Origin of the sequence: Falsiruegeria mediterranea M17 (assembly GCF_900302455.1) — a bacterium.
GTDB classification, from domain to species: domain Bacteria; phylum Pseudomonadota; class Alphaproteobacteria; order Rhodobacterales; family Rhodobacteraceae; genus Falsiruegeria; species Falsiruegeria mediterranea.
The window spans coordinates 56012-170237 of the sequence record NZ_ONZG01000013.1 but is presented as its reverse complement, the minus strand read 5'-3'; the positions used below and the strand labels follow the sequence as shown (position 1 = coordinate 170237).

The window sequence follows — 114226 nt, the reverse complement described above, 5'->3', positions numbered from 1 at the left end:
GCCGCAGGTCGTGCTGCACTGAACGAGGCCGAAAACACGCTGGGCGAGGCAATGATCCGCATGCGGTTGGAAGAGCGCAAGCTCGACCGTTTGCCCGAAATCATGACCCAGATGATGAAGCCAGTCGAAAAAATAGACTCGATACGGATCAATCAGATCTCTGGTGCGGGCGGCACCGGTGACACGGGCCAAGGGGTCGATGGCGCATTTGGTGCGGCCATGGATCAGATCTTGGGAATGGCCGTGCGCTTGCCTGCGATGAAACAGATGGGCGAGGAGATCGGACTTGATTTCGACGCCAACCTGGCTGGTCGAACCGCAGATTACGCGAACCGGATCAAAGACAAACCAAAGACCGAGAAGTGACGGAAAAACCGTCACTTCAACCGGAACGACACTAGGGAGGAAACCGATATGTCACTGAACCGTCGAAACTTTTTGGCCAGCACGGCCGCTCTTGCAAGTGCGTCGATGCTACCACGCGTGGCCCTGGCAGCCGACACGATCAAATTGGGCTCAATCCTGGATACGTCAGGCATTTTCGATGCTTACGGCAAGCCGATGGATATGGCGATGCGTCTTGCTGTTGACGAAATTAACGCGGCCGGTGGTCTGCTTGGCAAACAGGTTGAAGTCACGGCCTATGACACGCAATCGGATATGGCGCTTTACTCTCAATATGGTCAGCAATTGACCCGCCAGGACCAGGTGGATGTGGTGCATGGTGGCATCCTGTCCGCCTCGCGCGAGGCCATTCGCCAGACGATGCGCAAGACAAAAACGCCTTATTTCTACAATGTTCTGTATGAAGGCGGTGTTTGTGATCGCAACATATTCATCAACGGCGTGACCCCGGCCCAGCAAGTTGAAGCCCTGGTGCCTTATGCCATGAGCAAATCCGGCAAGAAGGTCTATATCCTGGCTGCTGACTACAACTATGGTCAGATCACGGCGCGCTGGATTCAGAAATTCGTGGCAGACAACGGCGGCGAGACCGTGGGCGTCGACTTCTTCCCGCTGGATGTGAGCGACTTTGGCTCGACCATCGCCAAGATCCAGTCTGCGGGTCCCGATCTGGTCATCGCACCGCTTGTTGGGGGCGCGCATCTGTCGTTCTTCCGTCAGTGGGCGGCCGCAGGGATGAAAGACCGTATTCCGCTAGCGTCAACCACCCTGGGCGTCGGCAACGAGCACAAGGTTCTGACGCCGGAAGAAGGCAACGGCATCATGGTTGCTTACAACTACAGCCAGGAACTCGACACCCCGGCCAACAACGCGTTCAAGGAAAAATGGGCGGCGGCCTATGGCGACAGCAACCTGATCCACGAAATCGCCGTGTCGAACTATCAAGGTGTTCTGACCTGGGCCGAAGCTGTGCGCCAGGCGGGGTCACTGGACCGAGATGCGGTTATTGCCGCGCTGGAAACGGGCCTGTCCATCGAAGGTCCGGCGGGCAAGGTAACGGTCGATCCCAAAACGCACCACGCAGTTCTGGATGTCCACATCATGGAATTCGCAAACCAGGGTATGAAGGTGATTGAAACGCTGCCGCAGCGCCAGCCCATTGATACCCAAGCGGTGTGCGATCTGGCTGCCAATCCGGGTGACAACACCCAATACGAAATCCAGATCTGAACGCTCTCACAGATCTAGCGCGGAGTTTGACAGCTCCGCGCACCCATCCCTTACGTCTCTCTTTTCAACGGAATCTCGCGCAATGGATTTGTCCGTCGTCATTCTTGTCGAAATGCTCTACGCGGTCGCCTCTCTGATCCTGATCAGCTCTGGCCTTGCGGTTGTGTTTGGCATGATGAAAGTGATCAATCTCGCCCATGGCGAGTTCATGATGATGGGCGGCTATGCGACCATCACCGCCGTCAATCTTGGCATCAACATCTTTCTGGCCATGCTGGTGATCGCACCCCTTGTCGTGGGTCTGATCGGGCTTGCGGTCGAACGATTGGTGATCCGTCATCTGTATGGAAGACTGGTCGACACCATGCTGGCCACCTGGGGCTTAAGCCTGTTCTTCATTGGGCTGGCTACGATGATCTTCGGTAATACAACAACCGGTATCTCGACGCCGATCCCGGGCTTTGCCATCGGAAACTATCAGATCAACGGCTACAACTTCTTCATCATTGTCGTCGCAATTCTGCTGCTTGTTGCGATGCTGGTGATCCTGAAGAACACCCGCGCCGGTTTGATCGCACGCGGCACGATGCAACGGTCGGACATGGCCGCAGCTTTGGGTTACAGCCCCGACCGAATTTACATGGCAACATTCTTTTGCGGCTCTGCCCTCTCCGGGCTGGCGGGGGCTGTTCTGGCCCCGTTGGTTGGCCTCGTGCCGACATCGGGTGGGGCCTATATCGCCAAGGCCTTCATCACCGTTATCGCCGGTGGGCCGTCCCTGATCGCAGGTTTGTTTTCTAGCGCGGGTTTCTTCGGGATCGTGAACCAGGTTTTCACCTTCGCCATTTCACCAGTGATAGGCGAGGTCGCGCTGTTGATCGCTGCCGTCGTCCTGCTGCGTCTTTTGCCCCAGGGCATCACTGGAAAATTCTTCAAGGGAAAACTGTGATGCAGGGAAGCCTTTCAAACGATGCAATCAAGATCATCCTGATCACGGGTTTCCTGATCTGGGTGATGCCCCTGATGATCAGCACCTACACGCTCACGATTCTGATCGTCTACGGGATGCTTGGACTAAGTCTGGGTTTGATCTGGGGTTTTGGTGGTATTCTGTGTTTTGGTCAGGCCGCGTTTTTTGGGTTGGGTGCCTATACCTACGCGATCGCAGCGATCAACGTCGGCGAAAGCACGGCTCCGATGATCCTGGCCGTTCTTGTTCCGGCGGGGTTTGCTGCACTGCTGGGTGCGATGATGTTCTACGGGCGCCTGAACGACGTCTATCTCGGGGTCATAACCCTGGTCGTGACGCTGATCCTGTTCAAGTTCATCAACTCCACCGCCGGGCCGCAGTATGTCATCGGAAACGCACGCTTGGGCGGGTTCAACGGGATCCCCGGCTTTCAGACGCTGAACATCCCTGGCAGCCCAGAGGCCTATATCTGGGGCGATAGCTATTTCTATGTTTGTGCGGTCTTGCTGGCGGTCGTCTTTTTCCTGGTGTCTGCTTTGCTGAGATCAAGTTTTGGCCGCATCGCCGTTGGTATTCGGGAAAACGAAACCCGCATGTCCCTGATGGGGTATGACGTTCGAGCCAGAAAAACGGCTCTGTTCGCGGTCGGGGCTGCCATCGCCGGGTTGGCCGGTGCGCTTTTTGCAAATTGGGCTGAGATTTTAACGCCAAGTCTGTTTTCGCTTGGCCAGTCCGCCGAGATCATCATCTGGTGCATCGTCGGCGGATTGGGAACACGGATGGGTCCGGTTCTCGGGGCTGCCGGTTTGGCCTATCTGAAGTTTCTTCTGGGGCAACAGAGCGCCGTTGATAACACGCTGATCACCGGCCTCATCCTGGTGCTCTTTGTACTTTTCCTGCCCAAAGGTGTCGTTCCGGCCGTGGCAGGTTTGTGGAAGGTGAGCTTTGGCCGCCGACCTCTGGGGCGCACGCACCATCAACGACGACCAAGAAACCGGGAGCGCGTCAGTGGCTGAAACTGTTTTGGAAACTCACGGACTTACGATGCGCTTTGGTGGTGTCGTCGCGTCCAACAACGTTGACTTCAAACTACGCGCTCGCGAATTGCGTTGCCTGATAGGTCCCAACGGGGCGGGCAAGTCCACGTTCTTCAAATGCGTTGCAGGGCTGCAAACACCGACCGAAGGCGAGATCTACATGCGGGGGGTGGAAACCACGCGGTGGATGCCTCATCAGGTTGCGGCGTCGGGGGTTGGTATCAAAACTCAGACACCCAACGTGATGGACAGCCTGAGCGTTTTCGAAAACATCTGGCTTGCGGCCCGGCGGTTTCACGACCCTAAAGATGCCAATCGAAAGACGCAGGACATCATCGAGCGGCTGGCCCTGGGATCCATCGCCAAGGACGACCTTGGACGCTTGGCGCATGGGGAACGACAGCGCGTCGAGCTTGGCCTGGTTGCGGTTGGCGATCCCTGGTTGGTGCTTCTGGACGAGCCTGCCGCCGGGATGAGCGCAGAAGACGTCGAGCGCATGACTCGGATTATCCACGAGATGAACAAGACCGCAGCGATCATCATCGTCGAGCATGACATGCAGTTCATCCGCTCGATTGCCAAAATGGTGACGGTTTTCCATCAAGGCGAGGTGTTGATGGAAGATCACGTGGATCGCGTCATGTCCGACCCCACGGTTCGCAACGTCTATCTTGGAAAGAAGAACTGAGATGAATGATGACGTAACACAAGTCCTGGAAATCAAAGGGCTCTCAGGTGGATATGGCAAAGTGCCGATCCTCCACGGGATCGAATTTGCAGTGGCCGAGAACGAAGTGGTTGGCATCCTTGGCCATAATGGGATGGGCAAGACAACCCTTTTGAAAATGCTCATGGGGTTTTTGCCAGGTCGGGTGGGAACGATCAGGTTCCACTCGACTGAGATCAACCGGATGTCACCCAACGAGCGCGCCGGGCTTGGTCTGGGGTATGTCCCGCAAGGACGAGGGATTTTCCCGCAACTGACGGTTCGCGATAACCTACGGTTTGCCTGGCACGAATACGCCGGGAGTTCCGAGAGCGAAGTGATGGAATCCGTGCTGTCGGATTTCCCCAGGCTTCGACCACTGATGGATCGGGAAGGCGGCGCTCTTTCGGGTGGAGAACAGCAATTGTTGGCTCTTGCCCGCTGTCTGATGGGTGACCCGGAGTTCTTGCTGCTTGATGAACCGACCGAAGGCATCCAGCCGTCGATCATCGAGGAAATGGGGGAAACGCTGCTGGCTTTGCGCAAAAGCCGGGGGCTTTCCATTCTTCTGGTCGAACAGAACTTTGACTTTATCTCGGACCTGTCCGACCGGGTTCTTGTTCTCGAGCGCGGTCGCATAACCGGCGAGCTAAGCAAGACAGACCTGTCCGATCAGGCCAAGGTCGATCAGTTTCTTGGCTTTGGGGCGGCGCGGTCAACCCGAGGACAAGCGAACACGCGTCCGGACACACAGGCCGCCCAACCGACATCAACCAAATCTCAGGCAGTTTCCGCGACCCAACCGACTGCCGCAAACGTGGTGACCAATATGACTATTAAACGACCGACACTTTCGCAGATGCGTGACATGGCCAACCGGTTCGGGATGAACCTGTCAGACGAAGATCTGGAAGAGTATCGCGAGATCATCGAACCCTACATGCAGGCCTATGACAGGCTCGATGCGATGCCGGACTATCTGCCCGAGGTGCGTTATCCCCGCAGCCCCGGCCACTTTCCCAACCCGACCGAGAACCTCTTAAATGCCTGGTATGTAAAGACAGAAGTGCGCGGTGCACCGGATGGTAAACTGCGCGGTAAGCGCATCGCGATAAAGGACACGATCTGCCTGGCTGGCGTGCCGATGATGAATGGATCTTCGATCATGGAAGGCTACACGCCCGAGATCGACGCCACCATCGTGACGCGCATGCTGGATGCCGGGGCCGTCATCACCGGCAAGGCCCATTGTGAGAACTTCTGCCTTTCGGGCGGATCGCACACCAATGCAAAGGGCCCGATCCACAACCCATGGAAGCGCGGCTACATGGCTGGCGGCTCCTCGGGCGGGTCGGCTGCACTTGTCGCGGCGGGTGAAGTCGACATGGCCATTGCGGGGGATCAGGGCGGGTCAATCCGCATCCCATCCTCGAACTGCGGTGTCTACGGGATGAAACCCACGCATGGGCTTGTGCCTTACACAGGGGCGATGCCGATCGAGCAAACCATCGACCACCTTGGCCCTGTGACCAACACAGTTGCGGACAATGCGCTGCTGCTTGAGGTTCTGGCAGGTGAAGACGGTCTTGATCCGCGTCAGTACAAACCCACGGTCTACAGCTATACCGAGGCATTGGGACGTGGGGCTCATGGGATGCGGATCGGGGTCTTGACCGAAGGGTTCGGTCACGAGAATTCCGAAGCTGATGTTGATGGAAAAGTCAGACAGGCGGCTGATCGTTTTCGCGAACTGGGTGCCCGCGTCGAAGAGGTTTCGATCCCGGAACACTATACGGCGATGGATGCCTGGACGGCGATCACGCTGGAGGGGCTGCAAGATGGCATGATGTGGGGAAATTCGACCGGCACCAACTACCGGGGTCTCTTCCTTCCTTCGATGACCGATCACATGTCGCAATGGCAGGGTAGGGCGGATGAACTCAGTCATTCGCTCAAGGCTTGCATGTTTGTCGGCGAGCATTTTCAACGCCAATACCGGGGTCGTTTCTATGGTAAAGGGCAGAACATCATGCGGCTTTGCAATGAACGCTACCTTGCAGCGCTCAAGCAGTACGATCTGTTGCTGATGCCGACACTGCCAATCAAACCGCAACCTCATCCCCCTGCCGATTGTTCGCTTAGCCTTTATGTGCAGCGGGCCTTTGAAATGGTTCCCAACACGGCGCCCTTCAATGGTGGGCTGCCCGCGATGAGCATACCGTGTGGTCTCAGCGACGGCTTGCCCATTGGCATGATGCTGGTTGGTCCGCATTATGGAGAAATGAAGATTTACCAAGCGGCGGATGCTTTTGAGCAGTCGGGCGATTGGAGAAACATGTAGGGGAGGATCGACATGTCAATCCTGAGTGAAAGCCAGGCGGCGCGCATATCTGACTGGGACAGCAAGACCACCACAGCCGGCAATACGCTTGCTCCCCAAGACGGGCAGTCCTATGTCCGCGGGCCGTCTGCCCCTGCGTTGGCCTATGTCACGATCCCCCAGCTGTTGCGCGAAGCGGTGTCGAGATTTGGCCCGCGCGAGGCTGCGGTCTTTTCCGAGCAAGACATCCGGATGAGCTATTATGATCTGGACCGCGCGGTGGACGAACTCGCATCCGGGCTATTGGCGCTTGGTTTGGACAAGGGGGATCGGGTCGGGATCTGGTCACCCAATCGGGTTGAATGGGTATTGACGCAATTTGCGACCGCCCGTGTCGGTCTTGTTCTGGTGAACATCAACCCGGCTTACCGCCTGGGTGAATTGGAATACGCGTTGAACAAGGTCGGCTGCAAAACCCTTATTGCGGCAAAGTCTTTCAAGACCTCCGACTATGAAGGCATGATCCGTCAACTGGCCCCGGAACTCGATGACTGCGAACCAGGAAAGCTGCGGTCGCACAAACTGCCGCATTTGCGCAGCGTAGTCCTGATGGATGATCAACCAGGCCCTGGCGCTTACTCTTTCAAAGATCTGCAAAACCTGGGTGGACCGGCTCAGCAACTGCGTATTCCAGAGATCGACAAGACGCTTGGTCCAGATGACGCCATCAACATCCAATTCACGTCCGGCACGACAGGGATGCCTAAAGGTGCAACACTGTCCCACTACAACATTGTCAACAACGCCCGGTACGTGACCGACCGAATTGATCTGTCCGAAACGGATCGGCTGGCCATTCCTGTTCCGCTTTATCATTGTTTTGGCATGGTTATGGGGGTCCTGGGTGCCGTCAGCAAAGGCGCGACCATGGTCTTTCCGGGCGAGGGGTTTGATGCCGCCCAGACACTGGATGCGCTCGCCAGCGAGAGATGTACGGCCGCCTATGGCGTGCCGACCATGTTTGTCGCAATGCTCGAAGACCTCGAACGCAAACCACGTGATCTGAGCAGTATGCGCACCGGCATCATGGCAGGTGCACCCTGTCCGGTAGAAGTCATGCAGCGTGTGAACGCGCAGATGAACATGCAGGAGGTGACGATCTGCTACGGCATGACAGAAACCTCGCCCGTGTCCTTTCAGAGTTTTGTCAACGATCCCACGGACAAACGCTGTGAAACGGTGGGTCGTGTTCATCCCCACCTTGAGGTCAAGATCGTCGATCAGGATGGGCAGATTGTTCCCATTGGCACCAAGGGCGAACTTTGCACGCGCGGCTATTCGATCATGAAGGGCTATTGGGAGGACCCGGACAAGACTGCAGACAGCATCTTGGATGGTTGGATGCATACCGGCGATCTTGCCGTGTTCGATGAGGATGGATTTTGTTCCATCGTCGGTCGGGTGAAGGACATGATCATCCGCGGCGGAGAGAACATCTATCCGCGCGAGATCGAAGAATATCTGATCCGTCACCCCAAAGTGAGTGACGTACAGGTCTTTGGCATTCCTGATGAAAAATTCGGAGAAGAGGTCTGTGCCTGGGCCATCGCAAAGCCCGGTGTCGATCTGACGGAAGACGAACTTCGCGCATCGCTACAAGGCCAGATTGCTCACTTCAAGATCCCCAGGCACTTTAGGATCGTCGACGAAATTCCCATGACAATCACGGGCAAGCCGCAGAAGTTTGTAATGCGTGACTTGATGGTCAAGATGGTCGAATAGAGGCGGTTGGTGCACAATGAAGCATTGGGAATCATGGGCTTTGGCCTGCGAGACACTGTACTGACACCAACCTACGCTTAAGGAAAATCCACCAGCCTTCGTGCAAGTCGCCTATCTGCAGAGTAGACCTTGTGCCTCGCTTGGGTCAGCCATCCAAGCGACGGCCTCCTTCCTGCTCAAAGTCAGCGACTAACCGGCTTTCTGGCCGAGATGGGCCAAGACTCTGCAATGGTCGCAACCTGCGCATTGCCGACGTCGATGCCGAGTGCGGTGTCGGTCCGTCTAAGTTTGCAGTGGCCCCCGGCGGGTCTTGGTGTGGACCACGGCTCGCGGACCAAGGAGGCCATCTGATGCCGGGCGGGTTGTGGACACCTCGCACGCTGGAAGGACGGAAAGCAGTCGTTCGCTGATGTCCGTTCCCGACTTTCTGCAATGGAGGCGCGCGGCTTTGTTCAGCCCAAACTGCAAATACGCAAGGCGTCGAGAATTGCGGCGTGCATGTTGCGGCCTGCGACGGCGTCACCAACACGAGCCAGATGGAACCGGCCGGTTTGCCCGACATCCTTGAACGGTCGCACGCCATCAATCAGCGCCTTGTGGTCGACTTGTCCAAGGTTTCGCGAGCTTGGTTTGAGGTCGTGATAAAGCTCATCCACCGGCGTCAAACCATGTTCAACGACCACGTGGTCGACAAGACGTTCGGTGATGTCACCCGTCAGGACATGGCGCAGGCAGACGCGAACCCGGTTTCCCTCACGGTTCAGAGTGTGAAGTTCCTGAAGGCAGGTGAATGTGACCCCATTGGCGGCCAAATCGCGCAAAGCAACTGCGGACGTCGTTGGGCCAAGGTCATGCAAAAGCGTCCGGTCGGGGGTCACAAGTTCGACGCTGGCGCCAGCACATGCCAACGTGTCGGCCGTTATCGCAGCAGGGTGGTCGCCGACCTCGTCGAACAAAAGCACTTCGCCCGAGACCCGTGCTTCTCCGGACAGGACCTCCCAGCTGGAGAGCGCCAGATCGCCGCTCGGAATGGCAATTGGCTCAGGCCAACCGCCGGTGGCAACAATGACCAAGTCTGGGTTTTCTCTTAGCACGTCATCAGCTTCGGCATAGGTGTTCATTCGGAGATCGACGTTCAGAGTGGTTGCTTCGGAAATCAACCAATCAGCAACGCCCCAAACCTGCTTACGTGTCCGACCCTTGGCGGCCAGAACAAGCTGCCCTCCCAATCGATCTGACGCCTCGAACAGTACCACATCGTGACCCCGCAAAGCACTAACCCGCGCAGCCTCCAACCCGCCTGGTCCACCGCCGACGACAACCACTTTCCTTCGGGTTTCGCTGGTGGGGACGATATGGGGCAAAGTCTGTTCCCGCCCCGTGGCAGCATTGTGCCCACATACCGCGGGCTTGCCCTGATTGACCCGATCCACGCAATATCCAAGGCCAACACAGGGACGAATGCGGTCCTCTTCGCCGCGTGCAAGTTTTTCCACCAGATAGGGATCAGCCATCTGGGCACGCGTCATGCCCACCAGATCCACATGGCCGCCGGTAACCGCGTGGCGGGCGGTTGCAATGTCGGCGATTCCACCTGCATGCAGGATCGGCAGATTGACAGCCTCGCGGATGCGTCCAGCCACCGTGATGTGCGGGGCGGCAGGCAGGCCCATAGGGCGCACCCACTCAGCAAGACCAAGATCATCGTATGGGGCCCCGGCCAGAACGTTGAGAAGGTCGACATGGCCACTGTCTTCTAGTGTCCGAGCAGCGGCGACGCAGTCCTCGGCGCTCAACCCGCCCTCAGTCAACTCATCGCCCGTGATGCGCATAGACAGTATGAACTGTGGGCCGACCTCTGCGCGCACGGCTTCCAATACTTGCAGGGTCAGGCGCATTCGGTTCTCTAACGATCCACCATAGAGATCGTCGCGCTGGTTGGTCAGGGGAGACAAAAACTGACCCAACAGATGCGAGTGCGACAGAAGCTCAATCCCATCAAACCCGCCTTGCTGACAGCGTCGTGCCGCGGCTACGAAGTCGCCAATCACCCGTTCGATGTCTTCGTGTTCCATCACTTTGGGAAAGGCGCGATGCGCGCGCTCACGCACTCCGGATGGCGCCAGAACCGGTAGCCAATGCCCGTCATCCCAAGTAGTTCTACGCCCCATATGCGTGATCTGGCACATAATAGCCGCGCCATGCGCGTGAACACCCTTAGTGAGTTTCCGAAACCAGGGGATGATACTGTCGTCGCCCGCATAGAGCTGGCCAAACACCGAGGGGCTGTCGGGGGCGATATTGGTCGACCCGCCGATCATGGTCAGGGCAACACCACCCTTGGCCTTCTCTTCGTGATACAGCCTGTAGCGGTCTCGCGGGTGACCGTCCTCGACATAATTGGGCGCGTGAGAGGTACTTACGATACGGTTGCGCAACGTCAGGTGCTTGAGCTGGAATGGATCAAGTAGTTTGACCACGATTAATTTCCCTTCGGTCACACCGTCAGTTTGAAGCCCGCCCTGCGTCGGGGCCGCTTCAGTGCCTGTTGAGATACAATATCGAAGCTATGCTACTTGCGAACCTCGCAAGAGATTTCACTGGTTCCGACACGGAGCCACAAAAAGACGACCAGACCAAGAGATGCAAATGTAAGAACTTCGTTAGGCAGAAGAAGGAACCTGACACGGGCCGGACGCTTCACCAATTGTGGCAAGCTGCCGCTTGAAGATGCAAAGAGGTGCTGCGGGGTGGTCAGCCAATGCGGGCCTATGCTGCACCATAGCAATGTCGCATATGTCGAAACTCCGAGAAGCGGAAAAGCCGCTGTTCCAAATTCTGACTTCAGTGCCCGCTTAGCTGCCAAATGGGGACAAGTAAGCGGTTTTGAGTGTTTCGCGTCACGACTTTGGAGAAGTGCGGATAATACGCTGCATGAAACCAATGAACAGATCGCGCTCGTCCTGCGAAAAACCGACCAATAGCTGATCATTGACACCTGATGCGGCAGAATACGCTTCGTCGCGAATACCCTTTGCTTTGTCGGTCAAGCACACAACCTTGGCCCTACCGTCGGTAGGGTGATCTTTCCTGACAACAAGCCCGTCACGCTCCATTCGGTTGAGTGTGTTGGCCATTGTTGCTTGTTCAATGGCGAGCTTTTCGACCAGTTCCTTCTGGGTCTGTCCGTCCTGCTGCCAAAGGGCCAGCAACGCTGGAAACTGCCCCGGCACAATGCCCAATGGTTCAATACGTTTACGCAGACCTTCAAAAAACAGGCGCGCAACATGGTGGATCAGATATCCGGCGGATGAGTTGCGATCAAAAGACATAAGGCTTCTTAGAATTGCATAGCATGGAATGCAATGTGGAACGGCATGCAAGTAATCATGATGAGCCTGCGTCCAAATCCGAGTTCAGTTCCGTCGCGTTTAACGCGTTGCAATTGCTGGATTTTGAGACAATCGAGGAAAGAATGTATGTTCACCCGAGGGATACGGTACTAAGCGCAGTTCTCGCGTTGCTCACCGCACGGCTCATCTTGTTTGCGTCAGCCGACCATGATCCCATTTTTGGGGGCGAGGCTTTCTTTCTGATGACCCGCTCGGTTGTTCCGTCTACGCGCCTTTGCAGGTTTGAAGAAATGTTCGGTGGATTGGCCCACATGAATCTGGTCCACCGCGTTGCAGGGGTTTTTGCTGTGGCCTTTGCATTGATATGTCATTTTGTGTCGCTTGTCTGATAGGTGAAGCCTCTGTTCTCCTAAACATTGCGGCGACCCACTTCAGGTGAGGGGTCTCAGGCGCATGAGGACATACAGACCTTTCGGCTTGTGTCTTTTGATGAAAACCCACTGGTTGGCTTTTTGAGCAGACAAAAGCATGTATTTTGTCCACTTTTTTGCCTAAACTGTGAAATGGTGAGGGGCGTTAGCTATGGCTCATTATTCGACAATCAGAAAGATATCAGTCACCCCGGACGGCGGCCGACCGAACGACCTGAGTGGTACAATCGGGCTCAACTTCGATGGAAGTCAGGCGATTGTTGGAACGTTTGCGACCAACCTTGCGCCCAATGATCCCAATGGATCGACTTATTCGGTCTTGAATTACGATGTTGAAAGCAGAGAGTTTTCTTATATCGGAACGGCATCATCAATTGTGCATTCACATAACCTGGCTTTCTATGTGGGGCAGGATCTGGGACTCGCCGTTGTGGATGCGACCTCTGGTGCGACGCGCGATATCGTGCCGCGAACGCCGGACGACGAGGAATTTGATGCTGCCATTCGATTGACGTTCGTCTCGGATGATGGGGCTGTTGCCGCCTTCTGGTCGCGCCCCACCAATTTCATCGATGGTTTCACAAGCACAAACGTCGAAACCTACGTCTATGACTTTGGCTCAGGGGAAACGGAACTGGTCAGCCCGGGCCTTGGCGGAGCAGAACCAGATCGCGGGATTAGCGGCGCTCTGCTGTCAGGGTCCGGTACATTCGTCGCCTATTCCTCCTCTGCCAGCAACCTGGTTGCCGGTGACACCAATGGCGTCAACGACGTTTTTCTGTTCAATCGTCTGACCGATAGCCTGACACTGGTTTCTGTTGCGGCGGGCGGTGGGGTGGCAAATGGCCCGTCCACGCTCTTGGACATTTCGCAGAACGGTCAGAAAATTGCCTTCAGTTCTGAGGCCAGCAATCTGGTTGCAGGCGACACCAATGGGCTGCGCGACATCTTTATCTATGACGTGCTCAGTGGTGGAGTTACCCGAATTGGCCAGGGTCTGGATGGCTCGGACGCAAATGGCGCGGCAGTGAATGAGGTCGATTTTTCCGCGGACGGGCGGTTCGTCACATTCACGTCTTCGGCCACCAATATCACAGCAGACCCGAGCTTTGCCGAGCGCGTATTTGTGACCGACCTGGTGAGCAACGAAACCGCTGCCGTCGATTTCACATACAGAGGTCAGGCGCCCAACAGGGACTCTGGGCTTGGGATACTGTCCGGGGACGGGTCGGTCATCGCATTCACATCCATGGCGACGAACTTGATTCAAGATCCGGTCCGGGATTCCTACTGGGATACGTTTCTGGTCGACAACCCACTTTTGGTCGTTCCGAACCGGGCCCCTGTTTCGACGTTCACCAGAGGTATTGACCCAAGTTCTGACGGAGATGAAATCAGCTTTGATTTCGGTCGGTTTTTTCGCGATCCCGACGGTGATACGATCACTTACTCGATCTCGGCCTCGTTGGGGGCGGGTACGTTTCCGGACAATGTAGATCTGCAATTTGACGCAAGTACCGGCGTGCTGAGTGGAACGCTGAATTATTTCGGACCGTATGTAGAGCTTCCAGTGACAGTCACGGCGGATGACGGGCAGGGGGGGCGGACCACAGCCTCATTTGACTGGCAGTTGAGCGCGCGCGAGGCGCCAGACACGCTTTTGATGGAATACGTCGCACGCGAGACGGCGTATATGCTGGGGGACAATATCCCCTTGGCTGGCCGCCTTTTTGTTGGCTCCGACGTGCTTGACGCAAATGGCAATCCCACGGGGTACAACGTTGATGAAATCTGGGATCTGAAGGGGACAGGTAACGACGACACCGGCTTCATCGCGGCGGGATTGGTTGGGGACGGCTTGCAACCCATTCTGGCGGTGCGCGGCACGTTCTCTCCGATCGACGGAGCCTTCGCCGACACCGATCCACGTGGCGTGGGGTTGACCCAGTTCGAGGCCGCTTGGAATGCCACAGGACCAGGCAGCCTCCGCCAATGGATCGAAGATCACGAAAGCCAGGGCATCAATGTGTCGGGCCATTCGCTGGGTGGGGCCCAGTCGCAATTGGTCACAGCCTATGCATCGCAGGCAGGGTTCAAAATCGCCTCTGTAACCACATTCAATACGCCCGGCATTTCGCAGGCCTCGTTGGCGCGGTTTGACGACTCTCTGGTCGGGCCGGTCAATCACTGGGTGGCGTCAGGCGATATCGTGTCCATGGCCGGGAATGCGTTTTTACCTGGGCAAGTCACGCTCTATGACATGACGACCTTTGACACCGACACGCATGGGGCTCTTGCGCCTCTGTTCTATTTGTTGGGCGCGCATACCAAGAAATGGTCCCAAATTGCGGTCTACAATACGGTCTACAACGGGTCCGCCCCCATGACCCCCGGAGAACCAGCGGTTCTGGGAACAGTTGACGCGGCTGTTCTGGGCGCTGCGGACTACAACCATCTGAGCAATCCCGCCAATGTACATGACGAAGAATTCGCGGCCTTCCTGGTCAGCCTGGGATGGGCTGGGGATGTCGTTGGATCCTACACCGAACGCCCCAACCTTGGTGGGGAGTTGGTCAAATCGCTCCTGCGGAGAGACGATGCAGAGCAGACGCGCCAGGACATCGGCGAGGTCATCCGCTTTATCGAAGGCAGCGCTGACGTCGCCGTGGCCGTAACCAACGCCGTCCGGGACGAACTGGCGCAGCGCCTACCGTCAATGAAAGAGGTCCTTCTCACCGCAACACTCGCCCCGGGTCGGCTGCTGTTCAACGAATTCAAGAATTTAAGTGCGGAAGCGATCACGCAGATCATCAGGCTGAACGCCGAATTCTGGAAGGCCATCGACAGCATTACACCCGAATTCATAACCCGTTTGAGTTCTGCAACCAGTGAGTTTTGGGAACGGCTCAATCCGTTCAACTCAGAAGCGTGGAAAACGGTCATGGCGTGGACCGCGGCAGAGTGGAACGAGGCGGCAGGCTGGGACGGGTATGTCTGGGAGACGCTGGGGGAATGGGGAGAGTCGATCTGGGCCGAGTTGCGCAAAGGTCCGTTTGAAACGTTCCGCGAGCTTGCGCAACAATCCCTGACCGATCTCCAGACGCTTGGAAGCTTCGGCGCCGCGCTGCTGGCTGAGCTGAACGCGCTTGGGGTGTCGATAACAAGCGCCACGATCAATGGGCTGGCGGGGATCCCGACAGCGATTGCCGGATCGATCTTTGATGACACCACTACAGGTACCGCAGCGCGCGAGTCTTTTGACGGAGGGCTTGGCAATGACACGATCACACCGGGCGGCGGTTTCGACGACATCAAGCTGGGCGCTGGCAATGATCTGGTGCGTGGCACGATTGAGGAACTGAACGGAGATCGCATTTCGGACTTCACGGATGGCGACCAGATCGAACTTCTGGGTCTGCTGTTGGAACTGACCGATCTCAGGATCACGCTCGGCTCGGCTGTGCTGGACATAGATATCAATGGCGACGGGCAGCGGGATGCAACGATCATTCTGCAAGGTGATTTCGAAGTGGACGACATCGTCCTGCGACACCAAGGGCCCAACACGATTATCGAAACCCAAGGTGCCGCGAACGGAACAGATCAGCAGGGCACTGCGGGCGCGAACATTATCCAGGGCTCGCCCGGCAACGATACGATTGATGGGCTTGACGGCGACGACAGCTTGGTCGGCGGACTTGGCAACGATTCAATTTCCGGTGGCGGCGGATCGGACACCCTGATCGGCGGTGGCGGGAATGACAGCATTTTTGGCGGCCAAGGCTTCGACTATGCCATTATGGACGGCCAGGTGGACGATGCAGAGGTGCGGCTTGGCACCAATGGCGTCTTTGTTTCCACTGCCTCAGACGGCAGAGACTTCATTTCCGATGACGTTGAACGCATCGTTCTTGGCGGAAAGTTCCACACTTATGCAGAGATCGAGGCCTTGGCCCCGGCAGTGATACCGGGCGATGAGGCCAACAATGTGATCTATGGCACGGCAGACCGGGAAATCATCAATGGCCTTGCGGGCCATGATTGGCTGGTGCCCGGGCGTGGAAATGACACGGTTGATGGCGGCAGCGAGCGCGACATGGTTTCGTACTCGGATGTGCTCGAAGTTGCAGGGCGGGGGACGGCATTCATGTTGGATCTTGATCTGGGCGCGGGCACGGCCAACGTGTTCGGTGGCGAGGTCGACCAGCTGATCAGTGTCGAGCGGGTGACTGGGACAATCTTTGCGGACGTTCTGCGGGGCAGCGACGGTGATGACGAACTGCGCGGCATCGGTGACTATGACTGGTTCGTGGCGACCGCAGGCAACGACACGCTGACCGGTGGCAACGGGCTCGACATGATCACCTTCGTTGAGGCGCAAAGCAGCGGTGCGCCAGTTTTTGAAAGTGTGTTCTCGGTCAACGGTGCGCCGCCTGTGGGCGCGGCCGTGGGCGGTGTGACGCTGGATCTGTCGGATCCCAGCCGCAGCACAGGGTTGGCCGAAGGGCTGACGCTGAACTCGGTCGAGCGGGTCACCGGGTCATCGCATCAGGATGTCTTCTATGGAGATGCTCAGCAAAATGACTTCCGTGGCTTGGGGGGCTATGATTGGTTCGTCGGTTCGACGGGGGGACGCGAGCGATACTTTGGTGGCGATGGCCTGGATACCGTGACGTATTTCCAGTCAACGTCCGGCGTTACCGCATCCTTGCGCAACGGCGCGGGGCTGTTCGGCGGCCAGGAGACGGGCTATGGCTCGGCCGGAGACGCGGTGCGGGATCTGTATTTCGAGATCGAGAACCTGGTCGGCACCAACTTCGACGACAGTCTGACCGGCAACAACGAGCGCAACCAGCTGTCGGGATTGGACGGGGATGACTTCATCTTCGGCTACGGCGGGACGGACTACATGAAGGGGGGCGCGGGCGACGACACGATAAATGGCGGCGCGGGATCAGACTTTGCTTTGTATGACGGCAACCGGTCCGAATACACGCTGACGCGGACTTCGGTGACCGAAGTTTCGGTGACGCATGCGAGCGGCACAGACAGTCTGAGCAACGTGGAATACTTTCAGTTCAACGACACAACCGCCAACATCTGGGAACTTTCCATTTGAATGCTGGCACCAACCGACACTTGGCACTGCCTGGTGATCCCAATCTGGCGGTCCCCGGTGACCCATTCCCATGAGATCAGGCGATCAAGCTGTTTGTGATCCGCTTTGACAAAGGATGCACCATGAAACGCTGATACTTTGGAAACCAGGGCCAGTGCGGTGCGGGCCTGCTGAGATTGGGTGCTTTTCTGAGATTGGAGCCTGATATTTCAATCGCTTGGATGTGAAATGGCATCCCGTAGGGGAATCGAACCCCTCTTTCCAGGTTGAAAACCTGGCGTCCTAACCGATAGACGAACGGGACGCTCTTGGCGTGTGGGCGTATCTAAATAAGGCGGCGTTGCTGCGCAAGTGCATTTTCCACGATTTCGCGGATTTTTTCACAGCATCCGAGCCAGGAAATGTCGCCAATTTTATCCCATGTTTTTCAGAGTTTTGTTGGATGTGAAAGCGCAGAAATCTCCTGCTGCAAACAGATACCTGATGATGCCGATTGGGAGAAATGGCATCCCGTAGGGGAATCGAACCCCTCTTTCCAGGTTGAAAACCTGGCGTCCTAACCGATAGACGAACGGGACGCTCTTAGCGTGAGCGGGTATTTAGTTTCCCCGGCCCGCGACCGCAAGTCAAAAAATGCGCTGCGCAGAATTTTCTTTCAACATTCCTGTCTCAGGCTGGCGCGGCGTCATCCAGACGCAATTGCGCCGATTGCCGTCCCCCCCAGGTGTTGATTTCCAGCCGCCCGGCAAAGTGAAAGCGGGCCCCTCCATGGTTCAAAAGCCGCTCGCCAAGGGGGGTGTCGAATGCCCCAAAGGCGATGGCATCAATACCGCCTGACATCCCGTCTGACAGCGACAGTTTCAGATGCGACTCGCCCACGCGTTTGGCGAAACGGATGCTCAGATCAGGCAGAGCATAGCGTGGGGCAGGGGCACCGGCACCAAAGGGCCCTGCCTGTTCGATCTGTTCGATCAGATCCACCGTCGCCGCACCAGGCATCAGCATTCCGTCCAGTTTCAGGTCCGCAGGCCCGCTTTGACCTGCGCCTTGTTTCGCCAGCAGCTCGCTCAACCGCTCCATGGCCGGTTCCAACTGATCCCGCAGCACGGTCAGGCCCGCCGCCATCTTGTGACCGCCGCCTTTGACAAGCAGACCCTCGGCCGCCAGCCGTTGGATTGATGCGCCCAGGTCCACGCCCGACACCGACCGGCCCGAGCCTTTGCCCTCGTCACCGTCGAAACCGATAACCACCGCCGGGCGGTTTGCGGCCTCTTTCAGGCGCGAACTGACGATTCCGACGACGCCCGGATGCCAACCTTCGCCTGCTGCCCAGACCAGCGGGGCTTCAAGCCCGCGCTCTTCGGCCTGGTCCATTGCTGCGGCGCGCACGGCGTTTTCGATGTCGCGGCGTTCGCGGTTCAATTCGTCCAGCCGCTCGGCCATGGCTTCGGCCTCGATCATCGAATCCGTGCTCAGCAGCCGGGCGCCCAGATCCGCCTTGCCAATCCGTCCGCCCGCGTTGACGCGTGGACCCAACAGGAACCCCAGGTGATAAGTCGAAGGCTGCGCATCCATGCGCGACACATCCGCCAATGCCACCAAACCGGGCCGCTGGCGCTGTGCCATGACCTTGAGCCCCTGGCGCACCAGCGCCCGGTTGGCCTCAATCAACGGCGCCACATCGGCCACCGTTGCGAGAGCCACCAGATCCAGCATCGCCATCAGGTTCGGGCCTTTGGCGCCTGCATCGCGCATCTGTCGGCCTGCTTCGACCAGCATCAAGAACACCACGCCAGCTGCGCAAAAATATCCCAGATCCCCGCTTTCGTCCTGACGGTTGGGGTTCACCACGGCGACGCAGTCGGGCAACGTTTCGCCACCCAGGTGGTGGTCCAGCACGATCACATCCGCGCCCTTGGCGGCTGCAATCGGGTCATGGCTGAGCGTGCCGCAATCGACACAGATGATCAGGTCGTGATCCCGCGCCAAGGCCTGCATGGCGGGCACGTTGGGTCCATACCCCTCGTCAATGCGATCCGGCACATAGAGTGTCGCCTGCATCCCCATGTCTCGCAGCCATACAATCAAAAGTGCTGCCGAACTGCCGCCATCAACGTCATAGTCGGCAAAAACCGCGATCCTTTGACGCTCGCGTACGGCTTTCAAGAACCGCGCCGCCGCGACCTCCATATCCTTCATCGAGCGGGGATCGGGCAGCAGCTCTTTAAGGGTGGGGGAGAGAAATCCCTTGGCCTCCATCGCTGGTACCCCACGCCGGGCCAGCACCTGACAGACCGAAGCGGGCAGGTCGCCGGATTGCGCCATCATCTCGGCGGCGCGCTCAACTTCGATCGACGGTCCAACCCATTGCCGCCCCGTCAGTGACGCAGATACACCCAGATAGCTCATCCGATCCCCCATATGGCAAGGCCGGACCCAATGCGGACCCGGCCTCTTCACCCTTTAAAAGTACTCTCGCCGAACACAGCGTCGCAAGCTGCTTATGCCTCGTGCGAGGACAGCGGTGTGCGATAGCTCATGCGGCGCACCGAACCAGTTTTCGAACGCATCAGCAGTGTCGTGGTTTCAACCCAGCCTGGCTCGCGCTTGATCGGTGGCAGCAGCGACCCACCGGTCACGCCGGTGGCGGCAAAGATGACATCCGCCGTCACCATCTCATCACGCGAATACACGCGGTCGAAATCGGTGATGCCGGCCTTGGAGGCGCGGCCGCGTTCGTCGTCGTTGCGGAACAGCAGACGGCCAAAGATCTGACCGCCCATGCATTTCAGCGCAGCCGCTGCCAGCACACCTTCGGGCGCACCGCCCGAGCCCATGTACATGTCGATGCCGGTAATCTCGCTTTCGGCGCAGTGCATGACGCCTGCGACATCACCATCGGTGATCAGACGGATGGCGGCACCGGTTTCACGCACCTCGGCAATCATTGCTTCGTGACGAGGGCGCTCCAGGATGCAGACGGTGATGTCGGCAGGCGCGCAGCCTTTGGCCTTGGCCAGAGCTTCGACGCGCTCACGCGGGCTCATGTCCAGGGTTACAACGCCGGGCTCGTAGCCCGGACCGATGGCCAGCTTGTCCATATAGGTGTCGGGTGCGTGCAGCATCGAGCCGCGCGGGCCCATGGCGATCACGGTCAGCGCGTTCGGCATGTCCTTGGCGGTCAGTGTCGTGCCTTCGAGAGGGTCCAGCGCGATGTCGACGCCGGGACCATTGCCCGTGCCCACTTCTTCGCCGATGTAGAGCATCGGCGCCTCATCGCGTTCACCTTCGCCGATCACCACGACGCCGGCGATGTCCAACTTGTTGAGTTGCTCGCGCATGGCGTTGACGGCTGCCTGGTCGGCGGCCTTTTCGTCGCCGTGTCCTACCAGCGAAGCAGAGGCCAGTGCGGCCTGTTCCGCGACGCGGGCCAGACCCAGCGACAGCATGCGGTCGTCAAAATCGATTTGGGATGCCGAAGCGCTCATGTTCACTATCCTTTGGTCATTACAGACTGTTTTTTACCGGCATACCCCGGTCATGTTCATTCCTGCAAGGGGAAGGCTCAAAGCTCTTCGATCCGCAGGGCGACCGGCTCCATCGCCACCACATCCGTTGCGTTCAGCGCAGACAGCGCCTCGTCCAGGGCGGCGCGTGTGGTTTTGTGGGTCACGATCAGGATCGGGGCGGTGGTGTCGGAATGGCCATATTGGCGCATCCGGTCGATTGAAACACCAGCATCGCCCAGGATCGACGCCACTTTGGCCAAGGCGCCGGGTTTGTCGAGCAGCGCCGTGCGCAGGTAGTAGGGGGCAGGCAGTCCGGTTTGCGCGGGCTTTGCCTCTTCCAGCAGGGCGGCCGGCTGACCAAAGGTCGGGATGCGAAGCCCGCGCGCCAGGTCACAGATGTCGCCGAGTACTGCACTTGCGGTGGGGCCTTCACCTGCGCCAGGACCGCGCAGAACGATCTGGTCCACCGCGTCGCCTTCGATCACCACCATGTTGGTGCCGCCCTCAAGCTGACCGAGCGGAGAGGTTGCGGGCACCAGACAGGGCTGCATGCGCTGTTCCAGCCCGCGCGCCGTGCGCTGTGCCACGCCAAGCAGCTTGATGCGATAACCCATGTCGGCGGCTTGATGGATGTCTTCCAGCGTGATGCGCTGGATGCCCTCGATCTCGATCCCGTCAAAGTTCGGCTTGGTGCCAAAGGCAATCGAGCTGAGGATCGCCAGCTTGTGCGCCGCGTCGATGCCGCCCACGTCCAGGTTCGGATCAGCCTCAAGGTAGCCAAGCTCGGCGCATTCATCGAACAGCGCGTTATAGCCCAGGCCCTTGGCCTCCATGTTGGTCAGGATATAGTTGCAGGTGCCGTTCATCACGCCCATGACGCGGGTGATCTCGTTCCCGGCCAGACCTTCGGTCAGGGATTTGATTACCGGGATGCCGCCCGCAACAGCGGCCTCATACCGGATCACGCGGTCTGCCGCCTCGGCCTGATCAGCAAGCGCCTGGCCGTGGATGGCCAACAGCGCCTTGTTCGCGGTGACCACATCCTTGCCTGCGGCCAGTGCGGCCTCGGTCGCGTCTTTGGCCGCGCCTTCGGAGCCGCCCATCAGCTCAACAAAAACGTCCACATCGTCGCGCGTCGCCAGCGCCACCGGGTCGGTTTCCCAGGCATAGCCCGACAGGTTCACGCCGCGATCCTTGCTGGCATCGCGGGCAGAGACGGCCGAGATTTCGATCCGCGCGCCGGTGCGTGCCTCAAGCAATGCTGCCTGACGGCGGATGATCTTGACGACCCCCACGCCCACGGTTCCCAAACCTGCAATTCCAAGCCGCAGCGTTCGTGTCATCGTGAGGGTCCTTCCATGCTATGAAACCCGCCGTAAATTCGGCCCAAGGTCGGATCGTGCCTTAGCGGGTTCAGCGCATGGGTGCAATCAGTCAGATGCAGGACGGGGGACAGTTTCGTCCAATCGGTCGCGCTCATCCTGATCAACCACCGGTTTTTGCAAAGCAGCCGCGCGCTGTTTCAAGCTGTCGCGCCGAGCCTCAAGCTCATCAGTGACTTTTTGCGCCTCTGCTTCGGGGGCAACGGGCGGACCCAATGTTTGATCGATCGGGACCAATTTTGGGTATTTGGCGTTCTTTAACTGCGACGAGACCTTGTCTTCCAACTCGGGCACTTGCGTGCAGGCCGCGAGAACGGGCAAAAGGCATATGGCAAGGCGCAGTTTCATAAGCAGTGGGTCCCCAGATCGTGACCCTTTGATGCCCGTTTGATCGAAAAGGCGCAAGCAGGGGTTTTTTCTGAACGTTTGTTCAGATAGCGTGATCTCATGGCACGCACCCAAGGTTCTCATTCCGACATCACCGGCCCGCGCATCATGGATGCGGCGCTCAGGCTTTTTGCGCAGAACGGCTATGCGGCTGTGTCCATGCGCCAGATTGCGGGCGCCGTGGGGGTGCAGGCGGGGGCGCTTTACAACTATATTCCCGACAAGCAGACGCTGCTGTTGACCCTGATGCAGCGGCACATGGATGATCTGTTGTCGGCGGTGGCTGACCATCCCCGGCCCGAGGGTGCGATGAACCGGCTTGAGGCGTTCACCCGGTTTCACATCCGCTTTCACTCGGAACGACCTGACGAGGTGTTTATCGCCTACATGGAGCTGCGCAATCTGAACCCCGAAAACTTTGCCACCATCGAAGGGCTGCGGGGCCGCTACGAAAACATGCTCGAAGAGATCCTGCGCCAAGGGGTCGAAGAGGGCGTCTTTGCGGTGCCCGATCCCAAGATCGCAACGCTGGCCGTGATCGCCATGCTGACCGGGGTCAACACCTGGTACCGCTCGGGCGGACGCCTGTCACTGCCCGAAGTGGAAGAAATTTATTGGGACATGGTCCGTAAATCCGTTGCCGCGTGAGCTTTGCCCCGCGACAACGGTTGAAGTTAGTGGGCCGCCTTGATGAACGTGCCATTGCGCAGATCCCGCATCGCCTGTTGCAGCTCGGCCTGGGTGTTCATCACGATGGGGCCGTGCCAAGCGACCGGTTCCTCGATCGGTGCGCCCGAAATGAGCAAGAAACGCACCCCTTCGGGTCCGGCCTGAACCGTCACTTCGTTGCCTGAGCCAAAGCGGATCAGGGTGCGATCCCCGGACATGTCGCGGATGTTCAGCTCTTGGCCTGCCACCTCTTTTTCCAGCAGCACGCCGCTGGGTTGCGAGGCGTCGGCAAAGGCAGCGGCCCCTTCGAAGACATAGGCGAAAGCTCGGCGATAGGTGTCGATCCTGAAGGTTTTCTTGACCCCGGCAGGGACAGAGATGTCCAGATATTGCGGATCTGCGGCAATGCCATCCACTGGGCCGGTCTTGCCCCAGAATTCCCCTACGATCACCCGCACGCGGGTGCCATCATCGTCGATGACCTCGGGGATCTCCTTGGCTTCGACATCTTGATAGCGCGGTGCGGTCATCTTCTGGCTTGCGGGCAGGTTGCCCCACAGCTGGAACCCATGCATCTGGCCGGTCGCGTTCCCCTCGGGCATCTCTTGATGCAGGATGCCCGATCCGGCGGTCATCCATTGCACGTCGCCAGCCCCAAGCGTGCCGGTGTTGCCGAGCGAATCTGCATGTTCGACCGTGCCCGACAGCACATAGGTGATCGTCTCGATCCCGCGATGGGGATGCCAGGGAAAACCGCGCATGTAGTCCTGCGGGTGTTCATTGCGGAAGTCGTCAAAGAGCAGAAAGGGGTCGAGCTCGGACGGGTCCTGAAAGCCGAATGCCCTATGCAATTTGACGCCTGCGCCCTCCATCGTGGGGGTGGCAGCGCGGGTTTCAAGGATCGGTCTGATAGACATCTGTGGTCCTCCGAAAGCAGTGTTTTCCAAGATGTAGGGCGGTGTGACCCCGCACTCAATCCGGGCGTCGGGCACGGGCGCTGTGCATTTGTGAACGATAGCGCAACCCTTGCCGCATGTCAGGCCGAGCGCGTAGGATCGGGATATGGCCCACTCCACCGATCAATTGGCGACACTGCCCCAGGGCATGGTGATCGCCGCGCTTGAGTTGATGAATTACATGCTGGGCGATGCGTTGAAAGCCACCGATGCCGATGATGTGTTGTGCGAGATGTGCGACCGTATCCGGCGCGCGGGTGTGCCGTTGGACCGCGCCAGTTCCATTGTGCCGTTGCTGCATGCCGAGGCTGTGGCCAGCGCCCGGTTCTGGGAGCGGGGCGCGGGCGCGCGCAGTTATCTGTTTCCCTATTCGGCGGAAAGCGGTGAGGGGTATTCGAATTCTCCCGCAGCAGATGCGCACAACAGCGGCGAATGGGTGGTGATGTGGCTGCCAGACACGCCGGATGACCGCTATGACATCGTGCCCGAACTGAAAGAGGCGGGGCACACCCATTACGTCATGGCGCCGGTCTTCATGCGCAGCGGCATGTCCAGCACCTTCAGTTTTGCAACCTGCGATCCCGCCGGGTTTTCGGCGCAGCACTTTGCTTTTTTGCGCGCTGTCTTCCCGGCGCTGGCGGCCTGCCAAGAGATCCTGACAACCAACCGCGCCATGCATGAGGTGATGCGCATGTACGTCGGCGACGAGCCGCACCGGCGCATTCTGTCGGGTGACGTTCATCGGGGCGAGGTCATGCACATCCGCTCGGCCATCCTGTTTGCGGATATGCGCCGGTTCACAGAACTGACCGCCGACATGTCGGCCGAGGCGGCGACCGGGCTGTTGAACACTTATTATGACTGCCTGGTGCCCCCGGTCGAAGAGGCAGGCGGCGAAGTGCTCAAGTTCATGGGGGATGGCATCCTGGCGATCTTTCGCGCCCAAGAGGATGGGGTGGCCGCCTGTGCTGCTGCGCTGAAGGCATCCCGTGAAGGGTTGGCACGCGTTGGACAGGCCAAGACGACGCCCGTTTTTGAGGTCGGCATCGCGCTGCATTTCGGCGAAGTTGCTTATGGCAACGTCGGCTCGGGCATGCGGCTGGATTACACGGTGATCGGGCGCGACGTGAATGTGGCCGCTCGTGTTGCGGGGCTCTGCGGGGCGCTGAACGAGCCGCTTTTGGTGTCTGAGGCTTTTGTTGAACACTCAGGCGTCCAGGGGCGTTCATTGGGGCGGCAGACGTTGAAAGGGCTGGAGGCAGCGCAAAATGTCTACGGCGTTGGTGCGTAGAGAGGCAGCAAAGGTCGTGCGGTTGCAAATTGGCCAAACGGCGCGGGTTGCGTAGGGCATGCACAGATCGCGGGCGCGATTTGTGATCGCGTTTCCCAGATGAAAGCCAATTGTGGGCAGTTAGGCAGATTGTTCGCTCTCAGCCTCCTTTGAAGTGCGAAAACATGCCTGCGCTCACCAGACCTGCTATAGACTGAAGGGATTGGGAGGGAGATATTCCATGAACCGACGCTCATTTTCCATTTCCGCCGTTCTGGCTGCTGCCATTTGGCAGGTCCCGCTGTTTCGACGTTACTTTCCGCAACGTGTTCAGAACGGGTGGCTTTTGAAAGATGACGACGTCTGATGCTGTATGATTTTGCAAAGGGTCCAATTGTTTCGGACGACCCATACGACGTCTGCATTCTGGGCGCTGGCGCCGCCGGGATCACTCTGGCCGTTCGCCTGGGCCGCGCTGGCAAGCGCGTGGCTTTGTGTGAGGGCGGTGGCCTTGATTATGAAGATGAATCGCAAGAGATCTATGCCGGTTCGACCTTTGGCGATCCGTATTTCGATCTGGATATCGCGCGCCTGCGCTATTTTGGCGGGTCAACCAATCATTGGGGTGGCTACTGCCGGTCCTTCGAGGCCACAGATTTCAATCGTGGCCACATGGGGGACGATTTTCGCTGGCCCATCACCTACGATGAGCTTCTGGCGTACCGACCCGAGGCTTGCGAGATTGTCGAGATTGACCCCGACTACCAGGATCATGTGGTGGACGAGCAGCTGGGGCTGCGGCAAGTGGACTTTAAATATTCCCCGCCAGTCGTCTTTAGTGAAAAATTCCACGACGAGATTGAAAACTCAAAAAATATCGATCTGTTTCTGAATGCGAATTTTGTTGATTTGGTCGGGGCGTACCGGCGCGTACGCTCGGTCAAACTCAGGAATTACGCCGATCAAGAGCTTGAAATTCGGTCAGATGCGGTTGTGTTCGCCATGGGCGGGATCGACAACTCGCGGCAGCTTTTGTGGATGGAGCGGAAGCACGGTGCGGCCTTGTTCGACCGTGATCTTCCAATCGGTCGCTATTGGATGGAGCATCCACATTTTACCATTGGCGAGGCGCTGATCAAATCCTGGGATCAGGCCAACCTGTACTTTGCCCTGACCGAAAAGATGCAACGCACGTTGGGTATCCTGGGATGCGGTGTTGTGGTCGAAGAGCAGGGGGACAGCACCACCAAACGTCTGGTCAAAGATTTGTTGTGCGTGGCACCTGGTGTCGGGGCATGGGCGGCGGATCTGGCAGGCAAAAAGCTGATCTGCTCGTACAAATTCCACGCGGCGTGGGAACAAGCGCCTAACCGGGACAACCGGGTGGCCCTGTCAGAACGTGATGCGGATCGCTTTGGCGTTCCATTGTCCGAGCTGCATTGGAACAAGGCCCCCATAGACCGGGAAACCATGCTGGCTTCGACCCAGCAGTTCAACGCCTACATTCTCCGGGAAAACCTGGGCCGTCTGCAACTGCGCGATTGGGTCTATCAGGGGGATGAATACCCCGACGACGATGTGTTGGCGGGGTATCATCACATGGGCGGCACGCGCATGTCACATACACCACGCTACGGGGTGGTTGATGGCAATTGCAAAGTGTTCGGGTCCGAAAACCTGTATATGGCCGGGTCATCGCTTTACACGACATCTGGATACAACAACCCGACACTGGCCATCGTGCAATTTGCGCTTCGCCTGGCGGATCACCTTGGGGCAGGGGTTTAGGGGCCTGATCCTAAGGAGCGGCCCACCAATCCCCTGGTTTAGATCGCTGTCCATGATCCTTGGCCAGTCGCAGGGCCAGTTTGCGCAAGGGGGACAGCGCCAGCTTCAACCACAACCTGTGGCGTCGTTTGGAATAGTCCCGGTTGAAGGGGCAGACCCGCATGCAGATCGCGCAGTCAGACGCGAGTTTGGCCCAGAACGAAAAGCACTTTTCGGCATCCGAAGTCCACTTTCGCACACCCTTGATGGCCGAGACATTGGCCGTGTCGGTGGTGGGCGGCCCATAGGGCAGGGCTTTGACCGGGCAGGCATCGGCGCATTTGGTGCAGATGTCACAGAACGCCTTTACGCCCTTGGGCTCGGGCGTGTCATGTTTCAGCGGCAGGTTGGTGAAGATCTTGGAGAACCGCAGGCGCGGCCCGAACTCGGGCGTGATCACCATCTGGTTGCGGGCGTATTCGCCAAGACCTGCCTTGACCGCATAGGGAATGACCAACCCGGTGTCGTTCATCGACGGCACCGCCTCATACCCCAGATTGCGGATGTAGGCGGCCAGTTGCATCACCACCGAGGCCTCGTGGCTGTATTCGCGCCCCGTGGCTGCCCCGGCGAGGGCCGAGGGGTAGGTGGCGACCAGTTCCTTGTCCATCTCATGCCCCAGCACGATGACCGAGGTCAGCCCCTCGGGCAGATCGAGTGGGGCCTCGGTCAGGTCGCGGGTGTCCACGCGTGAGGTATAGAGCCAGCGGTCGTCCAGATCGGTCACACCACAAAGGTCGGCGCCAAAGAAGGTGGCGATGCGCTTGACCTCGGTACTCATCTTGGCGGGATCGTCAATCTCGACCTGCATCGGCGCGACAGGCGTGTCGTTGCTGATCGGGGCTTGAAACCCCTCGCGCCGTCCCTGATCGGCATGACGGTTGGTCATCACGTCCGAGATCAGCCAGGCGGCATTGCGCAGGGCAAAGTCCTTTTGTGTGAAGCCGTCACCGCGGCGTGGCGTGGCCTCCATCCGGTAGGAGGCAAAGAACTTCTTTGTGTGTTTGGATTTGACGCGGTCGTCCCACATTGCGCGGGTGAAGACATCATTGCGCTGCGTGAACCGTTCGAAGTCGTCGGTCACGTCGATGCCTGCGGCGGCATCATTGGCTTTCTGCGGGGTGTCGCGGTTCGATGGATAGCTCATGAACCGGACGCTATCTGCGGTTTGTGGGTAGGGCAATGGCCCTGTTGCCCGCGCGTCGGATGCGTTATGTCCGGAACCGCAAGTCAACGGAGGGGCAGATGAACAAAGACGTATTGGCAGTGGTCGAGGCCTCGGCCCCACGCAGATGGATGGGGGTGATCATGATCGCCGTCGTGTCGCTGATGTCGTTCTATGTCGCACTTCTGGGCGGACCAGAACTGTGGTGGCAAGCCTTTCTGATCGTCGTCGGCGGCGCGACCATGTGGCTTGCACTCAAGATGTGGCGGGCGACGAGCGAAAGGGTTGAGCTGACCGAGACCGAACTTCGGTCAACCGACGGCCAGGTGATTGCCCGCATTGAGGACATCGAAAGCCTGGATCGTGGGGTCTTTGCCTTCAAACCGTCGAACGGCTTTCTGCTGCGCACCAGCCAGCCTGCGTCTGGCGTCTGGCAGCCGGGACTGTGGTGGCGCATGGGACGCCGCATCGGGATCGGAGGCGTGACACCAGGATCGCAAAGCAAGTTCATGGCCGAAATGATCTCGGCGATGATTGCGCAACGGGGTTAAGCGCGGGGTTCGTCTGGTCCGCTTTATCTGAGGGGGTGAATCCGAGAGGCGGGGGCTCCCGCCCGTCGTCGATGCATCAAAGATGCACCTCCTTCTGTTGGGCCGAGCCTCGCCTTTGGCGAGGCGGGGGACGCTGCGGCGAGGGGACAGCGCCCCGGATAGCTGACGTCAGGACGCCCAAGCCACCTGGTTGGTGAAACGGGGACGCGTGAAGACGAAGTTGTCCATTTCCATCTCGTTGATCCCAACCCTGAAAGGCGGAATGTAGGTGTTGCTGGTTTCCACCAGGATCACACGCTCTTCATCCGGCATTGTCGGCAGGCGTTCGGCCATGTCGCCAATGGTGGCATTGGTCAACTCGTCCTGATAGCCACGAACCCGAGACCAATCGACGTAGTAACGGTCATCCTCTTCATCCCAGCGAATAACCGAAATGCGCACCTTGGTGGCAGACTGGCTGCGGGTCATCAGGTTCAGCAAGCGCTGCATCGAGTCGATATATGTCTCGTTGATGCCCGCCGTTTCCCGCGAGATCAGGTCGCTGATGGTAAAGGCCGCCTTGAGGTTGGCCGCGCTCTGGCGGTAGCCGTCAAAGTAGGTGTAGCAGGCCATGATGACCCAGAACAGCAGCGGGAACATCAGGACAAATTCGACCGAAACCGATCCGCTTTCGTCGCGGGAAAACCGTCCGAGGAAGTTTTTGAGAATTGAACGCGACATGGCTTACTGTGGCTCCTGCACGAATACGGTTGTTGCGACCAGCGCGTATTGACCCTCGGCGTTGTCCGCCAACTGCTTGCCCAGACCCGAGGTCGGGAACAGGGGGTCGATCTTGGCGCAAGCGCGCAGGATCATCAGTTCGTTGCTGGCGCCGTTGACGAAGGTGCGAACAGGTTTGACTTCTTCGGTGCGGTCGGTGCAGTCCGCACTGGCGTCGATATTCAGAGCGCTGCGCGGATTCACCTGGATCATTTCCAGCCTCATGTTGGCATCGCAGCTTTGGATAAAGGTCGCGCGTTCACAGATCGTGGTCTTGAGGTCGTCGTGCTGAAAGTTGACCCCGGTGCCCAAGCGGATGTCGCGCACAGTCATGTCCACGGCGCGTTCCAGCATCGCGTGTTTGAGCGTGACAAAGGCCAGTTCGACCCCCGACAACAAGGCCACCATGAGTAAGGGGAACAGCAGGGTGAATTCCAGCGTCGCATTGCCTTTTTCATCGTCCGAAAACCGGCGGAACCGTCTAAACATGCGTGTGATCATTGGGTCAGCCTCAGTTTACGGATCGACGATGCGATCGAGGCGAAGGCGTCCGAAATTTCCAATCCGTCCACATCATAGAAGTGACTGTCCGAGCTGGCACAGGCCTTGAGGACCGACAATCCGCGGCTGGGGGCCTCGAACCCGATGGTATAGACGATTACGTTCTGGGCCTTGGCGGCATCACAAATCTCTTGCGTGCGGTTGTCCTTCGTGCTCGATCCAACATAGCTGCGGACGCCATAGTACCATTCGTCCCGCGCATCGCTGTCATTCATCCAAGGATAATAATGACGGCTGAGATTGTATTGCAGCGAGGTCTGTTCCCAGAGCTGTGGATAGGCCAAGCGCTCGGCCGTGCCCGGCTCTTCGACGGTCTCTTGAACCCAGCTGCCGTAGTAGCAGTTCCCGTAATAGATCGTACCGGTGCATTCCCATTCCGTGGTGGTCCCGTTGCCATAGGGGTGATCCTGCCACGAGCTATCGTGGGGCCAGTAGTACCGATTGGTTGAAGGGCGGTAGACCGAATATTTTTCCTCTTCGGCATTCCACCAGATGTTCGAATTGCCCTGACGATACTGATCGCGCAGGTAATACTGACTGGTGTTTTGGCCGTCCGTCATCAGCACGATGACCTTGAGCGTTTCGCCATCCGAATACCGGTGCGGACGCAGGGCAAAGTCGTTCGGAATGTCTCCGTCTGTGATCAGGTTGGTCACGACGCCATTCATGCTGTGATCCAGCAGGGCGGTGCCCCATTTCATTCCCACGTCGATCGAGGTGTTGCCGCGTGCGGTCAACGCCGTGATGAAATTCTTGAGCGTGGTCCGGTCTTTCTGCAAAGGCAGGATTTCGCGGCGGTCATCTGCTTCGCACACCGGGAACTTTACCAGATCGCCATAGGGGCGGCCATCGCTGCGGCTCGACCCGGCGCTGGTGAAAGTGTCGAAATGCAAGGTGCGGGGGCGCGATGCATTCGCATTGAGGGATGTTGAATCAAAGTCGTTCGACTGGAAGTTGATGCAATTCGAATGAGCGTTCTCGCCGGACACATTGAATTCGTCCATCATGTTGTCCGTAACCGACACCTGTGTGGCGTAGGGGATGATCGAGATCGAAAGCTTCCCGTCTTCGGTGTTGTCGACCATTTGATCGACAAAGTCGTGCGCGGCCACCTTGAGGTTAGAGAGGCGGCTGTTCGAATTCATCGATCCGGAGACGTCGAGCACCAGCGAGATTTCAACACCACCGATGCTTTCCTCAGCGGTGCTAGCCGCCGGTGCGCTCAGGGTGTCCACGCCGGTCAGGTGCATGAACTGAGTGGGAAACTCCGATTCCGCAGTTGCTCTCACGTTCCGAAAGCCAAGACCTTCGGTCACGGTCACACTGTTGAGATACTGAAGCAGATCCGCCTTTTGCAGATACTCGCGTACCACAGCTTCTGGTTCAAGAGATTGGTCCAGGTCAGCCGCAGCCAAGACTGCACGGTCCATTGTATATTGAAGCCTTGCCCGATCGCGTTCGTAGCGCATGACATCAATTCCGATGCCGCCCACAGCCAGCATTATGACAAACAGGAACAGCACAAAGAACGTGATCAGACCGCTTTCGTCAGATGCAAAATTCTGTGCTCGACGAGACAGATTTCGACCCACGGCAGCGATTGACCCGGTCTTTTTTTCACCGTCAATGTACATGACTCACCTCTCTCTCCAGGGCTTGACGTGCTCACTGAAGACAAACTTCCACTGAATGTTTTTGCCGTGAGATGATGGCTAAATTGGGGCGCAATATGTTCCAAACAAAGGATATTAAGGCATAGATTGAGACATTTGGCTCAGGTCGGAAGGCGTTGTTTCCATGTTTGAAACAATGCTGGAGCCTGTGCAGAGGGGGCTTGATTCGCCCCTTACCGCGAGTCCATCGTTTTGCAAGTGATTAAAAATGTCGCACTTATTAATTGAACGGTCATACTGTCGCTGCGACAACTCATCCCAGAGCGAGTCGCATAAGGTCATGGAGGAAGTATTGTGAGTATGACCCGTACAAATGAGCCCAGTTTTCGTGAGAGCGTAGATTTGATGTTCAACAGGGCTGTGGCCTTGATGGACCTGCCGCCCGGGTTGGAAGAAAAGATTCGGGTTTGCAATGCGACCTACACGGTTCGGTTCGGTGTACGATTGCGCGGACAGATACAGACCTTTGTAGGCTACCGTTCAGTACATTCGGAACATATGGAGCCGGTCAAGGGCGGTATTCGCTTTGCACCTTCGGTAAACCAGGACGAGGTTGAAGCGCTTGCAGCTTTGATGACCTATAAGTGCGCGCTGGTCGAGGCGCCATTTGGCGGGTCCAAGGGCGGTCTGTGCATCGACCCGCGTCAATACGACGAACATGAGTTGGAGCAGATCACCCGCCGCTTTGCCTATGAACTGGCCAAGCGTGACCTGATCCACCCGTCTCAGAACGTTCCCGCCCCGGACATGGGCACCGGCGAGCGTGAGATGGCCTGGATTGCGGACCAATATGCCCGCATGAACACCACCGACATCAACGCACGTGCCTGCGTCACGGGTAAGCCGCTGAATGCAGGTGGGATCTCGGGCCGGGTCGAGGCGACAGGCCGCGGGGTGCAATATGCGCTGCGCGAGTTCTTCCGTGATCCGCGTGATGTGGCCAAGGCAGGTCTCAGCGGCTCGCTCGATGGTAAACGTGTGATCGTGCAGGGTCTGGGCAACGTGGGCTATCACGCCGCCAAGTTTCTGCAGGAAGAGGACGGCTCGAAAATTGTTGGTATCATCGAACGTGACGGGGCGCTGTACAATCCTGATGGCTTGGACGTCGAAGGCGTGCGCAACTGGATCGTCAAGCATGGCGGTGTGACCGGATATCCGGATGCGACCCATACCGCCGAGGGTGGCGCCGTGATGGAAGAGGACTGCGATATCCTGATCCCGGCGGCGCTTGAGGGTGTGATCCACCTTGGCAACGCGGCCAACATAAAGGCGCCTCTGATCATCGAGGCTGCGAACGGCCCCGTGACGGCTGGCGCGGATGAGATCCTGCGCAAGAAGGGCTGCGTGATTATCCCTGACATGTATGCCAACGCGGGCGGTGTGACCGTGTCCTATTTCGAATGGGTCAAGAACCTCAGCCACATCCGCTTTGGTCGGATGCAGCGTCGTCAGGAAGAGGCACGGCACCAACTGGTGATTGACGAGCTGGAACGCTTGGATCGCTATCTCGGTGATGCCTGGTCAATGACGCCCGAATTCAAGCAAAAGTACCTGCGCGGCGCCGATGAGTTGGAGCTTGTCCGCTCGGGGTTGGATGACACGATGAGGATTGCGTATCAGTCGATGCGCGAGATCTGGCATGACCGCGCCGATGTCGAGGATCTGCGCACAGCGGCCTACCTGGTGTCGATCAACAAGGTTGCGGCCAGCTATCGCGCCAAGGGTCTGTAAGCCCTGGCAGGACGAAACAAAGCGGTGCGCAATTTCGCGCGCCGTTTTTTTGCGATGTGAAGAAGAACACACCGTTTTTCTTGGAACCAGCTCATTTGAGGTGGGATAGAGACGGCAAAGCTCTATTGTCCAAATGCGAGACATTCGAAGGAGCAGCCAATGTCCCCGATGATGCGTTTGATTGCCATGAGCAGCAGTGTCATGCTTTTGAATTCGGCTGAGGCCGAGGCCCAGCAGCGCTTGGGGTGGGCATGGCAGTTTGACGGGTTGGCCGTCTATCAGGGCAACGCTGGCCTAAGCGGCGGAGGAGAGTTCAGCGCCGAGCGGGCTTTCTTGCGCACTGGGGCTCTCTACCGTTTTGACAGCGGTGCGTCGGCCGGTTTGTTTTTGAGCTATGGCCAGTTTTCCTATGATTTCAGCCTGGCTGGCAATCAACCGTGGGATCGTATTCGCGACGTGCGGATCACGGCGCCAGTGCGGTTTTCGGTGGGGGAAAGCGCGTCGGTTTTCATCTCACCTCAGGTTCGATGGGACTATGAGGATGGTGCGTCTTCTTCTGACGGGCGTACTTATGGTGTCTTCGCCGGTATCATCTGGCAGGTGAACCCGAACTTACGGATCGGACCCGCGTTTGGCGCATTCTCCGAATTGGGTACGGACGGTACCGAGGTCTTTCCCGCGCTTCTGGTGGATTGGGACATCGCGCCGCGATGGAACCTGAGCACCGGAACGGGGCTAGGTGCGACGCAGGGCCCAGGCGTGATCCTGAGTTATCAGCACACTGAGACCCTGAGTTTTTCGCTGGGTGCGCGGTCCGAGCGTGTACGGTTTCGGTTGGACAACACGGGCCTTGCCCCCGGTGGCGTGGGAGAGGATCAAAGCATTCCCGTGGCGTTGTCGGTGGATTATGCGCCCAACCCGGGCGTGCGCGTCAGCGCGTTTGTCGGAGCAGAGTTCGATGGGCGTTTGACGTTGGATTCCTCAACCGGCGCCCAGATCAGCCGTCAGGATTACGATACAGCTCCGATCGTAGGGTTTGCGGCGCGCATTCGTTTCTGAGACGACCACCCCAAGACGTCTTTGCGACAGATCCGGTCGCAGTCTGACATGTTTTTGTCGAAAAGCGATATGGTGATCCGGGGGCAGATTGATACATCTGTCCCGACGGGCGCATTCCGGCCCGACAGGAGGAAGCAGATCATGCGTTTTTCAGGCCTTCGCGTTCTCAAGGAAGGGTTGACCGGCAACAAGGGCTGGAAACCCCATTGGCGCGATCCCGAACCCAAGGCGGAATATGACATCGTCATCATCGGTGGCGGCGGTCACGGGCTGGCAACGGCCTATTACCTGGCCAAGGAACACGGGTTGACCAACATTGCGGTGCTGGAAAAGGGCTATATCGGCGGCGGCAACGTGGGCCGGAACACGACAATCATTCGCGCCAACTACTTCCTCCAAGGCAACTCCGAGTTCTACTCGCACTCGCTGAAGCTGTGGGAAGGGCTGGAAGAAGACCTGAACTATAATGTGATGCATTCGCAGCGCGGCATCATCAACCTGTTCCATTCCGATGGTCAGCGCGACGCGCGGGCGCGGCAGGGCAACATGATGCTCAGCCAGGGCGACGACGCGATCCTGCTGGGGCGCGACGAGCTGCGCGGGATGCTGCCGTATTTGGATTTCGACAACGGTCGCTTCCCGATCTATGGCGGGCTTTATCATCCACGCGGCGGTACGGCCCGCCACGATGCGGTGGCGTGGGGCTTTGCGCGCGGCGCAGACCAGCGCGGCGTCGATCTGTTGCAGAACTGCGAAGTGACCGGCATCGATATTGAGAGCGGCAAGGTCAAAGGCGTGCAAACCTCGCGCGGGCCAATCCGGGCCAAGAAGGTTGCGATGGTCGTCGCTGGCCGTTCTAGCCAGGTGGCGGCGATGGCGGGCATGACCTTACCCATCGAAAGCCACGTGTTGCAGGCCTTTGTCACCGAAGGCCTGAAGCCGGTGATCGACAATGTCGTCACCTTCGGCATGGGCCATTTCTATATCAGTCAGTCGGACAAGGGCGGTTTGGTCTTTGGCGGCGATCTGGACTATTACGCCTCTTACGCGGCGCGCGGCAACCTGCCGACGGCCGAACATGTGATGGAGGCGGGCATGGCGTTGATGCCGATGATCGGCAAAGCCAAGATGCTGCGCAGCTGGGGTGGGATCATGGACATGTCGCCCGATGGCTCACCCATCATCGACCGGACCCATATCGACGGGCTCTATCTGAATTGTGGCTGGAACTACGGCGGGTTCAAGGCGGTGCCGGGTTCGGGCAATGTGTTTGCCCATCTGATCGCGACGGATCGCTATCACGAGAACGCCACGCGCTATCAGCTGGATCGCTTCCGCACCGGGCGGGGCATCATCGACGAAGAGAGCAAGGGCTCTCAACACAACCTGCACTAGGGGATGAGGCAGATGTCGGATTTCCGTATTTGTAACAAAAAGAAGCAGGGGGTTGAGGTATGAGGATCACCTGTCCGATCTGCGGCGAACGGGATCGCCGCGAGTTCTATTACAAGGGCCACGCGGTGTCTCTGGACCGTCCGGCGCCGGATGCAGGCGAAGAGGCCTGGGACAACTATGTCTATCTGCGCGAGAACCCTGCCGGTGAAACCCGCGACCTGTGGCAGCACGAGGGCGGCTGTGGCGCCTGGATCGAAGTGACCCGCAACACGGTTACGCATGAGATTACCGCAACGCGTTTGGTGTCGGAGGCGAAGTCATGAGGATTGCAGGCAAGGGGCTGTTGGATCACAGCAAGCCAGTGACATTCTCGTTTGATGGGGTGAACTACTCAGGGCTTGAGGGCGACACATTGGCGTCCGCTCTGCTGGCCAACGAAGTGCGCCTGGTGGGTCGTTCGTTCAAATATCACCGCCCGCGCGGTATCCTGACGGCGGGTAGTGAAGAGCCCAATGCGCTGGTGACCATAGGGCAGGGCGGTCGGCAAGACCCCAACGTCCGCGCCACGATGCAAGAGCTCTATGAAGGGTTGACGGCGCGCAGTCAGAATCGTGGGCTGTCGCTGCAGTTCGATCCGATGGCGATCACCGATCTGGCGGCGCCGTTCTTGGGCGCGGGCTTCTATTACAAGACCTTCATGTGGCCGCGTGCGTTCTGGGAAAAGCTCTATGAGCCGGTGATCCGTCGCGCCGCCGGTCTGGGTGCGCTGTCGGGCGAAGACAACGCCGATGTCTATGACAAGGCCTATGCCTTCTGCGATCTTCTGGTGATTGGCTCCGGTCCTGCGGGGCTGATGGCTGCCTTGGTTGCGGGGCGTGCAGGTGCGGATGTGATCCTGGCCGAAGAAGACAGCCGTATGGGCGGTCGCTTGTTGGCGGAAACCTATGAGATCGACGGCAAACCGGGCCATATCTGGGCCGATGAGGTTCTGGCCGAGTTGCGGATGATGGACAATGTGCGCCTGATGACGCGCACCACAGTAACCGGAGCCTATGACGGCGGCACATTTGGTGCATTGGAACGTGTGCGTCATCACTTGGGCAACCGCCCAGCGGGGGCGCCGATCGAGACGTTCTGGCGGATTGCGTCGAAACGCGCGGTTCTGGCCGCAGGCGCTCTGGAGCGTCCCGTGGCGTTCCGCAACAATGACCGTCCCGGCATCATGACCGCAGGCGCGGTGCGGGCTTATCTGAACCGTTGGGGCGTGGCTCCGGGGCAGCGAGTAGCCGTTTTTGGCAACACCAATGACATCCACCGCACGGCACGTGACCTGCTGAATGCAGGCGTTCATGTGGCCGGTGTTATCGACAGTCGTCATGATGGGCCGACGTCCGATGACTACCCTGTCTACCGCGGCGCGCAGGTTTCAAACAGCGCTGGGCGCAAGGCGCTGGAATCGATCACCATCCGCAGCGCCAGTGGCGAGCAGAACCTGCACGCCGACTGTCTGGCGATGACTGGCGGCTGGAACCCGACCGTGCATATGACCTGCCACATGAACGGGCGCCCGACCTGGAAACGCGAGATCGAGAGCTTTGTGCCGACGCCTGGCGCGATCCCGGGGCTGGAAGCGGCGGGCGCTTGCAATGGGGCCTTTTCCACCGCGGCGTGTTTGCGTGAAGGGGTTGAGGTCGCCGCCCGTGCACTGGCCGATCTGGGACACCAAGCGCCGGACGTGGCACAGCCGCAGGCCGAGGATGAAGCGTATGAGATCGCGCCATTGTGGGCGGTTCCGGGCAAAGGCCGAGCCTGGCTCGATTTCCAGAACGACGTCACGGTCAAGGATGTGAAACAGGCCGCGGTTGAGAACTTCCGCTCGGTCGAGCACATGAAACGCTACACCACGCAAGGGATGGCGACCGATCAGGGCAAGAACTCGAACGTGGCGGCACTGGCCATTCTGGCCGATGCCACCGGCCGCGGGATCCCTGAGACCGGCACGACCACGTTCCGTCCACCGTATTCGCCAGTGGCCATTGCGGCCTTTGGGGCAGGGGGCACCGGCAAGAGCTTTGCTGCCGAACGCTTTACCACCTCGCACAAGGCGACCGTCGAACGGGGCGCACCGCTGATCGAGGCGGGGCTGTGGTATCGTCCCAGCTATTTTCCCAAGGCGGGCGAACCCACTTGGCTTGAAAGCTGTAACCGTGAGGTTGGTTATGTCCGCAACGCGGTTGGCGTGGCGGATGTCTCGACGCTGGGTAAGATCGACGTTCAGGGCAAGGATGCGGGCCAATTCCTGGATTTCGTCTATACCAACATGTTCTCGACGCTGAAGGTGGGGCGTACGCGCTATGGCTTGATGTTGCGCGAAGATGGGTTTGTTATGGATGACGGCACCACGGCCCGGTTGGGTGAGCATCACTATGTGATGACCACCACCACCGCAGGTGCGGGCGAGGTGATGAAGCATCTGGAATTCGTCAATCAGGCGCTGTGCCGTGATCTGGATGTGCAGTTCACCTCTGTCACCGAACAATGGGCGCAGTTTGCGGTCGCGGGGCCGAAGTCTCGAGCGTTGCTCGACACACTGCTCGAGCAACCGCTAACCGATGAAGACTGGCCGTTTATGGCCTGTGGTCCGGTCAAGGTTCTGGGCATCGACGCGCGGCTCTTCCGCATCTCGTTCTCGGGCGAGCATGCCTATGAGGTCGCGGTGCCTGCACGCTATGGCGACAGCCTGTTCCGTCTGCTGGCCAAAAAGGCCGAAGAATTGGGCGGTGGCGTCTACGGGATGGAGGCGCTGAACGTGCTGCGGATCGAAAAGGGGTTCATCACCCACTCGGAAATCCACGGGCGGACCACGGCGTATGACATTGGCATGGGGCGGATGGTTTCGGCCAAGAAGGACTGCATCGGCAAAACGATGACACGACGACCGGGTCTCGAAGAGCCGGGGCGCGAGGTTCTGGTTGGTCTGAAACCGGTCGAGAAAGACGGCCAGGTTCTGGCGGGCGCGCATCTGTACAAGAAGGGGGATGAGCCGATCAGAACCAACGATCAGGGCTATCTCACATCCGTGTGTCATTCGCCCACTCTGGGCTGCATGCTGGCGCTTGGGTTCATGGCCGATGGACGTGACCGCCATGGTGAAATTGTGAAAATGGTCGACGGTCTGCGCGGGATGGAAACCCTGTGCGAAGTGGTCGATCCGGTGTTCTTTGACCAGCAAGGGGAGCGGGTCCGTGGATAAACTTACAGCTCTTTCGCCCTGTGCGGGTCTGCTGCCGCTGACCATTGGCGCCACAAAGGTGGTCGAGGTCGAGCCGGGGCAGATGACCTCTGTTGCGCCTTACAATGGACAGTTGAACAAGCTGTCCAAGGCGATGAAGGCAGCGCATGGGGTCGAGTACCCGCAAGCCAATGGTCTGACCAGGGAAGGCGACACGCAAGCTGTGTGGTTCGGGCATGCCCAGGCGATGCTGGTTGGCCCGGTGGTAGAGGCAGGTCTTGCCAAGCATGCGGCTCTTACGGATCAGTCCGACGCCTGGGCGGTTGTTGCCCTGTCGGGAGACGCGGCCGAGAATGTGCTGGCCCGTCTGGTGCCAGTGGATGTACGGCTGGCGCATTTTCCGGTTGGCATGGCCGTGCGGACCCAATTACAGCACCTGTCGGTGTCGCTGGTGCGCGTGGATGAGGGCACGTTCCAGATCATGGCGTTCCGCTCGATGGCGCACACTCTGGTTCACGATCTGAAAACGGCCATGGAAGCTGTGGCCGCGCGGGGGTAACCTGAGCGGTAACAGAACTGATTCCGGGAGAGACCGTAGATGATCCGCCTTGCAACCGCAGCCTCTTTGGCCGCTGCCCTGTTGGCAACACCCGTTGCTGCCGCTGACACCAAAGAGCAAAGCTGTGAGTATCAGGCGCAGGTCGTCAAAGCCGTGCAAAAGGCGCGGCTGGATCGGGTTAAAGAGCGCGACGTGGCCAAATCCGTCGCTGCGACAGAACCGACCTGGCCGGACAACTACAACGCCGCGATCCCGCTGATCGCGCCGTGGGTTTATGAACAGAAGATGTCCACTGTCCGCAAAGAAGACCTGGGCGCGGCGTGGCTGGAACTCTGCCTGAAACAATAAGTTGCCATCAGATGGTGTGCCGTGCGCCTCTTGGCGCGGCCCGCCATCTCTGACAGACTGACGCCATGTCACTACCTCCCGGATTCCTTGATGAGCTACGCGGCCGCGTCAGCCTGACCCAAGTGGTTGGGCGCAAGGTCATGTGGGATCCGCGCAAATCGAACCAGGGCAAGGGGGACATGTGGTCTCCGTGCCCGTTTCACCATGAAAAAACCGCGTCTTTCCACGTGGATGACCGCAAGGGCTACTATTATTGCTTTGGCTGTCACGCCAAGGGCGATGCCTTCAAGTTCGTGCAGGAAACCGAAAACGTCAGTTTCATGGAATCGGTCGAGATCCTGGCGCGCGAAGCCGGGATGCCGATGCCTGCGCGTGATCCGAAGGCGCAGGAAAAGCAGGATCGACGCAGCCAACTGGCCGATGTGATGGAGCAGGCGGTGCAGTTCTTTCGCCTGCAGCTTAAGACTGGTGGCGGCGCAGCGGCGCGCGACTACATCACTCGGCGCGGTTTGAACGGCCAGGCTCTGGAGCGGTGGGAGATCGGTTTTGCCCCTGATGGTTGGCAGGGCCTGTGGGATCACTTGCGCGGCAAGAACGTGCCCGAGGATCTGATTTTGGGTGCGGGGCTGGCCAAGGCCTCGACCAAGGGCAAGAAACCCTATGACACTTTCCGCAACCGGATCATGTTCCCGATCCGCGATGCGCGCGGGCGTTGCGTGGCCTTTGGCGGGCGCGCGATGGACCCCAATGACAATGCCAAGTACCTAAACTCGCCTGAAACGGAACTCTTCGACAAAGGCCGCAACCTTTATAACCATGCGCCTGCGCGACAGGCGGCGGGGCGGGGGCAGCCGCTGATTGTTGCCGAGGGGTATATGGACGTGATCGCTCTTGTCGAGGGCGGGTTCGAGGCGGCAGTCGCGCCGCTTGGCACGGCGATCACGGAAAACCAGCTGCAGTTGCTCTGGCGTATCTCGGATGAGCCGATCATTGCCCTGGACGGCGACACCGCCGGTCTGCGTGCGGCGATGCGGGTGATCGACCTGGCCTTGCCATTGCTCGAGGCTGGCAAGTCGGTGCGCTTTGCGCTGATGCCCGAGGGGAAGGACCCTGACGACCTGATCAAGGCCGAAGGCCCTGCAGCCGTGCAAAGCGTGCTGGATGCAGCGATCCCGATGGTCAAGCTACTGTGGCAACGCGAGACCGAGGGCAAGGTGTTCGACAGCCCCGAGCGCAAGGCAGCGTTGGATAAGACCCTGCGCGAAAAGATCAAACAGATCCGCGACCCCTCGATCCGCTCGCATTATGGCCAAGAGATCAAGGACCTGCGGTGGGAGCTGTTCCGCCCCAACCGCAAATCAGGTGGCAAAAGCAGTTGGCAACCACGTGGCAAATGGAAACCCGAGCGCCTGTCGGCGCTGCCGGGTACGCGCCAATCGCTTTTGGCCTCGGGCGGGGACAACGCGCAAGTGCAGATGCGCGAGGCGGTTATCCTGGCCACGGCCATCGCAACTCCCGAGGTTGTCGTGCAGTTCGAGGTTCAGATCGAGGACATGGAATGCCGCGATCCGGACTATGCGGTCCTGCGGGACGTGATCCTGCGCTATGCCATCGACGCGCCTGATCAACTGACAGACCGGATTTATGATGCTTTGGGGCCGGATGCCCTTGAAAACCTGCGGTCGCTTCGCCATGTGGCAATCAGTCCCTGTGTCCGCAACCCTGGCGATGTCGAACTGGCTGAGCTGACGCTCAACGAGGAACTCGCAAAACTGACCGCGCACAGGGGGCTGAGCGCCGAGATTGCCGAGGCCGAGGAAGAGATGGCCGGGCAGACGGACGAGGCGATCACCTGGCGTCTGGGTCAGGCCGCCGAAGCCCGCAACAAGGCAACCCGAAGCGAGAATGAGGACAAGGCGATTTATGACGTTGGAGACAACGGAGCGCGAATCAATCGGGAAGAGCGTGACGCCTTTGCCGCAATCACGGCGGGAATCAACTTCGAGAAGAAGCGCAGGTAGTGCGTTTTGGTAAAGAATAGGTAGAAAAAACCGGGTAAACGGGTGGCCGAATCATTTCATCGCGCTAATGATTCGGGCTAACCGAATCACCCAGCCCTGCAGGAGCACTGAATGGCCGCCAAAGATACCAACGACGACCGCAAGCCCGAGGACCAGGAACAGGAAATCTCGCTCGACATGAGCCAGACTGCGGTCAAGAAGATGATCGCCGAGGCCCGCGAGAAAGGCTACATTACCTACGATCAGCTCAATCAGGTTCTGCCACCCGATCAGGTGAGCTCGGAACAGATCGAGGACGTGATGTCGATGCTTTCGGAAATGGGTATCAACATCATTGAAGATGAAGAAGCCGAAGACGAAGAGCAAAAGGGCGCGACCGAGCTGGTGACGACGGACAGCAACCGCGAGGTAACGCTGTCAACTGGCACTGCCGAAAAGCTGGACCGCACCGACGACCCCGTTCGCATGTACCTGCGCGAGATGGGCAGCGTTGAACTGCTGAGCCGCGAAGGCGAGATCGCCATCGCCAAGCGGATCGAGGCGGGTCGAAATACGATGATCGCCGGGCTCTGCGAAAGCCCGCTGACGTTCCAGGCGATCACGATCTGGCACGACGAGCTTTTGAGCGAAGACATTCTTTTGCGCGACGTCATCGACTTGGAGACCACATTCTCGGGGCAGATGGACGACGAAGAAGAAGCACCCGTTGTTGACACCTCTGCTGTTCAGGCGGCCAAACCTGCCAAGGACGAAGGGCCGGAGCTGGACGCCGATGGCAACCCGATCGCCAAGGATGACGACGACGACGAAGACGAGCAGGCCAACATGTCGCTTGCCGCGATGGAGGCCGCGCTCAAGGATCAGGTGCTGACGACGCTGGAGCGCATATCGTCGGACTACGCACAACTGTCGGAAATGCAGGACAGCCGGATTTCGGCCACCCTGAACGAAGATGGCTCGTTCAGCGCGGGGGATGAGGCGACCTATCAGGCGCTGCGGTCCGAGATCGTGGAACTGGTGAACGGTCTGCACCTGCACAACAACCGTATCGAAGCGCTGATCGATCAGCTGTATGGCATCAACCGCCGGATCATGTCGCTGGACAGCTCGATGGTGAAACTGGCGGACCAGGCTCGCATCAACCGTCGTGAGTTCATTGATGCCTATCGCGGTCGTGAGCTGGATCCGAACTGGTTGTCGGACATGGCGGAAAAGCCGGGTCGTGGCTGGCAGATGTTCATCGAACGCTCGACCGAAAAGGTCGAAGAACTGCGCAACGACATGGCACAGGTCGGCCAGTATGTTGGCCTGGATATCTCTGAATTCCGCCGCATTGTGCAGCAGGTTCAGAAGGGTGAGAAAGAAGCCCGTCAGGCCAAGAAAGAAATGGTCGAGGCCAACCTGCGCCTCGTGATCTCGATCGCCAAGAAATACACCAACCGTGGCCTGCAATTCCTTGATCTTATTCAGGAAGGTAACATCGGCCTGATGAAGGCGGTGGACAAGTTCGAATACCGTCGCGGATACAAGTTTTCGACTTATGCGACCTGGTGGATTCGTCAGGCCATTACCCGCTCGATTGCGGATCAGGCGCGCACGATCCGTATCCCGGTCCACATGATCGAGACGATCAACAAACTGGTCCGGACAGGTCGCCAGATGCTGCACGAGATTGGCCGCGAACCGACGCCGGAAGAGTTGGCCGAAAAGCTGCAGATGCCGCTGGAGAAGGTTCGCAAGGTGATGAAGATCGCCAAGGAACCGATTTCGCTGGAGACGCCGATTGGCGACGAAGAAGACAGCCAGTTGGGCGATTTCATCGAGGACAAGAATGCCGTGTTGCCTTTGGACAGCGCCATTCAGGAAAACCTCAAGGAAACCACGACCCGCGTTCTGGCCTCGCTCACCCCGCGCGAGGAACGTGTTCTGCGGATGCGGTTCGGCATCGGCATGAACACCGACCACACACTGGAAGAGGTCGGTCAGCAGTTCAGCGTTACGCGCGAACGTATTCGCCAGATCGAGGCGAAGGCGCTGCGCAAGCTGAAGCACCCCAGCCGGTCGCGCAAGCTGCGGTCGTTCCTGGATCAGTAACTCCCGAAAAATCGGAAAATGAGATAAGATCAAGGGCGCCCAATGTGGCGCCCTGGTTCGTTTTGGAGTTGCGTTTGATGTTTCGTTTAGCCGCCCTTTTTGTTCTGCTGTCCGGTGCAGCCTGGGCACAATGCCCTGAACCGGCCCAAACGCTTGTATCCTGCACTCTGAAAGGTGGCGCCAAGCAAATGGCCACCTGCCTGGACGACATCCGGGTCAGCTATGCGTTTGGCGCAGTTGGGCGTGCCCCGGAATTGGTGTTGGATCACTCGGTGCGCGATGTGGGTATGCGTCCTTGGCCCGGTGTCGGATCCAGCATCTGGGAAGAGTTCACCTTTTACAGCAAAGGGTTCTCTTATGTTGTTCACTACGCTGTCGAGCGCACGCCCGGTGGCCAGGTGAGCGGTGGGGTTACCGTCATGATGGGGGAGCAGGAGCTGGCTCATGTCACGTGTGATCCGGGCTCGGTCGTATCCGCGGGTTATGGCCTGCCTCTGTTCGAAGCCACGGAACGCGCGGGGCAAACTTATTCACTTGAGACGCACATTTGGAATTGAAACCCCGAGACCCGGCGTCGGCATGATGCCCCCAGCCCGCTATCAGCCCATGCACAAGCCATGACAACGCTGTGAAATGCCCTGTCCGCTGCCCGAGCGACACACTACACTAATCCCAACAAGTTAATCATTTGGGTATCGATTCATGAAACACATCGTCACTGCCTGCACCATCGCTGCGGCCCTGGCTACCGCGCTTCCCAATCCCGCCGACGCGTTCACGTCCCGTAGTGGCGCGCGGGTGAACCCGGTCAACGCCGCCATTTTCGAGGTTGTGCCGCGCAACTCGGGGCGCACCAATGACATCTGGTGCGCGGCATCGGAATTCGCGCGCCGTCAGCTGGGGGCCGGGTGGAAAACCCGCGTTTACGTGGCCCGAGATCGTGGTCCGAGCGTCACAACCGGCCGTCGGACAGCAGTGCAGTTTACCATCGATCCGCAAGCCGCCGGTATTACGCCGGCCGAAGGCGGGTTCTTCAAAAACGGGTTCAACGTTGGTGACAGCATGTCGGTTCAACAAGCTGACGGGTTGTGTGAGCCAGTGCCGATCCGGTTCTGATCCGCGACGAATGCCTTGCAGGGGCGTCAACGGTTCTACACAGTCGCCCCATGCAGACCGAGTTTCAAATCCCGACCAATGGCCAAGGCCTTTATGAGTTCACGTCTCAGGTTACACGATGGACCCGCAGCAACCCGACACATGGGCTACTGACGCTTTTTGTGCGCCATACATCTTGCTCATTGGTGATCCAGGAAAACGCCGATCCCGAGGTGCAGACGGATCTTGCGGCGTTCTTTCATTGCCTGGTTCCGCCGACTACAGATCCGTCGATGTCCTATCTCACGCACACTTACGAAGGGCCCGATGACATGCCTGCCCACATCAAGGCCGCGATGATGCCCGTGTCATTGTCGATCCCGGTGTCGGGTGGCGTGCCTGTTTTGGGAACCTGGCAGGGGATTTACCTGTTTGAACACCGTAGTGCGCCACACACGCGCAAGGTTGCCGCGCATCTGGGGTGATTTTGCCCCATGATCTAGCGGTGTGATTTCCCCTCTACCCAAACTGTAGAGGCTGCCCTATAGTTGTGGATAAGTGGGCCGAAGCGTTCACAATCAGAGGCGGAAACGAACGAGGGAGAAGGCGGATGCGCTGCCCGTTTTGCGGAAATATAGACACACAGGTCAAGGATTCACGACCCGCGGAAGATCACGTTTCGATCAGGCGTCGCCGGTTTTGTCCGGCCTGTGGTGGACGGTTTACAACCTACGAGCGGGTGCAACTGCGCGATCTGGTGGTGATCAAGACCAACGGCAAGCGCGAAGACTTTGACCGGGACAAGCTGGAGCGGTCCATCCGCATTTCGATGCAGAAGCGACCGATCGAGCCTGAACGCATCGATCAGATGATTTCCGGTATCGTACGGCGGCTCGAGAGCATGGGGGAAACTGACATCGCATCGAAACAGATCGGTGAGATTGTCATGGAAGCTCTGGCCCGCATCGACACGGTCGCATACGTGCGATTTGCAAGTGTTTACAAAAACTTCCAGGCGGCGGATGATTTCGAGGACTTTGTTCATGAACTACGCCCACCGGTGTCCCCTAGCGAAGAGTAACGACTTTGGACAATAGGTACATGGCGCTGGCCCTCTCGTTGGGGCGGCGCGGTCAGGGGTTGTGCTGGCCAAACCCGGCCGTGGGGTGCGTTATCGTCAAAGACGGGCGCATCGTGGGTCGCGGCTGGACGCAGCCTGGCGGACGTCCCCACGCCGAACCTGTCGCGCTCGCGCAGGCGGGTGAGGCGGCGCGCGGTGCCACGGCCTATGTCACGCTTGAACCCTGTTCGCACCATGGCAAGAGCCCACCGTGTTCGCAGGCCTTGATTGACGCGGGCGTCGCACGCGTGGTCTGCGCTCTGCAAGACAGTGACCCGCGCGTGTCCGGGCAGGGGTTCGACATGCTGCGCGCGGCTGGGATCGAGGTGACGGTCGGTGTCATGGCTGAAGAGGCCGCGCAGGATCTGGCTGGCTTTTTCCTGAAAGTCGAACAGGGGCGGCCACTTGTGACGCTAAAACTTGCCAGCAGCTTCGATGGTCGCATCGCCACTGCAACTGGCGAGAGCAAGTGGATCACGGGCCCCCATGCGCGGCGTGCGGTGCACGCTATGCGCGCCCGCCATGACGCGGTCCTGGTGGGGGCTGGCACGGCGCGGGCAGATGATCCCTCGCTGACCGTGCGGGACATTGGCGTTGATCGCCAACCCGTGCGCGTCGTCGTCTCGCGCCATCTGGACTTGCCCTTGATGAGCCAGCTGGCCCGCACGGCCAAGGATGTACCTGTCTGGCTGTGCCACGGGCCGAGCGCTGATATCGAACGTATCAGGGCCTGGGAAGGGTTGGGGGCCAAGCTGATCCCCTGCGCCTTGCACGGTATGCAGATCGACGCGGGCGATCTGTTGCAGCAACTGGGCGCTGCGGGTCTGACGCGGGTGTTCTGCGAAGGGGGCTCGGCGCTCTCCGCGTCGCTTTTGGCGGATGATCTGGTGGATGAACTGATCGGCTTTACCGCAGGCCTTGCCATCGGAGCCGAGGGGCTGCCATCCTTGGGGGCCATGGGATTGGATCGTCTTGCGCAGGCGCCAAGGTTCCAATTGGCCGAGACGTGCCCCGTGGGTGCCGACATCATGCACCGCTGGACTCGGGCCCTGCGTTGAGATGCACAAGTATCTAGAAATATCTTAGTATCAGAATACTATAACCGCAGTTTTCAGCGGGAATGTATTCATGAACAAGATCATTGCGGCAGCCGTTTTGGCTTCGCTGCCAGTCCTTGCACAGGCGCAGTCCAACAGGCTGAACCCCACCGCGGATTACGCCCTTATCAATGGGCGGGTACACACAATGGATGCCGACAGTCGGGTTGTCAGCGCCATCGGTATCGAAGGGGACAAGATCGTCTATGTGGGCGAGGCGGATGGCCTGAAGAACGTGATCGGTATCGGGACCGAGGTGATCGACCTTGAAGGGCGTATGGTGCTGCCCGGGTTTGTTGATGGACATATCCACGCCGCCGCTGGTGGCTTGATCATGCTGGGCGTTGACCTGCAAACCGACGACAAGGACGAGTTGTTCGCCCGCATCCGCAACGAGGTTGAGAGCAACTCCGATGACGTCATCCTGGGCTACGGTGTCCGCTTCAACCCGTGGACGGATGGCAACGCGACGGCAGCCATGTTGGATGAGATCGACAGTGAGCGCCCGATTTATCTGTGGGCCATCGACGGTCACGCGGCCTGGGTGAATTCCAAAGCGCTGGAACTGGCAGGTATTGACAAGGACACGCCCGAAACGGTGCCGGGGTTTTCGTTTTTCGAACGTGACACGGACGGCAACCCAACAGGGTGGATCGTTGAAATCCCTGCGCAGATGCAGGTGCTGACCTCCCTCATCGACGTTAATCCGGATTTCATGTCCGAGGGGGTCGGCCAATGGCTGCAACGCTTCGCGGCGGCTGGTATCACTGCCGTGCATGATCACGGTATTCAAGGGATGAGCCAGCAGGAAGGCTTTCAAATGATGGCCGACTTTGAAAAAAACGGCCAACTGCCGGTTCGATTTGTCGGCTCATTTTACTGGAACGACGGCGGGGTTGATCCTTTGCCCGGCACAATGGAGTTGCGCGCGCAGTTCAACTCGGACCTGGTGCAGGCGCGGTACCTCAAGATCAACATGGACGGGGGCGACGACAAGTGGAACGCGCTCTATGTCGATCCCTACGATGACAAACCGTTGCTGAGGCCCGAGCCGATCATTCCGGTCGATTTGGTCAAGGATGCCGTACGCAGAGCAGATGCAGCAGGGATCGATGTGACCCGCCACTGTTTCGGGGATCTGGCCGTACGTACCTTGCTTGATGCGGTCGAGGCCGCCATTGCCGCCAACCCGCCCCGCGAGCGAGCGCACAAGATCACCCATGACACACTGATCCATTCCGACGACTACGCGCGCTTTGCTGAGCTTGGCGTGATCTATGACAGCACCGGGTCCTGGATGTCGTTTGATCCCTTGCTGCAATCCGTTTCGACAAGTCGGCTAGGGATGGAGCGGGTGAAGGCGATGTTTCCCGTCAACCGCGTGGCCGATGCGGGTGGTGTCTTCTCGTTCGGGTCAGACTGGCCGGTGTCGGGCTATGTGTCCGAATACCGCCCCTTGGCCGCCATCGAGGTCGGCACCACGCGACAATTGCGCGGGCGCGAGGATGTCGAACCCTTGGGGAGAGAGGCCGCAAAACTGCCGCTGCAATTGGCGCTCGAGGCGCACACAATCAATGCTGCCAAGGGGATGGGCATGGAGACCCTAATCGGCAGTCTTGAGGTCGGCAAGAAGGCAGATATCGTCGTGCTTGAGCAGGATCTGTTCGAGGTGAAGCCTGGGCAGATCTCGGATGTTGCGGTGTCCTACACGATTATGAACGGGCAACTGACCTATGAGAAGGGCGACTGAAATTCAGCGCCAAAGGTGGGCGTAGGTGGCAAATGCCCCTTGCAGTTTTGACAAAAGCCGGTTGGCCAGCCCGGGATGCGGGACTGTGCCGGTGGCCAGCCGATCCACCACAACCTCGACCGGGCAGGGCTGCCCGGTGACGGGATCAAAGTAGCGCGGATAGTCGATCAATGCGGCATGAACCAATCCGCAGAGGGTCGGCTGGGTCGCGCGTCGGGCAGGGACCGTGCCCAGGTCATGGGTCAATCCCCAGCCCGCATAAAAGGGCGCCCCAAGGGTTGTCACCGTCACCCCACGCAACAATGCCTCGAACCCCAGAAGCGAGGTCATTGTCCAAACCTCGTGCACCTGATCCAGCAGGGCAGTCGGATCGGCCTCTGTTGCTATTACATCGGCCAGATCGCGGGCTTCGATATCTCCGGTGCGTAGACCGGCCTCAACGTCCGGGTGGGGTTTGTAGATGATCACGGCGTTTGGATTGGCCGCGCGCACCTGCTGCACGAGGGCCAGGTTGGTGTTGACTTGACCTGCGCCTTTGCGGATCGAGGCGTCGTCCTCGACCTGACCGGGCACAAGAATGCGGTGGCCGTCAGGGATCTGGGGGATCGCGCCACCCAGATTGTATTTACTCAGCCGCCTTTGGGTCAGGCTGGTGATCAAGCGTTCCGCCCGCAGATGCTGATCAGGACGCAGAGTGGCGCGTTTCGTGATCAATGCCTCGAGTCGGTTGGGGCGTGTCGGGTCGTAGTAGATGCCCAGATCATCGGTCACCAGCGACAAGGGCGGCACCAGTTCGGCGCCCAACCCGCGAGAGCGCAGGAACCCGTCCTCGACCCGCACAGCGTTGCTTTGATCGTCTGCACGCCCGGCCCAGACCATATGCGCGCGCCCCTGCAGATCACTTGGTGCCTCGTCAAACACCAGCTTTTTCTGCTGCCCAAAGAAAGCTTGCAGGGGCTTGCGCTTCCACAGGCGCATGCCGCTGGCCACCCATCCGCGATGATCCTGTCGCCAGGCACGGGCCTGCGCCTCGAGCGTGGCCATAACGTCCTCTAGCTCGCAGAGTTGATTGTGGTAGGGATCGTACCAGGTGGGGGCCAGGATCATGGCGGCGGCATACAGTTGCGCCTTGGTCAACTTGCGCTGGCGGCGCGGCACCGGAAACTCGTCGGCTGTCAGTCCCCAGCCCGCATAAAACGGTTGCCCAAAGACGCGTGGTTTGTGGCCTGCAATGATCGCCTCGAACCCCAGTTGCGAGGACAGCGTATAGACCCCGACCGCCCCTTCGAGCAGCATCCAGGGGCTGACGGGATCACGTAGAAGATGAACCCGGTCAGAGGCGTCCTGATCCGAATAGTATCCCGCGCGATATCCGGCAGTCGTTTCGGGGTGGGTCTTGATCACCACTGGCGCGCCGGGGTGTTCCTCTTGCGCAAAGACAAGCATTTCGCGAAACAGGGCATCGCTGCCGTTGCTGGCACGGACAGACGCATCATCGCGGGTCTGGTCCACCACCAGGACATAACCGGGATCGGGCACGGGGGTGGCCGGATCAAAGCCGGAATACTTGCTTAGATGACTGTCCTTCATCCGCGCCATCGCGTTGCGCGCGCGATTCAACAGGGCAGTGTCATCCAACGGGTGCGTGGCAAGTAGCTGTTCCAGGTCAGAGGGCACGGCCGGATCGAAATGCAACCCCGACCGGTCGAGCATGAGCCCAAGGGGGGGCTCTCCGCCTCGGCCGGGATGAAGCGAGCGCAGGAACGCATCTTCGATCCGCAAGAGGGGGGCATCGTGTTTCGCTGCCATGGCGCGGCCCCGATGCGCCGTTGGGCTGTCGCCCCAAATACCAACCAGATCATCATCGCCGGGAAGGCCTAGTCGCAGGTCATAGCCCGCGAGTGACAAAATGCGCCTCAGTCGCTTTTGCCAAAGAAAGCCCCCGTTATATACAAACAGCCGAGAGCGGGGGCTCTCGGCTGTTTCAACATGATCTGGAATCATCAGGTTAGCTGCCGGCGATCGTCTGCAAGTTGGCCAGTGGTGTCAGGCCACCAGAGATGAGCGAGATGGTCTTGGTCCACTGTGCATAAGGCGCCTCGGTCACGTAAAGCGTGTCCTCGTCGCGAATGACAAAATCGCGGGCGACGAACAACCCGTTGGGTTGGGTCAGGTTCAGCACATAGACCATGCGCTGTGCCCCTTGCAGGTCGTCGCGGCCAAGCACTTGGCCGGCGACCTCGGCCGGTTCGTTGCGGAAGATGAATACACCAGTCGGATCGGATGCAATGGAAATCAGGCCGCCGACCTGCGCGATTGCTTCAAGTGCTGACAGATCCTGGGTTTCAAACGGTACCCGTGCTTGGGCGTTGGTGGCCCCAAGTGCCGTAAACGAACGGGTGTCTTCTTCAACCAGAATGCGATCGCCCCCGCGCAAAGCGATGTCCAGTTGCGGGTTGTCGAACAAATCCTGGAACCAGATTTGCCCTTGCTGATTGCCGCGGATCACCGTGACTTGTGCAATGTCGGGCTGGATGGTTACGCCGCCCGCCTGCGCCAACATCGTTCCCAAGGTGCGCGTCGGACGCTCGATGGGATAAATGCCCTGCGCACCAACGGCGCCGACCAGTGACACGGTGGACCCGTCACCCGCCAGACGGCGCACCTGCACCTGGGGGTCGGGCGTCTGGTCTTCCAGTTTCGCGGTGATCATCTCGCGAAGCTGCTCGGGTGTGTTGCCAGAGGCACGGATTCGACCGGCGTAAGGTACAAAGATGAAACCTGCGCTGTCGACCTGAACTTCTTCAAGGATGGTCGAGTTTGTAGCTTCGCCTGCCAGCAGACCGTCATCAACGTTCTCCCAGACAGTCAGACCCAATACGTCGCCGGGGCGAATTGTGTCAGACGTCAGGGTCGATGCGTTCTGGAACCCGCTGGAAAAACCAAGCGCGGGTACAACGGCGGTGGCGCGGGTCACCCGGTCGTTGACCGCAACAATAAAGGCATCGCCTTCTTTTTGCACCGATCCGGCAAAGATTTCACGTTTGTTCGGGCCTACTTTGGGCAACGAACACGAGGCCACGATTCCAATCGCGGCCAACACGGCAACGGGCTTCGCCCAACGGACGGACATGGATTTCACTGCTCGGTCTCCTCGACCTATTGTTATTCTGCCTGAGTTTTTTTTAACAACCTATCGGAATCCGGGGCAAAAATCCAGTCCCAGGTCTTGTGTCTTTCAGTTCACGAGACGCAACTGTTGCCTTGGTGCCGCTGTCCCAGACTTGAGCGCGTCGTATGGATCGTCGGCGGATAACATCATGTCCACCACCTGGCGCAGCAATTGGCGGCGCCCCTTCAGGGAATAAAACCCCCCTGGCACTTGGCTGGTTTCCAGCAAGTAGCGGCGATAATCCTTGTAGGCGCGATTGTCCGGGCGACTGGCACCGGCAAAAAAGTCGCGCAAGGGCTGATCCGAGACAAATTCGGGTTTGGCATAGACCGCGCGGCCAAAGACCTTGAGCGGAATTCCGCGCCAGAGCACTTGCTGCCCGGCGGTCGAGTTCACAGTGACTGCAGTCCGCGCATCATTGAGCAGACGCGCCAGCTTGCCGCCGCGCACATAGTGCACGCGCCCCACAAGGCCGTGGAGCTTGGCCAGGCGCTTGACCTCGCGCTTGATCGGAACACGGCCGTCTTCAAGAGGGTGCGCCTTGACCACCAGGTGGTGATGCTGCGGCGCGCCTGCGGCAAAGCCCTCGAACATCTCGGTCAGAAACTCGGTCATGGTGGAAAACGGCGAATGCATCTGGAAGGAGCTGTCATGTTCCAGTTGCAAAAGCGCCAAGTGATAGGGAAAGCCGCCATTGCGCACGCGCCACGTGGCCAACCCGCGCTCGGCCCAATGGGCGGGCATCAGAAGCAACCGTTTCAGGTAGAGTTGGAATTCCTTGGTGACCGTCAGGTCGCGGTGCGGCTTGAAATTGCGATAATCCCCGTTTCGGAACATCACGAACCAATGATAGAGCGCGCCATAGAACACATGGTGCCGGGTGTCGCCCCAATGGGACGGGGGCAGGGGCGCCTCCATGTCCGACAGTTCAAGGGCGGTCTGCATCTCGGCGATGGACATGTCCATCAGGCGCGAATTGCCGTTCGAGCCGTCACGCTCATAGGTCACCCAATAGGGCCGCATGTAGCCCTCTTCGAAGACATGCACCGTCAATCCGCGTGCCTTTGCAATCTCGACCGCCTTGGCGTGGATCGGGCGTGTATCGCCATAAAGCACGATGTCGGTCACACCACGGGAATCGAGCAGTTGCGTGAATGTGTCAGACCATTCGTCCGGCGTACCGCGATAGGGAATATAGCTTTGCGGATGAAACCAGAAGGCGCGGTCGCCGGCGTTGAACCCCACGCGCCAAACCTCGACCCCGGCGGCACGCAGCATCCGGCCAAGCGCGTTGAAGAACGGCCCATGGGGACCCTGCAAAAACAGGAACACGCGCTGAGATTTTGCCGCTGCTGGCATTTTTCGTCCTTTTGACCGGGATGGCCGATTGTTTACCCTTTAGCGGATGTTTCGGGCAAAACTATGGCTCTCGCGTTGCGTCAGAGCAAGCGGCGGGGGCTTGCCGGGCAGGAAACAGACCGTTACGTCAGGTGCTGATTTAGGCATGCAGAGGCAAATGAAATGTTTACCGGGATCATCACTGACGTCGGAACCGTAGCCGAACTGGAACAGCAGGGCGATCTGCGGGCGCGCATTCGCACTGGCTACGACACCAAGGGCATCGACATTGGCGCCTCGATCGCCAGCGACGGTGTGTGCCTGACCGTCATCGCGCTTGGGCCGGATTGGTACGACGTGCAGGTGAGCGCCGAGACGGTGGACAAGACCAACCTGGATGTTTGGGCCGTGGGCCGACGGGTGAACCTGGAGCGCGCCTTGAAGGTGGGCGACGAGTTGGGTGGCCATATTGTGTCCGGTCATGTGGACGGCGTGGCCGAGGTGGTGGCGATGGTGGACGAGGGCGACAGCACCCGTGTGACACTGCGAGCCCCCGAGGCGCTGGCGCGCTTCATCGCGCCCAAGGGATCGGTTGCTTTGAACGGGACGTCGCTGACGGTGAATGAGGTCAACGGCTGTGATTTCGGCATCAACTTCATCCCGCACACCAAAGAGGTGACGACCTGGGGCGACGTCGCTGTGGGAGACCGCATCAACCTAGAGATTGACACGCTTGCTCGTTATGTGGCGCGACTGAACGAGATGTCTTGAACGTCTTTGACGTTGCGCGGATCACGGGAGCACTCCCGCCCGTCGTCAATTTTTCCTTGCGGAAAAACCCTCTCCCGTTGGGCCGGGCCGCCGCGCTGCGCGCGGCGGCGGGCGCCCGGTCGCACCCTAACTGTTCCAGCAACATCGGCGTCTGCGGTTGACACATAGCGTCTGACACAGGCGGGACCGTGCCGAGCCAGTAGGCGAGGCGCCCGGCCCAAGGCCGTTCGCGGAGCTGACGCAGTCAGGTTTGCGCGGGCGCGGGAGCCCGTCTGGATCATAAGCGCTCAGCCCCAGATATCGCCGATGGTGTAGCCGTTGGGAAAGGGGTCCGAAGGGTCTCGGATCCAATTCGCGGTGCCATAGATCCACCCCTGTCCCGACAGGGTCGGTACAATTGCCGGGTAGGGGCCGACTTGGGTGGTTTCGACAATCCGACCTGTGAAAGTCGTCCCCATCGGGCCCGCATTCACATAATCCTGCCCAATCTCAAGCAACCCCTTGGCGTGGAGAACCGCCATCTTGGCGCAAGTGCCGGTGCCGCAGGGAGAGCGGTCGAGAATACCGGTCAAGGCCTCGGGCCTGTCCGGGTCGAACGCCCCGGTGGAAACCGTGATCGCGCCCAACCCATCCGTTCCCGGTGCAATCGGATCGGCATAGAGGTTGGTGATTGTCGGGCCGATGATGGCCGGGTTGTCGGGGTGGACGACAGGCAGTTGTTCCGCGCAGGCCGCCCGCAGCGCCTCGGACAGTTTCACGATACGGGCACCGTTCTCTGGCACCAGATCCAACCCGAACTGATCGGCCTGCGCCAGGACAAAGAACATCCCGCCCCAGGCCACATCGACAACGACCTGGCCCAGGCCCGGCACTTCGATGTTCGCATCCAGATGCACGGCAAAGGCCGGGACATTGCGGAATTCGACCCGTGTCACCTTGCCGTTCTGGCAGGTCGCTTTGACCTGCAAAAGACCCGCAGGCGATTCCAGCGTCAGCTGGGTCACAGGCTCGACCATGGGCAGGATTCCAGTCTCGAGCAGAACCGTGACCACGCAAATCGTGTTGGAACCGGACATGGGCGGGTATTCGGTTTGCTCCATGATGATGAACCCGGCATCGGCGTGGGGGTCACATGGTGGCACCAGGACGTTGCAGCAGAGCGCCGGATGCCCGCGCGGTTCGCGCAGCATCATCAGACGGATATCATCCGCATGATCCTGCATCCACTGCATTTTCTCAAACACGGTGTTGCCGGGCATATGTGGCATGCCACCCGTTATAACACGCCCCGGTTCGCCCTCGGCGTGGGCCTCGACGGCCGTGATCATGCGTGAAACCTGCATTCCGCACCTCTGTGCTGTTTTGTTGGTACGCTAACACACCGACGGTGCGTTACGTTCACTCTAGAAGGGTGGCTATTGACTCGCAATTGCCGTGTGAGTGGGGTATTTCGCCTGTCAAACACTTCTCCTCGAAAGGCCGTGAAATGAGCTTTGAAACACCCGGACCCGTCGAAACCACCTGGAGCGATGCGATCTCGCCAATCGACGAGATCATCAACGAAGCCCGGAACGGCCGGATGTTCATCCTGATCGACCACGAAGACCGCGAAAACGAAGGCGATCTGGTCATCCCGGCACAGATGGCGACGCCCGAGGCGATCAACTTCATGGCCAAACATGGACGCGGATTGATCTGTCTGACCCTGACCGAAGAGCGCGTCGACTCGCTTGGGCTGGAACTGATGTCGACCAACAACTCGTCGCGCCACGAAACCGCCTTTACCATCTCGATCGAGGCGCGTGAGGGGGTGAGCACCGGCATTTCGGCCCATGATCGCGCACGCACCGTGGCTGTAGCTATCGATGCTGGCAAGACCGGTACGGATATCGCCACACCCGGTCACGTCTTCCCGCTGCGCGCGCGCGACGGTGGCGTATTGGTCCGCGCTGGTCATACCGAGGCGGCAGTGGATGTGAGCCGACTGGCAGGCCTGAACCCCTCGGGCGTGATCTGCGAGATCATGAACGAAGACGGCACCATGTCGCGCCTGCCGGAACTGGTGGCCTTTGCGCAGAAGCACGGGCTCAAGATCGGCACCATCAGCGACCTGATCGCCTATCGCCGCCGCAACGACAACCTGGTCCGCATCATTGACGAGGAAACCGTCAACAGCGAATTTGGCGGCGACTGGACAATGCGCATTTACCGCGACGAAACGCATGGAGACGAACATATTGCCATGATCAAGGGTGATATCTCTGGTGACAAACCGGTTTTGGTTCGAATGCATGTGCTCAACGCGATGCGCGATGTTCTGGCCATCGGTGGGGCCACACGCGCTGGCAAGTTGGGCACCGCGATGAACCGCATTGCCGAAGAGGGGCGCGGTGTCGTGGTTTTGCTGCGCGATGTGGATCACGCTGTGAAAACCGAAGGCGGCGTCGGGCAAGAGGTGTCGACCAAAGTGCTGCGCCAGTATGGCTTGGGGGCACAAATCCTGTCATCGCTGGGTCTGAGCAAGCTGGAGTTGATGACCAATTCACCCGCGCCGAACGTCGTGGGGCTGGATGCTTATGGTTTGGAAATCACCGGCACCAGCCGGTTGGACAAGGAGTAACCGCCAATGGCTGGTCACGAGCAGCACTATGTCATGCCCCGCGCCGAATTCGACAAACCGGTCAAGATCCTGATCGTCGTCTCGCCTTATTACAAGGATATCGCCGACAACATGGTCGCCGGTGCCGTGGCCGAGATCGAGGCCGCTGGCGGCACCCATGAGGTCGTCCAGGTTCCCGGCGCACTGGAGATCCCCACTGCTATCGGCATCGCAGACCGGCAGGCCAATTTTGATGGCTACGTCGCGCTTGGCTGTGTCATCCGGGGAGAGACCACGCATTATGACACCGTCTGCAACGACTCGAGCCGGGCGATACAGCTTTTGGGTTTGCAAGGGCTATGCATCGGCAACGGCATCCTGACCGTTGAGAACCGTCCACAGGCCGAGGTTCGCGCCGATCCGGCCGATCAGAACAAAGGGGGCGGGGCTGCTGCTGCGGCCTTGCATCTTATCGCGCTGCGCCGTAAGTGGGGCGCTTCAAAAGAGGGTGTCGGATTCAAGCGGCCCTCTGAGTCCATCCTTTTGGCTGGCGATAGCAACGGATCCACGACCGCATGACAAACGCAGGCGCGCCCCTTTCGGGCAACCAGAAACGCAAAATGAAGTCCGCCGCCCGGCTCTATGCCGTGCAGGCGCTCTATCAGATGGAGCAATCCGGCCAGACCACCGATCAGATCGTGGTCGAGTTTCTGGATCACCGTTTCGGGGCCGTCTACGAAGACATCGAAATGCAAGAGGGCGACAGCGCACTCTTTCGCAAACTGGTTCATGATGCGGTGAACAATCAGGCGCTGATCGACCAAATGACCGACCGGGCATTGGTGGCCAAATGGCCGATTGCGCGCATCGACCCGACCTTGCGCGGACTGTTTCGGGCCGCAGGGGCCGAATTGACCCAAGGCGACACGCCACCCAAGGTGGTGATTGTCGAGTTTGTCGACATCGCGCGCGCCTTTTTCCCCGCAGGGCGGGAGGCAAATTTTGTGAACGCGGTACTGGACCACATGGCGCGCGAGGCCAAGCCGGAAACGTTCTGATTTTTCCGAAGAAATCCAAGAAATTGACGCAGGTGCTTGGGAATCGTGGCACCTGCGCCAGAACCGTGGACTTAAATAGAACACGCCAAGGACCCACCACTCACTCACGGGATTCTCAGGTGCATACCAACAGTATCGTTGTGAGACCGTGAGAAAAACCTATCGTTTCCGATAGTGTTCAGGTGAGATAAGTCCCATTTGCACGGCACGGACCAATGCGGCCTCGCGTGTTGGCGCTCCCAGCTTGTCGCGCGCGGACTTGATATGCGTGCGCACCGTGATTTCCTTGACCCCTAACAGGTCGCTGATCTGGTCGTTGCGAAGACCTTCACTCAACAACGCCAGCACCTGTTGTTCCCGTTTGCTGAGCGGGCGCGTGCTGGCCAAGATCGGGCCGAGATCCACCACATTGCCTTCATCTTCATTGGTCTCGGGGCCAAGGTTTGTGGCGATCACCGTTGCAAGGATGCGCATTTCGCGTGCTTGATCGGTCATGATTTGCTCTGCATCAGGACGGTCCGAGCTGAGCACGACGATCTTGGCCTCATCTCCGGGGCAGGGGACCACCAGGCTGAACAGATGCATATAGCCTGACGCCTTGAGGCCGTTGTACAGGCCTATGGACTTGTTGCTGTTGGCCGAAACTGCCCGCTCTTCGGTTTTGACGTAGATGGACTCGATGCCGTTTGTAACCTGGGCCAGAAGAGGGTCTTCGTCGGCGTAGTTTCCCAATGAATACTCTTCAAGCCATTCAGCCGTCATCGAACTGCGCGACCATTTCAAGACGCCTGTGGTTGGCGAGAAGCAGCCCATGTTCATCGCATTGAAGCCCATGTTCTGAAGACTTGAAATGACAAAATCCCAACGTTCTTGATCAGAAAACAGCTGGGACAACTCGTCCAGCAACTCAAGAGCAAATTCGCTGATGGGCTTCATTCGGTCTCCGGTCAATTGGGCCGCGGAATTGAATGCACAACTGGCCGCAGTGTCTTTCACTCAAATCTGCGCTAAATTGCGACCAGAGAAAAGGAAAATGCCTCATGCCCAAGCTGATCCGCCTCTATATCACGAATGTGTGTACTGGTTTTGGCCTATCCGCCATTTTTGTTGGCGCTTTGCTATGGTTGAACGTCGCCAACCTCTGGGGGTTGATCAGCGGATCGGACGTTGCGGTGCTGGCGATTTTCATGCTGTGGTTCATGAACGGGATCGTTTTTGCCGGGGTGCAGTTTGCCCTCGCCGTGATGAACCTCGCCGAAAAGGACGACAATCACCGTGGGGGTACCCCGGTCGCGGCTGAATTCACGCCTGCCAAGGTTGTGGCACAGGCCAAACCTCGTCGTTGAAACATTGAGATTTCGGGGAATGTGGCGGGACCACCAGTCAACCGTGGTGCTTTGATTCCCGAGGACCTGTATATACAGGTGGGCGCCAGGTAACCGGACCACGGTCCGGACAGAGCCAGCTCCCTCGGAATTGCTTAAGGCCACCGGAATGCTGCATATCACGAGAAGGGCAGAACCCGCCACGCTCCTAACTAGGCTGCATGGCGGGCCGTTACAAGGGCTCAGGAGGCAACAAGTTCGTGGATCGCATCGCGCATCCGGGCAATGTGATCGTCCCAGCCTTTGTCCAGCGCCAGAATAAGGCCGAACGCCTCGGCGCCTTGCGGCAACCCTTCATGCTCCAAAGACAGCTGAGTGCCGCCCGCGACTTGCGTCAGTGTCCATTTCACCGTGCTCACTGCGTCGCCCATGGGTTTAACGGTAAAGGAGTATTCCAGATACTCAGGAGCGCGCGTCACCGTGACCGTACCCCAGATCAAGAGGTCTCCGCTTTCTGTCCCAAACATCTCAAGTTTCGAGCCTTGCTCCAAAGGGCATTCGGGTCGGTGAAACCACTCGGCCAGGCGATCGGGCTGTGTCAGGTAATCCCAGACAGTCTCTCGTTTTGCATTCAGATAGATGGACTTTCTCAGAACGGCATCAGTCATCACTTTCTCCTTCAATGGCAGTTTTCAAATCGTTCAGTCGTGCATCCCAGAACCGGTCAAAGAAGCTGAGCCAGTCGAACACGGGCGCCAGTCCCGCAGGGTTCAGCCGGTTGAGGCGCTCGCGGCCACGCACTTCGGTGGTGATCAGGCCGCCATCCGACAGCATGGTCAGGTGCTTTTTGACGGCCGCACGGGTCATGTCGAACTGGTCTGAAACCTGGGCAATTGTCATGTCCTGCTCGGTCAGCAGGCGCATAATCTCGCGGCGGGTTGGATCGGCCAGGGCGCGAAAGGCGAGGTGTGGGCTTTGGGTCATGTCGTGTCACCGCAAAAGGAGTACTATTTGGCATCATTAATGCGATACCTTTTGGTTTCACGTCAAGGTATTCAAATCAGGCTTGAAATTTGTTCACGGATTGTTCACTATTGCGGCCATGGATTTGGACCTGCAACCTGGACAAAAACTTGCACGAGGCGTCGCCCGACACTTACGCAGCCACAACTTTGTTTCTGTTGAGGAATTTGTGCCAACCCGCGGCTTGCGGGTCGATGTTTTGGGCCTTGGCCCCAAGGGTGAACTCTGGGTGATCGAGTGCAAATCCAGCCGCGCGGATTTTCAGTCCGACAGCAAGTGGCAAGGTTATCTGGAATGGTGTGACCGCTACTTTTGGGCGGTAGATATCGACTTTCCAACCGAGCTTTTGCCAGCAGAATCGGGTTTGATCATCGCTGATTCCTATGGCGCTGAAATCATCCGCATGCCCGACGCGCAAAAGCTTGCGCCCGCGCGACGCAAGGTGATGGTGCAAAAATTCGCAACTCACGCGGCCCGCAGATTACAGGCATTGCGGGATCCTGGCCTGCCGCCCGAGTTGTTACCCTGAAACGGTGCGCGCGGCCTGTGCGGCGGCGCGGATCTCTTCGGCGATCTCTTCGGCCTCTTCCGGGTCAAAATCCATTGGTACTTCGATACCCTGCGATTCGATAAAAATGCGCACCATACCTGCGTCGGTGGGGCCGATCTGCATGTTGGCTTCGATGTTGCGTTCGGTGTTGATACCCATGGGTGCCTCTTTTATCGATGAGGCCCTGTGCTATCCCGCAGGGGCTTGAAAATCAAGTCGGGTCCGGGGTTTGCTGGGGACATGACACAGGTGGTTCTACGCAGATTCGAAGCGGACGATGTCGATTGGCTGGTTGAGCAGCACGGCACGCTTTACGCCGAGGCCGAGGGATTCGACGACAGCTTTGGTGTGCTGGTCGCACAAATCCTTGCGGATTTTGTTGTCGAGCATGATCCGGCACGCGAACGAGGCTGGATTGCAGAAGAAGGCGGGCAGAGGCTTGGCAGTATATTTTGCGTTTCGAACGGGGCTGAAGGGGCAAAACTGCGGCTGTTTCTTCTGACACCAAAGGCACGCGGCAAGGGGCTGGGCAAACGGCTGCTGCAAGCGTGCATGGATTTTGCCCGCGAAACCGGCTATACTGAAATGGTGCTATGGACCCACGAAAGCCACCGCGCAGCTTGTGCTTTGTACGCCAAGTTCGGGTGGCAGTTGGTGGACAGCAAACCGGTTCGATCTTTTGGGGTAGATTTGGTCGAACAAAGCTGGCGGATTGATCTTTAACCTCTTGCAATCCCCGGACGGGTTATATAAATCGCCCCCAGTGCCGCCTTAGCTCAGTAGGTTAGAGCGCCTGATTGTGGATCAGGAGGTCCCCCGTTCGAGCCGGGGAGGTGGTACCATCCCTCACATATATCAATAACAGGCGTTTCGACGCAAAGTTCGACGTCCGTTTTCTGTTTCCTTACATAGGGATAGCGCACGAACTTTGCTTGGTTTCATTCGTTGACGATGCGACTGTAGTCCCAACAAATGAAAGCGATCCGATGACCAATATGCTGCTCAGTACCAAGACCCGAAACGGCGGTCGGTGCATTGCAATCACGTGCATGTCCAAGCGGCGATCCATGATTTTTTCCGACATAGCGATAGAGCGGAGGGACCGTGGACCCGTCAGAACAGGGGGCGATGTGACGGATCCACGAGAGGCTTGTGAGTGATGGCTGATGCCTCTTGATGTCACACTAACCGATTGTCTCCGGTTGCAACGCGTGCAGAGGGGTATTGGGCCTATACCAAAGTATAGTCTTCTAACCGACCGGGATCAGTCGACCACAACGGTCTGTTTCAGCGCGCCAGTGGTCTTGTCAAAGATCAGTATGCGGTTGTCGTCTGTGACCACCGCGTACCAATTGGGCCCGATTGTGACGGCCTGGGCCGAAGCTCCATCTGGCAATTCCACGTCTTGAGGCAAAGTTGGAGTGCGGTCAGACAAGCGGATGACAATCAGGGCAAATGTCAATACAACGCCGCCAATCATCACCGCGGTCAGCGCCATGACCATCCGCCGCAACCATTTCAGTTGTGGGGTTTCCTGCGGTTCCACAGGCTCATCAGAAGGGATCGTCATGGGCACCCGCCAGATTGAATTCGTCATCGCGGACGCACCGCCGCCCCGCCTTGATAAGGCGCTTTCGCGGGATGTTCCAGCCGAAGCCACCTTGTCCCGCACTCGTTTGGCCCGGTTGATCGAGGCCGGGCAAGTGACGGTGAATGGGGCAGTTGTCACCGATGCCAAAGCCAAAATCGCAGCCGAAGCGGTGGTGGTGATCACTGTCGAAGAGGCCGAAGACAGCCATATCGGCCCCGAAGACATTCCGCTGGACGTGGTTTTCGAGGACGACGATCTGATCGTCATCAACAAGCCTTCGGGCATGGTGGTGCATCCCGCGCCTGGGTCTCCGTCCGGTACATTGGTCAATGCTCTGCTGCATCACTGCGGGGACAACCTGTCGGGAGTGGGTGGCGTCAAACGTCCCGGTATCGTGCACAGGATTGACAAGGAAACCAGTGGTTTGCTGGTTGTTGCTAAATCAGATGCGGCACATCAGGGGCTGGCGGCGCAGTTTGAGAAGCACACGGTCGAGCGGTATTATCGGGCGCTGTGTTATGGTGTGCCGGATGCCAACGATCCGCGGTTGCGTGGGGTCAAGGGTGTGAGTTTTGAGTCCGGCAATATCATGAAGCTCACCACCAACCTGGCACGACACAAGACCGATCGTCAGCGTCAGGCCGTGCTGTTTCAGGGCGGGCGCCACGCGGTGACACGGGTCCGTATCGTCGAACCCTTTGGCAAACCACATGTGGCGGCCTTGGTGGAGTGTTGGCTGGAAACCGGGAGGACGCATCAGATCCGCGTTCATATGGCCCATGCAGGGCACGGGCTGATCGGTGATCCCACCTATGGCGGCAAGCGCAAACTGTCGGCCAAGGCTCTGAACCCGAACGCACAAGACGCAGTTCGGACCTTTCCGCGGCAAGCGCTGCATGCGGCCGTCTTGGGGTTTATCCACCCTGTCACCGGCGAAGACTTGAGGTTCGAGGCACCGTTGCCCCAAGATATGGAGGGTTTGATCACGGCCCTTAGGTTGCCACTGTCATGAACAGCACAAAGGCGTGAAGAGTTAACTCTCACCTTTTCTTAATCAAAGCTTAATCAGAATATTGTACCCCCAGCACTTGTAAGGGCAACATAGGTGACCCATATCCTATGTTAAGTCCTTAAACATTTAAGGGAGGGACAAAATACATGGCAAATTACGCAAATCTCCCCGCACCGACGCCCGAGGGCGGTCTGAACCGCTATATGCAGGAAATCCGCAAGTTCCCGCTGCTGGAACCCGAAGAAGAATATATGCTCGCCAAACGGTGGGTTGAGAAGCAAGACACTGAAGCAGCGCATAGAATGGTCACATCGCACCTGCGCTTGGCAGCCAAGATCGCCATGGGCTATCGCGGCTATGGCCTGCCTCAGGCCGAGGTAATTTCCGAGGCCAACGTGGGCCTGATGCAGGCGGTCAAAAAGTTCGACCCCGAAAAAGGCTTCCGACTGGCGACTTATGCCATGTGGTGGATCCGCGCTTCGATCCAGGAATATGTCCTGCGGTCGTGGTCGATGGTCAAGCTGGGCACAACCTCGGCGCAGAAGAAGCTGTTCTTTAACCTGCGCAAGGCCAAGGCTCGCATCGGCGCGTTGGAAGAGGGTGATCTGCGCCCAGAAAACGTGAAACAGATTGCGACAGATTTGGGCGTGACCGAAGAAGAGGTCATCAGCATGAACCGCCGCATGTCGGGTGGGGACGCGTCGTTGAACGCGACCGTCGGCTCCGAAGGCGAGGGGACCATGCAATGGCAGGATTGGCTCGAGGATGAAGATGCGGATCAGGCTGGCGACTATGAAGCGCGCGACGAGATGGAAGCGCGGCGCGAGCTGCTGGCGCAGGCACTGGATGTGCTGAATGATCGCGAAAAAGACATCTTGACCCAACGCCGTCTGTCGGATCAGGCCGTGACACTTGAAGATTTGAGCACGCAGTACAACGTCAGCCGCGAACGCATTCGTCAAATCGAAGTGCGCGCGTTTGAAAAGCTGCAAAAGAAGATGCGCGAACTGGCGCGTGAAAAGGGGATGCTGGGCAACGGCTGACCTTTCTGGACGCCCCTCGTGCGCAAGCCCCGGTCTTGGCCGGGGCTTGTTGCGTTAAGGGGATAGCGTCGCGTCGGTAGGCGGGGCGGCTCCCGCCCGTCGTCGATGTTTCTTACGAAACACTTCCTCCCGTTGGGCCGGGCCGCGCTGCGCGCGGCGTCGGGCCCAAGGCCGTTAGCGGTGTCGGTGAAGCCAAGATCGCTCGGATGCGGGAGCTCTTGCTGTTCGTATCTAAAGCAGATTATTCAATCGGATCAGTTTGATAGAGCGTAATCTTGATCCCGCCATGCGATACCGGCGGTTTGGTCGGCTTGAACCGAAGGCCCGTGGAATTGGCGAGGCTGGCTTCGTTGGTCACGATGCCAACACGCCACCCTTTGAAGCGGTCGCTTAGAGTACGACCCAAGGATCCATACAGGGCAAACAGCGCTTTCTTGTCGCCGATCCGTCCGCCATAGGGGGGATTTACGATGACCAACCCCGGCGGTCCGTCGGGCCGCTCGATCTCGCTGGCGCCGCATTGGCGGAACATGGTCACATCCCCAATACCCGCACGAGCCGCGTTGGCCGCGCTCATCTCGACGGCACCGGCATTGCGATCGGAGCCGTAGAATTTCAACGTCTGATCAGTGGCCTGTGGTTCGGTCTTCAATGCGTTGAACGCGTCCAGATCAAATGTCGTCAGTTGTTCAAAAGCAAAACCACGAGATCGCCCAGGTTGCAGGCCCTTGGCGATTTCTGCGGCCTCGATGACAAAGGTGCCTGACCCACACATTGGGTCCAACACCGGCTCGGACCCGTCAAAAGCGCATTGGCGCAGAAACAGGGCGGCCATGTTTTCGCGCATCGGAGCTTTGCCGACTGCCACCTTGTGACCGCGCTTGTGCAAAAGTTCACCAGAGGTGTCGACGCTGAGGGTGCAGGTGTCCTCTTCGATCCGGGCCTTCACAACGACTTGTGCATCCTTGTCAATCGGTGCGCCGAACTCTTCGGCGATGGCGCGTTCAATGCGCTCGGTCGCTGCGCCGGCGTGATAGATCTTTGATCGTTTGCATGTCACTTCGACCCGCACTGGCACATCAGCGCGCAGGGTGCGGGCCCAGTCAAACTCACGCGATAGCTTGTCCAACTGGGCCAGATGCGTCACTCGAAAGCTGCCGATCCGGGCCAGGATCTTGGCCGCGCCGCGCAGCTCCAGATTGGCACGCCTGACGTCGGTCCAAGTGCCGCGAAATCGCACGCCGCCCGGTGCGGCCTTGGCTTTGCGAAAGCCCAGTTCCAGGGCTTCGTCCCGCAAGGCAAGTTCCAACCCGGGGGCGACAACGGCATAGATCTCGAATTTGGCGTGTGTGTTCATTGCGCCTCTGTAACGGCAACCATAGGCGAGTTCGACCGTTTTCTGGGGCATGGTGTTCGAGTGCCAGAGTCAAAGGGGGCGACTTTACGTGGGCTGATCTGTTGTGGAATACTTGTGCCCTGATATCGGTTAGGAGACGGCAGATGGCCGGAGGGTGGGCCCGCGACGGGGCGGTGAGCGAACAGATCGAGGCGTCGATCTCGGACGAATTGGCGCGAATGAAGCAACGCCGCGCGCCGCAGGGCGAAAGCCTGACCCATTGCGCCGAATGCGAGGAGCCGATCCCCGAAAAGCGTCGCCTTGCCTTGCAGGGCGTCAAACTGTGCATTGATTGCCAACAAGAGCGCGATGGAGCGTTTCAAGCCCGCGCCGGGATCAACCGGCGCGGATCAAAGGACAGTCAGCTCAAGTGACCGGTTGGGTTAGGGCACGCCGCTCGTCCACGGCTTGGCGAAAGATCTGCATCGCCGAGGACAGGAACAACCCGCCCATGATGCCGGCAACCAGCAAGTCGGGCCAGCCCGAGGTCGAGCCCCAGACACCCGCAGCGGCCAGCATGACCGCAACATTGCCGATGGCGTCGTTGCGCGAACACAGCCAGACCGACCGCACATTGGCGTCCCCGTCCTTGTAACGGACCAGCAACGCTACGCTGGTAAGGTTTGCGACCAGAGCCATGAAACCGATCACGCCCATGATCTGCGCTTCGGGCACACCCACATAGAACACGCGGTACAGGGTCGAGCCCATCACCCATAACCCCATTACCAGCAGGCTGACTGCCTTGAAGAGTGCCGCATTTGTCCGCACCCGGACCGATGCGCCGATCACGGCAAGCGAAATGCCATAGGTCAGCGCGTCGCCCAGAAAATCGAGCGCATCCGCCTGCAAGGCTTGCGACCTTGCCATATGGCCGGCTCCCATCTCGACCGCAAACATGATGGCGTTGATGGCGATTACCAACCAAAGCCTGCGTTTGTAATCTGACGACAGCCCGTCGAACTTGGTGTCGTGGTTGCAGCATCCGGCCATTTGCCGACTCCTTTGATCCTTGGTTCGACAAGTAACGTAATTGCTCTAGCTGCTGTAGGTTCAAGAGGGGAATTGTGTGTTCAGCAGAGATTTTTTCCTGCTGCAAGGCTTTGTTGCGGGCCGCAAAATGGTCGATGTTCCACAAGTAGCGCTGCGCCCTGGGGATCGCATCGAACAGGTATTGGTTCGGACCAAGCATTTTGCGGGCGTTGAGGGTTTGAGTGCTCAGCAGGTCAAAATCCACCGGCTCCAGTCTGCAATGCCAGCCTTCGGCATATTAGCCCGCCCAGTGTTCGTGTAATAGCGCAGCAGCCGATTGCGGAGGGTGTACCCGTGATAGTCAAAGGCCACGGTACCGTCGGTGACATAGATGTGGTTCCCGGCAAAACCATCGCCCGGAATGATACGTTCAGCATGGAAACCGGGCAGGGGCGGGGCCTGCAAATAGACCCCGGCCAGAATGTGACAGGCTCCGTTGCCGAAAACACCCGATCCGGCAACGCCCATCGACGCTCGGGGTTCTTTTTGACGCCGGGTTTCATGCGGTACATGGCGTTACTTTCGACTGGCCCGGCGGCTCCGCCAACGGCGGTACAGACGGACGTCCATGGCGGCCACCATCACGCCGAGCGGGATCATCCAGAAGCCGAGGATGGGCAGAAAGCCAAGGATGCCGCCGATGATCAGCAGAATGCCCAGAAACAGGCGCATGCCCCTTGGTACATTGCGACGAACCCAGGCAAAGAAGGGTTTGAACCGCTCTCGCAGGGTGGGCTTGGCGGGCGCGCTCGCCAAATCCATCCGCATGATGTGCTGCGGACCGGCCTCGCCATGGGGCCAGGTCTCGCCGGTGTCGTCAAAGCCCCCCTTCAGATAGCAGCGGATCGCGCCGGGGTTGGCCATATTCACCGTCAGAACCACAGCCGTCGCGTCCGGGTAGTGCTTTGCGAGGTAGGGGCCAAGCGCCTCAACCACCTGCGTGGCCAGCCCTTGCCCCTGATGGTTCGCATCAATCATGAAGGCCCGCAGGCCCAGACCGGTGTCATGAGCAAAGGGATAGCGGCTGTGATAAAGCCGGTCGATCTTGAAGAACCCTACCGGCTGATTGCCGAGCCAGATGCCATGAAAGTCGATGCCCTCTTCGGCCGATCCATAGGCCTCGGCCACGGTGCCTGAAAATTTGATTTGTTCAGAGGTAACCGAGACAGACAGGAACTGTGCTCGGTTGGCGTCGGTGATTGGGCTGAGGGTGAGGGCGGGCATGGGCATAGGAATTGGACCGAAAATGGATTTGGCACACTCTCAGGCAGATGCCCTAGAAACGCCAGTCATTTTGGGTCCTCGAGCGCCCGTGACCTGGTTCGCGCCCACCGAAAAGGTTAGGCGCGAACTTAGTGCTGTAACTTGGCGAGAGGTCAGTCCTCCATCGCCTCCAGTTCGTCAATGAAGCCCGAGATCATCGAGAGGCCCTTGTCCCAGAACGTAGGATCACTGGCATCCAGACCAAAGGGCGCGAGCAGCTCTTTGTGGTGTTTTGATCCACCGGCGCGGAGCATGTCGAAATAGAGGTCTTCGAAGCCTTCTTTGCCGTCGGCATAGACGGAATAGAGCGCGTTCACGAGGCCATCGCCGAATGCATAGGCGTAGACGTAGAAGGGCGAGTGGACGAAGTGGGGGATATAGGCCCAGAAAGTTTCATAGCCTTCCATGAATTCAAATGCCGGGCCAAGGCTCTCAGCTTGAACACTCATCCACAGGGCGTTGATGTCATCCGGGGTCAGCTCGCCCTCAGCCCGTGCAGCGTGGAGTTTGCACTCGAAATCATAAAAGGCGATTTGGCGGACGACCGTGTTGATCATATCCTCGACCTTGCCGGCCAGCAGCACCTTGCGCTGTTCCTTGGTTTCGGCTTTGTCCAGCATCTTGCGGAACGTTAGCATCTCGCCAAACACGGATGCAGTTTCGGCCAGCGTCAGCGGGGTCGATGACAGCATTTCTCCCTGTTCAGCGGCCAGCACCTGGTGGACACCGTGGCCCAGTTCGTGCGCCAGCGTCATCACATCACGCGGCTTGCCCAGGTAGTTGAGCATCACATAGGGATGCACATCCGTCACGGTGGGGTGGGCAAAGGCGCCCGGCGCTTTGCCCGGTTTCACCTCGGCGTCGATCCAACCTTTGGAGAAGAAGGGCGCGGCCAGGTCGCCCATACGCGGGTCAAAGGCGCTGTAGGCGTCCATCACCATCTTTTCGGCCTCGGGCCAGGCAACGGTGCGGGTGTCTTCCATCGGCAGGGGCGCATTGCGGTCCCAGACCTGCATGACATCCAGACCCAGCCATTTGCGTTTCAGCTCATAATAGCGGTGCGACAGCTTGGGGTAGGCGGCAACAACGGCCTCGCGCAGCGCCTCGACCACTTCGGGTTCCACGTCGTTGGACAGGTGACGGCCGGTCTGCGGGCTGGGCATGCCGCGCCAGCGGTCGATGATTTCCTTTTCCTTGGCTTGCGTGTTGTGGACGCGGGCAAAGGTCTTGATGTTGTCGGCAAAGACGCGGGCCAACTCGTGCGAGGCAGCCTCACGCTTGGCGCGGTCCTGCTCGGTCAACAGGTTCAGCGTGCCTTCGATGTTCAGCTCTTCGCCGTCGACGTCAAAGGTGAGGCCTGCGATGGTCTCGTCAAAGAGCCGCTCCCAGGCGTCGCCGACCATGCCCAGATCATGCATGAAGCGTTCCAACTCGTCGCTCAGCTGATAGGGTTTCATTGCACGAATGCGACGGAAGACGGGTTCATAGCGAGCGAGATCGGCATTTTCTGCAAAATGCGCCGCCAGAACATCATCGTCGATGCGGTTCAGTTCCAGCGTGAAGAACACCAGTGGTGTGGTGTAGTTGGTGATCGCTTCCTGCGCATCCGACATGAACTTGGCGCGCTCAGAATCGGTGGTCAGCTGGTAATAACGCAAGCCCGCATAAGACATGATGCGCCCGGCGATGGCGTTGATCTTTTCGTTGCGCAGCACGCACTCCAGCAGGCCCGCAGCGTCCAGATCAGCCAGCTTGCCCTCATAATCCGCAGCAAACTCGGCACAGGCTTTTTCCAGCCATTCCAGATCCCGCTTCAGCTCGGGCGCGTCATCCCCGGTGTAAAGATCGCTTAGGTCCCATTCGGGCAGGTTGCCCAAGGGATCGGATCCGCCGCCAGCATTGGCATCGCGCACGGGAAAGGGAAGGTGGAGCATGTGGGACCTCATGAAAATCTGTCTTACCCCCGTATCTAAGGCGGGGGTGGGGCGACCACAAGTTACGCTTTGGCCGCCGCGCGCGCATCGCCCGTGGTAAAGAGGTGATCAAGCTGGTCAAACACCGGGCCGCGCACGTCGGGTGCCTCCATCAGCACCTCATGCTCGCCATCGGGTACTTCGACCAGATGGCCGCGTGGCCAGTTCGGCATGCGGGCGCGGATGGCGTCGCGGTCAACGATCTGCTCATGCGTGCCCAGATAGGTCAAGCACGGCAGATCGGGCGAGGCGCGCTCGGCCAGATTGGCGCATTCGGTGACCGATTCCTTGAGCCAGTGGATCGACGGTGCACCTAGGGCCAGCTCGGGGTGGGCGGTCAGTTGATCGCGCATCATCTGATACATGGCCGGGTCGCGGGTCAGGGTGTTGCCGTCAAACTCTTGTTCCAGGACATAGCTGCCCAGCGATGTGCTGGGCGGGTTCTTGTGCGCGGCTCCAAACAAGGGCGCCAGAACCATGGTCAATTTGCTCAGCGGCTTCATCAGTGGCGAGAAATAGATGCCCCACATCGGCCCGGTAAAGGCGCAAGTCTGCACCGGCATCCCCTCCATCACCGCGCGCAACGTGATGGCGCCGCCCATGGAGTGGCCAATCACGTGCCAGGGTTTGGGCAACTCTTGCTCGCGCGCCACCCGCAGAACGGCGGCGATGTCTTTCTGGTAGTCGGTGAAATGGCCCACGTGACCCACGCGCGGGTCATCCAGCAGGCGATCGGCCAAACCCTGGCCGCGCCAATCCACAGACAAAACGGTATAGCCGCGCGACACAAGCTGCGTCGCCGTCTCACCATATTTTTCGATATACTCCGTGCGGCCGGGGAACATCAGGACGGAGCCTTTTACCGCCCCTTCGGCACGCCATACACCCACGCGGATGCGCACATCGTCCGAGGTTTGCACCCACCAGGCTGCGCCCCCGGCGGGTCCGCCGGCCACATCATCAAAGAACGGGGCCGGCGAGATAGACATCAGGCCAGTACCGAGGCCAGTTTCATCGCGATGCCCATGTCACCGTCGATGGTCAGCTTGCCCGACATGAACGCGCCAGTGGGGTTCAGCTCGCCCGAGAAGATCTGAGTGAAAGTGTCCGCATCGGCGGTCATGGTCACATCCGCCTCATCATCGCTGATGCGTGCGCCGTCGCTGTCCAGGACAATTGCGCCCACGTCTGCGATGGCAAATTTGGCCGAGCCGTCAAAGCCGCCGCCACCCAGTTTTTCGTTCAATCCGGCCAGAGCCTGGTCAAGAAGTTCGCTCATGGTTTGTCTCCAATTAACATCGTTGTGACAACGGCGCTGTGAATGGACATCCACGCACGCCACGCTACACTGATGATTGTTATGGGCAATGCAAGCATCAATCTCAAAGCTATCGTTGCGGCAAGCATCGCATTCGTGATGTTTTCCGTTGCGACGCACGCGCAAGAGGCGGATTTGAACGACGAATCCGAACTGCTCGAGGCGTTGGTTCTGGCTGATCCGACCGAGGCCAAGCGCCTGGAACGGCAGTTGCAGGCGTTGTGGTCGAAATCGGGCTCTGCTTCGGCCGACCTGCTGCTCAAACGTGGCCGCGAGGCGATGGATGCCGAAGACTATCGTGCGGCCATCGAGCATTTCACCGCTTTGACTGATCACGCGCCCGAGTTTGCCGAAGGCTGGCACATGCGCGCCTCGGCGTTTTACAACGCCCAGCTCTTTGGCCCGGCGATTGCTGATCTTGAGCGCACACTGACACTGAACCCCAACAACTACACGGCAATGCTCGGGCTTGGGCATGTTCTCGAGCAGATCAATCAGCCCGAACTCGCCTATGACGCCTATGTTCGGGCGCAGTCTATACATCCGCATCATGAAGACGTATCCAAAGCCGTCTCACGGCTTGCGACCCAAGTGCAGGGCAAATCCATCTGAGACGACGAACTAAAGCCCGGAGCAATCGGGCAGGGGGCAAATGGTGAGCGGGTCATCCCGGATCGTGGCCGTCTTGGGCCCGACCAACACTGGCAAAACACATTATGCGATCGAACGTATGCTGGGTTATCGCACCGGCATCATCGGTCTGCCGCTGCGTCTGCTGGCGCGCGAGGTCTATGATAAGATCGTCGCCGTGCGCGGCCCGTCCGTCGTTGCGCTTGTCACGGGCGAGGAGCGAATCGTTCCGCCCCGGACCCAATATTGGGTTTGCACGGTCGAGGCGATGCCCGAAGGCATGGGCACCGATTTCCTGGCCGTGGACGAAATCCAGCTTTGCGCGGATCCCGAGCGCGGGCATGTCTTTACCGACAGGCTGCTGCGTGCCCGAGGCACGAACGAAACCTTGTTCATGGGCTCGGACACCATGCGCGGCCCGATCCGCGAACTGGTGCCCGAGGCACAGTTCGTTCAGCGCGAGCGGATGTCGCAGCTGGTTTACACCGGTTCGAAAAAGATCAGCCGCATGCCTGCGCGCAGCGCCATCGTCGGGTTTTCGGTCGACAACGTTTACGCTATCGCGGAACTGCTGCGGCGGCAAAAGGGCGGTGCGGCTGTGGTCATGGGCGCGCTCAGCCCACGAACACGAAACGCGCAGGTGGACCTCTATCAGAATGGCGAGGTGGACTATCTAGTCGCCACCGATGCCATTGGCATGGGACTCAATCTGGACGTTGATCACGTGGCGTTCTCCGCGCTGAGCAAATTTGATGGCCGTCGCATGCGCCCGCTGGCGCCCAACGAGTTGGCACAGATCGCAGGCCGGGCAGGGCGCGGCATGTCCGATGGCACCTTTGGCGTCACTGGCGAGGCACGTCCCCTCGATGATGGCATGGCCCAGGCGATCATGGATCACAGGTTCACGCCGCTCAAGAAACTCAACTGGCGCAATGCGGCGTTGCAGTTCGGCTCAATCGAATCCCTGATCCGCTCGCTTGAGGAAAGCCCAAAAGGCGAAAACCTGCTCAAGGCGCGCGAGGCGGATGACCTGCAAGCACTGAAGTCGCTGTCGCAAGTGGCCGAGGTTACGGCACGCGCCAGCAGTGGCGACAGTGTACGCCTGTTGTGGGACGTCTGCCGAATCCCTGATTTTCGCGGCATCAACCACGCGGAACACGCCAGCCTTTTGGAGGTGATTTTTGGCCACCTGCATGAGCGCGGGCACATCCCTGACGACTTCATGGCGCGGCAAATCCGCCGAATCGACAAGACACATGGCGACATTGATGCACTGTCGAAACGACTGGCGTATATTCGCACGTGGACATATGTCGCGCAACGGAACGGCTGGGTGCGTGACGAAAACCATTGGCGCGACGAAACCCGCGCTGTAGAAGACCGTGTATCTGATGCTCTGCACGAGCGTCTGACCCAGAGATTTGTGGACCGGCGCACCTCGGTATTGCTGCGCCGGCTCAAACAGAAGGAGGCCCTTTTGGCCGAAGTGAATGACAAGGGTGAAGTGACCGTCGAAGGCGAATTTGTCGGACGGTTGGAAGGGTTCCGGTTTTCCCCGGACAAAAGCGCGCAAGGCGCCGATGCGAAGGCGTTGAAATCCGCGTCGCTCCAGGCGCTTGCCCCGCAATTCCATCTGCGGGCGGATCGCTTTTACAATGCGCCCGATACTGAGATTGATTTTACCGAACAGGGCGGCCTCATGTGGGGTGAGCACGCTGTTGGTAAGCTGGTGGCCGGCGCAGAGCCGCTTAAGCCGATGGTCGAGGTTTTTGTGGACGAGGCTGCAGGCCCGGACGTCGAGCAAAAGGTGCAGCGCCGTCTGCAGCATTTCATCGACCGCAAGGTTGCCGCGCTGTTTGAGCCGCTGCTGAACCTGTCGCGTGACGAGGAACTGAACGGTCTGGCCCGTGGTTTCGCCTTCCGCATGGTCGAGGCGCTTGGCGTTCTGCCCCGCGCCGAAGTGGCCCAGGATGTGAAAGACCTGGATCAGGACGCCCGTGGCGCGTTGCGCAAACATGGCATCCGCTTTGGTCAGTTTACCATCTTCATGCCGCTTTTGCTGAAACCTGCGCCGACGCGTCTGCGTCTGGTGCTGTGGTCGCTGGCCCAAGGCCTGCAAGAATTCCCCGAGTCGCCCCCGCCGGGTCTGGTCACCGTGCCAACCGTTGCGGATGCGCCGCAGGGCTATGACACCATGTGCGGCTACCGCAACGCAGGGGACCGCGCGATCCGCATCGATATGCTGGAACGCCTTGCCGACATGCTGCGCTCCGAAGACAGCCGGGGTGGTTTTGAAGCCAATGCCGACATGCTTTCGATCACGGGCATGACGCTGGATCAGTTCGCCGACCTGATGGGCGGTCTGGGTTACAAGGCCGAAAAGGCCGAGCGGCCCAAGGTCAAAGCCCCTGCTGATCCGGCACCGGCTGCGGATCCAAGCGGTGAAGCATCGGACGCGGCAGAGACGCCTGCAGAAGCTGCACCCGGATCGGAAGTGGAAGTCGCAACCGCCGAGGCGCCAGCCGAGGCCACCGACAGCACCGAGGCGGCAGCCGAGGCCCCCGCCGCTGAAGCCCTTGCTGAACCTGCAGAACCTGAGGTCGAAGTGTTCTACACCTTCACCTGGGGTGGTCGCGCGGCCCGTCAGGGTGGACGTGGTCCGCGTCGCGATGGTCAGAACGCCCAAGGGCGCGGCGACGGTCGCGGTCAGGGCAAGGGCAAACCCCGTGGCAAGCCGCAGGACGGCCGTGGCAAGCCCGGCAAGAAGGGCGGCAAGCCGCAAGGCGCCAAGACCTTCTCGTCGCGTCCTCCGCGTCAGGAAAAGAAGATCGACCCCGACAACCCCTTCGCCGCTGCGCTGATGGGGCTGAAAGAAGGCAAGTAAGCCTTGAGCGACATGCCCGCCGCAAAACTGCGGATCGACAAATGGCTGTGGCAGGCGCGGTTCTTCAAGACCCGCTCGCTGTCGGCCAAACAGGTCAGTGGCGGGCATGTGCGTGTGAACGGAAACCGGGTGCTCAAACCCTCCTACGGAGTGAGCCCCGGCGACGTTCTGACCTTTTCTCAGGCCAAAATCGTACGTGTCGTGCGCATCGAGGCGCTCGGTGAACGCCGTGGTCCGGCGTCTGAGGCGCAAACGCTGTATGCGGATTTGACACCGAAGCAGGAAAAACCTCCTGCCAATCCAAAATTCGAAGGAAAAGGTCGCCCATCCAAGCGGGATCGCAGGGCGCTTGATCTTTCCAACCCGTTCGACCCCGAATGATCCCTTGAAGAAGGCCGCACTCTGATTTAGCTAGTCCGGCAACAGACGAAACCGGAAAGCTGCACATGACCTACATCGTCACCGACAATTGCATCGCTTGCAAATACACCGACTGCGTCGAGGTCTGCCCCGTGGATTGTTTCTACGAGGGCGAGAACATGCTGGTCATCCACCCCGATGAGTGCATCGATTGTGGTGTGTGTGAACCCGAATGCCCCGCCGACGCCATTCGCCCGGACACCGAGCCGGACATGGACAAATGGGTCGAGATGAACCGCAAATACGCGGAACTGTGGCCCGTGATCGTCACCAAGAAAGACCAGCTGCCCGAAGCTGAAGAGCGTGACGGTGAAACGGACAAGATGGAAAAGTACTTCTCCGAAGCCCCCGGTGAGGGCGGATAAGCCAAGGTGGGTAAGCGATTCGCACCTTTTTGACATTCTGTATGTCGAATGGGTGCTGATAAGACGCTGAAAACATGAAATAAAGCGGAAGTTGACCTAGCGTCGGCTTCCAGTTTCCTGTTTTTTGTGTTAAGTTCTCTGTTCAAATGATGTCAACGACCGGGATGTGCTCCACTCAAATGCTCGTGTTGGAGCTATAGAGATTACACACATTGAACCGCCTGTCGGGGAAACGCATTCCCCGCTAGTGGTTTTTTTGTCGCCAATGCCCGGTTGCAGCAAGGAAAGACCTGTATGACCAAGTCGAAGAAGCTCGATTTCCGCCCCAACGACTATGTGGTCTATCCGGCGCATGGTGTCGGCCAGATCATCTCAATCGAAGAGCAGGAAGTTGCAGGCTACGCGCTTGAGCTGTTTGTAGTATCCTTTGAAAAGGACAAGATGACCCTGCGGGTTCCCACCAACAAGGCCACCGAGATCGGCATGCGTGGGCTTAGCTCGCCGGATGTCATCAACCAGGCGATGAAAACGCTCAAGGGCAAGGCCAAGGTCAAACGCGCCATGTGGTCGCGCCGCGCTCAGGAATACGAACAGAAGATCAACTCGGGCGATCTGATCGCGATTGCCGAAGTGGTGCGCGATCTGCACCGCACCGATGACCAGCGCGAACAAAGCTATTCCGAACGTCAGCTCTATGAAGCAGCGCTCGAGCGTCTGACGCGCGAAGTGGCCGCCGTGGCCGGTGGTGACGAAATCCAGGCCGCCAAGCAGGTCGACGAAGTTCTGATGTCGCGCGCTGCTGCCGCGTGATCCGGATTTGATATGTGGTTTGAGCCGTCCCATCTTTTGGGGCGGCTCTTTTCATTTGGGGTAGGGGATGGTTGACCTTGATCAGATCTGGTCCGACTACGGACAAGCGCTGCGCGGCTTCCTGCGGGCCCGCGTTAGCGACCCCGATGATGTCGAGGACCTGCTTCAAGAGATCATGATCCGCACCCACCGCAGCCTGTCTGATCTGCGCGAGGACACCAAACTGCGCGCTTGGATCTATCAGATCGCACGCAATGTGGTCATCGATCACTATCGCACGTCAGGACATGGCAAAGACTTGCAAGCGGATGACTTGTGGTATCAAGAGCCTGACCCAGCCACTGCGCGGGATGAGTTGGCCGACTGCATTGCCCCGATGGTGCGCGCCTTGCCGGCAGAATACGCCGAAGTTCTGACGGCCGTGGATCTGGAGGGGCAGGCGCAAAAGGACTATGCCGCCGCTCGTGGGGTGCCCTATTCGACGCTCAAGTCGCAAGTGCAATCGGGGCGCAAACAACTGCGGTCGCTTTTTGAAAACTGTTGCCGGTTCAGTTTGGACACCCGAGGCGATGTATCTGATTACGAAATAAAATCAGACGGTTGCAAGAAATGTTGATCTAGGCGTCGTCTTTTTCCGTTTTGCCTCGTCTTCAGGGATGAAAGCAGTTGGAAAGAAAAAGGACACCTCCAATGATCAAGATCGTAAGCTTCAAGATCTGCCCCTTTGTGCAGCGCGTGACCGCCATGCTTGAGGCGCGCAACATTCCCTATCAGATCGACTACATCTCGCTCAGCGACAAGCCCCAGTGGTTTCTGGACATCTCGCCCACAGGTCAGGTGCCGGTCCTGATCACCGAAGCGGGCGAGCCGATTTTTGAATCCGACGCCATCTCGGAATACATCGACGAGATCGCGCCGCCGCTTGAAGCTGGTCTGACCCCGGCGACGCGTGCCAGAAACCGTGCGTGGAGCTATCAGGCGTCGAAACACTACCTGGTGCAATGTTCCACCATGCGCAGCGCGGACAAGGACACGCTGGCAGAGCGCCGCGCCAACCTGTCCAGGGCCTTTGCCCGCGCCGAGGGTGAACTGGGTGAGGGGCCATTCTTCAACGGTGAGATCCTCGGAAACGTGGATCTGGCCTGGCTGCCGCTGCTGGATCGTGCACGGATCATCACCAAACATACGGGTTATGATTTCCTGAGAGGTTTTCCCAAGGTCAAGGCCTGGCAGCAAACGCTGGACCAGACCGGTTTGCCCGCCAAATCCGTGGCAGAGGATTTTGAGGAAGCTTTCACGGGTTTCTACTTGTCTGACCAGACCTATCTGGGCACTGGCAAATGTCAGGCCTCGCAGAGTGATTGCGGCACCTGTTGCTAACAAAATCTGGGGCGCGACTTGCGCCCCAAGCCCCCTTTGCGCTTAGATAATTCTCAGGGGAGAGGGCGCATGAAGGCATTGAAAAAGCAGGTTCGCGGATTGTACCTGGGCTCTGGCACGGTGCCGCGCTGGTTTCGCTATTGCCTTATCGTGTTTGACTTGGCCACGATCGTTTTTTTTGTTGGAACAGCGCATAAGACCCATGGCCCGATACTGACGACGGTCAGCCAGGTCGTGGGGCTTATCATTCTTCTGGATTTCAGCGCTCGGCTATGGATTTCGAGAGACCGGAAAAAATTCCTGCGGCAGATTTACACGCTGGCCGACATCGTGGTGATCCTTTCGCTGATCCTGGACCCGATCCTGAACGAAAGCTTGGCGTTCCTGCGTATTCTGCGGGGGCTGCGTCTGATCCATTCGTATCACCTGTTGCGGGATTTGCGACGCGACAGTCAATTTTTCCGTACGCATGAGGACGCGGTGATCGCAGCGATCAATCTGCTGGTGTTTGTCTTTGCGACATCGACGGCCGTGTTCGTGTTCTTCATTGACCACGACACGAGCCAGACGCCGTATATCGATGCGCTTTACTTCACCATGGCGACACTCACGACGACCGGCTTTGGCGACATCACGTTTCAAACGCCGGGGGGCAAGCTCTTTTCGGTGTTCATCATGGTGGTCGGCGTAGCGCTGTTTGTGCGGCTGGCACAGGCGATATTCATGCCCCAAAAAGTGCGCCACAAATGCGGAGAATGCGGGTTGTATCGTCATGATCCGGACGCCGTGCACTGCAAGCATTGTGGTGGGTTGCTGAATATCGAAACCGGCGGTGTGAGCTAGGATAGGGGGCACTCCCGCGCCCGCGCCAACCTGACTGCGTCAGCTCAGCGAACGGCCTTGGGCCGGGCGCCGCGCTGCGCGCGGCGAAGTCCCCCTTGGGGCACTTGGTTTGCTACAAGCTCCAACCGCCGAGCACAGCGAGGCGCTCTGAATTCTTTGAGCCCAACGGGAGGAGGGCATCCTTGAAGCCTGATCGACGGGCAGGAGCGCTTGTTCTTTGAAGGGCGGGGCAGGAGGCTCAGACCATTGACAACAAAGAAAGCAGCGCTGTGACCTCGGCCAGTTGTTGGCTTGCGCCAAGGATATCTCCGGTTTGACCGCCAATCTTTGCCCGTGCCACCAGTGCCAGGATAAGGACGATCAAAGATGAAAGGAGGATTGGCATCCAGGCCAGGGACTCTATCCAGAACAGGCAGAACGCCAGCGCCAGCAGAACACCAAGTGCACTGGTCACCAAGGATGGCGCGCCCACGCTCTGGCTCAGGCCTGACCCGCGCGCATTGGGCAAGGCGGACATCAGAACCGGCATCAGCGCCCGTGACCAGGTCGGCGCCAGAAGAGCCAACCAAAGCGCGCCGCTCTCGATCAACCCGGTGAGGGCCGCGAACCGCAACAGCTGCATCACAAGCAAGGCCAGCACGCCGTAGGTGCCGATGTGGCTGTCCTTCATGATCTCCAGCCGCCGCTCGCGCGTGAATCCGCCCCAAAGACCGTCCGCAGTGTCGGCCAGACCGTCTTCATGCATCGCGCCCGTGGTCATGATCAGCACCGCCATCATGACACCGGCCACGGCGGCAGGTGGCAGGCCAACGGACAGCAAAATCGCACCAATGCTACAGGCCAGCCCGCCAACAATCAGACCAACCACCGGAAAAGCCCAGACACTTGCGGCTTGACGGGCAAAGACGTGGTTGGGCAGGCGCGGTAGCGGCAAGCGGGTCAGCAGGACCAGGGCCAGTGGAATATCCCAGGTCCAAGGGGCAGAAGTGTCGTTTTTGTGCACGTCCTGTCCTTTCGGGGTCTTGTGACATGGGGTGCATTGGTTAAACACATGTGACCACTCAGATGCAACGAGGCTTTACATGCTGCCCGAACTCACCGATCTCTCGACTTTTCGCGCGCAATTGGCGGCGGCTCCTGGCCCGGATACGGCTGCGACCCAAGGCGCAGAGGAGCGCAATGGCCAATTGACCAAACCGCCGGGCGCCCTTGGGCGGCTCGAGGATCTGGCGATCTGGTATGCCGGTTGGCGCGGGAATGCACGGCCCAGCATCGAGGCGCCCCAGGTGATCGTGTTTGCTGGTAACCACGGGGTGACAGCGCAAGGCGTATCGGCCTTTCCGCCCGAGGTGACGGTGCAGATGGTTGCGAACTTTCAACACGGGGGCGCGGCGATCAATCAGCTGGCCAAGGCCGCTGGTGCAAAGATGGACGTGCATGCGCTCGACCTGGACAATCCAACGGCGGACTTTACGCAGGCGCCCGCGATGACCGAGGACGAATTGCTTGCTGCCCTGCAAACAGGTTGGAACGCGGTTGATCCCAGCTCGGACCTGCTGGTGGTGGGCGAGATGGGGATTGGGAATACAACCCCGGCTGCGGCCATCGGCTGTGCCCTCTTTGGCGGCGAGGCCGGTGACTGGACCGGGCGCGGCACGGGCGTCGACGATGCAGGCCTTGCCAACAAGACCCGCGTGGTCGCCGAAGGCGTCGCCAAACATGGCTCAGAAGACGGGCTGGAGGTTCTGCAACGTTTGGGCGGGCGCGAGATTGCCGCCATGGCCGGCGCGATTGCAGCGGCACGTGTGCTGCGCATTCCGGTGGTTCTGGACGGGTTCATCTGCTGCGCAGCAGCGGCCTGTCTGGCCAAGGTCACCGAGGGAGCGCTTGATCACGCCGTTGCGGGGCACCAAAGCGCCGAAGGCGCGCATGGGGCGTTGTTGGGGCATTTGGGCAAGGAACCGCTTTTGTCACTGGGGCTTCGCCTCGGCGAGGGGTCGGGCGGTGCGCTGGCGATAAACATCGTCAAAAGCGCCGTGGCGTGCCATTCCGGCATGGCGACATTTGCCGAAGCAGGCGTGTCTGACGGCTGAAACCTGTAGCCTGACCGGGACACAGGGTCAGGCGGACTTCTTTGCGTGCTCCTCGGCCAGTTCGAGGAGCGCCGTTTCCAGATCTTTCTCCAACTCCTGTGCGCGCTCGATATAGGCCTTGTTTTCCGCCGTTGGCGTGCCTGGTATCCACAGCTCGGCCAGCTCCCGCACGGTGTCGCGGTCATGGTGGTAGAAGGTCTTTTCCGCGGCTGCGGCCTCATACTCGCTCAGGCCGATATTCTCCAACACATAGCGACCTGCCCGCAGTGAACTGTCAAAAGTCTCGCGCACGATGTCACTGGCACCCGCCTGATACAGTTCATAGACATGATTGCGATCTGCGGCACGCGCGATGATGTGCAGGTCGGGCCGGATGCGGCGCGCATAGGCCACCAGTTTGGTCACCTCGTCCCGCTGATCCATGGCGGCCACCAGCACCTGCGCCTTGTCCACTCCTGCGGCCTTGAGCAGCTCGGGGCGGGTCGGATCGCCCAAGAAACCCTTGACCCCGAACCGGCGCATCAGCTGGATCGTGTCGATGTCATGATCCAGAACAATGGTTTTGAACCCGGTGGCGCGGACCAGCCGGTTGACGATCTGACCAAAGCGGCCGATGCCCGCAATGATGACCGGGCCCTTTTCGTCGATCTCATCCGCGACCTGCTCCGGCGCGCTGTCCTTCATGTTGCGGCTCAGAATGTCATACAGAATGAAGAGCAGCGGTGTGATCAGCATGGTCAGTGCGATGATCAGCAGAAGTTTCTGTGATAGATCCGTCGGGATCACGTTCTGCTGGACTGAAAAGGCCAGCAGCACAAAACCGAACTCACCAGCCTGCGCCAGCCCAAGCGTGAACAGCCAATGGTCGCGCCGGTTGAGCTTGAAGGCGCGCCCAATCACGTAGAGGATCGCCCCCTTGGCCACTATTACCAAAAGCGCCAGACCGATCAGGTCCAGCGGTTCCTGGAAGAAAAAGCCAAAGTTAATGCCGGCGCCAACGGTGATGAAGAACAGCCCCAAAAGCAGCCCCTTGAAGGGCTCAAGATCGCTTTCCAGCTCGTGCCGGAATTCCGAGCTGGCCAGTACCACGCCGGCCAAAAAGGCACCCAGAGCGGGCGACAGACCCACCAGGGTCATTAGGAACGAGATGCCGACAACGATCATCAAGGCCAGCGCAGTGTACATCTCGCGCAGGCGGGTGGCGTGGATGAAGCGGAACAATGGGCGGGTCAGATAGATGCCGGCCAAGATGACAAAGGCAACCGCACCAATGGTGACAAGTGTTACTGCCCAACCCGGCAGCCCTTCGACCAGTGAAAGCGAATGATGCGCGGCGTCTGCTCCGTGCCCGGTGCCCCGGTCGATCGAACCATCGGATTCTATGTGCGCGCCGGTCTGCATCGCCAACAATGGCAGAAACGCCAGAATCGGGATCACTGCAATGTCTTGCGTTAACAGGACCGAAAATGTGGCCCGGCCGCCGTTGGTCTGTATCAACCCCTTTTCGGACAGCGTTTGCAACACGATTGCGGTTGAGGATAGCGAAAGCGTCAGGCCAACGGCCAACGACACCGACCAGGGGTGGCCCGCCAGCATCGCCGCCACCATCAACGCAAGCGTTGACACGCCCACCTGCATTCCGCCCAAGCCAAGCAGTTTGTCGCGCATGTCCCAAAGCGCGCGAGGCTCCAGCTCCAACCCGATCAGGAACAGCATCATGACAACGCCAAATTCGGCCACATGCTGCAGGTTTTCGGTCTCGGCACCCACCAGACCCAGCACCGGGCCGATGATGATCCCAGCCGCCAGATACCCCAAGACCGACCCCAACCCGAGCCGGGCCGATAAGGGCACCGCAATCACCGCCGCAGCGAGGTAGATTGAGGCTTGGTACAGGAAATTTTCCATGCGGGGATGATCCTATGTTGGGTTCTATCCGGTCTTTGGGGCCGGTTATGTCGGGGTCCAGGTCAAGTGGGCAGCGGGGCGTCTCGTTTCAACTGATCCATGACAATCTGGCTTTGTACCCGTGCCACTGCAGGATGCGGCAATATCACCTGATGAATCAAGCTGTTGAGCGCAGGCAAATCTGCACAATAGACGTGCAACAGGTAATCGGCATCGCCGGTCATGGTCCAGGCGCTGGTGATCTCGGGGCGGGTGTCCACCATTCGGGCAAAAGCTTGCGACTGATCTGGGCCATGTGTGCCAAGGTGAACCTGAACAAACCCCTGGACGTGCAGGCCCAGGCGGGCTGGGTCCAGCTTGGCGGCATAGTTGGTGATGAATCCCTCGGCCTCGAGCCGTTGTCGGCGGCGTCCCGCCTGGCTGGGCGACAGGTTCAACATCTCGCCCAATTGCTGTGCGGTCAGATGTGCATCCTTCTGGAGGGCGGCCAGCAGTCGGTTGTCTGTGTCGTCCAGCACGTGCGGGGTTTCCTTGTGTTGCGCGGGAAACATGCGGGGAACGCGCATGTTTTTTAAGGTTACAGAGAGAATACGCGCAAACGCCGTATCGTGCATGGGTTATTTTTGCATCAACACGTCATATTTAGCCAGGAGATGCGCGATGGGTCCGTTCCCGCACAATGCCCCCAAGTCTGTCATCAGCGAAGAAAACCCCGCCGGTACCGACGGTTTCGAATTTGTCGAATTTGCCCATCCCGAGCCGCAAGAACTGCGCGATCTCTTTGCCCGCATGGGCTATGCTATGACTGGCCGCCACAAGACCAAGAATGTCGAGTTGTGGCAGCAAGGCGATGTGACCTACATCCTGAACGCCGAGCCAAACAGCTTTGCCGCGCGCTTTGTTGAAGAGCACGGCCCCTGTGCTGCGGCCATGGGTTGGCGCGTGGTAGATGCGCAAAAGGCCTACGAACACGCGGTGGCGAAGGGTGCTGAACCCTATGATGCGGCCGACAAGACCATGGATGTGCCTGCAATCAAGGGCATCGGCGGTTCGCTGATCTACTTCGTCGATCAGTACTACGACACGTCGCCCTATAACGAGGAATTCGAATGGCTGACCCAATCCAAGCCGCGCGGCGACGGGTTCTTTTACCTCGATCACCTGACCCACAACGTGTTCAAGGGCAACATGGACAAGTGGTTCAAGTTCTATTGCGATCTGTTCAACTTCGAGGAAATCCGCTTCTTTGACATCCAGGGCAAGTTCACCGGCCTGTTCAGCCGCGCGTTGACCTCGCCCTGTGGCCGCATCCGCATTCCCATCAACGAAGATCGCGGAGAGACCGGGCAAATCGTGGCCTATCTGAAGAAATACAAGGGCGAAGGCATCCAGCATATCGCCGTTGGTTCGGACGACATCTATGCCAGCACCGACGCCATCGCCGCCAAGGGGCTCAAGTTCATGCCAGGGCCAAACGAGGCCTATTATGACATGTCCTATGATCGCGTTTCAGGTCATGACGAACCCAAGGATCGGATGATGAAGCACGGCATCCTGATCGACGGCGAAGGTGTCCTGGATGGGGGCGAGACCAAGATCCTGCTGCAGATCTTCTCGAAAACCGTGATTGGCCCGATCTTCTTTGAGTTCATCCAGCGCAAAGGGGATGACGGTTTCGGCGAGGGCAACTTCAAGGCCCTGTTCGAGTCGATCGAGCGCGAGCAGATCGAAAGCGGCGAAATCTCTGCCGCAGAATAATCGGATCGGATGTGGCCGGGTGATCCGGCCTTTCCAGACTGGCCGCCACCTGTCTCGCAGCAGGTGGCGGTTTTTTTACGCGCAGGTAAGGCACATGGCCCGGGGGCGCTCCCGCCCGTCGTTGATGTCCCTTGCGGGACACCGCCTCCCGTTGGGCCGGGCCTCGCTGCGCTCGGCAGATGGCGTTTGTTCGCGACCGCGCCGCGCGCAGCGCGGCGCTCGGCCCAAGGCCGTTGGCGGTGCTGACGCAGTCAGGATCGCTCGGGCGCGGGAGCCCCCCTCGATTGACAAAGCTGTACAGGGTAGATCGGAGGCAACGTCAGCCGCTGGGGATCTTGAGTGTCATGTTGCGGCCACCTTTCTGGTAGCGTAGCTCGCTGTCTCCAATGGCCACAACACGGCCACCGTCGACGCGGTCCCCCACTTTGACCTTTTTGTAGCGCCCACTGGGCAGGCGGACCAGGGCACGGCGGTTGGCGGGTGTTCCATAGACACCGATCAGATTCACACGACGCAGGTTGATCGCATTGTCTAGCGTTGCCTGACGCGCCACCGAAGCTGGCGAAGGGGCCGCAGGTTTGACGGTTCGTGGTGCGATGGTCCCGACGTCGTCAGATTCGCGCCCCAACCCTGCCGTCGACCCCAAGCTCGCTGTGCGGCGCGTTGCTTTGGCGGCCAGATCCTGAGGCCGCAGCTTCGGGCGCGGTCCGCGCACAATGGCATGGGCCGTGGGGGTCTGATCCTCTTCGGCTTTCTGTTTTTCGGTGAACGGGCGGAGTTTGGGACGAAGACCTGCCAACTCTTCCAGGCTGCGCCCCCCCAGTTGATCACGTTCCGCCTGTTCAATCAGATTTCCGGGACGCAATCTGGGCCGCAGACCGGCCAGACGCTCCAACGCCTCATCCGTTTCGGGAGCGGCCTCAAAGCGGACCGGGACTGCAGGTGGCACACGCGCAGGTCGACCCAGATATATGAGGATGCCATCGGGATTCAGCGTGCCCTCGGGCGTCGGTGTCACAAGCCCCTGATCGTTTAGAACAAAGGCCGTCCCGGCCGCGGTCGGCGAGGCGGGCAAATCGACATCCAGATCGGTTTGATATGAAATCGGCGTGGGCAGGGCGACTGCGTCCTGAGACAGATCCGTCCGATCAATCGAAGCAACGTAAAGGTCGTTCAGATCAATGATCGACGGGGTAAAGAGCTCTTCCGGGGCCCGGTCCCAGATACCGGTGGCGGCATAGCGGGTTTCGGGGTTTGTGCCCTCTAGCGGATCATCGCCGGCCACGGCTTCTTCAGGCGCCGCGTCGGCCGCTTCCTCGGGTGTGACCGTTTCAACCGTTTCCGGTTCTACTTGCAGAGCGTCCAGAACGGCGCTGTCCGTCTCGGTCAAATCCTGGGTTTGCGGCAGCGAGGCGAGCTCTTCCTCGGACGGGGCGTCCTCAGTCAGCTGCGCTGTTGGCGGCGGAGTTGCGACCGACGGATCAGGCAGGGCCGGGGCGGGGCTTGGTGATTGTGGCTGCACCGGGTCAAGCGGCGCCGGCACCGTCGCAGGGGTCAGCTCACGCGGCTCCGATCGGTCGTCAAACAGTCCAATGCCGGAGAAGAGACCAGCCCAGGTCGCAACGGCGGCCAGCAACAGGACCAGAGCAACCGTCAGCATCAGGCCAAGGTATTTGGGTTTGCCACCAATATTGCCGTCCCGCGCGCCAAAGATGGTCATGCGGTCCTTTTCGGTCTCGGCCTCTTGGCCCGGCAGACGGGGCGCGGCAAAACCTGCTGCGGGCTCGACCTCGGCCACGGCGATGGCCATCGGCTCGTGTGAAACTGGCTCGGGTGCTGGCGGTGGCGGTGCAACGGGTGGTGCAGGGGCCGCCTCAGGAATCGCCACCGGAGGCGGTGTGGTCCGTTTGCTGGCAAAGGCTACGACATCGGGCGCCGGTTCCTCTGGCGGCTCTGGCGTCGGTTCGGGCTCGGGCTTTGCGACCGGGGCCGGGGGTTTGCCACGACGGCTCGCGAAGCCAACGACGGGCTGGGGATCCGGAACCGGTTGCGTTTGGTCCGGCGCCCTGAGGGCTTCGGGCGGTTCGGTCGGGGCGTCCTCGACCTCTGGCGTGGGCTCTTGCACCTCGGGCTCCGGGGGCGCTTCGACCACGGGCAGTTCGGCGGGACCGATGACAACCACGGCGATCCCGTCAGGTTCAATCGCATCTGCGCCGGTCAGACCGGATGCGGCTTGCGTGGGGCCAAAATAGGGCTCGCCCAGGAAATCATTCTCACCCGGCACCGCGACAAAGCTGACCGGAGCAAACCCATTGCTGGCGGCAAAATCCTCGGCCTCTTGCAGGGTTTCGCGCGCGACGACGGCGATATGCGTCAAATGCCCGTCCGGCGAGGTGTCATAGATCAACTCGTCCAGGGTGTATGGGGTCGCCTCATTCACCGCGCTTTCGATGATCGAGGTGCGCGTTTCCCCCTCGAACGAGCCGGTGTTGACGCTCAGATAACGGATCTGATCATTGGGCAGGATCAGCTTGCTGCTGATCCCATCAGGCGACAGCAACAAGGCCTTGTCCCGCAATGCGGACAGGTCCTGCATGAACGTGTCATTGTTGATGTCGACGTCTCCAACCAGACGCCACCCCCCGGCTGCGCGGTGCAGCAGAGAGATCCCCTCGAACGACAAAGAAAGCGCAAATGCGGGTTTCATTTTGCGGCCGTACCATCCCAATTCATTTTCGGGCCCAATTCACACGCGGGCGTCAGAACTCTGGCTCTGCGCGCCAGACTGTACGACTGAAATCCCCACACGTGTAGGCCTGCGCGATGACCTTAAAGCAGACATCCGCCGAGGGAAAGAAAAACACAAATCTTCCCCCTTGTTGGGCAAGGGGTCGCACCCGATCTAAGTCCAAAGCGTTTCGGAACAAATTTGAATCGCCAATACCCTGGTCGCCCACTGCGTATTCGGGGCATTTGCGATCCTGTTTGGCTCAGCGATTTCCCGAACCGCGACAAAACTCGACAGGAGAGATACATTGAAGACACTCGTTTTCCTCGTGACCGCCCTCATGATCACTGCTGCCACGCTGGCGCGCGCCGAAGAGCAACCGCGCACCATCCAGGTATCAGGACAGGCGCAGGTCCAGGCGGTACCCGATCAGGCGTTGATCAACCTTGGTGTGACCAACGCCGCCGCCACGGCGGCCGAGGCGATGGACCTGACCTCGACCACGCTGGCCGAGGTGATCGCCAGGCTCAAGGAGCAAGGCGTCGAGGCCCGGGACATCCAAACCCAGCAACTGTCACTGAACCCGATCTGGACGCAGATGATCGACAAATCTACCGGCCAGAACCGAAACCACATCACCGGATTTTCGGCTTCGAACATCCTGGCCGTGCGGGTCAAGGACATGGATAAGCTAGGCGTGATCCTGGGGGAGGTCGTGGGTGACGGTGCCAATGAATTCCAGGGCCTGCGCTTTTCGGTGCAAGACCCCAAGCCGCTGGTCGAACAGGCCCGTGCCGAGGCGGTCAAGGACGCCATGGATCGCGCCGCACAGCTGGCGGCAGCAGCAGGCGTCCAACTGGGTGACGTTCTGAGCATTTCGGAAAACAGCGCACAACCCTATGCTCGTGCCGCAAACGCGCGCTTTGCGGCGATGGAATCCGCCGACGTGCCGATAGAGGCGGGCGAGGTGAGCTATCAATCCACGGTTTCGATGGTCTTTGCCATCGGTCAGTGAGCTTTGGCAGGCCGTTCGTGTCTTGAGCCATAGTTCAGCCCGCCAGCATCTGGCGGGCTGAATGCGTTTGGCGGGGCTGGTTTTGCAACACCGCCCCGGTTCATGGGCCGTCGAATGAGACAGTCAGACCGCTTTACGTGTGATCCGCGGGTCTTTCATGAGTGCCAGGAACCTGGGGCATTCCAGATGAGAGGGCGCAGAACAGGCGGCGATGTGATCTAGCAGATCGGCCGTGGCCTGCAATTCCTGCGCCTGGGTTCGCAAGGTGTTGGCCTGGTTCCTCAAATCGGCACGGCTGAGATCAAGTTTTCCGCCTTGAGGCCGCAGCAATGCGGCGATGTCATCCAAGGAAAACCCCGCCCTTTGACCAAGCGCGATCAGGGCAAGCCTGATCAGAACTCCATCGTCGTATTGCCGCCGCAGCCCACGCCGCCCGTCCGACGTGATCAGGCCCCGCTTTTCATAAAAGCGCAGGGTCGAGGGGGGGAAGCCGCTGTGCCGTGCAACTTCGGAAATATCCAGTCGGAACATGTTGACTTAAACCTCACTTCAAGTTGCACACATCTTGCGCGACCATTTGATATAAGGAAAGCGCATGGATTTTTTGGAATTGATGGCCTGGGGTAGTGTCCTTGGCCTTGGGGCAACCTTGGTGACCGATTGCGTCGGTCTTCTGCGCCAGGGTTTTGCAGCGACACATGGGTTTTATTGCCTGGTTGGGCGATGGCTCGGATCGGTACATCGGCAGGGCCTGTTTCACGGTGACATCCGCGCCACACAACCGGTTCAGGCTGAAGCAGCGCTGGGATGGGCCGCACATATCGGATTGGGGGTGGTGTTTGGCATGGGGTTTGCCGCGCTCTTCGGTCCTGGGGCACTGCGCATGCCGCAGGTTTGGCAGGGGCTGAGTTTTGGCGTTTTGACGATTCTGGTGCCTTGGCTGGTCTTTCAGCCGTTCTTTGGCTGGGGCATTGCCGTTTCAAAAACACCAGAGCCTTGGAGGATGCGCCTGCGTGGATTGATCACGCATGGGGTGTTTGGCCTGGGGCTCTGGCTTAGCGCACTGCTGCTGAGTGGGTTGGTTGATTGACCGGAACAACAAAAGCCCCCGCCAATGCCTGGCGAGGGCTTCGTTTGTTGGGGCCGGTAAGGACTGAACCTAGCCGCAGGCCGCGGCCAGTGCCTTGTCCAGATCCGCGATCAGGTCGTCGGCGTCTTCGATGCCGATGGACACGCGGACAACACCAGGGCCTGCTCCTGCAGCCTCTTGCTGTTCGGGTGTCAGCTGACGGTGCGTGGTCGAGGCCGAGTGGATGATCAGTGAACGCGCATCGCCCAGGTTGGCCACATGGCTGAAGATTTCCAGCGAGTTCACCAGCTTGACACAGGCGTCATAGCCGCCCTTGACCGCAAAGGTGAACAGACCACCCGCGCCGTGCGGGTAATGCTTCTTGGCGCGGTCGTGGTAGGGCGACGAGGGCAGCCCCGCATAGGTGACATAGTCGACGCGATCGTCCTTCTCGAGCCAGGCCGCGACCTTTTCTGCGTTCTCGACATGGCGCTGCATACGCAGCGACAGGGTCTCGATCCCCATCAGCGTATAATGCGCGGCTTGCGGGTTCATTGTCATGCCCAGATCACGAAGGCCGATGGCAATGCCGTGGAAGGTATAGGCCAGACCGCCGAATGTCTCGTGGAACCGCAGACCGTGATAGGCAGGTTCCGGTGCGCTGAGCGATGGGAATTTGTCACTCGCCGACCAATCGAACGTGCCGCTGTCTACAACGCAGCCACCGGTCACGGTGCCGTTGCCGGTCAGGTATTTGGTGGTCGAATGCACCACCAGCGTCGCGCCGTGCTCGATCGGGCGGCACAGGTACGGCGTGGCAGACGTGTTGTCGATGATCAGCGGAACGCCAGCGGCGTCAGCCACATCGGCAATTGCGCGGATGTCGGTGACATAGCCGCCCGGGTTGGCGATGGATTCGCCAAAGACGGCGCGGGTGTCTTCGTCGATGGCATCGGCCACGGCCTTGGGATCATCGAAGTCCACGAATTTGGCCGACCAGCCAAAGCGTTTGATGGTTTGGCTGAACTGGGTGACAGTGCCGCCATAGAGGCGGGTAGAGGCGACGACATTGCGGCCCGGTTCCATCAGCGGGAACAGCGCCATGATCTGCGCCGCGTGACCAGACGAGCAGCAGACCGCGCCGACACCGCCCTCGAGCGTGGCAACGCGTTCCTGCAGAACGGCCACGGTCGGGTTGGTCAGACGCGAGTAGATATAACCTACCTCTTGCAAGTTGAAGAGCGCGGCGGCGTGATCAGCATCGCGGAACACATAGGCGGTGGTCTGATAGATCGGCGTCTGGCGGGCACCAGTTGCCGGATCGGGCCGGGCACCTGCGTGAATCTGCAGCGTATCAAAGCCGTAGGTCGGGCCGTCGGTCATGGTCAAAGTCTCCTCAGGTCAAATTCTTGGCACCAGAGTTAGAGGACAGTTGCCCATTGCACAACCGTTCACGCGGCGCGGTTGATCCGCGCGATGATCTCGCTCAGCCGGGACCAGCTTTGCAGCGCCATGGGCACGCTGACCGCGCCGTTGACGAAGTCCCAACTGTAGGTGACGATCGAGAACATTGTTCCGGCAGAGGCTGCCATAACCAACGCCGCGTACCCCAAGTTGAAGATGATCACGGCCAGCAGAACAAAGAAGATCACGCCGTAAACCAGCGCCTCGGTGTCCGACAGGTTCACGGTGAATTTTCGCAGCGCCATCAGATGGGAGCGAAACGCCCCGCGGTCGCGGCGTTCCAGCAGTTTGACCTCTTTCTCGGACTGCGTGTTCAGCGCCCGATTCAAGCGATAGAACCGTTTGTGAAACAGGCCATAGATCAACAGCATCAGCGCCCCAGCCCCAAGAGCGGTGGCCACCAGAACCCAATCGAACACCCACAGGACAATGACAGCGATCACCAGTTGCAGCACCGCCATCATGATGTCGGGCAATTCCTGTTCCAGGAAATCCACCAGCTCGCGCGCCATGTGTACGCGGGCGCTCAGCGAGGAAATTGGCAGCGCGGCATTGCGATCGGCCAGCTCGGCCCCAAGCGCCACGCGGATTGTGCCGTAGGCGCGGGTGTCATAGACCCGGCGCCCGGTGGCGGCCAATAACAGTGCCATCAGGATCCCACACAACAGGTAGAGAGAGGAAAAGTCGCGCTGCATCAACCCGTCGATTGCAAATCCGATGAACAGCGGGATCAGCGTCATCAGCCCTGCTTCGAGCACCACCAAGGCCCAGGTCAGCCCGATCTTCCATCGAAAGACACGCAGAAGGGTGGCGAGCGAAAGCTCTTGGCTACCAATCATGACAGTTTACCTCCGGATTGCGTGCCACATAAGGACAGTCGCATCCGGGTGCAAGCTTTAGCGCATCCACCAGCCGTTTGATTTGATCCGGTTGCGGATTGGCTGTTCCTTGCGGGGCAGGTTGTCCTGATCAAAGAGCGCCCGAACCTTCTGTCCCTTGCTCTGGTAGATCATTTTTTTCATGGGCTCATAGTTCTTGAGCACTTTCTTGATCTTGTTGGGCGCGGCCACGTTTTCCAGAACGTCGATCACATAGTCGCTTTCGCGCGCATAAAGCAGCGGGAAATTTCGGTAGTGACAGCTGACTGTACCGTCCAACATCCCGGGGGGCAGGGTTCGACGCCCGCCGCGGAACGAGTGGATCACCAACGGCAGGGCAACTTGGTCCAACCACGGATCCAGGCTTTGACAGATCAGTTCGGGTGGGGGATTGCGGTAGATGTCGGTGGCGTATTCCAGGAACCGCTGACCGAACTTGTGCGGGCAGGAATAATAGAAATAGCCTGCATTGAAGTAGAGGTATTTCTCCCAGTATTCGTCCGGCTGGCTCTTGTCCAACGAGCTTTCGAAATTCAGTCCGAACCGGTCGTAGAGCGATTTCCAGATGTCGGTGTAGCCGGGGCCATAAAGCGTCGGCTCTGGCCACGTCCCTTCGCGCCGCATCGAGGCCGACGGGCGGTCGAAATTGAACGGCACGGTGCTGATGTCGCCGGTGATCAGCGTGTCGGTGTCAAAGAAGACAAACGGCTCGCCCTTGGGCAGGACACTGAGCGCTTCGATCTTGTTCCCGTGCGGATAGTTCGCCCCAAAGACCTTGCTCGAAAACGGCACCACCTCGGCGTCCAATTCGTGCAGCGCCCTGAGGACATCGGGGTTGCGAACGCTGGGATCGCCCGGCCACAATTTGCCCGGCTGCGGGGTCGCAACGAACAGGCGCCCCTGAAACCCGGGCGACGAATACCGCAATGAGGCCGCAAACAGCAGCGCCTCGAACTGAAGCCTGTTGTTCTGCCCGACGATCACGATGTTAAATACTTGGCGCGACGCCTGTTTTTTTGCCATACTACCTATGAGCCGCGATTGGATATTGAATGTGGCACTTGCTTTTGCGGACAGTATAGGGCGCGTTGGTCGATCACAAAAGGCCGGAATTCCGTCTCTCATAATCTTCTGGTTTGCCTTGGTAACAGGTGGTCAAAATGATTGAAATTCTGTTGTTCCTTGCCGCCGCGGCGGCGCAATCCAGCCAGAGTGGCGGGGCTTCGGCTGCCGTCAGTCAATCCACGGATGCACCGCCCGCCTTTCTGGCACCCGAAAGCAACCTTGTGGCCGAGCCGCAGGTGCCCACCGGCAAATTCACCACCGCTGTCGAGATCAAGCCGATTCTGGCGGCCACCCGCGGAAACTGGATCGGGGTGCGCGAATTCAATGGGCAGGATTTGCTTTATGTGACGCATCTGTGGTCGTGGCGCTGCGGGCTGGTGGAACTGCGGATCGGCATCAATGGGGCCGCGCCCGAGGTCTGGCCACTGCCCACGTGTCACGAGGATGAGCCCGCACCAAACGCAATCAAGGAACAGGACGGATTGCCCTATCGCAACTACGGGCTGGGTTCGGTGCAAGCAATCGACGTTGAACTGACCTATGATGACCTGACGACCGAAAGCGCTAGCTTTGAGCGGCAGGCGGTTAAGATTCCGTGAACACTCTCGCGGGACACTGAAGACGAAGACCAAAGGAAGACAAAAAGACCAAGACCCCAATCCACACTGCCAATCGAAAGGATTGCCGATGTCAGAGCCTTACACGATCGCCCCCAAAGATGTGCGTAAACGGCATGTACGAAGAGTGCTGGCTGGACTGCTGTTTTGCATGCCGATGGCGGCGCAGGCGCAGGACAATTGGGAATGGCGAGTCGCGCCGTACTTATGGGGGTCGGCACTTTCAGGAACTGCGGCGACCGTACCGGGGCTCCCTCCTGTAGATGTGGACGCCAGTTTCAGCGATATCCTGGACAATCTGGATTTTGCCGGGATGATTGCGGTTCGGGCCCGGAATGGGCGGTGGGGTATTTCCGGAGACTTGCAGTACATCAAGCTGAACGCGGCGAGCGGCCCAATCGGGCCGAACTACGGGCAGGCACAGGCAAAGATCAAGAACACGATTGTTTCCCTCTTTGCCGATTACCAAGTCAGCCAAAGTCAGGATCATGAGCTTTGGGTGTCAGGGGGCCTGCGTCATTGGTCCGTGACCACGGATTTGACATTCACACCCGGTGCCTTGCCGGGGCGCACCGCCAACGGATCGGATGATTGGGTCGATCCTGTCATTGGGTTCTATGGTCGCAAGGCCCTGGGTGAACGAACTTATGTGTCCGGGTGGGCTTATGCGGGCGGATTTGGGGCCGGTTCTGAAAGTATGGTCGATGTGTTTGGTGGGTTTGGGTATCAGTTTACCCCAACAACCTCGGGGGTGCTGGGGTACCGATACATGGCCGTCGACCGACGCAACGGCAGTTTCGTCTACGACATGAAACAGCAGGGGCCACTGATGGGGGTCGTCTTCAACTTCTGACCCCCACCCATGCTCAGATCAATGCGGTGCTGAGGATTGGGAAATAGCTCAGCAGGATCAGAACCACGGTGACCGCCAGCAGGAATGGCCAGAGCGCGGCAAAGATGGTGAACGGGCGCACGCCTGACATGGCCGACGCGATGTAAAGGCCCACGCCAACTGGCGGTGTCAGAAGCCCCAGCACCAGGTTCAGGCTGATCACCACCCCGAACTGAAACGGGTCGATGTTGTAGGTGTTCATCGCGATCGGCAACAGGATCGGCGTGATCAGGATCAACGCCGCGATGCCGTCGATCAGCATGCCCACAAACAGCAGACACAGGTTCACGATCAGCAGAAACGTGAACGGGTCCGATGTCACGGTCGAGATGAAGGCTGCGAGTTTCTGGGGCAGTTCTTCATAGACCACGACCCAGCCAAACACGTTGGCGGCTGCGATCATGAAGATCACGAGCGAGGAGTTGGTGGCGGTGCGTACAAACAACTGGCCCAGATCACGCGGCGTGATCTCGCGGTAGAACAGCCACCCCACCGCAAAGGCGATGAGCGAGGCGACAGCGGCAGATTCCGTGGGCGTGGCGATGCCAAACAAGATACCGCCAACGATGGCAATTGGGATCAGAAAGGCGGGCAGGGCGTTGCGCAGCGCACGGGCAGCCTCGGGCAGGGTCATCCATTCGCCCTTGGGGAAATCCTTGGCCAGCCCAATCAGGGCCACCACGACAAAGAATGTGCCCGCCAGGATCAGCCCCGGAATGATGCCCGCGATGAACAGATCGCCAATCGGCAATTGCGCCAGCACGCCATAAATCACAAACAGCATCGACGGGGGGATCACCGGCGCCAGCAGACCGCCAGCGGCTGTGGTGGCGGCTGAAAAGCCGGGGTCATAACCCTCTTTCGTCATGGCAGGCACCATCGCGCGGCTCATCACCGCGATCTGGCTGGCGGCTGAGCCGATGATGGCAGCCATGAACATGTTGGCCAGCAGGTTGATATAGGCCAGCCCGCCCCGGAACCCGCCCACAAAGACGCGCGCGGCGTGAACCAGGCGTTGGGTCATGCCGCCTTCGTTCATCAGCTCGCCGGTCAGAATGAACAGCGGAATCGCCAGCAGCCCATAGTTCTCGACACCCGAAAAGATTTGCTGCGCATAGCTGTCATACAGCACCAGATTGCCGCTGTCGTAGATGTACCAAAGCGCCGTCAGTGCCAGCACCAGCGCGATGGGAACCGAGCCAAACAGCAAAACAAGGAAGAGGAGAGGGGTCATTTACACGGCCTCCACTTGCGATGTCTTACCAGGGTGAGCCAAGTTGGCGCCCGAATGCAGCAGCGCGCCGAGGGTAAAGAGCGGCATCACCAGCCAGATCCAGACCTTCTTGAGCCCGATAGTGTTGGTGGGTTCTGCATAGATGAAATTAAACGTCTGACCCTGGAACGCTTTGACGTCCCAACCGGCCTCCATCAGTTGCAGGGGCATGAACCAGCGCAGGCAGATCCAGACCATCAGGCAGGCAAAGACAAAGATGGTCAGATCGACAAAGCGGTTGATCCAATGTCGGCCCGAGGCAGGCAGCATTTCGTTCAGGATCGTGACCGAGATGGCCGAGCGGAAATGGATCGCAGCAGAGGCCGCCAGAAAGGTCATCCAGACCATGGCGTAAATCGCGGCCTCATCGACCCAGTAGATCGCGTTGCCGGAAGCGCGGGTAATGACGTTGAGAAGGATAAGCCCGGTGACGGATGCGGCCAAAGCTGCCGCAAAGAATATCTCGACCCGTGCCCAGAAGTGGGAAGCCCGATAGAGCATGTGCCTGCCTTTGGTATTGAGTGCGAACGGGCCGGTGCATGACCGGCCCGCGCGTGTTTGTCAGAACTTACTTGGTCGCGTCTGCGGTCTTGCGCAGATCGGGCAGGGACGGTGCCTTGGCGGCCCAGATCTCTTCCCATTTGCCCATCACGTCACCAAAGTATTCCGCATCCACGGTGTGCACGGTGATGCCCACGGTGTTCAGCTTGTCGGTCCAGGCGGGTGATTTTTCGATGTAAGCATCCAGCGTGGTGTCCACGTGCTTGGCCATCAGCTCGGATACCATCGCCTTGTCTTCGTCGCTCATGCCAGCATAGACGCGCGCCGAGATCAGGCCGACCATCGGGAACATCATGTGGTTCGAGATCAGCAGCGTGTCGGCGTGCTCATAATATTTCAGCACGTTGATCAGCTCGACGTCCATGTCGATGGCGTCCACCTGACCGTTGGCCAGCGCGTCGTAAACCGCAGGCAGCGGCATCGGCGTGGGGGCCGAGCCCAGCAGGTTGTAGAAATCCAGGATCGGATCGAACGGCGTGATCCGCAGTTTGACACCAGAAAGATCAGCGGCCGAATTCACTTCGCCCCGGCTGAGGATTTGGCGCATGCCCGCGCTGCCATAGCCCACGCCCACAACACCCGCCTCTTGTGGCAGCACCTCGAGCATGCCCTTGGCGGTGTCCGAGCGCAGGATTGCGGCGGCGTGGGTCATGTCATTGGCCAGATAGGGGGCATAGAATGCGCCCATGTTCGGCACCCGGTTCGACACTTCGGCCACAGTCATGAACGCCATGTCCAGCGCGCCGGTCTGCAGCTGCTGCAGCATCTGCGCCTCGTTGCCCAGCTGACGGGCAGGGAAGACGGTGACGCTGTGTTCGCCGCCTGACTTTTCAGCCAGTTCAGCGCCAAAGGCCTCGGCCGCCTTGGTCCAGACGTGCGGCGGGGGCGTGATCAGGCCCAGCTTGAATTCCTTGGCGGTGGCGGGCAGCGCGGCCAGTACGAGCGCTGCGGCTGCGACGCCCTTGGTCAGGCCCTTTAGGCTGATGGTCATATTCTCTCTCTCCCTGATAGAATCATTGTTTTTTGCGAGTTTAAGCGCGGATCACAGCGTGACCCAACCCTCGGGTGGCTCTTTGCCGGGATGAACCGTGCCGCAGCTTTTGCAGGTGCGTGCATTTTCATCGGCATAGAACGCCTGATAGACGGGCGGCAGGTCACGGACGATGCTTTCCAGGATCAGCTCGGACCGGTGCACCAGATCACCACAGTTGAAGCAGTACCACTCGATGGCGTCATGCTCGCCCTCGGGGCGTTTGGGCTCGATCACCAAACCGATCGAGCCCTCTTGCGGCCGCTGAGGTGAGTGGCGGACATGGGCAGGCAACAGGAAAATCTCGCCTTCGCGGATCGGGACATCATAGAACTCGCCCCCCTCATAGAGTTTGAGCACCATGTCGCCCTTGAGTTGGTAAAAGAACTCTTCGACCGGGTCGTCGTGATAGTCGGTGCGCTGGTTTGGACCGCCTACAACGGTCACCATCAGGTCCGCGTCCTCCCAGACCTGTTGATTGCCCACGGGCGGTTTCAGCAGATGTTTATGCTCGTCGATCCATTTCTGGAAATTAAAGGCGCTCAGGCGTGCCATGGTTCAGTATCCTCCCAATTTTGCCGGGCTGGCCATGCCAGCAGGGTCGGGCAACCAAGGGCGTTGCGACAAGGGAATTGTCCGAATGTTGATATCAAAAACATGGATACCTGTTTCCCTTGGCATAACTCAATCCGATAATTGGACGGTGTGGGTGAGTGGTGGCGTTAAGTCCTTCATGCTTGAAAGTTTAGGTTTAAAATATATGCCTGAGTCAAGAAATTTTCTGAGATTTCGCTTGTAGTTGCTTGTTAGGGACTTTCGATATGTCGGTTAGTCAATTGAAATTAAACGACTTTAATCTACGGAAGTCGATCCCGAAAAGAGGCCTGTTGCCTTGCTGATCCAAAGGCTGCACCTTCACGACACGGTGATACAGGTTTGTCTGGGCGGCCCTAAAGGCCCACATCACTCACCGGATATCGCCCAAGGAGAGCCCCATGCGGATCAATGCCGATTTCACCAAACGCGTCGCCGTTCACTTTGATGAAACCGAGTGGGTGCAATCCCCCGCTGCAGGGGTCGAGCGTAAGATGCTCGACCGGATCGGAGAAGAAGTCGCCCGCGCCACCACCATTGTTCGCTTTGCACCGGGCAGCGCCTTTGCCGCCCATACGCATGACGGCGGCGAGGAGTATCTGGTGCTGGATGGGGTGTTCCAGGATGAGTTGGGCGATTTTCCTACCGGCATGTATGTGCGCAACCCGCCGACCTCGTCCCATACGCCGGCGACAGAACCAGGGGCGACGATCCTGGTCAAGCTGCACCAGTTCGATTCCGATGACCGGACCGAAGTGCGCCAGCCCATTGCCGGAGAGGGGCGGGTCGATCTACACCGCGACGCGGTTGAAGATGTACGTGTAGAACGGTGGGCTGCCGGTGAGGCGGTTCAGGTGGATGCTGATGGCGGATTGGAGGTCTTTGTGCTGTCCGGCAGCTACGCGGAAGGCGGTGAAACCTTTGGCAAATGGGACTGGCTGCGCGTGCCGCCAAACGGGTCGTTTCAGGCGGTCGCGGGCCCGGATGGCGCCGAGGTTTGGGTGAAATCCGGCCACCTGAGCCAGATGATCTGACCTCTCAGGCCTCTCAAACCTGATGAAATTTTCAGCAAAACCGGGCCTTTGGTCCGGTTTTTTCAATTTTTTGACCCTTTGATAAATTTTACCAATTGATAAAAAATTCAGATGTGGCAGTCTGGAGGCAAGAACAACATATCTCAGGGAGAGAGTGATGGCACAGGGCCAGACAGCACCCGGTATCGTTTCCGGGCGGCTATCCAGCGAAGACATTGCCGCCAACTTTGACGACCTCCACCCGGCCTATGCGCCGCACGAGGCCGCGGTTGCCGCAGATCGTTGCTATTTCTGTTATGACGCGCCGTGCGTGACGGCCTGTCCCACGGACATCGACATTCCGCTGTTCATCCGCCAGATCCAGACCGGACACGCGCAGGCGGCGGCAAAGACCATTCTGGACCAGAACATTCTGGGCGGCATGTGTGCACGGGTTTGTCCGACCGAGACACTGTGTGAAGAAGCCTGCGTGCGTGAAACTGCCGAGGGCAAGCCGGTCGAAATTGGCCGACTGCAGCGTTACGCCACCGACACCGTGATGGCGGCGGGTGTGCATCCGTTCGAACGCGCGGCATCCACTGGCAAGACCGTGGCGGTTGTGGGGGCAGGGCCTGCGGGCCTGGCCTGCGCGCACCGTCTGGCCATGCTGGGCCATGACGTGGTGATCCACGAGGCACGCGAGAAGGCCGGCGGCCTGAACGAATTCGGCATCGCCGCCTACAAGAGCACCGAAAACTACGCCGAGGCCGAGGTCGACTGGCTGCTGAAAATCGGCGGCATTACCATCGAGAACGGCTCGGCCCTGGGGCGGGGCGTAACTCTGGACGGTTTGCGCGATGCATATGATGCGGTGTTCCTTTCCATCGGTCTGGGCGGCGTGAATGCGCTGCGCGCCGAGGGCGAAGACAAGGACGGCGTACGCGACGCGGTGGATTTCATCGCGGATCTTCGCCAAGCCGCCGATCTGTCCGCTCTGCCAGTGGGGCGCAACGTGGTCGTTATCGGCGGCGGCATGACGGCCGTGGACGCGGCTGTGCAATCAAAGCTGTTGGGGGCTGAAAATGTCACCATCGCCTATCGCCGGGGCCGCGAGGCGATGGGCGCCAGCCGGTTCGAACAGGATCTGGCCGCCTCGAAGGGGGTCAAGCTTATGTTCAACGTCCAGCCAGTGGCCGTGCATGGCAACGGGGCTGCGACCGAGATCGAATTGGAGTATACTTCGTCCGCAGGCGGTGAGTTGACCGGCACCGGTGAAACCACCCGCTTGGCCGCAGATCAGGTGTTCAAGGCCATTGGCCAGACGCTTGAGGGCGCGCCGAGCGAACTGGCTCTGGACGGTCGCAAGATCGCCGTGACAGGCGCGGGCCGAACCTCGGTCAATGGTGTCTGGGCTGGTGGCGACTGCGCCGCTGGCGGGGACGACCTGACTGTGACAGCCGTGGCGGAAGGTCGTGATGCGGCGATGGACATTCACGAGGCGATGAAGGGGTAAGGTACTCGGGCAGCCACTTTGAGGAGATACCCGATGACGGATCGAACTAGGAAGCCGGACGAAAAAATTGTTTCGCACTACGGCGGTGCAGAGCTGTTTCGCAAGATCGTCGACACGCTTGAGGCCAATGGCGTCAAGATTGGCGAGATTTCGGAACAGCACCTCAAGTCGATTGACGAGTTTCACATCGGCGGCGAGGGGGCGACGATTTCCTTGCTCGATCAACTTGGGTTGAAAGACGGGGTCAAAGTTCTGGATGTTGGCGCGGGTATCGGCGGACCGGCCCGCCTGATGACAGTGCGGTATGGCGCGGATGTCACTGGGTTGGATTTGACCCCTGATTTCGTGGAAACGGCCAAGCAATTGACCGGGCTTCTCAGCCTGCCCACCCAGTTCAAGGTCGGCAGTGCACTGGATATTCCCTTTGATGACAGCAGTTTTGACGTCGCGACCTTGCTGCACGTGGGGATGAACCTGCCCGACAAGGACCGCCTTTTTGACGAAGTGTGGCGGGTGTTGAAGCCCAAGGGACGTTTTGCGGTCTATGACGTGATGCGCTTTGGGGCCGCGCCGGCATTTCCCTTGCCGTGGGCCAGTGATCCGACGGCCTCGTTCTTGGCGTCTCCGGATGTTTATCTCGAAGCGGCAGACAAGGCCGGTTTCGAACTCGAGGCACGCCGGGACCGGGGAGAGGTTGCCAAAGAGTTCTTTGCTGCACTTCGCGAGAAGATCGCGGCATCCGGCCCGCCGGTTCTGGGCCTGCCCATGCTGATGGGTGCCAACGCCGGTGACATGGTGGCCAACATGACAAACGCAGTCGGCGCGGGCGACATCGCCCCCGTCGAAATGATATTCAAAAAGCGCGACTAGCGCGCAGGGAGATGCAAATGGCTGATCTGAAAACAAATTTCCTGGGTATCGAAAGTCCCAATCCCTTCTGGCTGGCCTCAGCGCCGCCCACGGACAAGGAATACAACGTTCGCCGCGCGTTCGAGGCCGGCTGGGGCGGTGTGGTCTGGAAAACGCTGGGGGCCGAAGGGCCGCCAGTGGTGAACGTGAACGGCCCGCGCTACGGCGCGATCTGGGGTGCGGACCGGCGCCTGCTGGGGCTCAACAATATCGAGCTGATCACCGATCGCCCATTGGAAACCAACCTCGAAGAGATCACGAGGGTCAAGAAGGACTACCCTGACCGCGCCATCATCGTCTCATTGATGGTGCCGTGTGAAGAAGCGGCGTGGAAAGCGATCCTCCCGCGGGTGGCCGAAACCGGAGCCGATGGCATCGAGCTCAACTTCGGCTGCCCGCATGGGATGGCCGAACGTGGTATGGGCTCGGCCGTGGGTCAGGTGCCGGAATACATCGAAATGGTCACCCGCTGGTGCAAGGAAAACTACGACAAGCCGGTGATCGTCAAGCTGACGCCCAACATCACCGACGTGCGTTTCCCGGCACGCGCGGCCAAGGCGGGCGGCGCGGATGCGGTGAGCCTGATCAACACCATCAACTCGATCGTGTCGGTCGATCTGGACCAGATGGCGCCCGAGCCGATCATTGGGGACAAGGGCACGCACGGCGGTTATTGCGGCCCGGCGGTCAAGCCGATTGCAATGAACATGGTGGCTGAGATTGCCCGCTGCCCGCAGACGCACGGCCTGCCGATCTCGGCCATTGGTGGCATCACCACCTGGCGCGACGCGGCAGAATTCATGGCGCTTGGGGCTGGCAACGTACAGGTCTGCACGGCGGCGATGACCTATGGCTTCAAGATCGTCGAAGAGATGATCTCGGGTCTGTCGCAGTGGATGGACGAAAAGGGCTACACCTCGACCGAGGATTTCATCGGTATGGCGGTTCCGAATGTCACTGACTGGCAGTATCTGAACCTGAACTCGGTCTCAAAAGCCAAGATCGACCAGGACGCCTGCATCAAGTGCGGTCGCTGTTATGCCGCGTGCGAAGACACGTCGCACCAGGCCATCGCGATGAGCGAAGACCGTACATTCACTGTTAAGGACGACGAATGCGTGGCCTGCAACCTGTGCGTCAACGTCTGCCCGGTTGAAAACTGCATCTCGATGGTCGAACTGCAGCCCGGCGAGCTTGACGAACGCACCGGCGAAACGGTGAGCGCGGAATACGCCAACTGGACCACGCACCCCAACAACCCATCGGCGCAAGCGGCGGAGTGAGGGGCGCCTTCGGCGACCGTATTTTGAACAAAAAGAAAGGGCGGTGCGAAAGAGCGCCGCCCTTTGCTTTAGGTTGTGCCCTCTAAGCGTATTGCTCTGCTAACTGGACGAAACTGCCCTTCGCTGCGGCTGCCGCAATGTCAGCTCACTATGGCTCAACCAACAATCGGTTCAAAGTTGCATGGACATTTCATGCCAAGTCATTCCTCCATGATCAGAGGTTGATGGATGAAGATAGTTGTAACCAAATCTCTGATAAAGTGGGACGTGATGCTCTTTGCACATAAGGTAGATCGCGGATTTGCCCATATTTCTCATGCGGGCGACGAATTCAGTCATCAATACCCGCGATAGGCCTGTTCCCTGATGCACTGGATCAACGACGACAGACATAATGACGACATTTGGTGCGTCGGGGTCATGCCCCACAAGTTCCTTAAACTCCTCATCAGACATTTCGACTTCATGGGCACATCCGCAATTGATAAAGCCAACGATCTTGCCTAGCTCCTCAAGAATGAGAAAACCATCTGGATAGACCTCGATCCTGTTGGATATCTTTTTGAGGGTTGCTGCTTCGTCGCCTTCATAGGCAGCAGTTTCGATCTCAAAGCATCGCAGTGCATCAGATCGTCGGGCATTTCGGAACTTGCTCATGCAAATGACACTAAACACGTTGGGTCAAGTTGCATAGCCGCCCCTGGTTGGGCCCGCAGCATTTGGTACTTTGGGTTCAGAGCGGACCAAAGCGACACTCAGATATGGGTTTGCTTAGGGAGTGAGCAGACGCAGATAGAGCGTTTCGAGGAATGGATCGGCACCGTCAAACGGATCTTCGTCCCCCAGGATGGCCCGGACCTGGACGTCGAAGTCGGCGTAGTGTTGGGTCAGCGACCAAACGGAAAACAGCAGGTGATAGGGGTGGACGCGGGCGATTTTGCCGTCCGCCATCCAACGCTCCAGCAGTTTGGTTTTCTCATCCACCAGCGTTTTCAGATCGTGGTTCAACGCGTCGTGAATGCGGGGCGCGCCTTGCACGATTTCATTGGCAAACAGGCGGCTTTCGCGGGGGAAATCGCGGCTCATCTGCAGTTTGCGCCGGACATAAGCCATGATCTCGGCCAGCGGTTCGCCGTCTTCGTCCATCTCGCGCAGCGGGTCCAGCCATGTGTCCATCAGTTGCGCCAAAAGCGCGTTGTGCATGTCCACCTTGGAGGGGAAGTAATAGAGCAGATTTGGCTTCGACAGCCCGGCCTCGCTGGCGATTTGATCGACGGTTGCACCTCGGAATCCGTTGGCTGAAAACACGTTCAGCGCCGCCTCGAGGATCGCGGCACGGTTCTTTTTCTGGATCCGTGTCGGGCTGCGGTCCTTTGGCATGGGGCGTCTGTCCTTTGTTGGCTGCGCGTTTGCCGAGCAGATTGCATTTTTTGCCAGCATTTTTGCGGGCATGTGCCGCAATTTCTTGACTGGTGTCAAACCCGTGATAGCGTGAGTTTGACCGTTTGGTCAAATCACATACCAAGAGCGAGCCAATCGCAAGCAAGCAACAGGGGATGAGACATGGCAGCGCCTGCCGCGAATATGAAGATCAATGGCGAACGCCTGTGGGACAGTCTGATGGAAATGGCCAAGATCGGCCCGGGCGTCGCAGGTGGTAACAATCGTCAGACCCTGACCGATGAAGACGGCGAAGGCCGCGCCCTGTTCCAAAGCTGGTGCGAGGCGGCGGGCTGCTCGATGGGTCTGGATCAGATGGGCAACATGTTTGCCCGGCGCGAGGGAACGGATCCCGAAGCGCTGCCGGTCTATGTGGGCTCTCACCTGGATACGCAACCGACGGGCGGTAAGTATGACGGCGTCTTGGGGGTGCTCGGCGGACTGGAAATTCTGCGCACGCTCAATGATTTGGGGATCATGACCAAACATCCCATCGTGGTGACCAATTTCACCAACGAAGAGGGGACGCGCTATGCTCCGGCGATGCTGTCATCGGGCGTGTTTGCAGGTATTCACACGCAGGATTGGGCCTATGACCGCGAGGATGCCGAGGGCAAGAAATTTGGCGATGAGCTCAAGCGGATAGGCTGGCGCGGTGATGAAGAGGTCGGCGCGCGCAAGATGCATGCCTTTTTTGAGCTGCACATCGAACAGGGTCCGATTTTGGAAGCAGAAGGCAAGGACATCGGTGTGGTCACCCATGGTCAGGGCCTGAGTTGGACGCAAGTCACGATTGAGGGCAAGGATTCGCATACCGGATCAACGCCGATGCCGATGCGCAAGAACGCAGGGCTTGGCATGGCGCGCGTGCTTGAAAAGGTCGACGAGATCGCTTGGTCCCACGCACCCCATGCAGTGGGAGCGGCGGGTCATGTCGATGTCTATCCGAACTCGCGCAACGTGATCCCGGGCAAGGTGGTGTTCACTGTCGATTTTCGCTCGCCCGACCTGAGCGTGATCGAAGACATGGAAGCGCGGCTGAGGGTCGAAGGCCAGAAGATCGCTGATGACATGGGCCTGAGTATCGAATTCGAAAAGGTAGGCGGGTTCGATCCGGTGACCTTTGACGAGGGCTGTGTGACGGCTGTGCGCAGTGCCGCTGAACGGCTAGGGCATACGCATCTGGATATCATTTCCGGGGCGGGCCACGATGCCTGCTGGATCAACCGTGTGGCCCCGACCGCGATGGTCATGTGCCCCTGCGTGGATGGTCTGTCCCACAACGAGGCCGAGGAGATCAGCCCCGAATGGGCGGCTGCGGGCGCGGATGTGCTGTTCCACGCGGTGGTGGAAACCGCTGAAATCGTGGAGTGATTCAACATGACCTCTCCATCCCCGATCGGATAGGCGATCTGATTGCGATGGAAGTGGCCGAGTTCGATGTGAACTCGGCCAGTAAGACAGGCGTGGGAGCGGCGACATTGGAGGCGTTTGAACGCGCCACCTGTCCGCCAACCCAGGTCGAGGTGCAATTCAGCGGCGGCGTCATGCAGACGTGTTGGGCGGTGACGCGGTCCAACGGGGATTACCGTGTCATCTATCTGCCGCTGGCGGGATATTTTTCGCTTTGTGTCGAGAGCCAGTTCGGCCCGCTCGACATCGGCGTACATGGAAGTGCGATCGGCTGCTTCAGCTCGGTCTGACAAGAAAAACAGGGAGTTATCGCTATGAGTACAGTCATCAAGAACGGCACGGTCGTCACGGCTGACCTGTCTTACAAGGCGGATGTGTTGGTTGAGGGCGGTCAGATCATCGAGATTGGCATGGGGCTGAGCGGTGACGAGGAGCTGGACGCCACCGGATGTTACGTGATGCCGGGCGGGATTGATCCGCATGTGCATCTGGAGATGCCGTTTATGGGCACATACTCCAGCGACGATTTCGAAAGCGGTACGCGGGCAGGGCTTGCCGGTGGCACCACAATGGTGGTGGACTTCTGCCTGCCCAACCAGGGTGAAAGCCTGCTGGATGCGATCAAACGCTGGGACAACAAGTCGACTCGCGCGAACTGCGACTACTCTTTCCACATGGCTGTGACCTGGTGGGGCGAGCAGGTGTTCAACGACATGAAAACCGTGATCGAACAGCGCGGTATCAACACGTTCAAGCACTTCCTGGCCTACAAGGGGGCCTTGATGGTGAACGATGACGAGCTGTTCTCGTCCTTCAACCGTCTGGCCGAACTGGGCGGCATCGCCATGGTCCACGCTGAAAACGGCGATGTGGTGGCCGAGATGACTGCCAAGCTGCTGGCCGAGGGCAACACCGGACCCGAGGGGCACGCCTATTCCCGACCCAGCCAGGTTGAGGGCGAAGCCACCAACCGCGCAATCATGATTGCCGACATGGCTGGTGTGCCGCTCTATGTGGTGCACACCTCGTGCGAAGAGGCGCATGAGGCCATTCGGCGAGCACGGATGCAGGGCAAGCGCGTCTGGGGCGAGCCGCTGATTCAGCACCTGACCTTGGATGAGCGCGAGTATTTCCACGAGGATTGGGACCATGCGGCCCGCCGGGTGATGAGCCCGCCGTTCCGTGATGCGCGCCACCAGGAAAGCCTGTGGGCGGGCCTGCAGGGTGGATCGCTGTCGGTTGTAGCAACCGATCACTGCGCCTTTACCACTGAACAGAAACGCTATGGCGTGGGTGACTTTTCAAAGATCCCCAATGGCACCGGCGGTCTTGAGGATCGCATGCCGATGCTTTGGACCCATGGGGTCGAGACCGGTCGCCTGACCCCGAATGAGTTTGTCGCCGTCACCTCGACCAACATCGCCAAGATCCTGAACTGCTATCCCAAGAAGGGCGCGGTTCTGGTTGGGGCGGATGCAGACCTGGTTGTTTGGGACCCGAACAAAACGAAGACAATTCAGGCATCTACACAGCAAAGCTCTATCGACTACAACGTGTTCGAAGGCAAAGAGGTCAAGGGCTTGCCGCGCTTTACCCTGACCCGTGGACAGGTCGCTGTGTACGATGGCGAAATCCGCACCCAAGAGGGCCACGGCAAGTTTGTCGAGCGTGAGGCCAACACACCCGTCAACCGCGCGCTCAGCAGCTGGAAAGAGCTGACGTCTCCGCGTCCGGTCGAGCGCACCGGTATTCCTGCCACCGGCGTATAATTCGGATCTGGGCCGCCTAAGGAGCGGCCCAATTCCCTGTCTTTACAAGGCGATAGAATGACTACTGAAAACACCACCCAGCCTGTGATCGAGGCGAGGCAACTGGATCTGACGTTTCAAACCAACGACGGCCCGGTGCACGCACTCAAGGATGTGAACCTTGAGATAAACAAGGGCGATTTTGTCAGCTTCATCGGTCCCTCGGGCTGTGGCAAGACCACGTTCTTGCGGTGCATTGCTGCCCTGGAAACACCCACTGGCGGCAGTCTGAGCGTCAATGGCATGACCCCGGATGAGGCGCGGCGGAACCGGGCCTATGGCTATGTGTTTCAAGCGGCGGGTTTGTACCCGTGGCGCACGATTGCCAAGAACATCAAACTGCCGCTTGAGATCATGGGATATTCGAAGTCCGATCAAGACAAACGCGTGAACGATGTGTTGGAACTTGTTGATTTGGATGGATTTGGTGGCAAGTATCCCTGGCAGTTGTCGGGGGGGATGCAGCAGCGTGCCTCTATCGCGCGGGCGCTGGCCTTTGATGCTGATATCTTGTTGATGGACGAGCCGTTCGGGGCGCTGGATGAGATCGTGCGCGATCACCTGAACGAGCAATTGTTGGAGTTGTGGGCGCGAACAGACAAGACCATCGGCTTTGTCACACACTCGATCCCCGAGGCGGTGTATCTGTCGACCAAAATCGTGGTGATGAGCCCAAGGCCAGGACGGATCACGGATGTGATCGAAAGCCCGCTGCCCAAGGAACGCCCCTTGGACATTCGCGACACCCCTGAGTTCATCGAGGTGGCGCATCGGGTGCGCGAAGGCCTGCGGGCGGGGCATGCGGATGACTGAACTGAAGAGGTTAAAGTCTGTCACTGTCCACAGACGGTGGCAGAATTTTGGAAAAATTCTGAACCAAATTCTGGTTCAGAATTTGGCGTCTGGCGCGACGGAGGGGACAAGATGAAGTCCATTCTTGCAGTTCTCACCGTCGTCGCGGCCATTGTCGTGCTGTGGTACGCCGCCTGCGTGCCGATGAACATCAAGGGCGTTTTGGTCGAGGCCGAGCGCGCAGGCGCCGAGGTGCAGCCGCCCTCCGCCAAAGACCGCCGGGACATGAGCGAGTTTGGTCTGACGATCAACAACAACTTTGCCATTCCCGCCACCTGGGAGCAGGCCCGCCCGCGTCTGCCGGCGCCACATCAGGTGGCGGTCGAACTGTGGAACACCACTGTGGGGAAGAAAATCACCTCAAAACGCTCGTTGATCTATCATGGCTGGGTGACGCTAAGCGCAACCTTGCTGGGTTTTGCGATTGGGACCGGGCTTGGCATTCTGCTGGCCGTTGGGATCGTTCATTCCAAGGTGATGGACATGTCAGTGATGCCCTGGGCCATCGTCAGCCAGACCATTCCGATCATCGCTTTGGCGCCGATGATCATCGTGGTGCTTTATTCCGTGGGCGTGCAGGGGATCATTCCCAAGGCGGTTATCTCGGCTTACTTGAGCTTCTTCCCGGTTGTCGTCGGCATGGTGAAGGGGTTGCGCAGCCCCGATCACATGCAGTTGGACCTGTTGCGGACCTATAATGCCTCGAAAAGTCAGGGGTTCTGGAAACTGCGCCTGCCGGCCTCGATGCCGTATCTCTTTGCCTCGCTCAAGATCGGCATCGCCGCCTCGCTGGTTGGCGCCATCGTGGGTGAATTGCCGACGGGAGCCGTAGCGGGCCTGGGCGCGCGTCTGCTTGCGGGGAGCTACTATGGTCAGACGGTGCAGATCTGGTCGGCATTGTTTGCGGCGGCAATCCTTGCGGCTTGTCTGGTGGCATTGCTGGGTCTGATCGAACGGATGGTTCTGAAACGGATGGGGATCGCGTCATGATGTTGGTTGTGCTGGCCCTACTGGTCTGGATCGCCGGTTGGTGGATAAACACCCGCCTGGCCGAGGGGCCGCAGGCGGGGACGCGGGCGGTGCAATTGCTTGTGCCAGTGATCTTTGGCGTGACCATCCTGATCGTCTGGGAACTGGTGGTGCGCGGGTTGCAGGTGCCTTTGGTGATCCTGCCACCGCCCTCGATGATTGCCGAGCGGTTCGGATCGTCGATGCCGATCCTGTGGGCGGATTTTTCGCAGACCTTCCTGAAAGGGGCGCTCAGCGGATACATCATCGGCTGCGGCGCGGCCTTCTTGATGGCGATTGCGGTGGACCGCTATGAGTTTCTGCGTCTGGGGCTTCTGCCCGTGGGTAACTTCGTGGCTGCGCTGCCCATTGTGGGCACCGCGCCCATTCTGGTGATGTGGTTCGGCTTTGACTGGCAGTCCAAGGCAGCCGTTGTGGTGGTCATGGTGTTCTTCCCGGTGCTGGTGAACACGGTGGCGGGCCTGCGTGAAACAACAGCGATGCAGCGCGACCTGATGGAGACCTATGCCGCAAGCTATTGGCAGAGCTTCTTCAAGCTGCGCCTGCCTGCGGCGATGCCATTCATTTTCAACGGGCTCAAGATCTCGACGACCCTGGCGCTGATCGGGGCGATTGTTGCCGAATTTTTCGGCTCGCCCACCGTTGGCATGGGGTTCCGCATCTCGACCAGCGTGGGACAACTTGCGCTTGATATGGTCTGGGCTGAAATTGTGGTGGCCGCGCTGGCCGGTTCGCTGTTTTATGGCTGTGTCGCGATGATCGAAAAAACGGTGACCTTTTGGCACCCATCGCAGAGGGGATAAGCGAGGGACAAGGAGCATATCAATTTCAAGACCTCGACAAACGGGGCAGAAAAACAAACCAACAAGGAGAGAATACAATGAAAAAGCTACTGAGTGGTGCGGTCTCGGGCCTGGTGATGGGGGCCGCAAGCTTTGCGGCGACATCGGCCCTGGCAGCCGATGAGGTCAAATTGCAGCTGCAGTGGGTGACCCAGGCACAGTTTGCTGGTTATTACGTGGCGCTGGACAAGGGCTATTACGGCGAAGAAGATCTGGATGTGACCATCCTGCCGGGCGGCCCCGACATTGCGCCGCCGCAGGTTCTGGCCGGTGGTGGCGCTGATGCGATGCTGAACTGGATGCCCTCGGCGCTGGCGGCACGGGAAAAAGGCCTGCCGGTGGTGAATATTGCGCAGCCGTTCAAATCGTCCGGCCTGATGCTGACCTGCTGGAAGGACACCGGGATCACCGGGCCGCAGGACTTCAAGGGCAAGACCATCGGCGTCTGGTTCTTTGGCAACGAATACCCGTTCCTCAGCTGGATGAGCCAGGAGGGCATCAGCACGGCTGGTGGCGATGACGGCGTGACTGTTCTGAAACAGGGTTTCAACGTCGACCCGCTGCTGCAGCGTCAGGCGGACTGTATCTCGACCATGACCTACAACGAATACGGTCAGGTGTTGGATGCAGGCGTGTCCGAGGACGAGCTGGTGACCTTCAAGTATGAGGACATGGGCGTGGCAACGCTCGAGGATGGCATCTATGTGCTCGAAGACAACCTGTCCGACCCGGCCTTCAAGGACAAGATGACCCGCTTTGTGCGTGCTTCGATGAAAGGGTGGAAATACGCCGAGGAGAACCCGGGTGAGGCAGCAGGCATTGTTCTGGACAATGACGCCAGTGGCGCCCAGACCGAAGCGCATCAGGTTCGGATGATGGGTGAGATTGCCAAGCTGACCGCAGGCAGCAACGGCGCGCTTGACCCGGCTGATTTCGACCGGACAGTGAACACGCTGTTGGCCGGTGGGTCGGATCCGGTGATCACGGCCAAGCCCGAAGGGGCCTGGACGCATGACATCACCGATGCGGCGCTGAAGTAAGCCGTTTTCCATACCATTAGTAGCGCCCCCGTGTTGGGGCGCTGCAACTTTGGACCAAAAGGCATCTCTCACGTGAATGACGTGCCGGATGTCCGGGATCCAGGTAATATTCCAAACATTCCGAGATTCAGAGGCGCTCCCGCCCGTCGTTGATGTCCCTGACGGGACATCGCCTCCCGTTGGGCCGCGCCTCGCTGCGCTCGGTGGTTGGTGCCTGTGGCGGAGCAGATGCCCCAAACGGATCGGCGCCGGGCTTTGCCCGGCGCTCGGCCCAAGGCCGCTAGCGGTGCTGACGCAGTCAGGATCGCTCGGGTGCGGGAGCGCCCCGCCTGCCAACCACGCTCAATGTCGGATTTGGAATGAAGGTCAGCGCCTGTTGCGCCTTGCCGTAGCAGGTAAGTCTGAGGCGCGAGTGTGGAGGAAAGTTCCACGGGGTGGGCGAACAGCGTCGAACTCACGCGCTTTTTGGAGGCGGTTGGTCGCTTCTGATGTGGAAATGGTTGGGCTATGTGTTAGGTTTTTGGTGCAATATGATGATTGGCATCCGAAATTCACTAGATGAACGTAGAAAATGCAGGATTTTACACAAGAATTCACAATCGCGCTTGGCCTCATCTTCACAGGTGACCCGGAACTCTGGGCGATTGTCCTGCTTTCGCTGAAGGTTTCCGTATGGGCCGTGTTCATCGCGGCGCTGATTGGCATGCCTTTGGGAGCGGGGTTGGCGGTTGGGCGCTTCCCGGGGCGGCGGGCTCTGATCGTATTGATAAACGCGCTGATGGGATTGCCGCCGGTTGTTGTTGGACTGCTTGTGTATTTGATGCTGTCACGGTCCGGGCCGTTTGGCGTACTGCAGTTGCTCTACACCCCCACTGCCATGATTATCGCGCAAGTGGTTCTGGTGACGCCGATCATCGCCGCTCTGACACGGCAGGTGGTCGAGACCCTGGCAGTAGAATATGATGAGCAGTTGCGGTCCCTGGGCGTATCGCGCCTGTCGTCTGTTCCTGTTTTGCTCTGGGATGGGCGCATGGCGTTGATGACAGCGTTGTTGGCGGGCTTTGGCCGCGCCATTGCCGAGGTGGGCGCGGTGATCATCGTGGGGGGCAATATCAATCACGTGACCCGGGTGATGACGACGACCATTGCGCTCGAGACCTCCAAGGGGAACCTGGCGTTGGCGTTGGCACTTGGGGCGGTCCTGATTGCTCTGGCCGTGAGCGTCACGGGCGCCGTGAGCGTGCTGAGCCTGCGCGGTGAACGTCAAGGGCTGGGTCATGCGTGATTTTTCGGTCATGACAGATCATCCGATCTTAAGCGTTCGCGGGCTTAGCATCGCGCGGGATGGCAAGGCGCTGTTGGGTGTGGACCACCTGGATCTGGACGGACCGGGGCCAACGATCATACTGGGTCCAAACGGGGCGGGAAAAAGCCTGCTGCTGCGCTGTTTGCATGGGCTCATTACGCCTGATCGTGGCACAGTTACCCAAGGCGGGCAGACCCTGACAGATCAGGTGAGGGCAGGGCAGGCGATGGTGTTCCAGCGCCCTGTTCTGCTGCGCCGGTCGGTGGCGGGCAATCTGGATTTTGTGTTGCGACGCCGGGGGCTGTCGCGCGCCGCGCGCAAGACGGAATGTGAGGGGCTTCTGGCGCAGGGCGGGCTTGAGGACAAGGCGCGGCAATCGGCACGTTCACTGTCCGGGGGTGAGGCGCAGCGGCTTGCGATCCTGCGGGCCTTGGCGTGCAAGCCGTCGGTGCTGTTTCTGGACGAACCCACCAGCGCGCTGGATCCGCAAGCGACGCAGGAAATCGAACAAATGGTTCTAAGGGCTTCGGATCAGGGGCTGCGGGTTGTGATGGTGACCCATGATATTGGCCAAGCGCGGCGCCTTGCGCGCGACGTGGTGATGATGCATGGCGGGCGTGTGGTCGAACAGGGCTTGGCGGCGCAGATGTTTGCCGCACCCGAAAACGGCATGATCCGGCGGTTCCTGTCCGGCGGGCTGATGGTGTGACCTCGAGACAGATGGAGAGATACGAGGCATGGTAAGACAATGGGTGCGCGCGGCAGTGACCGTGGTTGCTCTGACAACGGGATCTGCACAGGCAGCCGACCCGTTCATTGTGGTACAGTCGACCACATCGACGCAGAATTCCGGACTTTTTGATGCGATCTTACCGTGGTTCGAAGCGGAAAGCGGGATCGACGTGCGTATCGTGGCTGTGGGCACAGGACAAGCGATCCGGAACGCGCGCAATGGTGACGGGGACGTGCTGCTGGTGCATGCCAAACCCGCTGAAGAGGCCTTTGTCGCCGAAGGATGGGGCGTGTCGCGGCAGGATGTGATGTACAACGATTTTGTCATCGTCGGTCCCAAAGGGGATCCGGCGGGCGTTCGGGGCGGAAGCGATGCCGTGGCAGCGCTGACGGCGATTGCCCAGACAGGGGCGATTTTTGTCTCCCGCGGGGATGACAGCGGCACCCACAAGGCCGAACTGCGCCAATGGGGCCAAGCAGGTGTAGATGTGGCGCAGGCCTCGGGTGGTTGGTACCGCGAGACAGGGTCGGGCATGGGGGCAACATTGAACGTAGCGGCGGGCATGGGGGCTTATACATTGACCGACAGGGCAACTTGGTTGGCCTTTGGAAATGCCCACGGGCTTGAGGTGCTGGTTGAAGGCGATCCGGGGCTGTTCAACCAATATGGCGTCATCTTGGTGAACCCCGAAAAACACCCTGGTGTTCGGGCCGAAGCCGGGCAACGGTTCATCGACTGGCT

At 59.2% G+C, this 114226-nt stretch carries 108 protein-coding genes and 3 tRNA genes (2 of these 111 cut by a window edge); 68 read left to right on the top strand and 43 right to left on the bottom strand.

What is annotated here, in order from left to right; genetic code table 11:
• From TRM7615_RS21735 to TRM7615_RS21705, 7 genes are all read left to right on the top strand, one after another.
• Positions 1 to 366, top strand: partial view of a flotillin family protein gene (locus TRM7615_RS21735; RefSeq protein WP_108791680.1) — the 3' portion only. It extends 1230 nt beyond the left edge of the window; only the last 366 of its 1596 coding nucleotides appear in the window; the start codon falls outside the window, past its left edge; its stop codon occupies positions 364 to 366.
• Between the two features lie 48 nt (positions 367 to 414).
• Positions 415 to 1635, top strand: a complete 1221-nt coding sequence (locus tag TRM7615_RS21730; protein ID WP_108791678.1) for an urea ABC transporter substrate-binding protein — start codon at positions 415 to 417, stop codon at positions 1633 to 1635.
• 82 nt (positions 1636 to 1717) lie between these two features.
• Positions 1718 to 2584, top strand: a complete 867-nt coding sequence (locus TRM7615_RS21725; protein ID WP_108791676.1) for an ABC transporter permease subunit — start codon at positions 1718 to 1720, stop codon at positions 2582 to 2584.
• Entirely contained in the window at positions 2584 to 3621 is a 1038-nt protein-coding gene (locus tag TRM7615_RS21720) for a branched-chain amino acid ABC transporter permease (RefSeq protein ID WP_108791674.1), read from the top strand. Before TRM7615_RS21725 ends, TRM7615_RS21720 begins: the two co-directional genes overlap by 1 nt.
• Positions 3614 to 4330: an ABC transporter ATP-binding protein gene (locus TRM7615_RS21715; protein ID WP_108791750.1), complete on the top strand. Its 717-nt coding sequence runs from the start codon at positions 3614 to 3616 to the stop codon at positions 4328 to 4330. Before TRM7615_RS21720 ends, TRM7615_RS21715 begins: the two co-directional genes overlap by 8 nt.
• Position 4331: 1 nt before the next feature.
• Positions 4332 to 6689, top strand: a complete 2358-nt coding sequence (locus TRM7615_RS21710; protein ID WP_108791672.1) for an amidase — start codon at positions 4332 to 4334, stop codon at positions 6687 to 6689.
• A gap of 12 nt (positions 6690 to 6701) precedes the next feature.
• Positions 6702 to 8450: an AMP-binding protein gene (locus tag TRM7615_RS21705; protein WP_108791670.1), complete on the top strand. Its 1749-nt coding sequence runs from the start codon at positions 6702 to 6704 to the stop codon at positions 8448 to 8450.
• A 452-nt stretch (positions 8451 to 8902) separates the two neighbouring features.
• Here TRM7615_RS21705 and TRM7615_RS21700 read toward each other — a convergent pair whose 3' ends face one another.
• Together TRM7615_RS21700 and TRM7615_RS21695 are read right to left on the bottom strand one after the other, a co-directional pair.
• Positions 8903 to 10930: an NADH:flavin oxidoreductase gene (locus tag TRM7615_RS21700; protein WP_235824175.1), complete on the bottom strand. Its 2028-nt coding sequence runs from the start codon at positions 10928 to 10930 to the stop codon at positions 8903 to 8905.
• 420 nt (positions 10931 to 11350) lie between these two features.
• The gene (locus tag TRM7615_RS21695; protein WP_108791668.1) at positions 11351 to 11782 is read right to left on the bottom strand and encodes a MarR family winged helix-turn-helix transcriptional regulator; all 432 of its coding nucleotides are present in this window, start codon (positions 11780 to 11782) and stop codon (positions 11351 to 11353) included.
• Between the two features lie 35 nt (positions 11783 to 11817).
• Between TRM7615_RS21695 and TRM7615_RS21690 the strand changes: the two genes are divergently transcribed.
• Entirely contained in the window at positions 11818 to 12192 is a 375-nt protein-coding gene (locus TRM7615_RS21690) for a hypothetical protein (RefSeq protein WP_125133724.1), read from the top strand.
• 193 nt (positions 12193 to 12385) lie between these two features.
• Positions 12386 to 17353, top strand: coding sequence for a lipase family protein (locus TRM7615_RS21685; protein WP_108791664.1), 4968 nt, complete (start codon positions 12386 to 12388; stop codon positions 17351 to 17353).
• A 229-nt stretch (positions 17354 to 17582) separates the two neighbouring features.
• On the opposite strand, the gene TRM7615_RS21680 is transcribed toward TRM7615_RS21685, so the two are convergent.
• The 6 genes from TRM7615_RS21680 to TRM7615_RS21655 form a co-directional block, all read right to left on the bottom strand.
• Positions 17583 to 17657: transfer RNA gene (locus TRM7615_RS21680), tRNA-Glu, on the bottom strand.
• A 199-nt stretch (positions 17658 to 17856) separates the two neighbouring features.
• Positions 17857 to 17931, bottom strand: a tRNA-Glu gene (locus TRM7615_RS21675).
• Between the two features lie 91 nt (positions 17932 to 18022).
• Positions 18023 to 19762 (bottom strand): single-stranded-DNA-specific exonuclease RecJ, encoded by a 1740-nt coding sequence (recJ, locus tag TRM7615_RS21670; RefSeq protein ID WP_108791746.1) that lies wholly within the window; start codon positions 19760 to 19762, stop codon positions 18023 to 18025.
• A gap of 92 nt (positions 19763 to 19854) precedes the next feature.
• The gene (gene glpX / locus TRM7615_RS21665) at positions 19855 to 20841 is read right to left on the bottom strand and encodes a class II fructose-bisphosphatase (RefSeq protein ID WP_108791662.1); all 987 of its coding nucleotides are present in this window, start codon (positions 20839 to 20841) and stop codon (positions 19855 to 19857) included.
• A 77-nt stretch (positions 20842 to 20918) separates the two neighbouring features.
• Complete coding sequence (locus TRM7615_RS21660) at positions 20919 to 22205, bottom strand: homoserine dehydrogenase (RefSeq protein WP_108791660.1); 1287 nt, start codon at positions 22203 to 22205, stop codon at positions 20919 to 20921.
• Positions 22206 to 22292: 87 nt separating this feature from the next.
• Complete coding sequence (locus tag TRM7615_RS21655; protein WP_108791659.1) at positions 22293 to 22592, bottom strand: hypothetical protein; 300 nt, start codon at positions 22590 to 22592, stop codon at positions 22293 to 22295.
• Positions 22593 to 22691: 99 nt separating this feature from the next.
• Between TRM7615_RS21655 and TRM7615_RS21650 the strand changes: the two genes are divergently transcribed.
• The gene (locus tag TRM7615_RS21650) at positions 22692 to 23279 is read left to right on the top strand and encodes a TetR/AcrR family transcriptional regulator (protein WP_108791657.1); all 588 of its coding nucleotides are present in this window, start codon (positions 22692 to 22694) and stop codon (positions 23277 to 23279) included.
• 26 nt (positions 23280 to 23305) lie between these two features.
• Here the strand turns inward: TRM7615_RS21650 and TRM7615_RS21645 are convergent, their stop codons facing one another.
• The gene (locus tag TRM7615_RS21645) at positions 23306 to 24217 is read right to left on the bottom strand and encodes a pirin family protein (RefSeq protein WP_108791655.1); all 912 of its coding nucleotides are present in this window, start codon (positions 24215 to 24217) and stop codon (positions 23306 to 23308) included.
• 145 nt (positions 24218 to 24362) lie between these two features.
• Between TRM7615_RS21645 and TRM7615_RS21640 the strand changes: the two genes are divergently transcribed.
• From TRM7615_RS21640 to TRM7615_RS21635, 3 genes are all read left to right on the top strand, one after another.
• A complete protein-coding gene (locus TRM7615_RS21640; protein ID WP_108791653.1) occupies positions 24363 to 25547 on the top strand; it encodes an adenylate/guanylate cyclase domain-containing protein in 1185 nt (394 codons plus the stop codon).
• A 220-nt stretch (positions 25548 to 25767) separates the two neighbouring features.
• Entirely contained in the window at positions 25768 to 25893 is a 126-nt protein-coding gene (locus tag TRM7615_RS26145) for a hypothetical protein (protein ID WP_268877566.1), read from the top strand.
• Positions 25893 to 27314 (top strand): GMC oxidoreductase, encoded by a 1422-nt coding sequence (locus TRM7615_RS21635; RefSeq protein ID WP_108791651.1) that lies wholly within the window; start codon positions 25893 to 25895, stop codon positions 27312 to 27314. The genes TRM7615_RS26145 and TRM7615_RS21635 overlap by 1 nt, the downstream gene beginning before the upstream one ends.
• A 10-nt stretch (positions 27315 to 27324) precedes the next feature.
• On the opposite strand, the gene TRM7615_RS21630 is transcribed toward TRM7615_RS21635, so the two are convergent.
• The gene (locus tag TRM7615_RS21630) at positions 27325 to 28500 is read right to left on the bottom strand and encodes a 4Fe-4S double cluster binding domain-containing protein (RefSeq protein ID WP_108791649.1); all 1176 of its coding nucleotides are present in this window, start codon (positions 28498 to 28500) and stop codon (positions 27325 to 27327) included.
• 98 nt (positions 28501 to 28598) lie between these two features.
• Between TRM7615_RS21630 and TRM7615_RS21625 the strand changes: the two genes are divergently transcribed.
• A complete protein-coding gene (locus TRM7615_RS21625) occupies positions 28599 to 29069 on the top strand; it encodes a hypothetical protein (RefSeq protein WP_108791744.1) in 471 nt (156 codons plus the stop codon).
• A gap of 168 nt (positions 29070 to 29237) precedes the next feature.
• On the opposite strand, the gene TRM7615_RS21620 is transcribed toward TRM7615_RS21625, so the two are convergent.
• The 3 genes from TRM7615_RS21620 to TRM7615_RS21610 are packed head-to-tail and all read right to left on the bottom strand — an operon-like array spanning position 29238 to position 32023.
• Positions 29238 to 29789, bottom strand: a complete 552-nt coding sequence (locus tag TRM7615_RS21620; protein ID WP_108791647.1) for a TadE/TadG family type IV pilus assembly protein — start codon at positions 29787 to 29789, stop codon at positions 29238 to 29240.
• Positions 29790 to 29792: 3 nt separating this feature from the next.
• Complete coding sequence (locus tag TRM7615_RS21615; RefSeq protein WP_108791645.1) at positions 29793 to 30329, bottom strand: TadE/TadG family type IV pilus assembly protein; 537 nt, start codon at positions 30327 to 30329, stop codon at positions 29793 to 29795.
• On the bottom strand, positions 30326 to 32023 hold the full coding sequence (locus tag TRM7615_RS21610; RefSeq protein ID WP_108791643.1) for a TadE/TadG family type IV pilus assembly protein: 1698 nt from the start codon (positions 32021 to 32023) through the stop codon (positions 30326 to 30328). Before TRM7615_RS21610 ends, TRM7615_RS21615 begins: the two co-directional genes overlap by 4 nt.
• A gap of 339 nt (positions 32024 to 32362) precedes the next feature.
• Here TRM7615_RS21610 and TRM7615_RS21605 point away from each other — a divergent pair, with 339 nt between their 5' ends.
• The 15 genes from TRM7615_RS21605 (at position 32363) to TRM7615_RS21535 (ending at position 49563) form a co-directional block, all read left to right on the top strand.
• The gene (locus tag TRM7615_RS21605; protein ID WP_108791641.1) at positions 32363 to 33793 is read left to right on the top strand and encodes a Glu/Leu/Phe/Val family dehydrogenase; all 1431 of its coding nucleotides are present in this window, start codon (positions 32363 to 32365) and stop codon (positions 33791 to 33793) included.
• Positions 33794 to 33952: 159 nt separating this feature from the next.
• The gene (locus TRM7615_RS21600) at positions 33953 to 34852 is read left to right on the top strand and encodes a hypothetical protein (RefSeq protein WP_235824174.1); all 900 of its coding nucleotides are present in this window, start codon (positions 33953 to 33955) and stop codon (positions 34850 to 34852) included.
• A gap of 141 nt (positions 34853 to 34993) precedes the next feature.
• Positions 34994 to 36247, top strand: coding sequence for a sarcosine oxidase subunit beta family protein (locus TRM7615_RS21595; RefSeq protein ID WP_108791639.1), 1254 nt, complete (start codon positions 34994 to 34996; stop codon positions 36245 to 36247).
• A 59-nt stretch (positions 36248 to 36306) separates the two neighbouring features.
• Positions 36307 to 36570, top strand: coding sequence for a sarcosine oxidase subunit delta (locus TRM7615_RS21590; protein ID WP_108791637.1), 264 nt, complete (start codon positions 36307 to 36309; stop codon positions 36568 to 36570).
• On the top strand, positions 36567 to 39500 hold the full coding sequence (locus TRM7615_RS21585) for a sarcosine oxidase subunit alpha family protein (protein ID WP_108791635.1): 2934 nt from the start codon (positions 36567 to 36569) through the stop codon (positions 39498 to 39500). Before TRM7615_RS21590 ends, TRM7615_RS21585 begins: the two co-directional genes overlap by 4 nt.
• Positions 39493 to 40038, top strand: a complete 546-nt coding sequence (locus tag TRM7615_RS21580; protein ID WP_207775255.1) for a sarcosine oxidase subunit gamma — start codon at positions 39493 to 39495, stop codon at positions 40036 to 40038. Before TRM7615_RS21585 ends, TRM7615_RS21580 begins: the two co-directional genes overlap by 8 nt.
• 39 nt (positions 40039 to 40077) lie before the next feature.
• Complete coding sequence (locus TRM7615_RS21575) at positions 40078 to 40386, top strand: hypothetical protein (RefSeq protein WP_108791633.1); 309 nt, start codon at positions 40078 to 40080, stop codon at positions 40384 to 40386.
• Between the two features lie 65 nt (positions 40387 to 40451).
• Positions 40452 to 42407: a DNA primase gene (gene dnaG, locus TRM7615_RS21570; RefSeq protein WP_108791631.1), complete on the top strand. Its 1956-nt coding sequence runs from the start codon at positions 40452 to 40454 to the stop codon at positions 42405 to 42407.
• 111 nt (positions 42408 to 42518) lie between these two features.
• Positions 42519 to 44501 carry an RNA polymerase sigma factor RpoD gene (gene rpoD, locus TRM7615_RS21565; RefSeq protein ID WP_108791629.1) on the top strand — a complete coding sequence of 661 codons (1983 nt, stop codon included), beginning with the start codon at positions 42519 to 42521 and terminating at the stop codon, positions 44499 to 44501.
• Between the two features lie 77 nt (positions 44502 to 44578).
• On the top strand, positions 44579 to 45058 hold the full coding sequence (locus tag TRM7615_RS21560; RefSeq protein WP_125133723.1) for a hypothetical protein: 480 nt from the start codon (positions 44579 to 44581) through the stop codon (positions 45056 to 45058).
• 145 nt (positions 45059 to 45203) lie between these two features.
• Entirely contained in the window at positions 45204 to 45617 is a 414-nt protein-coding gene (locus TRM7615_RS21555; RefSeq protein ID WP_108791625.1) for a hypothetical protein, read from the top strand.
• Between the two features lie 50 nt (positions 45618 to 45667).
• A complete protein-coding gene (locus tag TRM7615_RS21550) occupies positions 45668 to 46081 on the top strand; it encodes a secondary thiamine-phosphate synthase enzyme YjbQ (RefSeq protein ID WP_108791623.1) in 414 nt (137 codons plus the stop codon).
• 125 nt (positions 46082 to 46206) lie between these two features.
• Positions 46207 to 46677: a transcriptional regulator NrdR gene (gene nrdR, locus TRM7615_RS21545; RefSeq protein ID WP_108791621.1), complete on the top strand. Its 471-nt coding sequence runs from the start codon at positions 46207 to 46209 to the stop codon at positions 46675 to 46677.
• A gap of 20 nt (positions 46678 to 46697) precedes the next feature.
• Positions 46698 to 47774 carry a bifunctional diaminohydroxyphosphoribosylaminopyrimidine deaminase/5-amino-6-(5-phosphoribosylamino)uracil reductase RibD gene (ribD, locus tag TRM7615_RS21540; protein ID WP_108791619.1) on the top strand — a complete coding sequence of 359 codons (1077 nt, stop codon included), beginning with the start codon at positions 46698 to 46700 and terminating at the stop codon, positions 47772 to 47774.
• A 70-nt stretch (positions 47775 to 47844) separates the two neighbouring features.
• On the top strand, positions 47845 to 49563 hold the full coding sequence (locus TRM7615_RS21535) for an amidohydrolase (protein ID WP_108791617.1): 1719 nt from the start codon (positions 47845 to 47847) through the stop codon (positions 49561 to 49563).
• Positions 49564 to 49566: 3 nt separating this feature from the next.
• Here the strand turns inward: TRM7615_RS21535 and TRM7615_RS21530 are convergent, their stop codons facing one another.
• The 3 genes from TRM7615_RS21530 to TRM7615_RS21520 all read right to left on the bottom strand — a co-directional run bounded on the left by TRM7615_RS21530 (position 49567) and on the right by TRM7615_RS21520 (position 54094).
• Positions 49567 to 51567 (bottom strand): capsule polysaccharide biogenesis protein, encoded by a 2001-nt coding sequence (locus TRM7615_RS21530; RefSeq protein WP_108791615.1) that lies wholly within the window; start codon positions 51565 to 51567, stop codon positions 49567 to 49569.
• Positions 51568 to 51571: 4 nt separating this feature from the next.
• Entirely contained in the window at positions 51572 to 52696 is a 1125-nt protein-coding gene (locus TRM7615_RS21525) for a polysaccharide biosynthesis/export family protein (protein WP_108791613.1), read from the bottom strand.
• A gap of 105 nt (positions 52697 to 52801) precedes the next feature.
• A complete protein-coding gene (locus tag TRM7615_RS21520) occupies positions 52802 to 54094 on the bottom strand; it encodes a capsule polysaccharide biogenesis protein (RefSeq protein ID WP_108791611.1) in 1293 nt (430 codons plus the stop codon).
• Between the two features lie 162 nt (positions 54095 to 54256).
• Between TRM7615_RS21520 and TRM7615_RS21515 the strand changes: the two genes are divergently transcribed.
• The gene (locus TRM7615_RS21515) at positions 54257 to 54844 is read left to right on the top strand and encodes a riboflavin synthase (protein ID WP_108791609.1); all 588 of its coding nucleotides are present in this window, start codon (positions 54257 to 54259) and stop codon (positions 54842 to 54844) included.
• 287 nt (positions 54845 to 55131) lie between these two features.
• Here TRM7615_RS21515 and TRM7615_RS21510 read toward each other — a convergent pair whose 3' ends face one another.
• A complete protein-coding gene (locus tag TRM7615_RS21510) occupies positions 55132 to 56187 on the bottom strand; it encodes a proline racemase family protein (protein ID WP_108791607.1) in 1056 nt (351 codons plus the stop codon).
• A 143-nt stretch (positions 56188 to 56330) separates the two neighbouring features.
• On the opposite strand from TRM7615_RS21510, the gene ribB reads away from it, so the two are divergent.
• Genes ribB through nusB form a run of 3 tightly spaced genes read left to right on the top strand, consistent with a single transcriptional unit; the run spans position 56331 to position 58501 of the window.
• Complete coding sequence (gene ribB, locus TRM7615_RS21505; RefSeq protein ID WP_108791605.1) at positions 56331 to 57464, top strand: 3,4-dihydroxy-2-butanone-4-phosphate synthase; 1134 nt, start codon at positions 56331 to 56333, stop codon at positions 57462 to 57464.
• A gap of 6 nt (positions 57465 to 57470) precedes the next feature.
• Positions 57471 to 58022, top strand: coding sequence for a 6,7-dimethyl-8-ribityllumazine synthase (locus TRM7615_RS21500; RefSeq protein ID WP_108791603.1), 552 nt, complete (start codon positions 57471 to 57473; stop codon positions 58020 to 58022).
• Positions 58019 to 58501 carry a transcription antitermination factor NusB gene (gene nusB, locus TRM7615_RS21495; RefSeq protein WP_108791601.1) on the top strand — a complete coding sequence of 161 codons (483 nt, stop codon included), beginning with the start codon at positions 58019 to 58021 and terminating at the stop codon, positions 58499 to 58501. The genes TRM7615_RS21500 and nusB overlap by 4 nt, the downstream gene beginning before the upstream one ends.
• Before the next feature lie 159 nt (positions 58502 to 58660).
• On the opposite strand, the gene TRM7615_RS21490 is transcribed toward nusB, so the two are convergent.
• On the bottom strand, positions 58661 to 59437 hold the full coding sequence (locus TRM7615_RS21490) for a helix-turn-helix transcriptional regulator (protein ID WP_108791599.1): 777 nt from the start codon (positions 59435 to 59437) through the stop codon (positions 58661 to 58663).
• Positions 59438 to 59541: 104 nt separating this feature from the next.
• Between TRM7615_RS21490 and TRM7615_RS21485 the strand changes: the two genes are divergently transcribed.
• Positions 59542 to 59847: a hypothetical protein gene (locus TRM7615_RS21485; protein ID WP_108791597.1), complete on the top strand. Its 306-nt coding sequence runs from the start codon at positions 59542 to 59544 to the stop codon at positions 59845 to 59847.
• Positions 59848 to 60068: 221 nt separating this feature from the next.
• Here TRM7615_RS21485 and TRM7615_RS21480 read toward each other — a convergent pair whose 3' ends face one another.
• Positions 60069 to 60494, bottom strand: a complete 426-nt coding sequence (locus TRM7615_RS21480; protein ID WP_108791595.1) for an SRPBCC family protein — start codon at positions 60492 to 60494, stop codon at positions 60069 to 60071.
• The gene (locus tag TRM7615_RS21475) at positions 60487 to 60810 is read right to left on the bottom strand and encodes an ArsR/SmtB family transcription factor (protein ID WP_108791592.1); all 324 of its coding nucleotides are present in this window, start codon (positions 60808 to 60810) and stop codon (positions 60487 to 60489) included. The genes TRM7615_RS21480 and TRM7615_RS21475 overlap by 8 nt, the downstream gene beginning before the upstream one ends.
• 118 nt (positions 60811 to 60928) lie before the next feature.
• Between TRM7615_RS21475 and TRM7615_RS21470 the strand changes: the two genes are divergently transcribed.
• On the top strand, positions 60929 to 61378 hold the full coding sequence (locus tag TRM7615_RS21470; protein ID WP_108791590.1) for an MmcB family DNA repair protein: 450 nt from the start codon (positions 60929 to 60931) through the stop codon (positions 61376 to 61378).
• Here the strand turns inward: TRM7615_RS21470 and TRM7615_RS21465 are convergent.
• Positions 61370 to 61558: a DUF6324 family protein gene (locus tag TRM7615_RS21465; protein ID WP_108791588.1), complete on the bottom strand. Its 189-nt coding sequence runs from the start codon at positions 61556 to 61558 to the stop codon at positions 61370 to 61372. The genes TRM7615_RS21470 and TRM7615_RS21465 overlap by 9 nt on opposite strands.
• 81 nt (positions 61559 to 61639) lie before the next feature.
• Here TRM7615_RS21465 and TRM7615_RS21460 point away from each other — a divergent pair, with 81 nt between their 5' ends.
• Both TRM7615_RS21460 and TRM7615_RS21455 read left to right on the top strand, forming a co-directional pair.
• Positions 61640 to 62122 (top strand): GNAT family N-acetyltransferase, encoded by a 483-nt coding sequence (locus tag TRM7615_RS21460; RefSeq protein ID WP_108791586.1) that lies wholly within the window; start codon positions 61640 to 61642, stop codon positions 62120 to 62122.
• A gap of 42 nt (positions 62123 to 62164) precedes the next feature.
• Positions 62165 to 62241 (top strand) — tRNA-His (locus TRM7615_RS21455).
• Positions 62242 to 62663: 422 nt separating this feature from the next.
• On the opposite strand, the gene TRM7615_RS21450 is transcribed toward TRM7615_RS21455, so the two are convergent.
• Positions 62664 to 62969: a DUF6476 family protein gene (locus tag TRM7615_RS21450; RefSeq protein WP_108791584.1), complete on the bottom strand. Its 306-nt coding sequence runs from the start codon at positions 62967 to 62969 to the stop codon at positions 62664 to 62666.
• Here TRM7615_RS21450 and TRM7615_RS21445 point away from each other — a divergent pair.
• Complete coding sequence (locus TRM7615_RS21445; protein WP_108791582.1) at positions 62968 to 64002, top strand: RluA family pseudouridine synthase; 1035 nt, start codon at positions 62968 to 62970, stop codon at positions 64000 to 64002. The genes TRM7615_RS21450 and TRM7615_RS21445 overlap by 2 nt on opposite strands.
• 146 nt (positions 64003 to 64148) lie before the next feature.
• Positions 64149 to 65045, top strand: a complete 897-nt coding sequence (gene rpoH, locus TRM7615_RS21440; protein ID WP_108791580.1) for an RNA polymerase sigma factor RpoH — start codon at positions 64149 to 64151, stop codon at positions 65043 to 65045.
• A 241-nt stretch (positions 65046 to 65286) separates the two neighbouring features.
• Here rpoH and TRM7615_RS21435 read toward each other — a convergent pair whose 3' ends face one another.
• The gene (locus TRM7615_RS21435; protein WP_108791578.1) at positions 65287 to 66402 is read right to left on the bottom strand and encodes a THUMP domain-containing class I SAM-dependent RNA methyltransferase; all 1116 of its coding nucleotides are present in this window, start codon (positions 66400 to 66402) and stop codon (positions 65287 to 65289) included.
• 143 nt (positions 66403 to 66545) lie between these two features.
• Here TRM7615_RS21435 and TRM7615_RS21430 point away from each other — a divergent pair, with 143 nt between their 5' ends.
• Positions 66546 to 66815 carry a DksA/TraR family C4-type zinc finger protein gene (locus tag TRM7615_RS21430; RefSeq protein ID WP_108791576.1) on the top strand — a complete coding sequence of 90 codons (270 nt, stop codon included), beginning with the start codon at positions 66546 to 66548 and terminating at the stop codon, positions 66813 to 66815.
• Here TRM7615_RS21430 and TRM7615_RS21425 read toward each other — a convergent pair.
• The 6 genes from TRM7615_RS21425 to TRM7615_RS21400 form a co-directional block, all read right to left on the bottom strand.
• Positions 66808 to 67434, bottom strand: a complete 627-nt coding sequence (locus TRM7615_RS21425; protein ID WP_108791574.1) for a cation efflux transmembrane domain-containing protein — start codon at positions 67432 to 67434, stop codon at positions 66808 to 66810. The genes TRM7615_RS21430 and TRM7615_RS21425 overlap by 8 nt on opposite strands.
• A 225-nt stretch (positions 67435 to 67659) precedes the next feature.
• Entirely contained in the window at positions 67660 to 67941 is a 282-nt protein-coding gene (locus TRM7615_RS25780) for a hypothetical protein (protein ID WP_207775254.1), read from the bottom strand.
• A 48-nt stretch (positions 67942 to 67989) separates the two neighbouring features.
• Positions 67990 to 68703, bottom strand: a complete 714-nt coding sequence (locus TRM7615_RS21415; RefSeq protein WP_235824173.1) for a GNAT family N-acetyltransferase — start codon at positions 68701 to 68703, stop codon at positions 67990 to 67992.
• A gap of 146 nt (positions 68704 to 68849) precedes the next feature.
• Positions 68850 to 70670: a M3 family oligoendopeptidase gene (locus TRM7615_RS21410; protein WP_108791572.1), complete on the bottom strand. Its 1821-nt coding sequence runs from the start codon at positions 70668 to 70670 to the stop codon at positions 68850 to 68852.
• Positions 70671 to 70732: 62 nt separating this feature from the next.
• Positions 70733 to 71698: an alpha/beta hydrolase gene (locus TRM7615_RS21405; protein ID WP_108791570.1), complete on the bottom strand. Its 966-nt coding sequence runs from the start codon at positions 71696 to 71698 to the stop codon at positions 70733 to 70735.
• Positions 71698 to 71988, bottom strand: coding sequence for an SCP2 sterol-binding domain-containing protein (locus TRM7615_RS21400; protein ID WP_108791568.1), 291 nt, complete (start codon positions 71986 to 71988; stop codon positions 71698 to 71700). The genes TRM7615_RS21405 and TRM7615_RS21400 overlap by 1 nt, the downstream gene beginning before the upstream one ends.
• Before the next feature lie 42 nt (positions 71989 to 72030).
• On the opposite strand from TRM7615_RS21400, the gene TRM7615_RS21395 reads away from it, so the two are divergent.
• The 8 genes from TRM7615_RS21395 to TRM7615_RS21360 all read left to right on the top strand — a co-directional run bounded on the left by TRM7615_RS21395 (position 72031) and on the right by TRM7615_RS21360 (position 79359).
• A complete protein-coding gene (locus TRM7615_RS21395) occupies positions 72031 to 72639 on the top strand; it encodes a tetratricopeptide repeat protein (RefSeq protein ID WP_108791566.1) in 609 nt (202 codons plus the stop codon).
• A 43-nt stretch (positions 72640 to 72682) separates the two neighbouring features.
• Positions 72683 to 75541 carry a helicase-related protein gene (locus tag TRM7615_RS21390; protein WP_235824172.1) on the top strand — a complete coding sequence of 953 codons (2859 nt, stop codon included), beginning with the start codon at positions 72683 to 72685 and terminating at the stop codon, positions 75539 to 75541.
• 12 nt (positions 75542 to 75553) lie between these two features.
• The gene (locus TRM7615_RS21385) at positions 75554 to 75922 is read left to right on the top strand and encodes an RNA-binding S4 domain-containing protein (protein ID WP_108791562.1); all 369 of its coding nucleotides are present in this window, start codon (positions 75554 to 75556) and stop codon (positions 75920 to 75922) included.
• A 65-nt stretch (positions 75923 to 75987) separates the two neighbouring features.
• The gene (gene fdxA, locus TRM7615_RS21380; RefSeq protein WP_108791560.1) at positions 75988 to 76326 is read left to right on the top strand and encodes a ferredoxin FdxA; all 339 of its coding nucleotides are present in this window, start codon (positions 75988 to 75990) and stop codon (positions 76324 to 76326) included.
• Between the two features lie 294 nt (positions 76327 to 76620).
• Positions 76621 to 77136 carry a CarD family transcriptional regulator gene (locus tag TRM7615_RS21375; protein ID WP_108791558.1) on the top strand — a complete coding sequence of 172 codons (516 nt, stop codon included), beginning with the start codon at positions 76621 to 76623 and terminating at the stop codon, positions 77134 to 77136.
• Positions 77137 to 77203: 67 nt separating this feature from the next.
• Entirely contained in the window at positions 77204 to 77752 is a 549-nt protein-coding gene (gene sigZ, locus TRM7615_RS21370) for an RNA polymerase sigma factor SigZ (protein WP_108791556.1), read from the top strand.
• Positions 77753 to 77826: 74 nt separating this feature from the next.
• A complete protein-coding gene (locus TRM7615_RS21365) occupies positions 77827 to 78516 on the top strand; it encodes a glutathione S-transferase family protein (RefSeq protein ID WP_108791554.1) in 690 nt (229 codons plus the stop codon).
• Between the two features lie 69 nt (positions 78517 to 78585).
• Positions 78586 to 79359, top strand: a complete 774-nt coding sequence (locus TRM7615_RS21360; RefSeq protein WP_108791552.1) for a potassium channel family protein — start codon at positions 78586 to 78588, stop codon at positions 79357 to 79359.
• A gap of 238 nt (positions 79360 to 79597) precedes the next feature.
• Here TRM7615_RS21360 and cobS read toward each other — a convergent pair whose 3' ends face one another.
• A complete protein-coding gene (gene cobS, locus TRM7615_RS21355) occupies positions 79598 to 80362 on the bottom strand; it encodes an adenosylcobinamide-GDP ribazoletransferase (protein WP_108791550.1) in 765 nt (254 codons plus the stop codon).
• 79 nt (positions 80363 to 80441) lie between these two features.
• On the opposite strand from cobS, the gene cobT reads away from it, so the two are divergent.
• Positions 80442 to 81452 carry a nicotinate-nucleotide--dimethylbenzimidazole phosphoribosyltransferase gene (gene cobT / locus TRM7615_RS21350; protein ID WP_108791548.1) on the top strand — a complete coding sequence of 337 codons (1011 nt, stop codon included), beginning with the start codon at positions 80442 to 80444 and terminating at the stop codon, positions 81450 to 81452.
• A 27-nt stretch (positions 81453 to 81479) separates the two neighbouring features.
• On the opposite strand, the gene TRM7615_RS21345 is transcribed toward cobT, so the two are convergent.
• Both TRM7615_RS21345 and TRM7615_RS21340 read right to left on the bottom strand, forming a co-directional pair.
• Positions 81480 to 83360, bottom strand: a complete 1881-nt coding sequence (locus TRM7615_RS21345; RefSeq protein ID WP_108791546.1) for a monovalent cation:proton antiporter-2 (CPA2) family protein — start codon at positions 83358 to 83360, stop codon at positions 81480 to 81482.
• 62 nt (positions 83361 to 83422) lie between these two features.
• Positions 83423 to 83878, bottom strand: a complete 456-nt coding sequence (locus TRM7615_RS21340) for an Lrp/AsnC family transcriptional regulator (protein WP_108791736.1) — start codon at positions 83876 to 83878, stop codon at positions 83423 to 83425.
• Positions 83879 to 84020: 142 nt separating this feature from the next.
• On the opposite strand from TRM7615_RS21340, the gene hppD reads away from it, so the two are divergent.
• On the top strand, positions 84021 to 85118 hold the full coding sequence (gene hppD / locus TRM7615_RS21335) for a 4-hydroxyphenylpyruvate dioxygenase (protein WP_108791544.1): 1098 nt from the start codon (positions 84021 to 84023) through the stop codon (positions 85116 to 85118).
• A gap of 319 nt (positions 85119 to 85437) precedes the next feature.
• Here hppD and TRM7615_RS21330 read toward each other — a convergent pair whose 3' ends face one another.
• A complete protein-coding gene (locus TRM7615_RS21330; protein ID WP_108791542.1) occupies positions 85438 to 87825 on the bottom strand; it encodes a hypothetical protein in 2388 nt (795 codons plus the stop codon).
• 328 nt (positions 87826 to 88153) lie between these two features.
• Here TRM7615_RS21330 and TRM7615_RS21325 point away from each other — a divergent pair, with 328 nt between their 5' ends.
• Complete coding sequence (locus tag TRM7615_RS21325; RefSeq protein WP_125133722.1) at positions 88154 to 88861, top strand: SIMPL domain-containing protein; 708 nt, start codon at positions 88154 to 88156, stop codon at positions 88859 to 88861.
• A gap of 123 nt (positions 88862 to 88984) precedes the next feature.
• Here the strand turns inward: TRM7615_RS21325 and TRM7615_RS21320 are convergent, their stop codons facing one another.
• Positions 88985 to 89392: a helix-turn-helix domain-containing protein gene (locus TRM7615_RS21320; RefSeq protein ID WP_108791538.1), complete on the bottom strand. Its 408-nt coding sequence runs from the start codon at positions 89390 to 89392 to the stop codon at positions 88985 to 88987.
• A gap of 64 nt (positions 89393 to 89456) precedes the next feature.
• On the opposite strand from TRM7615_RS21320, the gene TRM7615_RS21315 reads away from it, so the two are divergent.
• Positions 89457 to 89951: a DUF2938 family protein gene (locus TRM7615_RS21315; RefSeq protein WP_108791536.1), complete on the top strand. Its 495-nt coding sequence runs from the start codon at positions 89457 to 89459 to the stop codon at positions 89949 to 89951.
• Between the two features lie 69 nt (positions 89952 to 90020).
• On the opposite strand, the gene TRM7615_RS21310 is transcribed toward TRM7615_RS21315, so the two are convergent.
• The 3 genes from TRM7615_RS21310 to TRM7615_RS21300 form a co-directional block, all read right to left on the bottom strand.
• Positions 90021 to 91313 carry an O-acetylhomoserine aminocarboxypropyltransferase/cysteine synthase family protein gene (locus TRM7615_RS21310; protein WP_108791534.1) on the bottom strand — a complete coding sequence of 431 codons (1293 nt, stop codon included), beginning with the start codon at positions 91311 to 91313 and terminating at the stop codon, positions 90021 to 90023.
• A 68-nt stretch (positions 91314 to 91381) separates the two neighbouring features.
• A complete protein-coding gene (locus TRM7615_RS21305; protein WP_108791532.1) occupies positions 91382 to 92233 on the bottom strand; it encodes an ABC transporter six-transmembrane domain-containing protein in 852 nt (283 codons plus the stop codon).
• Between the two features lie 57 nt (positions 92234 to 92290).
• Positions 92291 to 93295 (bottom strand): GT-B fold glycosyltransferase domain-containing protein, encoded by a 1005-nt coding sequence (locus TRM7615_RS21300; protein WP_108791530.1) that lies wholly within the window; start codon positions 93293 to 93295, stop codon positions 92291 to 92293.
• A gap of 137 nt (positions 93296 to 93432) precedes the next feature.
• Between TRM7615_RS21300 and TRM7615_RS21295 the strand changes: the two genes are divergently transcribed.
• Together TRM7615_RS21295 and TRM7615_RS21290 are read left to right on the top strand one after the other, a co-directional pair.
• The gene (locus TRM7615_RS21295) at positions 93433 to 93936 is read left to right on the top strand and encodes a hypothetical protein (RefSeq protein WP_108791528.1); all 504 of its coding nucleotides are present in this window, start codon (positions 93433 to 93435) and stop codon (positions 93934 to 93936) included.
• Positions 93937 to 94024: 88 nt separating this feature from the next.
• The gene (locus TRM7615_RS21290; protein WP_125133721.1) at positions 94025 to 94807 is read left to right on the top strand and encodes a hypothetical protein; all 783 of its coding nucleotides are present in this window, start codon (positions 94025 to 94027) and stop codon (positions 94805 to 94807) included.
• A gap of 13 nt (positions 94808 to 94820) precedes the next feature.
• On the opposite strand, the gene TRM7615_RS21285 is transcribed toward TRM7615_RS21290, so the two are convergent.
• From TRM7615_RS21285 to TRM7615_RS21270, 4 genes are all read right to left on the bottom strand, one after another.
• Entirely contained in the window at positions 94821 to 96080 is a 1260-nt protein-coding gene (locus TRM7615_RS21285) for a TRAP transporter large permease (protein WP_108791524.1), read from the bottom strand.
• A complete protein-coding gene (locus TRM7615_RS21280) occupies positions 96081 to 96620 on the bottom strand; it encodes a TRAP transporter small permease (protein ID WP_085796045.1) in 540 nt (179 codons plus the stop codon).
• Positions 96621 to 96687: 67 nt separating this feature from the next.
• On the bottom strand, positions 96688 to 97671 hold the full coding sequence (locus TRM7615_RS21275; protein WP_108791522.1) for a TRAP transporter substrate-binding protein: 984 nt from the start codon (positions 97669 to 97671) through the stop codon (positions 96688 to 96690).
• A gap of 51 nt (positions 97672 to 97722) precedes the next feature.
• On the bottom strand, positions 97723 to 98265 hold the full coding sequence (locus TRM7615_RS21270; RefSeq protein WP_108791520.1) for a 3-hydroxyanthranilate 3,4-dioxygenase: 543 nt from the start codon (positions 98263 to 98265) through the stop codon (positions 97723 to 97725).
• A gap of 440 nt (positions 98266 to 98705) precedes the next feature.
• Between TRM7615_RS21270 and TRM7615_RS21265 the strand changes: the two genes are divergently transcribed.
• The 4 genes from TRM7615_RS21265 to preA all read left to right on the top strand — a co-directional run bounded on the left by TRM7615_RS21265 (position 98706) and on the right by preA (position 103022).
• Entirely contained in the window at positions 98706 to 99338 is a 633-nt protein-coding gene (locus TRM7615_RS21265) for a cupin domain-containing protein (protein ID WP_108791518.1), read from the top strand.
• Positions 99339 to 99495: 157 nt separating this feature from the next.
• Entirely contained in the window at positions 99496 to 100830 is a 1335-nt protein-coding gene (locus TRM7615_RS21260; RefSeq protein WP_108791516.1) for an NAD(P)-dependent oxidoreductase, read from the top strand.
• Positions 100831 to 100863: 33 nt separating this feature from the next.
• Positions 100864 to 101700 carry a class I SAM-dependent methyltransferase gene (locus TRM7615_RS21255; protein WP_108791514.1) on the top strand — a complete coding sequence of 279 codons (837 nt, stop codon included), beginning with the start codon at positions 100864 to 100866 and terminating at the stop codon, positions 101698 to 101700.
• A 17-nt stretch (positions 101701 to 101717) separates the two neighbouring features.
• Positions 101718 to 103022, top strand: a complete 1305-nt coding sequence (preA, locus tag TRM7615_RS21250) for an NAD-dependent dihydropyrimidine dehydrogenase subunit PreA (RefSeq protein WP_108791734.1) — start codon at positions 101718 to 101720, stop codon at positions 103020 to 103022.
• A 171-nt stretch (positions 103023 to 103193) separates the two neighbouring features.
• Here the strand turns inward: preA and TRM7615_RS21245 are convergent, their stop codons facing one another.
• Positions 103194 to 103679 carry a GNAT family N-acetyltransferase gene (locus TRM7615_RS21245; protein ID WP_108791512.1) on the bottom strand — a complete coding sequence of 162 codons (486 nt, stop codon included), beginning with the start codon at positions 103677 to 103679 and terminating at the stop codon, positions 103194 to 103196.
• A gap of 114 nt (positions 103680 to 103793) precedes the next feature.
• On the bottom strand, positions 103794 to 104402 hold the full coding sequence (locus TRM7615_RS21240; protein ID WP_108791510.1) for a TetR family transcriptional regulator C-terminal domain-containing protein: 609 nt from the start codon (positions 104400 to 104402) through the stop codon (positions 103794 to 103796).
• 183 nt (positions 104403 to 104585) lie between these two features.
• On the opposite strand from TRM7615_RS21240, the gene TRM7615_RS21235 reads away from it, so the two are divergent.
• From TRM7615_RS21235 to TRM7615_RS21190, 10 genes are all read left to right on the top strand, one after another.
• Positions 104586 to 105836: a Zn-dependent hydrolase gene (locus tag TRM7615_RS21235; protein WP_108791508.1), complete on the top strand. Its 1251-nt coding sequence runs from the start codon at positions 104586 to 104588 to the stop codon at positions 105834 to 105836.
• The gene (locus TRM7615_RS21230; RefSeq protein WP_108791506.1) at positions 105833 to 106165 is read left to right on the top strand and encodes a hypothetical protein; all 333 of its coding nucleotides are present in this window, start codon (positions 105833 to 105835) and stop codon (positions 106163 to 106165) included. The genes TRM7615_RS21235 and TRM7615_RS21230 overlap by 4 nt, the downstream gene beginning before the upstream one ends.
• 24 nt (positions 106166 to 106189) lie before the next feature.
• Entirely contained in the window at positions 106190 to 107644 is a 1455-nt protein-coding gene (hydA, locus tag TRM7615_RS21225) for a dihydropyrimidinase (RefSeq protein WP_085796035.1), read from the top strand.
• 57 nt (positions 107645 to 107701) lie between these two features.
• A complete protein-coding gene (locus TRM7615_RS21220) occupies positions 107702 to 108496 on the top strand; it encodes an ABC transporter ATP-binding protein (RefSeq protein WP_108791504.1) in 795 nt (264 codons plus the stop codon).
• A 111-nt stretch (positions 108497 to 108607) separates the two neighbouring features.
• On the top strand, positions 108608 to 109525 hold the full coding sequence (locus TRM7615_RS21215; protein WP_108791732.1) for an ABC transporter permease: 918 nt from the start codon (positions 108608 to 108610) through the stop codon (positions 109523 to 109525).
• The gene (locus TRM7615_RS21210) at positions 109522 to 110367 is read left to right on the top strand and encodes an ABC transporter permease (RefSeq protein WP_108791502.1); all 846 of its coding nucleotides are present in this window, start codon (positions 109522 to 109524) and stop codon (positions 110365 to 110367) included. Before TRM7615_RS21215 ends, TRM7615_RS21210 begins: the two co-directional genes overlap by 4 nt.
• Before the next feature lie 77 nt (positions 110368 to 110444).
• On the top strand, positions 110445 to 111446 hold the full coding sequence (locus TRM7615_RS21205) for an ABC transporter substrate-binding protein (RefSeq protein ID WP_108791500.1): 1002 nt from the start codon (positions 110445 to 110447) through the stop codon (positions 111444 to 111446).
• A 571-nt stretch (positions 111447 to 112017) separates the two neighbouring features.
• Positions 112018 to 112731: an ABC transporter permease gene (locus TRM7615_RS21200; RefSeq protein ID WP_108791498.1), complete on the top strand. Its 714-nt coding sequence runs from the start codon at positions 112018 to 112020 to the stop codon at positions 112729 to 112731.
• Positions 112724 to 113461 (top strand): ATP-binding cassette domain-containing protein, encoded by a 738-nt coding sequence (locus TRM7615_RS21195; protein ID WP_108791496.1) that lies wholly within the window; start codon positions 112724 to 112726, stop codon positions 113459 to 113461. The genes TRM7615_RS21200 and TRM7615_RS21195 overlap by 8 nt, the downstream gene beginning before the upstream one ends.
• Positions 113462 to 113489: 28 nt before the next feature.
• Positions 113490 to 114226: the 5' portion of an ABC transporter substrate-binding protein gene (locus TRM7615_RS21190; protein ID WP_108791494.1), read on the top strand. 79 nt of this gene lie beyond the right edge of the window; 737 of the gene's 816 nt are visible here — the first part of the coding sequence; it begins with the start codon at positions 113490 to 113492; its stop codon lies beyond the right edge, outside the window.

Coding starts and splice junctions, on each gene's coding strand:
- TRM7615_RS21730 (WP_108791678.1), top strand. CDS start 415: ATGTCACTGAACCGTCGAAACTTTTTGGCCAGCACGGCCGCTCTTGCA.
- TRM7615_RS21725 (WP_108791676.1), top strand. CDS start 1,718: ATGGATTTGTCCGTCGTCATTCTTGTCGAAATGCTCTACGCGGTCGCC.
- TRM7615_RS21720 (WP_108791674.1), top strand. CDS start 2,584: ATGCAGGGAAGCCTTTCAAACGATGCAATCAAGATCATCCTGATCACG.
- TRM7615_RS21710 (WP_108791672.1), top strand. CDS start 4,332: ATGAATGATGACGTAACACAAGTCCTGGAAATCAAAGGGCTCTCAGGT.
- TRM7615_RS21705 (WP_108791670.1), top strand. CDS start 6,702: ATGTCAATCCTGAGTGAAAGCCAGGCGGCGCGCATATCTGACTGGGAC.
- TRM7615_RS21695 (WP_108791668.1), bottom strand. CDS start 11,782: ATGTCTTTTGATCGCAACTCATCCGCCGGATATCTGATCCACCATGTT.
- TRM7615_RS21685 (WP_108791664.1), top strand. CDS start 12,386: ATGGCTCATTATTCGACAATCAGAAAGATATCAGTCACCCCGGACGGC.
- recJ (WP_108791746.1), bottom strand. CDS start 19,762: ATGAGCTATCTGGGTGTATCTGCGTCACTGACGGGGCGGCAATGGGTT.
- glpX (WP_108791662.1), bottom strand. CDS start 20,841: ATGAGCGCTTCGGCATCCCAAATCGATTTTGACGACCGCATGCTGTCG.
- TRM7615_RS21660 (WP_108791660.1), bottom strand. CDS start 22,205: ATGACACGAACGCTGCGGCTTGGAATTGCAGGTTTGGGAACCGTGGGC.
- TRM7615_RS21655 (WP_108791659.1), bottom strand. CDS start 22,592: ATGAAACTGCGCCTTGCCATATGCCTTTTGCCCGTTCTCGCGGCCTGC.
- TRM7615_RS21650 (WP_108791657.1), top strand. CDS start 22,692: ATGGCACGCACCCAAGGTTCTCATTCCGACATCACCGGCCCGCGCATC.
- TRM7615_RS21645 (WP_108791655.1), bottom strand. CDS start 24,217: ATGTCTATCAGACCGATCCTTGAAACCCGCGCTGCCACCCCCACGATG.
- TRM7615_RS21640 (WP_108791653.1), top strand. CDS start 24,363: ATGGCCCACTCCACCGATCAATTGGCGACACTGCCCCAGGGCATGGTG.
- TRM7615_RS26145 (WP_268877566.1), top strand. CDS start 25,768: ATGAACCGACGCTCATTTTCCATTTCCGCCGTTCTGGCTGCTGCCATT.
- TRM7615_RS21635 (WP_108791651.1), top strand. CDS start 25,893: ATGCTGTATGATTTTGCAAAGGGTCCAATTGTTTCGGACGACCCATAC.
- TRM7615_RS21630 (WP_108791649.1), bottom strand. CDS start 28,500: ATGAGCTATCCATCGAACCGCGACACCCCGCAGAAAGCCAATGATGCC.
- TRM7615_RS21625 (WP_108791744.1), top strand. CDS start 28,599: ATGAACAAAGACGTATTGGCAGTGGTCGAGGCCTCGGCCCCACGCAGA.
- TRM7615_RS21620 (WP_108791647.1), bottom strand. CDS start 29,789: ATGTCGCGTTCAATTCTCAAAAACTTCCTCGGACGGTTTTCCCGCGAC.
- TRM7615_RS21615 (WP_108791645.1), bottom strand. CDS start 30,329: ATGATCACACGCATGTTTAGACGGTTCCGCCGGTTTTCGGACGATGAA.
- TRM7615_RS21610 (WP_108791643.1), bottom strand. CDS start 32,023: ATGTACATTGACGGTGAAAAAAAGACCGGGTCAATCGCTGCCGTGGGT.
- TRM7615_RS21605 (WP_108791641.1), top strand. CDS start 32,363: ATGACCCGTACAAATGAGCCCAGTTTTCGTGAGAGCGTAGATTTGATG.
- TRM7615_RS21600 (WP_235824174.1), top strand. CDS start 33,953: ATGTCCCCGATGATGCGTTTGATTGCCATGAGCAGCAGTGTCATGCTT.
- TRM7615_RS21595 (WP_108791639.1), top strand. CDS start 34,994: ATGCGTTTTTCAGGCCTTCGCGTTCTCAAGGAAGGGTTGACCGGCAAC.
- TRM7615_RS21590 (WP_108791637.1), top strand. CDS start 36,307: ATGAGGATCACCTGTCCGATCTGCGGCGAACGGGATCGCCGCGAGTTC.
- TRM7615_RS21585 (WP_108791635.1), top strand. CDS start 36,567: ATGAGGATTGCAGGCAAGGGGCTGTTGGATCACAGCAAGCCAGTGACA.
- TRM7615_RS21575 (WP_108791633.1), top strand. CDS start 40,078: ATGATCCGCCTTGCAACCGCAGCCTCTTTGGCCGCTGCCCTGTTGGCA.
- dnaG (WP_108791631.1), top strand. CDS start 40,452: ATGTCACTACCTCCCGGATTCCTTGATGAGCTACGCGGCCGCGTCAGC.
- rpoD (WP_108791629.1), top strand. CDS start 42,519: ATGGCCGCCAAAGATACCAACGACGACCGCAAGCCCGAGGACCAGGAA.
- TRM7615_RS21560 (WP_125133723.1), top strand. CDS start 44,579: ATGTTTCGTTTAGCCGCCCTTTTTGTTCTGCTGTCCGGTGCAGCCTGG.
- TRM7615_RS21555 (WP_108791625.1), top strand. CDS start 45,204: ATGAAACACATCGTCACTGCCTGCACCATCGCTGCGGCCCTGGCTACC.
- TRM7615_RS21550 (WP_108791623.1), top strand. CDS start 45,668: ATGCAGACCGAGTTTCAAATCCCGACCAATGGCCAAGGCCTTTATGAG.
- nrdR (WP_108791621.1), top strand. CDS start 46,207: ATGCGCTGCCCGTTTTGCGGAAATATAGACACACAGGTCAAGGATTCA.
- ribD (WP_108791619.1), top strand. CDS start 46,698: ATGGCGCTGGCCCTCTCGTTGGGGCGGCGCGGTCAGGGGTTGTGCTGG.
- TRM7615_RS21535 (WP_108791617.1), top strand. CDS start 47,845: ATGAACAAGATCATTGCGGCAGCCGTTTTGGCTTCGCTGCCAGTCCTT.
- TRM7615_RS21530 (WP_108791615.1), bottom strand. CDS start 51,567: ATGATTCCAGATCATGTTGAAACAGCCGAGAGCCCCCGCTCTCGGCTG.
- TRM7615_RS21525 (WP_108791613.1), bottom strand. CDS start 52,696: ATGTCCGTCCGTTGGGCGAAGCCCGTTGCCGTGTTGGCCGCGATTGGA.
- TRM7615_RS21520 (WP_108791611.1), bottom strand. CDS start 54,094: ATGCCAGCAGCGGCAAAATCTCAGCGCGTGTTCCTGTTTTTGCAGGGT.
- TRM7615_RS21515 (WP_108791609.1), top strand. CDS start 54,257: ATGTTTACCGGGATCATCACTGACGTCGGAACCGTAGCCGAACTGGAA.
- TRM7615_RS21510 (WP_108791607.1), bottom strand. CDS start 56,187: ATGCAGGTTTCACGCATGATCACGGCCGTCGAGGCCCACGCCGAGGGC.
- ribB (WP_108791605.1), top strand. CDS start 56,331: ATGAGCTTTGAAACACCCGGACCCGTCGAAACCACCTGGAGCGATGCG.
- TRM7615_RS21500 (WP_108791603.1), top strand. CDS start 57,471: ATGGCTGGTCACGAGCAGCACTATGTCATGCCCCGCGCCGAATTCGAC.
- nusB (WP_108791601.1), top strand. CDS start 58,019: ATGACAAACGCAGGCGCGCCCCTTTCGGGCAACCAGAAACGCAAAATG.
- TRM7615_RS21490 (WP_108791599.1), bottom strand. CDS start 59,437: ATGAAGCCCATCAGCGAATTTGCTCTTGAGTTGCTGGACGAGTTGTCC.
- TRM7615_RS21485 (WP_108791597.1), top strand. CDS start 59,542: ATGCCCAAGCTGATCCGCCTCTATATCACGAATGTGTGTACTGGTTTT.
- TRM7615_RS21480 (WP_108791595.1), bottom strand. CDS start 60,494: ATGACTGATGCCGTTCTGAGAAAGTCCATCTATCTGAATGCAAAACGA.
- TRM7615_RS21475 (WP_108791592.1), bottom strand. CDS start 60,810: ATGACCCAAAGCCCACACCTCGCCTTTCGCGCCCTGGCCGATCCAACC.
- TRM7615_RS21470 (WP_108791590.1), top strand. CDS start 60,929: ATGGATTTGGACCTGCAACCTGGACAAAAACTTGCACGAGGCGTCGCC.
- TRM7615_RS21465 (WP_108791588.1), bottom strand. CDS start 61,558: ATGGGTATCAACACCGAACGCAACATCGAAGCCAACATGCAGATCGGC.
- TRM7615_RS21460 (WP_108791586.1), top strand. CDS start 61,640: ATGACACAGGTGGTTCTACGCAGATTCGAAGCGGACGATGTCGATTGG.
- TRM7615_RS21445 (WP_108791582.1), top strand. CDS start 62,968: ATGGGCACCCGCCAGATTGAATTCGTCATCGCGGACGCACCGCCGCCC.
- TRM7615_RS21450 (WP_108791584.1), bottom strand. CDS start 62,969: ATGACGATCCCTTCTGATGAGCCTGTGGAACCGCAGGAAACCCCACAA.
- rpoH (WP_108791580.1), top strand. CDS start 64,149: ATGGCAAATTACGCAAATCTCCCCGCACCGACGCCCGAGGGCGGTCTG.
- TRM7615_RS21435 (WP_108791578.1), bottom strand. CDS start 66,402: ATGAACACACACGCCAAATTCGAGATCTATGCCGTTGTCGCCCCCGGG.
- TRM7615_RS21430 (WP_108791576.1), top strand. CDS start 66,546: ATGGCCGGAGGGTGGGCCCGCGACGGGGCGGTGAGCGAACAGATCGAG.
- TRM7615_RS21425 (WP_108791574.1), bottom strand. CDS start 67,434: ATGGCCGGATGCTGCAACCACGACACCAAGTTCGACGGGCTGTCGTCA.
- TRM7615_RS25780 (WP_207775254.1), bottom strand. CDS start 67,941: ATGGGCGTTGCCGGATCGGGTGTTTTCGGCAACGGAGCCTGTCACATT.
- TRM7615_RS21415 (WP_235824173.1), bottom strand. CDS start 68,703: ATGCCCATGCCCGCCCTCACCCTCAGCCCAATCACCGACGCCAACCGA.
- TRM7615_RS21410 (WP_108791572.1), bottom strand. CDS start 70,670: ATGCTCCACCTTCCCTTTCCCGTGCGCGATGCCAATGCTGGCGGCGGA.
- TRM7615_RS21405 (WP_108791570.1), bottom strand. CDS start 71,698: ATGTCTATCTCGCCGGCCCCGTTCTTTGATGATGTGGCCGGCGGACCC.
- TRM7615_RS21400 (WP_108791568.1), bottom strand. CDS start 71,988: ATGAGCGAACTTCTTGACCAGGCTCTGGCCGGATTGAACGAAAAACTG.
- TRM7615_RS21395 (WP_108791566.1), top strand. CDS start 72,031: ATGGACATCCACGCACGCCACGCTACACTGATGATTGTTATGGGCAAT.
- TRM7615_RS21385 (WP_108791562.1), top strand. CDS start 75,554: ATGCCCGCCGCAAAACTGCGGATCGACAAATGGCTGTGGCAGGCGCGG.
- fdxA (WP_108791560.1), top strand. CDS start 75,988: ATGACCTACATCGTCACCGACAATTGCATCGCTTGCAAATACACCGAC.
- TRM7615_RS21375 (WP_108791558.1), top strand. CDS start 76,621: ATGACCAAGTCGAAGAAGCTCGATTTCCGCCCCAACGACTATGTGGTC.
- sigZ (WP_108791556.1), top strand. CDS start 77,204: ATGGTTGACCTTGATCAGATCTGGTCCGACTACGGACAAGCGCTGCGC.
- TRM7615_RS21365 (WP_108791554.1), top strand. CDS start 77,827: ATGATCAAGATCGTAAGCTTCAAGATCTGCCCCTTTGTGCAGCGCGTG.
- TRM7615_RS21360 (WP_108791552.1), top strand. CDS start 78,586: ATGAAGGCATTGAAAAAGCAGGTTCGCGGATTGTACCTGGGCTCTGGC.
- cobT (WP_108791548.1), top strand. CDS start 80,442: ATGCTGCCCGAACTCACCGATCTCTCGACTTTTCGCGCGCAATTGGCG.
- TRM7615_RS21345 (WP_108791546.1), bottom strand. CDS start 83,360: ATGGAAAATTTCCTGTACCAAGCCTCAATCTACCTCGCTGCGGCGGTG.
- hppD (WP_108791544.1), top strand. CDS start 84,021: ATGGGTCCGTTCCCGCACAATGCCCCCAAGTCTGTCATCAGCGAAGAA.
- TRM7615_RS21330 (WP_108791542.1), bottom strand. CDS start 87,825: ATGAAACCCGCATTTGCGCTTTCTTTGTCGTTCGAGGGGATCTCTCTG.
- TRM7615_RS21320 (WP_108791538.1), bottom strand. CDS start 89,392: ATGTTCCGACTGGATATTTCCGAAGTTGCACGGCACAGCGGCTTCCCC.
- TRM7615_RS21315 (WP_108791536.1), top strand. CDS start 89,457: ATGGATTTTTTGGAATTGATGGCCTGGGGTAGTGTCCTTGGCCTTGGG.
- TRM7615_RS21310 (WP_108791534.1), bottom strand. CDS start 91,313: ATGACCGACGGCCCGACCTACGGCTTTGATACGCTGCAGATTCACGCA.
- TRM7615_RS21305 (WP_108791532.1), bottom strand. CDS start 92,233: ATGATTGGTAGCCAAGAGCTTTCGCTCGCCACCCTTCTGCGTGTCTTT.
- TRM7615_RS21300 (WP_108791530.1), bottom strand. CDS start 93,295: ATGGCAAAAAAACAGGCGTCGCGCCAAGTATTTAACATCGTGATCGTC.
- TRM7615_RS21295 (WP_108791528.1), top strand. CDS start 93,433: ATGATTGAAATTCTGTTGTTCCTTGCCGCCGCGGCGGCGCAATCCAGC.
- TRM7615_RS21290 (WP_125133721.1), top strand. CDS start 94,025: ATGTCAGAGCCTTACACGATCGCCCCCAAAGATGTGCGTAAACGGCAT.
- TRM7615_RS21285 (WP_108791524.1), bottom strand. CDS start 96,080: ATGACCCCTCTCCTCTTCCTTGTTTTGCTGTTTGGCTCGGTTCCCATC.
- TRM7615_RS21280 (WP_085796045.1), bottom strand. CDS start 96,620: ATGCTCTATCGGGCTTCCCACTTCTGGGCACGGGTCGAGATATTCTTT.
- TRM7615_RS21275 (WP_108791522.1), bottom strand. CDS start 97,671: ATGACCATCAGCCTAAAGGGCCTGACCAAGGGCGTCGCAGCCGCAGCG.
- TRM7615_RS21270 (WP_108791520.1), bottom strand. CDS start 98,265: ATGGCACGCCTGAGCGCCTTTAATTTCCAGAAATGGATCGACGAGCAT.
- TRM7615_RS21265 (WP_108791518.1), top strand. CDS start 98,706: ATGCGGATCAATGCCGATTTCACCAAACGCGTCGCCGTTCACTTTGAT.
- TRM7615_RS21260 (WP_108791516.1), top strand. CDS start 99,496: ATGGCACAGGGCCAGACAGCACCCGGTATCGTTTCCGGGCGGCTATCC.
- TRM7615_RS21255 (WP_108791514.1), top strand. CDS start 100,864: ATGACGGATCGAACTAGGAAGCCGGACGAAAAAATTGTTTCGCACTAC.
- preA (WP_108791734.1), top strand. CDS start 101,718: ATGGCTGATCTGAAAACAAATTTCCTGGGTATCGAAAGTCCCAATCCC.
- TRM7615_RS21245 (WP_108791512.1), bottom strand. CDS start 103,679: ATGAGCAAGTTCCGAAATGCCCGACGATCTGATGCACTGCGATGCTTT.
- TRM7615_RS21240 (WP_108791510.1), bottom strand. CDS start 104,402: ATGCCAAAGGACCGCAGCCCGACACGGATCCAGAAAAAGAACCGTGCC.
- TRM7615_RS21235 (WP_108791508.1), top strand. CDS start 104,586: ATGGCAGCGCCTGCCGCGAATATGAAGATCAATGGCGAACGCCTGTGG.
- hydA (WP_085796035.1), top strand. CDS start 106,190: ATGAGTACAGTCATCAAGAACGGCACGGTCGTCACGGCTGACCTGTCT.
- TRM7615_RS21220 (WP_108791504.1), top strand. CDS start 107,702: ATGACTACTGAAAACACCACCCAGCCTGTGATCGAGGCGAGGCAACTG.
- TRM7615_RS21215 (WP_108791732.1), top strand. CDS start 108,608: ATGAAGTCCATTCTTGCAGTTCTCACCGTCGTCGCGGCCATTGTCGTG.
- TRM7615_RS21210 (WP_108791502.1), top strand. CDS start 109,522: ATGATGTTGGTTGTGCTGGCCCTACTGGTCTGGATCGCCGGTTGGTGG.
- TRM7615_RS21205 (WP_108791500.1), top strand. CDS start 110,445: ATGAAAAAGCTACTGAGTGGTGCGGTCTCGGGCCTGGTGATGGGGGCC.
- TRM7615_RS21200 (WP_108791498.1), top strand. CDS start 112,018: ATGCAGGATTTTACACAAGAATTCACAATCGCGCTTGGCCTCATCTTC.
- TRM7615_RS21195 (WP_108791496.1), top strand. CDS start 112,724: ATGCGTGATTTTTCGGTCATGACAGATCATCCGATCTTAAGCGTTCGC.